The organism is Nocardia sp. NBC_01503, from assembly GCF_036327755.1.
In the GTDB taxonomy this organism is placed as follows: Bacteria; Actinomycetota; Actinomycetes; order Mycobacteriales; family Mycobacteriaceae; genus Nocardia.
In genome coordinates this window covers 1,485,351-1,600,693 of the sequence record NZ_CP109596.1, presented here as the reverse complement: position 1 = coordinate 1,600,693, position 115,343 = coordinate 1,485,351, and the positions used below count along the sequence as shown (strand labels likewise).

General features: G+C 66.8%; 71 protein-coding genes and 1 pseudogene (2 of these 72 cut by a window edge). 55 read left to right on the top strand and 17 right to left on the bottom strand.

The genetic code is table 11. The annotated features are described in order from the left end of the window. The 12 genes from OHB26_RS07255 to OHB26_RS07200 all read left to right on the top strand — a co-directional run. Nucleotides 1-1,713, top strand: partial view of a non-ribosomal peptide synthetase gene (locus OHB26_RS07255; RefSeq protein ID WP_330183447.1) — the final stretch only. Its footprint begins 1,911 nt before the window's first position; only the last 1,713 of its 3,624 coding nucleotides appear in the window; its start codon lies off the left edge, out of view; its stop codon occupies nt 1,711-1,713. Continuing rightward, nucleotides 1,710-2,678 carry an ABC transporter substrate-binding protein gene (locus OHB26_RS07250; protein ID WP_330183446.1) on the top strand — a complete coding sequence of 323 codons (969 nt, stop codon included), beginning with the start codon at nt 1,710-1,712 and terminating at the stop codon, nt 2,676-2,678. The genes OHB26_RS07255 and OHB26_RS07250 overlap by 4 nt, the downstream gene beginning before the upstream one ends. Before the next feature lie 28 nt (nt 2,679-2,706). Next, nucleotides 2,707-4,395: a condensation domain-containing protein gene (locus OHB26_RS07245; RefSeq protein WP_330183445.1), complete on the top strand. Its 1,689-nt coding sequence runs from the start codon at nt 2,707-2,709 to the stop codon at nt 4,393-4,395. Next, nucleotides 4,392-9,113 (top strand): non-ribosomal peptide synthetase, encoded by a 4,722-nt coding sequence (locus OHB26_RS07240; protein WP_330183444.1) that lies wholly within the window; start codon nt 4,392-4,394, stop codon nt 9,111-9,113. Before OHB26_RS07245 ends, OHB26_RS07240 begins: the two co-directional genes overlap by 4 nt. Nucleotides 9,114-9,331: 218 nt before the next feature. Continuing rightward, a complete protein-coding gene (locus OHB26_RS07235; RefSeq protein WP_330183443.1) occupies nt 9,332-12,808 on the top strand; it encodes a non-ribosomal peptide synthetase in 3,477 nt (1,158 codons plus the stop codon). Nucleotides 12,809-12,876: 68 nt separating this feature from the next. Next, complete coding sequence (locus tag OHB26_RS07230) at nt 12,877-19,239, top strand: condensation domain-containing protein (protein WP_330183442.1); 6,363 nt, start codon at nt 12,877-12,879, stop codon at nt 19,237-19,239. A gap of 40 nt (nt 19,240-19,279) precedes the next feature. After that, entirely contained in the window at nt 19,280-20,044 is a 765-nt protein-coding gene (locus OHB26_RS07225) for a thioesterase II family protein (protein ID WP_330183441.1), read from the top strand. After that, a complete protein-coding gene (locus OHB26_RS07220) occupies nt 20,041-21,363 on the top strand; it encodes a beta-ketoacyl [acyl carrier protein] synthase domain-containing protein (protein WP_330183440.1) in 1,323 nt (440 codons plus the stop codon). Before OHB26_RS07225 ends, OHB26_RS07220 begins: the two co-directional genes overlap by 4 nt. Continuing rightward, a complete protein-coding gene (gene nbtC, locus OHB26_RS07215; RefSeq protein WP_330183439.1) occupies nt 21,356-24,532 on the top strand; it encodes a nocobactin polyketide synthase NbtC in 3,177 nt (1,058 codons plus the stop codon). Before OHB26_RS07220 ends, nbtC begins: the two co-directional genes overlap by 8 nt. Before the next feature lie 44 nt (nt 24,533-24,576). After that, nucleotides 24,577-25,554, top strand: coding sequence for an ATP-binding cassette domain-containing protein (locus OHB26_RS07210; protein WP_330183438.1), 978 nt, complete (start codon nt 24,577-24,579; stop codon nt 25,552-25,554). After that, a complete protein-coding gene (locus OHB26_RS07205; protein ID WP_330183437.1) occupies nt 25,551-26,321 on the top strand; it encodes an ABC transporter permease in 771 nt (256 codons plus the stop codon). The genes OHB26_RS07210 and OHB26_RS07205 overlap by 4 nt, the downstream gene beginning before the upstream one ends. Beyond that, on the top strand, nt 26,318-27,151 hold the full coding sequence (locus OHB26_RS07200) for an ABC transporter permease (RefSeq protein WP_330183436.1): 834 nt from the start codon (nt 26,318-26,320) through the stop codon (nt 27,149-27,151). Before OHB26_RS07205 ends, OHB26_RS07200 begins: the two co-directional genes overlap by 4 nt. Before the next feature lie 24 nt (nt 27,152-27,175). Here the strand turns inward: OHB26_RS07200 and OHB26_RS07195 are convergent, their stop codons facing one another. From OHB26_RS07195 to OHB26_RS07185, 3 genes are all read right to left on the bottom strand, one after another. Further along, on the bottom strand, nt 27,176-29,302 hold the full coding sequence (locus tag OHB26_RS07195; protein WP_330183435.1) for an amylo-alpha-1,6-glucosidase: 2,127 nt from the start codon (nt 29,300-29,302) through the stop codon (nt 27,176-27,178). A 27-nt stretch (nt 29,303-29,329) separates the two neighbouring features. Then, entirely contained in the window at nt 29,330-30,502 is a 1,173-nt protein-coding gene (locus OHB26_RS07190) for a glycosyltransferase family 4 protein (protein WP_330183434.1), read from the bottom strand. 415 nt (nt 30,503-30,917) lie between these two features. After that, nucleotides 30,918-32,027 (bottom strand): AMP-binding protein, encoded by a 1,110-nt coding sequence (locus OHB26_RS07185; RefSeq protein WP_330183433.1) that lies wholly within the window; start codon nt 32,025-32,027, stop codon nt 30,918-30,920. Between the two features lie 193 nt (nt 32,028-32,220). Between OHB26_RS07185 and OHB26_RS07180 the strand changes: the two genes are divergently transcribed. From OHB26_RS07180 to OHB26_RS07170, 3 genes are all read left to right on the top strand, one after another. Next, nucleotides 32,221-33,138 (top strand): ABC transporter substrate-binding protein, encoded by a 918-nt coding sequence (locus tag OHB26_RS07180; RefSeq protein WP_330183432.1) that lies wholly within the window; start codon nt 32,221-32,223, stop codon nt 33,136-33,138. 92 nt (nt 33,139-33,230) lie between these two features. Beyond that, complete coding sequence (locus OHB26_RS07175) at nt 33,231-33,833, top strand: Uma2 family endonuclease (RefSeq protein ID WP_330183431.1); 603 nt, start codon at nt 33,231-33,233, stop codon at nt 33,831-33,833. 72 nt (nt 33,834-33,905) lie between these two features. After that, nucleotides 33,906-34,220, top strand: a complete 315-nt coding sequence (locus OHB26_RS07170) for an MmcQ/YjbR family DNA-binding protein (RefSeq protein ID WP_330183430.1) — start codon at nt 33,906-33,908, stop codon at nt 34,218-34,220. A gap of 33 nt (nt 34,221-34,253) precedes the next feature. Here the strand turns inward: OHB26_RS07170 and OHB26_RS07165 are convergent, their stop codons facing one another. Then, nucleotides 34,254-36,290: a M13 family metallopeptidase gene (locus tag OHB26_RS07165; RefSeq protein ID WP_330183429.1), complete on the bottom strand. Its 2,037-nt coding sequence runs from the start codon at nt 36,288-36,290 to the stop codon at nt 34,254-34,256. A 116-nt stretch (nt 36,291-36,406) separates the two neighbouring features. Then, nucleotides 36,407-38,470 (bottom strand): M13 family metallopeptidase, encoded by a 2,064-nt coding sequence (locus OHB26_RS07160; protein ID WP_330183428.1) that lies wholly within the window; start codon nt 38,468-38,470, stop codon nt 36,407-36,409. A gap of 426 nt (nt 38,471-38,896) precedes the next feature. Between OHB26_RS07160 and rplN the strand changes: the two genes are divergently transcribed. The 7 genes and pseudogenes from rplN (at nt 38,897) to OHB26_RS07125 (ending at nt 42,833) form a co-directional block, all read left to right on the top strand. Continuing rightward, a complete protein-coding gene (gene rplN, locus OHB26_RS07155) occupies nt 38,897-39,265 on the top strand; it encodes a 50S ribosomal protein L14 (protein ID WP_067574589.1) in 369 nt (122 codons plus the stop codon). 2 nt (nt 39,266-39,267) lie between these two features. Further along, nucleotides 39,268-39,582 (top strand): 50S ribosomal protein L24, encoded by a 315-nt coding sequence (gene rplX / locus OHB26_RS07150; RefSeq protein WP_067574588.1) that lies wholly within the window; start codon nt 39,268-39,270, stop codon nt 39,580-39,582. 1 nt (nt 39,583) lies between these two features. Continuing rightward, nucleotides 39,584-40,150 carry a 50S ribosomal protein L5 gene (gene rplE / locus OHB26_RS07145; RefSeq protein ID WP_067574587.1) on the top strand — a complete coding sequence of 189 codons (567 nt, stop codon included), beginning with the start codon at nt 39,584-39,586 and terminating at the stop codon, nt 40,148-40,150. A 2-nt stretch (nt 40,151-40,152) separates the two neighbouring features. Continuing rightward, nucleotides 40,153-40,338: a type Z 30S ribosomal protein S14 gene (locus tag OHB26_RS07140; RefSeq protein WP_067519449.1), complete on the top strand. Its 186-nt coding sequence runs from the start codon at nt 40,153-40,155 to the stop codon at nt 40,336-40,338. A gap of 242 nt (nt 40,339-40,580) precedes the next feature. Further along, nucleotides 40,581-42,335 (top strand): ATP-binding protein, encoded by a 1,755-nt coding sequence (locus tag OHB26_RS07135; protein WP_330183427.1) that lies wholly within the window; start codon nt 40,581-40,583, stop codon nt 42,333-42,335. Continuing rightward, nucleotides 42,319-42,645: pseudogene (gene rpl5, locus OHB26_RS07130) on the top strand (large ribosomal subunit protein uL5); the annotation flags it as partial. The gene OHB26_RS07135 and the pseudogene rpl5, both read left to right, overlap by 17 nt. Before the next feature lie 2 nt (nt 42,646-42,647). After that, complete coding sequence (locus tag OHB26_RS07125; RefSeq protein WP_067519449.1) at nt 42,648-42,833, top strand: type Z 30S ribosomal protein S14; 186 nt, start codon at nt 42,648-42,650, stop codon at nt 42,831-42,833. Nucleotides 42,834-42,907: 74 nt separating this feature from the next. On the opposite strand, the gene OHB26_RS07120 is transcribed toward OHB26_RS07125, so the two are convergent. Beyond that, entirely contained in the window at nt 42,908-43,519 is a 612-nt protein-coding gene (locus OHB26_RS07120) for a Uma2 family endonuclease (protein ID WP_330183426.1), read from the bottom strand. Between the two features lie 60 nt (nt 43,520-43,579). On the opposite strand from OHB26_RS07120, the gene OHB26_RS07115 reads away from it, so the two are divergent. The 3 genes from OHB26_RS07115 to OHB26_RS07105 all read left to right on the top strand — a co-directional run bounded on the left by OHB26_RS07115 (nt 43,580) and on the right by OHB26_RS07105 (nt 45,551). Next, a complete protein-coding gene (locus OHB26_RS07115; protein ID WP_330183425.1) occupies nt 43,580-43,723 on the top strand; it encodes a hypothetical protein in 144 nt (47 codons plus the stop codon). 167 nt (nt 43,724-43,890) lie between these two features. After that, entirely contained in the window at nt 43,891-44,583 is a 693-nt protein-coding gene (locus OHB26_RS07110; protein WP_330183424.1) for an LppU/SCO3897 family protein, read from the top strand. Beyond that, the gene (locus OHB26_RS07105; protein ID WP_330183423.1) at nt 44,580-45,551 is read left to right on the top strand and encodes a hypothetical protein; all 972 of its coding nucleotides are present in this window, start codon (nt 44,580-44,582) and stop codon (nt 45,549-45,551) included. The genes OHB26_RS07110 and OHB26_RS07105 overlap by 4 nt, the downstream gene beginning before the upstream one ends. A 524-nt stretch (nt 45,552-46,075) precedes the next feature. Here the strand turns inward: OHB26_RS07105 and OHB26_RS07100 are convergent. Then, nucleotides 46,076-46,273, bottom strand: a complete 198-nt coding sequence (locus tag OHB26_RS07100) for a hypothetical protein (RefSeq protein ID WP_330183422.1) — start codon at nt 46,271-46,273, stop codon at nt 46,076-46,078. Between the two features lie 436 nt (nt 46,274-46,709). Here OHB26_RS07100 and OHB26_RS07095 point away from each other — a divergent pair, with 436 nt between their 5' ends. The 14 genes from OHB26_RS07095 to OHB26_RS07030 all read left to right on the top strand — a co-directional run bounded on the left by OHB26_RS07095 (nt 46,710) and on the right by OHB26_RS07030 (nt 56,202). After that, nucleotides 46,710-47,585 (top strand): helix-turn-helix domain-containing protein, encoded by an 876-nt coding sequence (locus OHB26_RS07095; protein WP_330183421.1) that lies wholly within the window; start codon nt 46,710-46,712, stop codon nt 47,583-47,585. Further along, on the top strand, nt 47,582-47,776 hold the full coding sequence (locus OHB26_RS07090) for a DUF397 domain-containing protein (protein WP_330183420.1): 195 nt from the start codon (nt 47,582-47,584) through the stop codon (nt 47,774-47,776). Before OHB26_RS07095 ends, OHB26_RS07090 begins: the two co-directional genes overlap by 4 nt. A gap of 140 nt (nt 47,777-47,916) precedes the next feature. Continuing rightward, on the top strand, nt 47,917-49,818 hold the full coding sequence (locus OHB26_RS07085; RefSeq protein ID WP_330183419.1) for an FAD-dependent oxidoreductase: 1,902 nt from the start codon (nt 47,917-47,919) through the stop codon (nt 49,816-49,818). 229 nt (nt 49,819-50,047) lie between these two features. Continuing rightward, entirely contained in the window at nt 50,048-50,446 is a 399-nt protein-coding gene (gene rpsH, locus OHB26_RS07080; RefSeq protein ID WP_067574581.1) for a 30S ribosomal protein S8, read from the top strand. A 15-nt stretch (nt 50,447-50,461) separates the two neighbouring features. Next, nucleotides 50,462-51,001, top strand: a complete 540-nt coding sequence (rplF, locus tag OHB26_RS07075; RefSeq protein ID WP_330183418.1) for a 50S ribosomal protein L6 — start codon at nt 50,462-50,464, stop codon at nt 50,999-51,001. Between the two features lie 3 nt (nt 51,002-51,004). Next, entirely contained in the window at nt 51,005-51,412 is a 408-nt protein-coding gene (gene rplR, locus OHB26_RS07070; RefSeq protein ID WP_330183417.1) for a 50S ribosomal protein L18, read from the top strand. A 55-nt stretch (nt 51,413-51,467) separates the two neighbouring features. Beyond that, nucleotides 51,468-52,118 carry a 30S ribosomal protein S5 gene (gene rpsE, locus OHB26_RS07065; RefSeq protein WP_330183416.1) on the top strand — a complete coding sequence of 217 codons (651 nt, stop codon included), beginning with the start codon at nt 51,468-51,470 and terminating at the stop codon, nt 52,116-52,118. Between the two features lies 1 nt (nt 52,119). Next, nucleotides 52,120-52,299 (top strand): 50S ribosomal protein L30, encoded by a 180-nt coding sequence (gene rpmD / locus OHB26_RS07060; RefSeq protein WP_153809684.1) that lies wholly within the window; start codon nt 52,120-52,122, stop codon nt 52,297-52,299. A gap of 2 nt (nt 52,300-52,301) precedes the next feature. Beyond that, complete coding sequence (gene rplO / locus OHB26_RS07055; protein WP_330183415.1) at nt 52,302-52,745, top strand: 50S ribosomal protein L15; 444 nt, start codon at nt 52,302-52,304, stop codon at nt 52,743-52,745. 191 nt (nt 52,746-52,936) lie between these two features. Then, nucleotides 52,937-54,256 (top strand): preprotein translocase subunit SecY, encoded by a 1,320-nt coding sequence (gene secY, locus OHB26_RS07050; protein ID WP_330183414.1) that lies wholly within the window; start codon nt 52,937-52,939, stop codon nt 54,254-54,256. Continuing rightward, the gene (locus tag OHB26_RS07045; RefSeq protein WP_067574575.1) at nt 54,253-54,798 is read left to right on the top strand and encodes an adenylate kinase; all 546 of its coding nucleotides are present in this window, start codon (nt 54,253-54,255) and stop codon (nt 54,796-54,798) included. The genes secY and OHB26_RS07045 overlap by 4 nt, the downstream gene beginning before the upstream one ends. Further along, entirely contained in the window at nt 54,799-55,599 is an 801-nt protein-coding gene (map, locus tag OHB26_RS07040; RefSeq protein WP_330183413.1) for a type I methionyl aminopeptidase, read from the top strand. It begins immediately after the preceding gene. A gap of 40 nt (nt 55,600-55,639) precedes the next feature. Further along, the gene (locus OHB26_RS07035; RefSeq protein WP_330183412.1) at nt 55,640-55,858 is read left to right on the top strand and encodes a ribbon-helix-helix protein, CopG family; all 219 of its coding nucleotides are present in this window, start codon (nt 55,640-55,642) and stop codon (nt 55,856-55,858) included. Continuing rightward, nucleotides 55,855-56,202 carry a type II toxin-antitoxin system PemK/MazF family toxin gene (locus tag OHB26_RS07030; protein WP_330185528.1) on the top strand — a complete coding sequence of 116 codons (348 nt, stop codon included), beginning with the start codon at nt 55,855-55,857 and terminating at the stop codon, nt 56,200-56,202. The genes OHB26_RS07035 and OHB26_RS07030 overlap by 4 nt, the downstream gene beginning before the upstream one ends. Before the next feature lie 6 nt (nt 56,203-56,208). On the opposite strand, the gene dtd is transcribed toward OHB26_RS07030, so the two are convergent. Continuing rightward, complete coding sequence (gene dtd, locus OHB26_RS07025) at nt 56,209-56,652, bottom strand: D-aminoacyl-tRNA deacylase (protein ID WP_330183411.1); 444 nt, start codon at nt 56,650-56,652, stop codon at nt 56,209-56,211. Nucleotides 56,653-56,884: 232 nt separating this feature from the next. Between dtd and OHB26_RS07020 the strand changes: the two genes are divergently transcribed. From OHB26_RS07020 to OHB26_RS06965, 12 genes are all read left to right on the top strand, one after another. Beyond that, nucleotides 56,885-58,903, top strand: coding sequence for a hypothetical protein (locus tag OHB26_RS07020; RefSeq protein WP_330183410.1), 2,019 nt, complete (start codon nt 56,885-56,887; stop codon nt 58,901-58,903). Further along, on the top strand, nt 58,900-59,688 hold the full coding sequence (locus tag OHB26_RS07015) for an ESX secretion-associated protein EspG (protein ID WP_330183409.1): 789 nt from the start codon (nt 58,900-58,902) through the stop codon (nt 59,686-59,688). The genes OHB26_RS07020 and OHB26_RS07015 overlap by 4 nt, the downstream gene beginning before the upstream one ends. A gap of 135 nt (nt 59,689-59,823) precedes the next feature. After that, nucleotides 59,824-60,138 (top strand): hypothetical protein, encoded by a 315-nt coding sequence (locus OHB26_RS07010; RefSeq protein WP_330183408.1) that lies wholly within the window; start codon nt 59,824-59,826, stop codon nt 60,136-60,138. Nucleotides 60,139-60,148: 10 nt separating this feature from the next. Continuing rightward, nucleotides 60,149-60,649, top strand: a complete 501-nt coding sequence (locus tag OHB26_RS07005; RefSeq protein WP_330183407.1) for a YbaB/EbfC family nucleoid-associated protein — start codon at nt 60,149-60,151, stop codon at nt 60,647-60,649. 27 nt (nt 60,650-60,676) lie between these two features. Beyond that, entirely contained in the window at nt 60,677-88,306 is a 27,630-nt protein-coding gene (locus tag OHB26_RS07000) for a WXG100-like domain-containing protein (RefSeq protein ID WP_330183406.1), read from the top strand. A 104-nt stretch (nt 88,307-88,410) separates the two neighbouring features. Further along, complete coding sequence (locus OHB26_RS06995; protein ID WP_330183405.1) at nt 88,411-88,680, top strand: hypothetical protein; 270 nt, start codon at nt 88,411-88,413, stop codon at nt 88,678-88,680. Between the two features lie 51 nt (nt 88,681-88,731). Next, nucleotides 88,732-90,285: a hypothetical protein gene (locus OHB26_RS06990; protein WP_330183404.1), complete on the top strand. Its 1,554-nt coding sequence runs from the start codon at nt 88,732-88,734 to the stop codon at nt 90,283-90,285. A 78-nt stretch (nt 90,286-90,363) separates the two neighbouring features. Further along, nucleotides 90,364-92,133, top strand: coding sequence for a WXG100 family type VII secretion target (locus tag OHB26_RS06985; protein WP_330183403.1), 1,770 nt, complete (start codon nt 90,364-90,366; stop codon nt 92,131-92,133). Nucleotides 92,134-92,138: 5 nt separating this feature from the next. Continuing rightward, a complete protein-coding gene (locus OHB26_RS06980; protein WP_330183402.1) occupies nt 92,139-92,918 on the top strand; it encodes an ESX secretion-associated protein EspG in 780 nt (259 codons plus the stop codon). A gap of 37 nt (nt 92,919-92,955) precedes the next feature. Next, nucleotides 92,956-93,300 (top strand): hypothetical protein, encoded by a 345-nt coding sequence (locus OHB26_RS06975; protein WP_330183401.1) that lies wholly within the window; start codon nt 92,956-92,958, stop codon nt 93,298-93,300. 88 nt (nt 93,301-93,388) lie between these two features. After that, nucleotides 93,389-93,706: a type VII secretion target gene (locus OHB26_RS06970; protein ID WP_330183400.1), complete on the top strand. Its 318-nt coding sequence runs from the start codon at nt 93,389-93,391 to the stop codon at nt 93,704-93,706. Beyond that, nucleotides 93,703-94,935: a hypothetical protein gene (locus OHB26_RS06965; RefSeq protein ID WP_330183399.1), complete on the top strand. Its 1,233-nt coding sequence runs from the start codon at nt 93,703-93,705 to the stop codon at nt 94,933-94,935. Before OHB26_RS06970 ends, OHB26_RS06965 begins: the two co-directional genes overlap by 4 nt. Before the next feature lie 60 nt (nt 94,936-94,995). Here OHB26_RS06965 and OHB26_RS06960 read toward each other — a convergent pair whose 3' ends face one another. The 3 genes from OHB26_RS06960 to OHB26_RS06950 are packed head-to-tail and all read right to left on the bottom strand — an operon-like array spanning nt 94,996 to nt 101,751. After that, complete coding sequence (locus OHB26_RS06960; RefSeq protein ID WP_330183398.1) at nt 94,996-95,373, bottom strand: hypothetical protein; 378 nt, start codon at nt 95,371-95,373, stop codon at nt 94,996-94,998. Between the two features lie 18 nt (nt 95,374-95,391). Next, nucleotides 95,392-95,838: a hypothetical protein gene (locus tag OHB26_RS06955; protein ID WP_330183397.1), complete on the bottom strand. Its 447-nt coding sequence runs from the start codon at nt 95,836-95,838 to the stop codon at nt 95,392-95,394. 60 nt (nt 95,839-95,898) lie between these two features. Next, entirely contained in the window at nt 95,899-101,751 is a 5,853-nt protein-coding gene (locus tag OHB26_RS06950; protein WP_330185527.1) for a WXG100-like domain-containing protein, read from the bottom strand. A gap of 249 nt (nt 101,752-102,000) precedes the next feature. Between OHB26_RS06950 and OHB26_RS06945 the strand changes: the two genes are divergently transcribed. Further along, nucleotides 102,001-102,660 carry a hypothetical protein gene (locus tag OHB26_RS06945; RefSeq protein WP_330183396.1) on the top strand — a complete coding sequence of 220 codons (660 nt, stop codon included), beginning with the start codon at nt 102,001-102,003 and terminating at the stop codon, nt 102,658-102,660. A 1-nt stretch (nt 102,661) separates the two neighbouring features. Here OHB26_RS06945 and OHB26_RS06940 read toward each other — a convergent pair whose 3' ends face one another. Together OHB26_RS06940 and OHB26_RS06935 are read right to left on the bottom strand one after the other, a co-directional pair. Continuing rightward, nucleotides 102,662-103,174, bottom strand: coding sequence for a YbaB/EbfC family nucleoid-associated protein (locus OHB26_RS06940; protein WP_330183395.1), 513 nt, complete (start codon nt 103,172-103,174; stop codon nt 102,662-102,664). Between the two features lie 8 nt (nt 103,175-103,182). Continuing rightward, nucleotides 103,183-103,464 (bottom strand): hypothetical protein, encoded by a 282-nt coding sequence (locus OHB26_RS06935; protein WP_330183394.1) that lies wholly within the window; start codon nt 103,462-103,464, stop codon nt 103,183-103,185. Nucleotides 103,465-103,663: 199 nt separating this feature from the next. On the opposite strand from OHB26_RS06935, the gene OHB26_RS06930 reads away from it, so the two are divergent. Next, the gene (locus OHB26_RS06930) at nt 103,664-104,218 is read left to right on the top strand and encodes a hypothetical protein (protein ID WP_330183393.1); all 555 of its coding nucleotides are present in this window, start codon (nt 103,664-103,666) and stop codon (nt 104,216-104,218) included. Between the two features lie 93 nt (nt 104,219-104,311). Next, the gene (locus tag OHB26_RS06925; protein WP_330183392.1) at nt 104,312-106,156 is read left to right on the top strand and encodes a serine/threonine-protein kinase; all 1,845 of its coding nucleotides are present in this window, start codon (nt 104,312-104,314) and stop codon (nt 106,154-106,156) included. Between the two features lie 49 nt (nt 106,157-106,205). Here OHB26_RS06925 and OHB26_RS06920 read toward each other — a convergent pair whose 3' ends face one another. The 4 genes from OHB26_RS06920 to OHB26_RS06905 all read right to left on the bottom strand — a co-directional run bounded on the left by OHB26_RS06920 (nt 106,206) and on the right by OHB26_RS06905 (nt 109,135). Beyond that, complete coding sequence (locus tag OHB26_RS06920) at nt 106,206-106,676, bottom strand: SUKH-3 domain-containing protein (RefSeq protein ID WP_330183391.1); 471 nt, start codon at nt 106,674-106,676, stop codon at nt 106,206-106,208. 11 nt (nt 106,677-106,687) lie between these two features. Beyond that, complete coding sequence (locus tag OHB26_RS06915; protein WP_330183390.1) at nt 106,688-107,185, bottom strand: YbaB/EbfC family nucleoid-associated protein; 498 nt, start codon at nt 107,183-107,185, stop codon at nt 106,688-106,690. Between the two features lie 3 nt (nt 107,186-107,188). Further along, nucleotides 107,189-107,512: a WXG100 family type VII secretion target gene (locus OHB26_RS06910; RefSeq protein WP_330183389.1), complete on the bottom strand. Its 324-nt coding sequence runs from the start codon at nt 107,510-107,512 to the stop codon at nt 107,189-107,191. Between the two features lie 87 nt (nt 107,513-107,599). Then, entirely contained in the window at nt 107,600-109,135 is a 1,536-nt protein-coding gene (locus OHB26_RS06905) for a hypothetical protein (protein WP_330183388.1), read from the bottom strand. Nucleotides 109,136-109,455: 320 nt separating this feature from the next. Here OHB26_RS06905 and OHB26_RS06900 point away from each other — a divergent pair, with 320 nt between their 5' ends. Further along, nucleotides 109,456-115,343: the 5' portion of an alpha/beta hydrolase gene (locus OHB26_RS06900; protein WP_330183387.1), read on the top strand. It continues 2,056 nt past the right edge of the window; the window shows 5,888 of its 7,944 coding nt (coding positions 1-5,888); the start codon lies at nt 109,456-109,458; its stop codon lies beyond the right edge, outside the window.

Sequence of the window (115,343 nt, the reverse complement as noted above, 5' to 3'; positions counted from 1 at the left end):
GCACTGGTGGCTCCCGCTCGGGTGGTCGGCGATGTGACTCTCCCCGAGGTCGAGCTGACCTACGGCGAGCTGAACCGGCGCGCCAATCGGTTGGCGCACTGGCTGATCGGGCGGGGACTCGGTACCGAGGACATCGTCGCGCTGCGGCTGTCGAACTCGGTGGAGTTCGTGGTGGCGGTGCTGGGCGTGCTCAAGTCCGGGGCGGCGTATCTGCCTATCGATCCGGCTTATCCGGATGAGCGGATCGACTATCTGATCGCCGATGCCCGCCCGCGCCTGGTGCTGGGGCGGGTCGAGTTGGAGGCGGCGGAATCGGTGGCTTCCGCTGCGCCGGAGCATGATCCGTTCGAGACGGACCGCGTGCGGCCGCTCCGGCCTGGCAACCTGGCGTATGTCATCTACACCTCCGGTTCGACCGGTCGCCCCAAGGGCGTTCCGGTCGAGCATGTCGCGATCGCCGATCACCTGCTCGGTTTCCGGGCGCAGTGGGGGATGACCGCCGATGATCGGTTGCTGCAATCCTCCTCGGTGAGTTTCGACGCCTCGCTGCTGGATGTCTTCGTAACGCTGACTCTCGGTGCGCGCCTGATCATTCCGCGCCCGGCTGGGTTCACCGATCTGGCGTACATCGCGGATCTGGTGACCCGGTACGGCGTGACGGTGCTGCATATGGTGCCGTCGCTGCTGCGCACCTTCCTGTCGCTGCCGCAGGTGAGTGCCTGGCGCACACTGCGTTTGGTACCGGTGGGTGGTGAGGCGCTGCCGGGTGAGGTCGCCGACCGCTTCGCCGGTGTGCTGGATGCCGAGCTGCGCAATCACTACGGCCCGACCGAGGCCGTGGTCAGCGCCACACATATGCCGGTGGAGGGCCCGCAGGGCAATCGCATCGTGCCGATCGGTCACCCGAACCGCAATGTGGATCTGTATCTGCTCGATGAGCGCCTGCACCTGGTGCCGCCCGGTGTTGTCGGCGAAATCTATTTGGGTGGACCGCAATTGGCGCGCGGCTACCTGGATCGCGGCCCGGCCACGGCGGAGCGATTCATCGCCGATCCGTTCACCCCGGGTGCGCGCCTGTACCGCACCGGTGATCTGGCGCGCCGCAATCTCGCGGGTGCCGTCGAGTTCGTCGGCCGCGCCGACGAACAGGTGAAGGTGCGCGGCTACCGCATCGAACCGGGTGAGGTGCAGGCCGCGCTCAACACGCATCCGGAGATTCGCGACTGTGTGGTGGCGGTGGTCGGCGATGCCGGGTCCGGACCCCTGCTGGCCGCCTACATCGTCCCCGAATCGACCGCGCCGGAGCTGGATACGGTCCGAGCGCACGCCGCCGCAACCCTCCCGGAGTACCTGGTCCCCACCGCCTACGCGGTGATCGACACGATTCCGCTGACCGAGCACGGCAAGCTGGACCGCCGCGCCCTCCCGGACCCGGTCCGCCTGACCACCCGTCCGTACCGAGAACCGGTGACCGCCGCCGAGATTCGCCTGGCCGCCCTGTACGGCCGGTTGTTCGGCATCGACCGCATAGGCGCGGACGACTCCTTCTTCGAACTGGGCGGCCATTCGCTGCTGGCCAATCAGTTGGTGACGCGGATTCGCGCCGAGTTCGGATTCGAGATCGACGTGCGCGCGGTCTTCGACACCCCGTCGGTACGTGGTTTGGCCGCGGTGCTGGAGGCGACCGCCCGAGACAAGGAGCAACACGAGTGAACACCCGAGGTTTGTGGCGCAGAGCCGGATTGGGCCTGCTGGCACTGGGTTTGGTGGTCGGCACCGCCGCCTGCGGTTCGAGTGACGGTGGCGGCGACGGCTCCGGTTCGGTGACGATCGAGCACGTCATGGGTGAGACCGTCATCGACGGCACTCCCAAGCGCGTGGTGACGCTCGGCCCGCAGTGGTTCGATGCCGCGCTGGCGCTGGGCGTGACCCCGGTCGGCTATCTGGTGCCGGGCCTGACCGCCTCGACCAAGGTGCCGTGGGAGCCCGCGATTCCGGACTCCGCCAAGCGCATCGAGGCCACCGGTGACTATGTGGAGCAGATCGCCGCGTTGGAGCCGGATCTGATTCTGGCCCCGGCCTTCATGGCCGATCGCACCATGTACGACAAGCTGTCCAAACTGGCCCCCACCATCGATTCGCTGTCGAGCGCGCAGATCGATCCGTGGCAGGACCAGGTGACCGCGCTGGGCAAGGTGCTGCGCAAGGAGCCCGAGGCGGCGCAGGTCATCGCCGAGGTGGACGGCAAGATCGACGCGGTGGGTGCCAGGCATCCGGGCCTGACGGGTAAGACCTTCCTGACCTGCATGTTGACCGGTCCCGCGCAGTTGATGGTGCTGGCCGATCCGAAGGACGGTTCCGCGCAGGTCTTCACCCGCTTGGGAATGACCATTCCGGCGAACATCGTCGAACAGGCCCCGTCCGGTGGGCGGCTGGCGCTGTCCCCGGAGCGCCTGAGCGACTTGACCTCCGACCTGCTGGTCTGTGGTGCGATGCCCAGCCTGGAGGCGAAGTTCAAGGAGCTGCCCGGCTACAACGAGCTCCCGGCGGTCCGGCACGGCGGTATCTCGTTCGTGGATGTGGTCGCCATCAATGCCATCAATCAGCCGACCGCGCTGTCGGTGCCGTACGTGCTGGAGAAGCTGGAACCGGCGTTCGCGAATATCGCCGGTAGCTAGCAGCCGGTAGCAGGAAGGACCTCACGTCATGACTCTCGAAACCCGTACCGCGGCACCGGCTCGATCCGAGCGTGGCCTGCCACTCTCCCCGGCACAACAGGCGGCGCTGCTGCCGGAGCGGTTGGCACGCACCGCGGCCGCCAATGTATACCTGGCACTGGAGATTCCGGCCGCGCTCGCCGACGGTGTGGTGGCGCGGGCGGCCGAAGTGTTCGCCGCGCACGAGGTCCTGCGCGCGGTCTACCCGGATGACCGCCGGGTGCCGTATCAGCGAGTCGAGGCCGCCCCGGAAATCGCGGCCGTCGGTGTCGAAATCGGCGAAGCCGCACTGGCTCCCGCACTCATGACCGATGCCGGTCACACCTTCGATCTGACCCGTGACCCGTCGATCCGCCTGCGCGTCTACCGCCTGTCCGACCGCGCGGTGCTCTCGATCGCCGCGCATCCGGTCGCCGCCGACGACCGCACCCTGGATCTGCTGGCAGTCCAGCTCTGCTCCGCCGATCCGGTGCAGGCTGTGGCACAGTACCGCGATTTCACCGCCGATCAGCTGAAATCCCTGGCCGCAGCGGATGATTCGCTGGCCTTCTGGACCGAGCGGCTCGCGAGCCTTCCCGACCAGCTGCTGCTGATCGGCTCGCGTCCGGCCACCCCGCGTAGCGCGCGTGCCGTCGTCGAGCTGCCCGCCGATGCCTTGAACGTGCTCGCGTCGGCTGTCGCCGTGCCCATTGTCGAACCCGCCGCCGTGCTGACCGCCCTGGTCGCCGGAGCGCTGCGGGAACTCGGTGCGGGCGAGGACGTGCCGATCGGGGTCGCCGATGAGGCGCGGACCGAAGCTGCCCTGCCGGTTCTCGGCAACTTCGCCAATTATCTGGTGCTGCGAGTTGATTCGAACCGCGGTAGCACGCCGGGGCAGTCCGTGGCCGCGACCGCCGCGTTGCTGGCGCGGGCTCGCGCGCACGCCGGTACCCGGATCGAGCGGCTCACGCATCAACTGCGTGGCCCGGGCGGGGCGGCCCAGGGCGGTCTGTTCCAGGTGCTCGCCGGGGTGCGCGCGGGTGTGCTGGAGTTCGCCGCCGAGGGCGGCACGGTGCGTGAGATCGCTCGCGCGGTGGCCCGCCCGCATGGTGTGGACCTGATCGTGGACGCGGTGGTGACCGAGCGCGGCTGGACCGTGACCGTCGATCTGGCCGAGGAGCTGTCCCGCCGCCACGCGGTGGACGCCTTCGCTCGTCTGCTGCTGCGGACCCTCGAATCCTGGTCGGCCGCACCGGATTCCGTGCCGGATGCGGCGGACGAGGTGACGCCGTGCGGCTGGTTCAGCTCGGACGACGACTCCTTGGACCTGGATCCGTTCGCCATCTCCGGTCTCGGCGGCCCGCCGCAGACCGATGCGGAGCGCGCCATCGCCGCGGCACTGCGCGAGATTCTGGGCTTGGATGAGGATGACGAGGTCGGCCGCGAGGACAACTTCTTCGCACTCGGCGGTGACAGTGTGGCCGCGCTGCGCTTCGTCACCGTGCTCGCCGAACGGGGGCACATCCTGGATGTGCAGCAGGTGTTCGAGTTCCCCGCCGTCTACGAGATGGCCGAGAACCTCACCGCCGAAGGCGCTTCGGAGCCTGTCGCGCCCGCCGTCGAGGTGGCTCCGCTGGCCGCCTCCGGACTGGACGCGGCCGCGTTGAACGCGCTGGCCGGAAAGCTCGCTGCCCGGTGAGCGTGCGGATTCTCGATGTCGTCGCGCTGTCTCCGCTGCAGCGCGGCCTGTATTCGGTCAGTGTCGCCTCGGGCGCGGTCGACCCGTACCTGGTCACCTTCGCGGTCCGGATCGAAGGCTTGGCCGAACTATCCACGCTGCGAAGGGCTTTCGACGGCCTCCTGAAGCGCTACCCGCATCTGGGTGGCGCGGTCGTGACCGACGGACTGCCGCATCCGGTGCTGGTCACCACCACCGAAGGCCGGATCGGCTGGCGTGAACTGGATCTGCGCTCCGCCGCCGATTCGGAAGCCGCTGCGCGGCAGCTGTATCGGGATGAGGGCCGCCGCCGCATCGACCTGGATCGAGGCCCGCTGTTCCGGGTTACCGCCGCCCGGGTCGGCGAAGATGCCTACGAACTGGTCTGCACCGCCCATCACATCATTATCGATGGCTGGTCCATCCCACTGCTGTTCGCGGATCTCATTGCCCTGCACAGTGGTTCGGGTGCGAGCCTGCCGCCCGCCCCGCCGCTGCGTGAGCACGCCGCCTGGTTGGCTAGCCGCGATACGGCCGCCTCCATCCGGGCGTGGACGAATGCTCTGGACGGCCTCGCTCCGATGTCCATGCTGGCGGCCCCCGCGCCCGCCGATATTCCGGTCCTGGGACAGGCGCGCTTCGACCGCGACGAGACCGAACGCGTAACCACGTGGGCTCGCGGCCAAGGACTGACCCTCAATACGGTTCTCCAAATGGCTTGGGCCCGAGTCCTTTCCGGCCTGACCGGCCGCGACGATGTGGTCTTCGGCCAAACCACCTCCGGTCGCGACGCCTCCCTCCCCAATGCCGAACGCCTGGTGGGCGCCCTCGTCACCACCATCCCCGTCCGAGTCCGCCTGGATGACCGCACCCCCGCCGAAATCGGCACCGCCCTTCAGCGCGAGGTGGCCCAACTCCGTGCCCACGAATACCTGGGCATAGCCGAAATCACCCGCCACACCGGCGGCAACCAACTCTTCGACACCCTCCTGGTCTTCGAGAACACCCCTCTCGGCGCGGTCACCGCCGACATGCCCATGGGCAACGGCGCGCGCCTGCTGCCCCGCCGCGTGGATTCCCCCAGCCACTACCCGATAGCGGTGGTCCCGGTCCTGGAGCACGGCGAACTCATCACCCGCGTAGAAATCCGCCCGGACCTGGTCTCCCGCTTCGACCCCGACCGCCTGGCCCGCCGCATGCTCGCCGTCGTCCACCGCCTGGTGGACACCGAAACCGCCACCGCCGTCTCCCTACTCCTCGACGACGAACCCGCCGCCCTGGCCACCGAACACTCCATCCCTCCGGTTGTGATCCGTGAGCAGTTGGACGTGAACCTCGGGCGGCCGGACGTGATCGCTACGCGGTCGAGTGTGCGCCCTGGCGAGCTGGACGCGTCCACCGCCGTCATCCCGGCACGGGTTTGGCCGGGATCCACACCCGACGTACTCCCACAGAACGCTGTGGATTCCGGCCGAAAGCACGCCGGAATGACGGGGCGAATCTCCGCCGAGGAGGAAGGCTCCCTCGCCCTCGACATGGGCACCGCGCTGGTCTCCGACGTTCTTCTTGCTACGGCAGACCGCTCCGCCGCCGTCGCGGTGATCGATACCGAGGGCGAGCACACCTTCGCCGAATTCGGCTCGGCGGTAAGAACTCTCGCTATGCGATTGCGGGCGAGTGGAGTGTACGCAGGTGACGCTGTGGCCGTTGTGCTCCCGCGTGATCGCCGAGTGTTGCACGCGCCCTTCGCCATTGCGCATGCGGGTGGTGTCTGTGTGCACGTCGATCCGGGTACTCCACCCGATCGGCTCGTGTATCTCCTGGAGACCTCCGGCGCGCGTCTGGTGCTCGCTGCCGAAGATCTGTCGGATGTGCTGGTACAGGTCCGCGCACAGGGCGTGCGGTTCGCGCACGGTGTCCCCGGCGGTACCGGTGAGCTGCGGCTGATCGGCCGGGCTGATGACGCTGTGGATGAGGAGTCTGCCGAGACAACGGGGAACCGGGTGACGTGCGACGCCGATGAGCGGACTGCCGCGCTGGAAGGTGAGCAGTTCGGCGGGGCGTACGGCGTAGTCCCCGTCGACGCGGACGCGCCGGGCGTGCCGCTGGTCACCGGGCAGGCCCGATCGGGGTCACGAGAAACGTCAGCCGTGACGCCGTTCTATGTCATCTTCACTTCCGGCACCACGGGTCGCCCGAAAGGTGTTGTGGTACCCCATGGCGCGCTGTTGAGCCATTGGGCCAATCATGAGCGCCGGATCTTCGCCCCGGCGGCGGAGCGGCTCGGGCGGCGGTTGCGGATCGGGCATGGCTGGTCGACGGGATTCGACGCCGCGTGGCAGCCGACCGTGGCCCTGTTGAGCGGGCATACCGTGGTCATGCTCGGGGAGCAGGCGCGCGCCGATGCCGAGCAGATCGCGGCGGCCATTACCCGGCACGGGATCGACATTTTCGATACCTCGCCGTCGATGTTGCCGCGCCTCATAGCTTTCGGACTCTTCACCGAGCGTGATGGCGTGGAGCACTGCCCGCTGGCGGTGCTCGCGCTGGGCGGCGAGGCCATCGATCCGGATACCTGGAAGCGCCTCGGTGCGCTGCCGGATACCCGCGTCATCAACTTCTACGGCCCGACCGAGGCGACGGTCGAGGCGCTCATGGCCGATGTGCACGAACATGATTCGCCGACGATCGGGCGCACCTTCGACCGTATGACCGCCGAGATTCTCGATCACCGGCTGCGTCCGGTGCCGCCGGGTGGATTGGGCGAGCTGTACCTGTCGGGTCCGCAGCTGGCCCTGGGCTACCTGAACCGCCCGGCCACAACCGCTGCGGCGTTCGTAGCGGGCCCGTTCGGAAGGCGTTATCGCACCGGCGATCTGGTGCGTCGCGCCACCGACGGCACGGTCGTCTACGAGGGCCGTATCGACAGTCAGGTCAAGATCAACGGCTATCGCGTGGAGCCCGATGAGGCCGCCGTGGTGCTGCGCGAACTCGACGGTGTCGAGCATGCGGCGGTGCTGGCCTACACCGATAACGGTCGCACCCGCCTGGGCGCACTCGTGGTGAGCGCTGTGCCGGTGCCGCGGTTGCGCCTGGCCATGGCCCAGCGCCTGCCGCGCTTCCTGGTGCCCACCCGCATCGTCGCGGTGCCGGAAATCCCGTTGAACCGCAATGACAAACTGGATGTGCACGCCGCCACCGCCCTGCTCACCGCGACCGTGGTCGGATCCGGCGGGAGCGAGCCCGCCACCGAAACCGAGCGGGCCCTGCTGGGAGTGATCTCCGCCCTGGGTGCGTCGGGCACCGGTCCGGCGATCACCGACAGTCTGGTGGATCTGGGTATCGACAGTATCGGCGTGATCGATCTCGTATCCCGGTTGCGCGGCGTGGGTTTCCACGTCGCGGCCCGAGATGTGCTGGCGGCCGGCGATCTTCGTGAGCTCGCGGCTCGCCTCGACGAACTCGCCGCGGCGGGGGAGGGGCGAGCGGAGGCGGAGGTCACGCCCGCGGGCGCGCTGCTCCCACTCACGGCCCTGGCCCGCGAGATCATCGGCAATGGTGACTACCGCTATTTGGCACAGTCCCAGGTGATTTCGCTCCCGGATGACGCCACCGCGTCGGCCGTCGCGGACAGGATCTCGGCTCTCGCCACCGCTCATCCGACGCTGCGTTCGCGTCTGGTCGTGGACTCCGACGGTGTACCCGCCCTGCGGGTGGAGGAACTGCCCCCGCATCCGATGTGGCTGCGTGAATCCGACGGAACCGGTTCACCCGCAACGTATCTGGCGGACACCGTGGCCCGGCTGGACCCGGAAGCGGGTCTGATGTCGGCCGCGACAATCCTCTCCGGCCCGCAGCCTCGGCTACTGCTGTCCATCCATCACCTCGCGGTGGATGTGGTGTCCTGGCTCATCCTGGTCGATGACCTGCGCCGTCTCGATCAGGGCCACGCACCGCTGAACGAGCAGCCATACGGTGAAACCGCAACGGCGACAATCACCTCCGGTGCCGAGATCCTCGGCGCACCCCTGGCCGGTGAACTCACCGATCCGGCGCGGGACCGCGCGGGCAAGCTCACTCAGCGCGTGGTGGAGCTCGGTCCGGACCGCACCGAGCAGCTCCTGGCCGCCTGCGCGCAGGCGACCGTCCCGCTGGAGGACGCGCTGATTCTGGCCTGTGCCCGCGCATTTCCGGATATCGCCGATGCCGGTGGCCGGGTCGCGATCACCCGCGAATCGCACGGCCGCCCGGATGACGACGACTCCCGCCGAGTCGGCTGGTTCACCGTCGAGGAGACGGTCCTGGTTCCGCGCGCGGCAGCGGAGTGGACACCCGGTGCGCACCCGTCCGGCAGGGGAGCGGATACCGCATCGAACACGCCGGACCTGTCCGAGCGCACCTTCGCCGCACGCGGCCAATTGCGCATCAATCACCTGGGCCGTTTCGATGTCCTGCGATTCGGCACCGGCCCTTGGTCGCCCGCGCCGCTGGCGGAGTTCACCGGTGAGTTCGGTGTGGCCGCGCATCCGGATCTGCCGCTGCGGTTCAGCGTGGATATCACCACCGCGGTGGTGCCGCGGGACGGTCGCCCGTCGCTCGTGGCGCAGTTCGATGTGAATACGGCTGTGCTGGATGGTCTGGCGGTGGATGCGCGCGCCGAGCGCTGGGCCGCGGTGCTGAGCGAGTTCGCGGGGTCCTGAGCGATCCGAGAATTTGGGCGATAGGGGTCCGCGGCGGCATTTTCGCGGACCCCATTCGGCGTATTCCCTTGTCAGAGCGTTTTACTCAAGTATTTAGGTTAGCCAAACCACACCCCTTCACCACGCTAGTAAGCATGGGCTAACATCCTTCTGAAGTTAGGCAAGCCTACCTTTGGTGCCTCGATAGGAGGCGGCCCGTTCGCAGGATGAGGAGTTCGATGCTCGACAAGGCTGGGATTCGCGCACTCGTGGCGGCGGCGCTGGACGTCGCCCCCGAATCGATCGGTGACGGCGACGATCTCGTCAGCCTCGGCATGCACTCCATGAAGCTCATGCAACTCTCCGCCAAGTGGCGCAAGCAGGGGTATGAGGTCCGCAGCTCGGCCCTCGCCCTGGAACCCACCCTGGCAGCCTGGACCGCCCTGCTGCTCGCGGGCCGGGTCCAGGACACCACAGCTGTCGCAGCCGGAAATGCCTCGGCCGTCGCGGCTCCCGCCGACCTCGGCGGCACCGAATCCGGTACGCCCGGGGATGAATTCGGTCTCGCGACCATGCAGCACGCCTACTGGATGGGCCGTCGTCAGGATCAGGCCCTCGGTGGCGTCGCCGCGCATCTGTACGTCGAATTCGACGGCAACGGTCTCGATCCAGAGCGCCTGCGCCGTGCGGTCACCCGCCTGGTGCGCCGGCATGAGCAGCTGCGCGCCCGCTTCACCGACAGCGGCACCCAGCAGACCCTGCCCGAACCGCAGCGCCCGGTCTTCGCGGCGCTCACTCTCAACGCCGACTCCGAGGCCGCCGAGCTGGAACGCCTGCGCCAGGACAAGAGTCATCAGCGCATGGATGTGGCGGCCGGGCAGGTCATCGATATCGCACTGTCTCTGCTGACCGGCGGCGGGCATCGCCTGCACGTGGATGTGGATATGCTCGCCGCCGACGCGCAGAGCTACCGCCGCATCCTCGAGGATCTGGCCACGCTCTACGAGACCGATGCGGACCTCGCCGATTCCCTCGACTACACCTTCCGCGCCTACCTGGCCGCGAAAGAGCAGGCGGCCCCTGATAATTCGGCCGATCGCGAGTGGTGGGCGGCTCGCCTGGGTGATCTGCCCGGCATTCCCGCACTGCCGGTGCTGCCCGAGACCGAGCGCCGCGAACCGAGTCGCAGTGTGCGCCTGCATCATTGGTTCGATCCGGCGGCTCGCCGGCGTCTGAACCGGATCGCGCACAGCCACGGCGTGACGCCCGCGGTCACCCTGGCCACCGTCTTCTCCGAGGCGATTGCCCGTTGGTCGGCCCGGCAGCGTTTCCTGCTGAACGTCCCGCTGTTCAACCGTGAACCGCTGCACGACGATATCGACCGCGTGGTCGGCGACTTCACCAATTCGGTCCTGGTCGACGTGGACGCCACCCGCCGCGAATCCATGGTGGACCGCGCCAAGCGACTCCAGCGCGAATTGCACACCTGCGCGGCGCATTCGGTCTACGAGGGCCTCGATGTACTGCGCGATCTGGGCCGCCTGCACGGCGCGCCGGTCACCCCGTCGGTCGTCTTCACCTCCGGCCTGGATCTGGGCGAACTCTTCTCCGAGCGGGTGCTGAGCGTCTTCGGCGCACCGGTGTGGATCATCTCCCAGGGTCCGCAGGTCGACCTGGATGCCCAGGTCGTAGAGCTCAATGGCGGATTCCTGGTGAACTGGGATCTGCGCCGCGACGCTCTCCCCGAGGGGGTCGCCGATGCCATGTTCACCGAATTCCGTTCTCTCCTGGACGGATTGGTGGCCGACGGCGCGGATTGGCAGGCCGACCTCGCCATCGACCTGCCTGCCGCTCAGCGGGCGGTCCGCGAGGCCGTCAACTCCACCGACCTCGAACTGGGCGGCCCCCGCACGCTGCACGAAGCCTTCTTCGCCCTGGCGCGCCGGCACCCCGACCGCCCCGCGCTGCGCTGGTTGAGCCATGGCGAACGCACATATGGCGAGCTGGCTGGGCAGGCGCTATCGGTGGGCCGCGCGCTGGTCGATGCCGGAGTGCGCCCCGGAGACACCGTCGCGGTCATGATTCCCAAGGGGCATAGGCAGATTCCGGCGGTGCTGGGTGTGCTCGCGGCCGGCGCGACCTACCTGCCGATCAGCCCCGAGCAGCCGCGGGCGCGACGCGATCGCATGCTGGAGCGTGGCGGTGCGCGGGTGGTGCTGGTGGATGCTCCGGCGCAGTTGCCTGAGCAGATGACCGCGCTGCCACTGGCCGATGCCGTCGCGGGGGAGCGGCTGGACGCACCGCATATCGCGCCCGCCGATTCGGTCGCCTATGTGTTGTTCACCTCGGGCTCGACCGGTGAACCCAAGGGTGTGGAGGTGAGTCATCGCGCGGCGGCGAACACCATCGACGCCATCATCACCCACTTCGATCTGGGCGCGGACGATCACACCATCGGTCTCTCGGCGCTCGAGTTCGACCTGTCGGTCTTCGACATCTTCGCCCCGCTCTCCCTGGGCGGTGCGGTCGTCGCGGTCGAGGCGGATATCGAACGCGATGCCGTGGCCTGGACCCGGCTGATCGCGGAAACCGGTGTGACGGTGGTGAACTGCGCCCCCGGCCTGATCACCATGCTGCTGGATACCGCCACCGCCGAGCAGTTGCGCACGGTGCGAGTGGTCATCACCGGCGGTGACCGGGTGAAATCCCAACAGGGCCACCGCGTCCGGGAGCTGGTTCCCGGAGTGCGCTTCGCGGGTCTGGGCGGCACCACCGAGACCGCCATCCACTCCACCGTCTGCGAGATCACCGACGCCTACCCGTCCGACCGCGCGAATGTCCCGTACGGCACCCCGATGGCGAATGTGCGCTGCCGCGTGGTGAATTCGCGCGGCGAGGACTGCCCGGACTGGGTTCCGGGTGAACTGTGGATCGGCGGCGTCAGCGTCGCGGACGGCTACCGCGGCGATCCCGAGCGCACCGCCGACCGCTTCGTCACCGTGGACGGTATGCGCTGGTACCGCACCGGCGATATGGCCCGCTACCTGCCCGACGGCACCCTGGACTTCCTGGGCCGCGCCGACCATCAGGTGAAGATCCGCGGCTTCCGGGTGGAGCTCGGTGAGGTCGAATCCGCCCTGGCAGCACAGCCGGGGATCCGCGAAGCCGTTGCCCTGGTGACGGATTCGGGCCGTCTGGCCGCGGTCGCCGCGGCCGAGGGCGCGATCTCCGCCGAGGTCGTACGCACCGGTGTACGGGACCTGCTGCCCGCGCACATGATTCCCGAGATCCTGGAACTGGTCTCCGTGATCCCGTTGACCGGCAACGGCAAACTGGATCGCGCCGCCATCGGCCGCATGGTGGCGGCCGGTGACGATACCGCTCGCGACACCTACCTGGCCCCGGAGACGGCGCTGGAGGCCGCTGTGGAGTACATCGCCGCCATGGTCCTGGGTATCGAGAAGCTCGGTGTGGCAACGGATTTCTTCGATGTCGGCGGCAATTCGATTCTCGCCACCACCCTCACCGCCAAACTGCGCGGCCTGCTCGCCCTGGATCGGTTCGGCGTCACCGCCGTACTGGAGGGCCGCACCGTGCGCGGTATCTGCACCGCACTCCTGGCCGGGGAGCCCACCCCGGACCGGCTGGACCAGGTGTCCCGCATTCTGCTCGAGCTCGCCGAGATCCCGAATCCGGAGCCGGTCGCCGCGCGCTGACCGGTTCGCACTACCGGAATCCGTTCCGGCGCAAGGGTTCGCCGAAGTACAAGGATTGGTTTCACCTGATGAAGTCGCTGGAAGACCTACAGGCAGCAATGGCGGCTCGCCTCGCCACCGCCGGTTTGGCCGCCGCACCCGCGGTCCCGGTGCGCCGCGATCGCACCCGAGCGGCGCTGTCCTTCGGACAGCGCTATGTGTGGGCGCATCAGCAGATCGCCCCGGACAGCGCCGCCTACAACCTCTGTCTGGCACTGACTTTCGACGGTGAGGTGGATGCGCGGGCGCTGCGCCGCTCGTTCCTGGCGCTGGTCCAGCGGCACGAGGTGCTGCGCACCACCTACCACAATGACGAGCAGGGCGACCCCTACCAGCGGATTCACGATGACCTGCCGCCCCGGCTGACCGAAATCGACCTCACCACAGCGGATATCGCCGAGGGGACGGGCGAAGGACGCGCGATGCCGGATGCGCGCGACGAGGGCGCGAGTCGCATCGCCCCGGACCCGGCCGAGATCGACCGGCGGTTGGCCGAGTTGACCAGGGCCGCCGCGTACGAGACCTTCGACCTCTCGTCGGAATCCTCACTGCGCGTGACCTTCGTCCGCACCCGCCCGGACCGCCTGGTCGTACTGCTGGTGATCCAGCACATCGCCTGGGACGGTATGACCCTGCCCGCCGTCTCCCGCGATGTGGAGAACTTCTACCGTCAGGCCCGCACCGGCGATATCACGGTGGAACCCCTGCGCCTCCAGGTCGCCGACTTCGCCGAATGGGAGCAGGACCGGTACCGCGACGGCGACCACAGCGCCGAAATGGAGTTCTGGGCAAGCCAATTCGACGGTGAGGTGCCCGAACTCCAGCTGCCCTACGATCGCCGCCCCGTCAGCGTCAGCGAGCGCGGCGACCGCTTCGACCGGCTGCTCGGTGAGCGCGCGGACGCCAATCTGCGCCGCCTCTCGGCCGACCTGCGCACCACCCCGTTCTCGGTATTCCTGGCCGCCTACTACCTGGCGCTGCGCCGGACCACCGGTCAGCGCGACATCGTGGTCGGCACCACCGTGGCCAATCGCGAGGAGTCCGGTCAGGAGCTGCTGATCGGAAACCTCTCCAATATGATTCCGCTGCGCTTCACCGGCGCGGGCGCGGGTACCTTCGCCGAACTGGTGGATCAGGTGCGCGCCACCACCACGGAAGCGTTCAAGCACAAGCATTTCCCGCAGGAGGGCATCGTCCGCGCGGCCAACAGCGCCACCGGACATATCGGTTCGAAGCTCTTCGACACCATGGTGCTGTTCCTGCACCAGAGGATCGACGGCCCGCAGCTGCCCGGCGCGACGACCAGCTGGGAACTCATCGACAATGGCGGGGCCCTGCTGCCGCTGGTCGTGGAGACCTTCATGCACGGCGATCGCACCGATGTGCAGATCACCTACCGCACCGACCTTTTCGGCCACGGCACCATCGAGCGCCTGCACGAGTACATCGATCAGATACTGGCCGCCGCCACCCCCGGCGCGACCCTGAGCTCGCTCGAGACGCTCACCGCCTCCGACCGCGCTCGCCTGGACGACTGGTCCCACGGTGACCGCCCCGCCATCACCCCCGAAACCGTCGACGCCATGATCCGCACCTCCGCGGCCGAGCATCCGGACCGGATCGCGGTCATCTTCGAGGACACCGAACTCGACTACGCCGAATTCGATTCCCGCGTCAACGGACTCACCCGCATGCTGCTCGAGCGCGGTGTGCGCAACGGTGATCGAATCGGCGTCTACGCCGAACGCAGCGAATGGCTCCCGGTCGTCTTCGCCGCCGTCCTGCGCGCGGGCGCGGTCTACGTCCCCGCCGACCCCAGCTACCCCCCGGACCGCATCGAGTACATGCTCGGCGATTCCGAACTCGCCCTGATGATCACCGCGGTCTTCACCGAATCGGCCGAATCCCCCCGTCATCCCGGCGCGCTTTTGGCCGGGATCCACAGCCGTGGATCATCGGCTGATGGTGTGGATCCCGGCCAAATACATGCCGGGATGACGGGGGAGGCTGTCGCCGGGACGACGGGCGATGTCGCCGGGATGACGGGGAAGGCTGCGGGCAGGAGTGGTCTCTCGCTGTTGGACCTCGCTGATCCGGGCATCCAGGCTGAACTCGCTGCCACCGACGCCAGTCCGGTGCGGCCGGCGGAGTTGGCCCGGCCCATTCATCCGCTCGATGCGGCGTACCTGCTCTACACCTCGGGCACGACCGGCCGACCCAAGGGCGTGGTCATTCATCACCGCGCCATCGCCAATCATGTGCAGTGGATGCGCGATTACCTCGGGTTCGGCGCGGAGCGCATCCTTCAGAAGGCTCCGATCGGGTTCGATGTCTCGGTCTTCGAGCTGGTCAATGCCCTGTGCACCGGTTCGGCGACCGTGCTTCCGCATCCGGACTGGTGGCAGGCCGATGTGGAGGCGCTTGCCGGAATCATCGACCGGCACCGGGTGACTCAGCTGTCCCTGGTCCCCAGCGTGACCCGCGCCTTCCTCGATGCCGGGCCGGATCCGGAGCGGTTGCGGTCCATGCGCTACGTCTATCTCGGCGGCGAATCCGTGCCGCCCGCCCTCGTGGAGGAGGCGAGCCGGGTTTTCGGCGGCACCGTTCTGGGCCTGTACGGTCCGACCGAGGCCGCCATGGACCTCACCCACGAGGATTTCGCGGGTACCCGAGGCGGTGACGAGATCCGCTCGGCGCTCATCGGTGTGCCCGAATCGAATTCGTCGGTCTTCGTCCTGGACGAACAGCTGCGCCGGGTGCCGCCGGGTGTCACCGGAGAGTTGTACCTGGGCGGCGTACAGCTGGCTCGGGGCTACCACCGCCGCCCGGGGCTGAGCGCCGGAACCTTCGTGGCCTGCCCGTTCGCCCTGGAATCCGGTGCGCGCATGTACCGCACCGGCGATATCGTGCGCTGGAATTCGCGTGGCCGCCTCGAATATCTGGGTCGCGTGGACGATCAGGTCAAGATTCGCGGCCACCGCATCGAACTCGGCGAGATCGGCACCACGCTGCGCCGGATGCCGGGTATCGGTTCGGCCGCCGCTGTCGCATTGCCACGCGGCAATGACTCCGTACTGGTCGGGTACTACGTTGCCGAGCCGAATTCGTTGTGCGCCAGCGACTCCGAGACGGCCGTCGCGGCGAGCATTCGCGCCTACCTGGCGGAACGCCTGCCCGAGTACATGATTCCGGCCGCTGTGGTGCGCATGGCCGCGCTACCGCTCACCGCGAACGGCAAACTCGACCGTCGTGCGCTACCGGAGCCCGATCTCGGCGGCAGTACCGGTCGCGGTCGAGACTTGAGCGACGGCCCGGAAACCCTTGTCGCTGACGCTGTTCGCCAGGTGCTCGGCCTGACCGACGAGGTCACCCTCGCGGCCGACGACGACTTCCTGGCGCTGGGCGGTGACTCCATCACCGCCATCCGCATGGCCTCCGCCCTGAAGAAGCGTGGCCTCGCCATCACCACCAGCGCCCTGTTCGACGCTCGCACCATCGCCGCCATCGCCGCCGCGACCACCGCCCTCGTCGACACCGGCGCACCCGCGCTGATCGACGCGGGCGCGGCCACCGGCTGGATCCCGCTCAATCCGATTGCCGCCATGCTGGTCGAAAAGGTCGGCGAATACACCGGATACAGCCAGGCCACCGCCATTGTCACCCCGCCCGATGCCACCGCCGACCGGCTTGCCGCCGCCGTGAACGGTCTACTCGACCGGCACCCGCTATTGCGTGCCCGTCTCGGTGTCGTACCGGAGAATGAGACGTTCCCCGGGATGACGGCGGGTTCCCCTGCCTATTACGTTCCTGCGGTTGGTGAGGCGTATCCGCCGGTCGCACTGGTCGAGGTCGAAATCCCCAGTGCGGAATGGGATCTCACCACCGGTTCGGTGCTGCAAGAGCAGTTGCATCTTGTCGGGAGCGCGCTCGATCCCGCTGCCGGGCGCATGGTGGGGGCGGTGTGGGCGCGGACCCCGGACCGGACCGATGGCCGTCTGCTGCTGGTCGTCCACCACCTGGTGGTGGACGGCGTCTCGTGGCGCATCCTGCACGACGATCTGCGCGGACTCTGGCAGGACGGCGCACTCGATCCCGAGTCCGGAACCTCGGTCAAGACCTGGAATTCCAACCTGCTCCGCTACGCCGAAAGCCGCACCCTCGCATCGGAATTGTCGTATTGGCAGGCCGTCGCCGAGAGCGCGGACCCGCTATTGGGCTCCCGCCCCTTCGACCCGGCGATCGACACCATCGCCACTTCGCACGAGGTCACCACCGAACTGGATGCCGAGGACACTCGCTTCCTCATGACCACCGGTGCGCAGGCGTTCGGCTGCGATTTCCTCGATATCCAGGTGGCGGCGCTGGTCGTGGCCGTGCACCGCTTCCGGCGCGCACGGGACCGCGATACCGGCACCGTCGCGCTCACCATGGAGCGGCACGGGCGAGTCGAAAACCTTTTCGCCGGAGCCGATCTGGCCAATACGGTGGGTTGGTTCACCAGCGCCTATCCGGTCGCCCTCGATGTCGTGCGGGGCGGTGAGATCGAGGTGACCGATGCGGTGAAGGCGGTCAAGGAGCAGTTGCTGGCGGTACCGGACTCCGGTATCGGCTGGGGACTGCTGCGCTGGCTGAACGAGCAGGGCCGCAGCGTACTGGCCGACCGGCCCGCACCGCAGCTCAGCTTCAATTACATGGGTCGCTTCGCGGTCGCGGAGACGGCCGAAATCTGGTCGGCCGCACCGGAATTCGGCTACCTCGGTGGCCATGCCGATCCGGCCATGCCGGTGGCGGCGGTCCTGGATGTGAATACCGTGACCGTCACCGGCGGTGACGGCGCCACCCTGCGCGCGTCCTTCCGCTTCCCGGCCGGTGTGCTCACCGATGCCGAGGTGCACGAGTTCGCCGATCTGTGGGCGGGCGGCCTGCGCGATTTCGCCAAGACCGTGCGCGATGACCCCGGCCGCCGCTTCACCCCCGGTGATGTGCTGGCCCGCGAGGTCACCCAGCTGGATCTGGACCGCTGGCAGACGCTCTACGGCGCATTCGCCGATGTGCATCCGCTCGCACCCATGCAGGCGGGTCTGTACTTCACCGCGCTCGGCTCCGGCGGCAAGGACTTCTACAATGTGCAGACCATGATCGCCGTGCGCGGCGCCCTGGAGCTGCCGCGTCTCACGGCCGCCCTGGATACCGTGATCAACCGCTATCCCAATCTGCGGGTGGCCATTTCGGTATCGCATGCCGGGCAGCCGTATGCGATCGTCACCGATCACGTGCGGGTTCCGGTCCGTGAGGTCGACTTCTCGGCCCGCTCGGATGCCGACCGGCGCCTGCGGGATTTCCTGCTGGCCGATCAGGGTGAACAGTTCGATCTTTCGCGCGGCCCCCTCACCCGGGCCACCGTCGTGCACCTGCCGGACGCGGTGCACATGCTGGTGCTCACCTCGCATCATCTGCTCACCGACGGTTGGTCGGGGCAGCTGCTGCCGCAGGAGATCTTCGCCGCCTACCTCAGCGAGGGCACCGCCGCACCGATCGGCAACCCGAACACCTTCGCCGAATTCCTGCGCCTGACCCAGGATCGGGAGGCGGCGACCGAGGCGGCGTGGTCCGGCTATCTCGAGGGCGTGCGGCCGTGCCTGGTCGCACCGAACCGCGTACCCGAGGGTGGTGGCGTGCCCACCGGCCGCTCCGCCGTCATCGACGCCGAGGTGGTGCGGCGGCTCACCGCACTCGCCGCCGAGGTCGGCACCACCTTCAGTGTCATCTGCCAGCTGGCCTGGGCCAATGTGCTGCGTTATGTAACTGGTTCGGAGACAGCGGTATTCGGTGAGGTGGTCTCGGGCAGGCCCGCCGATCTCGACGAGGTGGACAATGCCGTCGGCTGCTTCGCCAACACCATTCCGGTGGCGGTCGGACTGCGCGGCGATGCCAGCTGGCGGGAACTGCTGGCCGAAATCCAGCGCCGCCGAGTCGAACTCATGGAATTCCAGCAGTACCGGCTCACCTCCGCCATCCGGGCGACCGGCGTACGCAGACTCTTCGACTCCATGTTCGTCTTCCAGTCCTACCCGCCCGGCCGCGCAGAGTTGGAAAACCTACTGGCACAGGCGAAATTGGAGCTGGTCAGCTTCGAGGGCGGTGGCGCGACCGATAACGCGCTACTGGTGATGATCTTCCCCGCCAATTCACTGCTGCCCGGCGACGGCGTCCAGGCTGTGGTCTTCTATGCGGAGGACTCCTTCGACGACACCGAGGCCGAGATCATCGAGTCGGCCTTCCACGACACCCTGCGCGCCATCGCCGCCGCACCGGACACCAGCGTCGACGCGTCCCCCGTCATCGGCGACGAAGACCACGGCCTGCTGGTCATGCGCCGAATGTGGCAGTGAGAGCGGCGGATTCGCGCGTGCAGAAACAGGAGCAAGGACTATGAGCAATTCTCTCGGCTGGATTCGTAAGTTCCATCGACCGCGTGCGGCGGGCAATCCGCCCCTGGTCATCTGCCCGCACGCGGGCGGCGGAGCCTCCACCTATCGCCCGTTCTCCAAGGCGCTGAGCGAGCACTTCGACGTCTCGATCTTCCAGTATCCGGGCCGTCAGGACCGGGCCCGCGAGGCCGCGCTGCGCACCGTGCCGGAGCTCGCCGCGGGGGCGTTCGCCGAGTTCACCCGCGCACCGAGCAATACCGGTGAACCGATCACGATCTACGGGCACAGCATGGGCTCGGTGGTGGCATTCGAGTTCGCGCGGCTGGCCGAATCCGCCGGTATTCCGGTGCGTTTGCTCGCGGTCTCCGGTGCGGTCGCGCCGTGGCGGGTGGTGGATATGCCCGGGCATCCCACCGAGGATGAGGAGCTGCTCGATCACGTCGGCGGCCTGCAAGGCACCGGGGCCGACGTACTGGCCAATCGCGAGCTGATGCGCATGGCGCTGCCCGCGCTCAAGGCCGACTACGCCGCCTTCGACGCCTACACCTGCGCGAAGGACGTAATGCTCGATACGCCGGTGCATGCCATGGGCGGCAGTGACGACGAATTCGTCTCCATCGGCGATCTGTACGGCTGGCAGGCGCATACCGCGCACGAACTCCAGGTGAGCATGTTCGACGGCGGGCATTTCTACCTGCACGACCACGTCGCCTCGATCGCCGAAACCCTTGCCGCCGAACCGATCCGATCGGCGGTGGCGCGATGAGCGGCGACAACGATCCGATCGTCATCACCGGAATGGCCGTCGAGGCGCCCGGCGGAATTGAAACCCTGGCCCAGTACTGGACCGCACTGGCCGAATCACGCGATCTGATCGGACCGTTCCCGCGCGATCGCGGCTGGCCGCTCGAGCGACTGTTCGAGCTGGCGCGGACCGAAGGCTGGGGCGAGGTGCGCGATGCGGGCGGATTCCTGGACTCCGCGGCGGATTTCGATCCGCTGTTCTTCGGCATCACCCCGCGCGAGGCGGTCGCCATGGACCCGCAGCAGCGGGTGGCGCTGCGCGTGGCCTGGCGGGCGCTGGAGAACGCGGGCATCAATCCGGCCGCAGTCGGCGGCGGTGACGAAATCGGCTGCTATATGGGCGCGTCCAATACCGAGTACGGTCCGCACGGCGCGACGGTCAATGACTACACCGGATATCGCGCGGCCGGTGCGGCACTGGGCGCGGTGTCCGGACGCATCTCCAATGTGCTCGGCCTGGGTGGCCCGTCCGTGGTGGTGGATGTGGCCTGCGCGTCTGCACTGGCCGCGGTTCACCTGGCCGCCAATGCGATTCGCAATGACGAATGCGAATGGGCGCTGGCGGGCGCGGCCTGCGTCATGGGTTCGCCCGGTGCGTTCTTCGAATTCTCCAAGAACAATGCCCTCGCCGCCGACGGCCAATGCAAGCCGTACTCCGATTACGCGCTCGGCACGCTCTGGGGTGAAGGCGTGGGAGTCGTTGTGCTCGAGCGCGAATCGCGAGCGTGGGCGCTGGGGCACCGTGTCTACGCGCGGCTGCTCGGGTCCCGCATCAACCACAATTCCAAGGGCGCGCCCATCGCGGTTCCCAGCTCGGCCGCGCAGGAACGCCTGGTGCGCAATACCGTCGCCGCCGCGGGCATCGATCCGACCCTGGTGGACATGATCGAGGGTCACGGCACCGGCACCGCCGTCGGCGATCCCCTGGAACTGATCGCCCTGCAACAGGTTTACGGCGCACCGCGCGCCGACGGCAGCACCCCGCTGCTCGGCTCGGTCAAATCCAATCTCGGTCACGCGCAGGCGGCCGCGGGCATGCTCGGCCTGATCAAGGTTCTACTCAGCGGCCTGCGCGGGCAGATCGCGCCCACCCGCCACGCCGACAACCCCAGCACCCGATTCGACTGGGAAGCCGGAAGTCTGCGCCTGGCAAGCAAACTCACCGATTGGGAACCCCGCGACGGTGTCCGCTACGGCGCGGTCTCATCGTTCGGCGTCAGCGGCACCAACGCGCACGCCGTGGTCGCCATGCCCGTCCTGGAAGAGGAGACCCATGCCTGACTATCGACTTCCGGATGGCAGCACCCCGATCCTGCTGTCCTCGGATACCGCCGAAGCGCTCCGGCGCGAGGCCGCCGCCCTGGCCGCCTACCTCGAGGATCGGCCGAGCGTCACCCCGGATGCGGTGGCGGACATGCTGTTCCGCACCCGTGCGCCGCGCCGGTACCGTGCCTTGGCCGCGATTACCCACCGTGAGCAGTTGCTGGAGGCGCTGAACTCGATCGCCGCCGGACGCCCGTATCCGGCCGTGGTGGCCGGTGATCGCGCCGCGAGCGCACGCCGCATCGCCTACGTCTTTCCCGGCCAGGGCAGTCAGCGGCCCGGTATGGGCATGCTCTACTACCGGCATTCCCCGGTGTTCCGCGCGACGGTCGACGAATGCGACGCCATCTTCCGAGCGCAGCACGGTATTTCACCGCTGACCTATCTGCTCGACGAGACCGGTGCGGTCACCGAGAACGTCGAGATCGTGCAGCCCGCGCTCTTCATGCAGATGCTCGGCCTGGCCGCCATCTGGCGCGCGGCCGGCGTCGAACCGCATCTGACCGTCGGCCACTCCCAGGGCGAGATCGCCGCCGCCGTGGTCTCGGGCGTCATCTCGCTCGCCGACGGTATTCGCGTGGTGACGCTGCGCGCCGCGCTGGTCGGATCACTCGAGCGCGAGAACGACTGGAACGGCCGGTGGGCCATGGCGGTGGTGGGTATCGAACGAGATGAATGCGAGGCGTTGCTGGCCCGCAACTCCGGCTGGGCCGAGCTCGCGGTGGTGAACTCCGCGCATGTGCTGGCCGTCTCCGGTGAGCGTCCGGCGGTCGCCGCCCTGGTCGAGAAGCTCACCGCCCAGGGCAAATTCGCCAAGGAGATCCGCGTCGAGTACCCCGCGCACACCTCCTTCGTCAGCAAGTTCCGCGATCAGCTCGAGGACACCCTGCACGACACGCTCGACTCGCCGCTCTTCGCACCCACCGAAATCGCCTGTATCGGTGCGACTCTCGGCGAAGCCATCACCCCCGACCTGCCACCCGCCGAATACTGGTACTGGAACCTGCGCAACCGCGTCCGCTTCGACCTCGCCGTTGCCGAGGCCGCCACCCACGGCACCGACATCTTCCTCGAGATCGCCGACCATCCGGCCCTCATGGTCGCCATGCAGGACACCCTCTCCGGCCTCGGCCCGGACCGCGACTTCCGCACCATCGGCACCTCCCGCCGCACCGCGACCGGCCTGGGCGAGTTCACCAAGAACCTGGCACAGGTAGCCGTCCTGGACGCCACCTTCCCCTGGGATTCACTGCGCGACAACACAACCGACGTACGGCGCCTGCCTCTGCTGGACTTCCCCAATACCCAGACCACCCCCAAACAACTCTGGGCCCCCTTCGACTATCACCCCGAAACTCGGCAGTCCGGAATGGCGTCCCCTCGTCAGCCCGGCATCGAACCCCGGGATGGCGGAGCAGCCGACCCGCCGCTGGCCGGAAACCCGGCCGTCGCGCCCGGAACAGTTGCCCCACAACGACTAGCGGAACGCTGGGTCCGCCTCGACCGGCGCAAGCTGGTGCCGCCGCGCACTTTGACTGTCATCGACCACACCGCTCGCCACGCCGACCTCGCCGCCGCGATCGAACAGGCCGCCCCCAAACATGGTGCGACCGTGGTTACGGCGAGCTCCGCTCCCGCTACGGCGAGCTATGACACCGTCGTGGTTCTGCTGCCGCCCTCCGCCGGTGCCGATATCGCCACGGCGGTAACGGAATCCGCCGAGTTCGTCGGCGATCGAGGGTGGTTGCCCGATCTCACCGGGGTGCGGGATGTCTGGTTGGTGACCTCCGGCGGGGAGCAGGTGCTCGACGGCGAGACGCCGGATATCGCGCATGCCGCCGCACAGGCCGGATTCCGTTGCCTCGCGGCGGAGTATCCGGGCGTCGGCTTCCGCCATCTGGATCTCGCTGCCGCACAGGAGCTCCCGGACGCCGCGAAGGCCGTGCTCGGTGCGGTGCATACCGCTGGCGAGCCGGAGTTGGCTGCTCGCGCGGGTGCCTGGTACGCCAAGCGGCTGATGTTGGATGAGACACCGGGTGATTGCCCGATCACTCCGTCGGACCTGGATGAGGTCATGATCATCGGTGGGACAGGTGCGCTCGGCCTGGACTGCGCCGCTGATTTCGCTCGTGCCGGAGCGCGTCGCGTCACCCTGATCAGTCGCTCCGGCGGATCGACGGAGGCCGAAGAGCGTGTTCGAGAACTGAATTCGCTCGGCGCGATAGTCGAGATCCGTACCTGCGATGTCACCGATGACGAAGCCGTGCGCGCCCTCGGTGACGAGTTCGTGCTCACCCCCGTGAGCCTGCTCGTGCACGCCGCCGTCGACTATGCCGCCGCTGCCGCCGAACCGAGCCCGGAAACCGTCCGCGCCGCAGCCGAATCCAAGGTCGTCGCCCTCGACCGGTTGATTCGGGAACTGCCGCTGGCCCCCGATGCCCGCGTGGTGCTGTGCTCCTCGCTCTCGGCCACCATCGGCGGGCGCGGCCACGCGGTCTATGCCGCCGTCAATCGCATGCTCGACGCCGCCGCGACCGGCTACCGGCGCGACGGTATCGGCGTCACCTCCGTGCAGTGGGGCCTGTGGCGCGCTGTCGGAGCCGACAACGCCGACGCCCTTGCCCGCATCAGCGGCACCGGGCTGCTGCCCATGGATCCGGCCACCTCCATCGCCGCGGGCTTCGCGGCCTCCGGCAACAGCCTCGTGGTCGCCGCCGAATGGTCCACGCTGCGCGAGATTTTCGCGCTGTTCGGGCAGGATCCGCTTTTCGCGGACCTGCCGGACCGGCCGGTCGCGCAGCCGAACGCCGGTGCCGCCGTCACCCGAGCCATCTCGACCGCTACCGGGGGCGCGGGGGTCGGTGCCACCGCGTCCTCGGTCACCGCCGTATCCCCGCTCACCAGAGGGGACATCGCAGGCCAGGTCCAGGACGCGCTGCGCTTCGTCATGGGCATGGAAACCACCGAACCCATCGACGGCTCCATGCCGCTGGTGGCCCTCGGCCTGGACTCCTTGCAAGCGCTGGACCTGCGCAAGCTCATCGAAACCCAACTCCAGCGCGATCTGCCCGTCACCGCGATTCTCGGCGGGGCCTCACTGGACGAAGTGGTTTCACTGCTCGGCTAGTCGCACATCGCCGAAATACGAAGGAAGCAGGGGGGAATACCCGAATGACGAGGATGGAGAACACGGTGCCCGAACCGCAGGACGCGATCGTCGTCGATTCCGTGCAGAAATCCTTCGGGGCGGTGCGAGCCCTACGGGGCATCAGCTTCACCGCACCCGCGGGCAGCGTGCTGGGTGTGCTCGGACCCAATGGCGCGGGTAAGACCACCACGGTCTCGGTGCTGTCCACCCTGGTGCAGCCCGATGCGGGCCGGGCGGTGGTGGCGGGTTACGACGTGATGCGCCAGCCCGCCGAGGTGCGCGCCTCCATCATGTTGACCGGCCAATACGCGGCCCTGGACGAAATGCTCACCGGCCGTGAGAATCTCGTCCTCTTCGCCCGCCTGCTCGGCCTGCGCCGCACACAGGCGCGGGCGCGCGCGGACGAACTGCTGGAACAGTTCACCCTCACCGAGGCCGCGGACCGCCGCGTCGGTCAGTACTCCGGCGGTATGCGCCGCCGCATCGATATCGCCTGCGGTCTGGTGCGCCCACCGCGCGTGGTCTTCCTCGACGAACCCACCACCGGCCTGGACCCGGTCAGCCGCCAGAGCCTGTGGGCCCTGGTGCGCGACCTCAAACGCCAGGGCGTGACGGTCCTGCTCACCACCCAGTACCTGGAGGAGGCGGATGCGCTGAGCGACAACATCATTGTCGTGGACCAGGGCACCGTCATCGCCGAGGGCACCGCCGACCAACTCAAAGCCCGCTCGGGCTCGAGCTACTGCGAGGTGGTCCCCGTCGACGCCGCCGACGTCCCCCGCCTGGCCGCCGCCCTCTCCGGCCTGGGCGAGGTCACCGTCGCGGACTCCGCCGACCGCGTCTGCCTGCCCGCTCCCGATGGTGCCGCCACCCTCACCGAGGCCCTGCACCGAATCAACAGCGGCGGCATCGAATTGATCGATATCGCCCTGCGCCGCCCCTCCCTCGACGAGGTCTTCATCGAACTGACCAAGCCCGCCCAGGCGGAGGCGTCGGCATGAATCAGGTCGCTGTCGAACGTGTTCCGGCCGGGCTGCAATGGTCTGCCTTGAGCGAGCGTGGCGTTCGCGCCGCGCTCCGCGAGGGCGATGTGATGCTCGCCCTGGCGGCGCCGGTCGCCATCTACATCTGCTTCTACATTCCACTGCGTAAATCCATGTCCGCCACCGGAATCGACTTCGCGCAGTATCTGCTGCCGCTGGTCGCGGTGTACGCCATGTTCTTCACCGCCATGTTCGCCGCCGACCGGGCCGGGCGCGAGGTCGCGGGCGGTATGGCCACTCGATTGCGGTCGCTGCCGGTGCGTCCGTGGGTGCCGGTGGCCGCGCGCATGTCCGCGAATCTGCTGCGCGGTTGTGCCGCGCTCACCAGTGCGCTGGTGGTGGGCACGGCCTTCGGTTTCCGGTTCCACGATCCGCTGACCGCACTGGTATTCGTGCTGGTGGCACTGGCTTTCGGGGCCGCCGTGGTGATCGCGGCGGACGCGCTGGGCACCGCAACCCGCAATCCCGAGCTCGGCGGCACCGTGCTGTTCGTACCCCAGCTGCTGCTGATCATGACCTCCACCGGATTCGTGCCCGCCGAGGGTTTTCCAGGCTGGATACAAGGCTGGGCCCGCAATCAACCCGTCTCCCAGGTGACTTCGGCCCTGCGCGGCCTCGCCGACGGCCGCTATCCCTCCGAACTCGGGGTGGCCGCCCTGTGGATCGCGGGTCTGCTGATCGTGGGCGCGGTCCTGGCGACTCGTGCGGAAGGACGACGCGCATGACCCCGGAAACAACCGCCATTGCCACCCGGCCCGAACCTCCTATGACGCAGTCGGTTCCGGCGACCTCCGGTTCACTCCCGAGCCAGCTGCTGATCGAGACCGGCCGCCTGTTGCGCCGCTGGTCCCGCCAGCAGGAGGTGATGACCAGCACCCTGGTTCTCCCGGTCCTGCTGCTGCTCATGTTCGATCTGGTCCTGGACCGCTCGCTGGGGCTGTCCTCGGACGCCGATCCCATCTACGGTTTCGTCCCCATGATCGCCGTCGCCGGAGCCATGTACGGCGCGATGGGTACCGGCCTGTCCCTCTACGGCGAACGCCGGAGCGGTCTACTGCGCCGCTTCTGGGTGCTGCCCATCCACCGCTCCGCCGGAATGCTCGGCCGCCTGCTCGCCGAATGCGTTCGCGCCGCCGTGGTCACCCTCGCGGTGGTGCTGATCGGTCTGCTGCTGGGCCTGCGCTTCCAGCAGGGCTGGCCGGGTCTCTTCGGCGTCCTGGCCGTTCCTGTCCTGGTCATCGCCGGTTTCACCCCCGCGGTAATCCTGGTGGGCGTCAGCCGAATCGGCGACAAGGTGGTCCAATTGGCCGCCATAGTCGTATTGATCGGCATGTTCTTCAACTCCGGCTTCGTCCCCCTGGACAACTACCCGGGGCTTATCCAGCCCATGGTCCGCGCCCAGCCCATGAGCTGTGCGATCGAAGCCATGCGCGGCTTCATCCTGGGCGGTCCGGTCGCCACCCCGCTGCTTCAGACGGCGGCGTGGTCACTCGGACTGGCCGCCGTCTTCGGCGTGCTGGCCGTGCGCGGCTATCGCGCCGCGGCCGAAAGCTGAACCGTCGGTATCGGATTCGAGCCGTCAGTGCGTGATCAACCGCCAGTCGTCGGGGAGGTTGGAGGCGGTGACCCGGTCACCCTCCACCACCAGATCGATGACCGCGCCGCCGAGCCGCAGATCGGTGAGCTCCACCCGCCCCCAGCGTTCGGGCAGGTGGGGCAGCACCGTGAGGGTGCGCCGGGGGATATCCGGATCCAGCCCCAGGAATGACCGGACCAGCAGCAGCGGCGCGGCGCTGGCCCACGCCTGCGGGGAGCAGGAGGTCGGGTAGGGGACCGGTGCGGCGAACTTGGATCGCGGGAAACCGCAGAACAATTCGGGCAGCCGCCCACCGAAGCTGCCCGCCGCGTCGAGCAGGCCCTCCGCGAGCCGGGTCGCCAATTCGACGGCCCCGGGAAGATGCCGGTACCGCAGCAGCCCGGCGACGACTATCGCGGTGTCATGCGGCCAGACCGAACCATTGTGGTAACTCATGGGATTGAACGCACCCATCGCGGAAGAGAGTGTGCGCAAACCGAATCCGGTGTCCATATCCGCGGAGGAGAGCTTCTTGATCACCTCCGCGGCATGCTCGTCCGAGACGATGCCCGACCAAAGACAGTGGCCGATATTGCTGGTGAGTGCGTCCAGTTTGCGTTTATGGCCATCCAAAGCAACCGCGAACCAGCCCTTCTCGGGCAGCCAGAACGCCTCGGCGAATTTGGTGCGCAGCTCGGCGGCGCGATCGCGCAGATGTCCGGCCGTGGTCCCGTCCCCGAACTCCTCGGCCAGCTCCGCACGGGCCAACAGTGCGGCGTACGCGTATCCCTGCACCTCGCAGAGTGCGATCGGCGGCTCCGGCAGATGTCCGGCCGCGTCATTGATTCCGTCGAAGCTGTCCTTCCAGCCCTGATTGATGAGCCCGCGATCGGTGGCGCGCCGATACTCGACGAACCCGTCACCATCGCGATCCGCGTAATCCGCGATCCACGCCAGCGCGGCATCGGCGGCGGGCAGCAGCGCCCGCACCGCCTCGGTCTCCGCACCCCAGCGCCGCGCCTGCGCCAGCAGCATGACGAAAAGCGGTGTGGCGTCCACGGTTCCGTAGTACGTCTCACCGCCCAGCACCGCACCCGAGGCCGGACCGCGCCGCATCTCGTGCATGATGCGACCCGGTTCCTCCTCGGTCATGGGATCCACCCGCTGTCCCTGCATCTCGGCCAGCTGCTGCATGGTGCCGAGGGCGAGCCCGACATCCAGCGGCAGCGCCATCCACGCGGTGAGCAGCGAATCGCGGCCGAACAGGGTCATGAACCAGGGCGCACCGGCCGCCACGAAGGGCCGCCCGCCACGACTGTCATCGTGGATTCGCAGTGCGCCCAGATCACTTTCGGTGCGCGCCAGCACCAATGCCAACTGCGGATCGGTGGAGGTGATATTCGTGGCGGTATCGCGCCACGCCGCGATCTTGCGGCTCGGTTCACTGAATTCGAAATGCTCGCCGGGTCGCAGGGGGGAGTGACCGGCCGGGTTGCTCATGGTGGGTTGGGCCATGATCTCGGTCTGCCAACTGCCCCCGGCGGGCACCACGGCCCGCCAGGACAGCGAACCCGGAAGCACCACTGGCGTTTCCGAGGAGGAGATCGACAGACCCCGCGAACGATCCGACCGGTCGTTTAGTAGCAGCTCCAGATCGGCGACCAGAATCTCGGCGCGCGCACTCGCGGTACGCCCCTCCTTGACCGCGAACAGATCCACGAAATCGGCGTCGATCAGCAATTGCAGATCCACCGCCGTGGTTTCGCGGCCCATATTCTCCACCGTGATGGTTTCCCGAAGACCATCGGCTACCAATCGTTCTCGCACAATGAGAACCGTGCTGTCCGCTGCGCCGGCCCGGGGAGGCCGGCGCAGTATGAACCGGGCGGTGAAGGCCTCCGGGCTCAATACCGACAGCGGCTCCGGCCGCTGCCCGTCCAGTCGCAACTCCCAGCGGGACAGCACTCGGGCGTCACGGAAGAACAGTCCGTTCGGAGTGCCCGGCTCGACATCGCCGAGCCGATCCGACAGACAGAACGTACTGCCCTCCACCAGTGTCACCGCACCGCCGGTACCGCCCAGCGCGGCCGGTTCACCGCCATTGAGCACGGTCGGGACTTCTTCACTCACTCAGACTCTTCCCTTCGATGATGTGGTCTATCCGGAGCTCCGCCCCGGCCCGACACCCGCCGAACGCTGCGGCGCGGGCAGGGACTCGCGCGCGGGGTTGGCGGACCAGCCGTGCATGGTGGAGGCGAGACCCACGCGGCGCGGTCGATACCCGCGGACCACGCGCTGATAGATCTCCTCGTACCCGCGCCCGAGGGTGTCCGCGCCGAAACGCTCGACCACATGCGCGCGCATGGCGGCCGGATCATAGGTCTGCACTTCCTTGACGGCCGTGGCCAATTCGGACGGATCGTCGCAGATGCGACCGGTGACACCGTCGACGATCACCTCGGCGACCGCACCACCGCGCAATGCCACCACGGGGGTACCGCACACCATCGCCTCGATCATCACCATGCCGAACGGTTCCTCCCAGCGGACCGGGAACAGCAGGCAGCGCGCCCCGGCGAGCAATGCACGTTTGGCCACTGCATCGGCCATACCGAACATGTGATCGCGCTCGGTGAGCAATGGCCTTACCGCAGTGTCGAAATAGTGCAGTTCGGGCGGTTCGGCGCATTTTCCGGCGAGTATCAGCGGGATATCGGCGGCATGCGCGGCCTCCAGCGCCAGATGCGGCGCTTTGTCCTCGGTGAACCGACCCAGGAAGAGAGCGTAGTCGTCCTTCTCCTCGCGGTAGGGCCAATCGTCGACACGGAGTGCATTGTGTACGCGGCCAACCCAATTCAGATCCGGTGCGAGCGCGCGCTGGCGGTCACTGATCGCCACCAGCTGCGCCTCCTCGCCGAGTTCGCTGTAGTACAGGTACGGATCGCCGTTCACCGGACCGTGCACCGTCACCACCGTCGGCAGGCCCAGATCGCGGTAGACCGGTGTATTCAACGCGCCCGCGAAGGTGTGGTCGTGCACCACATCCAGGCCGGTCGCCGCCAGTTTCTCCAATGCTCGCCGAACCTTCAGGGCGTGCACCACCTCCGGAAAAGGGTCGCCGAGTCGATCGGCCTGAATCCGATCCCACAGCGGAATCAGCTGCCCGCGCGTGCCGTTCACACCCGCGCCCAGCAGTGTCACCTGATGCCCGCGATCGACCAGGGCATCCACCAGATCGGCGACAACAGCCTCGACGCCGCCGTATGCCTTGGGCGGAATATCGAAGTACGGGGGCACAACCATCGCGATGTGCAGCAGCTTGGCACTCATGGCCACTCCTTCCGGAACACCATCGAGGCCCGGATTCTCGGGCTTCGACATGGGCGGCCGACTCCGGTTGAAGATCGAAAGCGACTGTGCCGCAGTGGACGACCGGTTCACCTTCGCGTCGTAGCGTGGTGAACCGGTTTGTCAGGTCCGACAGCACGCTCGAGTTCTTGAACGCCTGGTGATCATCGCACCGGCCGATGCCTGTGGATTCGGCGACAACATACAAAGATTCGGCGTGGACGACTCCAGCACCATTGCGAGAGGTGTCACCGTCGTTTCTGCACGGTGCGACCGGATTTCAGGCACCCCGGGCGCGTCCTCGCGCTCGGCGGCCATTGGGTGATTTCCACAATATCGCCGCGAATCACATTCGCAGTGCGGATCGAAGGTGTTCCGGTGTTTATTGGTGGAAAGTTCAGGCGGCGTAACCGACTTCGCCATCCGCGCCGGAAGCGATCCGATCGGAGGCGGTGGCCGCGCTGACCGCGTCCATGGAATCGGCCGTGACCAGGGCGGTGGCCGCCTCGACGGGAGTGGCCGCGTCGAAGACCAGCCAGCCGTCGGCGGTCCAATGTCCGCGCGCGCCTGTGCCACAGAGGTTTCCGGTGGCGAACGGGTCCGAGACGAACCCGGGTGCGTTCGCGGCGAGCGCCGCGCCGCCGAGGTACACATCGCCGGTCTCGCCGGGGGTGACCACGTTCAGTGACTCGTCCAGTACCAGCAGTCGCGCACCCGGAATCGGCCGCACCCGGCCCGAACCATCGAGCGGTCCGCGCGCGGCGACGCCCGCGTACTCCGCTGCGCTGTAGGCGAATCCGGCCACCGAACCGGGGGCGATGGCGCGCAGCAGCCCGGAAAGCACTGCCGGGCACGCGGTTCCGGTGACATCCCAGCGTCGCACCGAGGGCAGCGCCGGAGCCGGCCGATCGGCCAGGCGGGACAGGATCGCGACCGGCGCCACCACATGGGTGGCCGCGCAGGTGGAGATGAGTTCGGCCAGCGCCACCGGATCATCGCGCTGCGCCGCGGTGGCCAGCACCAGGGTCGCGCCGTCGGCGAGTGCGGCGAGCAGCTCGACCGCGGCATCCGCACAATCCCAGCGGGTGGCGAAGAGCCGCACATCGGCCGAGCCGAAGGCCCGATCGATCCGGGTCTCACGGTGATCGGCGACCACCGCGCGGCGATCGTCCGCGGCGGCGGCCAGTGCGTCCGGGCTCAGCGAGATGCCCGACGCGCCGAAGTCGAGGGTCGAATCGGTCTGCGCGGCTTCGGCGATATCGCACAGCAGCGTGGCCAGACCGTCCAGACTGGGTCCGGCGGTACCGATGGCGCCGCCGTCGAGCCGTCCGAAGAGCTCGGCATAGGTGAGGATGTGACCGCCATGCCGCACCGCGGTGCGCAGAATGGGCACGCGACGCCCGCATTCGATCAGCGATTCCACCGAGGGCACGTCGTACAGTTCGACTCCGTTGGCCCATTCGTCCACGAGTCGATGCCGCTGCACCGCGGACAGACTCTCCGGCACCCAAGGCTCCATCGCTAGCACCCCCGAACAATTACTTATGCAACCCTAACCTAATCGACGCAGGACACAATAGGCAGTCCCATCGGGGATCGAACCGGCAACAGCTTTCGACGGAGAGGCAGCAATGAGGTCGGTCCGCAGCTCAGCGCCCCGAAAGCGGGCAATCCTGGCCGTATTCGCCGTCCTTTTTGCCGTGATTTCCACGGCGTGTGAGAAAAGCAACGAACCAACCGGTTCCGTCGAGTCCGGGCCCCCGCCCGGCCCCGTCACCATCACCCACGCCTTCGGTGAAACCACCCTCACCACCGTCCCCGAACGGATTGTGGCCCTGGGCAACCAATGGCTCGATACCGCACAGTCGCTCGGCATCACCCCGATCGCCTACATCAACGACCTCACCGCGCCGGGCAGTGCGCCCCCGCCCTGGGAACCCGCCACCCTGAAATCCGCCAGGCCCCTCGACACCACCGCCGCGCTGACGGACCAATTGGCGCCCCTGCACCCCGATCTGATCCTGGCCGACCCCATCCTCGCCGACGCCGCCGCCTACGCCGACCTCACCAGGATCGCGCCCACCATCCCGCGCCTGACCCCGGCGGCCGTCACTCCCTGGCCCGACCTGCTCCGCGCCCTGGCCAAGGTCCTGCACCGCGGCGATACCGCCGAACGGCTCATCACCACCCTCGACGCCCGCATCGCGGCCATCCCCCGAACCCACCCCACCCTGAAGTCCGCGACCTTCACCACCACCTGGCTCTCCGCCCCCACCCAGCTCATGGTCTTCACCGATCCGGCCGATCCGGCCAACACCCTCCTCGCCAACCTCGGCCTGACCATCCCCGCCCACCTGACCGACCCCACCGGCCGCCTCGAACTCCCACCCGCCCGCACCCCCGAACTCGACGCCGACCTCCTGCTGGCCGCCTACTCGCCCGGTCTGGACGAAACCTTCCGCGCCCTACCCGGTTTCACCACCCTGCCCGCGGTCCGGAAGAACGCCACCGTCTTCCTCACCGCCGAGGAGTTGAGCGCCCTGAACCACCCCACCGCGCTCTCCCTGCCCTACCTCTTGGGCAAACTCGAACCAGCGTTGGCGAAGGCCACGAAGTAGTTCCGAAACTACTTTGTATCTTCTTGTAGCTTCTGGATGTCTATGCTGGCCACATCAGCTTCGTACACAGCCGGTACATGCGAGGAGGAGCCGTGAGCGCTGCACTCGATTTCGGCGCGGCGTTCGGCCACGGCCCATACACTCCTGACGACCTGCACAAAGGCCCGGATGAGGGTAAGGGCTTCGAGCTGTGGAACGGGTGGTTGATCGAGAAGATGTCACCATCGCTGCGTCATAACCGGGTCGCTCGGGGTCTGCGGAACCTCTTCATCGAAGCAGCTCGAAATGCTGAGGCCGATGTCTTCATCGACGGCGGTGAGTACGAGTTCACCTTCCCGTCGGGCATTCGCAAGCCGGATGTATTCATCCTCGATGCCATGGCGGAACGGGAGGGTGTGGCCGAGGGCGATACCTTCATCGACCCGGCTGACCTGCTGCTGGTCGCAGAGGTCGTTTCCCGTCGCAGCGGCAGCGAGTTGCATGATCGCAAAGCGAAACGGGACGAGTATGCGGCAGCAGGTATTCCGCACTACTGGATCGTGGACTTCTCCCCGGTGCTCCGGATCGAAGCGCTGGACCTCGAACAAGGTCGCTACGGCAAAGGCCGCGTGGTGACGGGCGGCGAGTTGCTGGTGGTGGAGCGGCCGTTCGAGATTTCGATCAAGCCCGACTCGCTTCTCGAACTCGGCCGCTGAAGTCCGGCTTCGGCTGTCGTACCCCGCTGAGAAGATCGGGGTATGCGGGTAAGTGGTGATGAGGTTCGGGCGATGGCACTTTCGCTGGGGGAGGTCAGCGAGAAGTTCGAGTGGGAGATGCCTACGTTTCGGGTGGCGGGGAAGTTGTTTCTGACGCTGCCGGAGGGGGAGACGTCCATGGCGGTGCGGTGTCCCATCGCCGAGCGCAATGAACTGGTGCTGGCGGAGCCGGAGAAGTTCTGGGTCGCGCCGCATGAGGCCGGCGGGGCGTGGGTGCGGGTTCGATTGGCGGCCTTGGATGATCGCGAGGAGTTGGAGGCGATCGTGGTGGATTCGTGGCGGCAGGCCGCGCCGCCGAAGGTGGTGGAGGAGTTCTTCCCGGGGTAGCTCTGCGTGAAAGAGCCACCCGGGCAAGAGATCTCAGAAAGTGATGCGCTGGTCCTCGGGGAGGAACAGTTTATCCGCCGGCTTCACATCGAAGGCGGTGTAGAACTCCGGCAGGTTGCGGACCACCTGGTTGCAGCGGAATTCGTCGGGGGAGTGGGTATCGGTGAGCAGCTCCGCCGCCAGCTCCTTGGTCATCTTCACTCGCCAGCCGCGCGCCCAGGACAGGAACATGGTCCGGTAGTCCGGATTGTCGTTGCCCGCGCGCTTTTCGGCGATGCGGTAGGCGGCCAGGGCGATCTCCAGACCGCGCAGATCGGCGAGGTTCTCGCCCAGGGTGAGGCGACCGTCGACATGCTGGTCGGGGTTGAGGCCCTCGGGGACCAGCGGATCGAATTGCGCCACAAGCTTATCCGCGGTGGCGTCGAACGCCTTGCGATCATCGGCGGTCCACCAATCGTGCAGGTTTCCGTCACCGTCGTATTTGGAGCCCTGATCGTCGAAGCCGTGGCCGATCTCATGGCCGATGGTCGCGCCCACCGCGCCGAAGTTCACCGCCAGCTGCGCATCCTTGTCGAAGTACGGAGCCTGCAAATACGCTGCGGGAAAAACGATTTCGTTCAGCGGCGGCGAATAGTAGGCATTCACCGTCTGCGGGCTCATGCTCCACTCGGTCTTGTCGACCGGCTTGCCGAGGCGATCCCAATCCCGCTTGGACTCGAAAACCCCGATATTGCGCAGGGATTCGATGAGTTTGCCGCGCACGATCTTCAACTGCGAGTAGTCAACCCAGTTGTCCGGGTACCCGATCTTGACCCGCATCTTCGCCAGCTTGGCCAGCGCCGCGTCCCGGGTGGGCTGGGTCATCCAGCGATTGGTGCGGAAGTTCTCGCGGTACGCGGCGATGAGATCGTCCACCATCCGCTTGACCTCATCCTTGGACTCCGGCGGAAAGTATTGCGTCACATACAGTTTGCCGAGCTGCTCGGACAGATAGTCCTCGACGGTCTGGACGCCGTACTTCCAGTGTTCGGGACGCTCCTTCTGCCCACGCAGAATCGTGCCGAAGAAACGGAGGTAGGCGTCGTTGAAGGCCAGCGGCAGATACCTGGCGAATCCTCGCACCAGACCGAGCTTCAGGTACTCGCGCCACACCGCGATATCGGTCTCGGCCCAGATCTGCCCGGCCGTGGACACGAACGACGGTTGCCCGACCACTACCTCCGCGAACAGCTCTTTGGGCCGATCGGTTTGACCTGCAAGCCAAGGCTCCCAATCGAATCCGCGACCCAGCTCGGTCAATTGGGTCCAGGTCATCCTGTTGTAGGTGGCATTGGCGTCCCGCTTGCGGACGTTATCCCAATGCGCGGCTGCGATCCGCGTCTCCAGATCGAAGATTCGCTGTGCCATTCCCGCAGGGTCCGGGAAGTTCGCCGCCTCGGCGGTCTCCTCCAGGTAGGTGCGGTAGCCCGCACGGATCTCGGCGTACTGCGGCTTGCGGTAGTACTCCTCGCCCAGTCCGATCCCGGCTTGTCCCACGGTCGGCACGTAGCTATCCGATTTCTTGCGGTCGACGGCGACACCAATCCCGATCAGCCCGCTACCGGGCGATTCCGCCATGACGCGGGCGAGATCGGCCTTGCTCGCGGCGCGGTCGATCTTGTCGAACACGTCGGTCAGCGGCGATAGTCCCAGCTTCTCGACGGTGTCCCAATCCAGCCGGGCGTCGTACAGATCGCGAATCTGCTGTGCCTCCGACCCGGGCTCCGGATTCTTGATTCCGTCGATGATCGCGCGCAGCCTGTCCTGGGTGCGCTCGGCGGCCTCACTCCCGGCTCCGTATGCGGTCTTGTCCGGCGGCAGCTGGTATTCGCGCAGCCACTTGCCATTGACGTACCGGTACAGGTCGTCCTGCGGCCGGACGGCCTCGTCCACCCCCGCCAGATCCGGACCCGACAGCTGCTTCGGCGCTGAATCCTTCGCGCACGACGCCAGCGCGGCAGCGGCGGGAACCAGCCCGAGTGCGATCAGAAAAGCGCGGCGATCAAGGCGCACCGGACCCGACGAAGTCATGAAAAACCCTCCGGTGCGGAGCGCCGCACCCCTGCTCGTAGCCAATGGTGCGCCCGAGGCTACCGGGGTTCGCCCGTCCGCGTCGGTCTGTCGCGGACGGGCGATCGGGTGACGGCTCAGAGACTTACGCGCTGATCCGGCGGCAGGAACTCCTTATCGCCTTCCTTGACCTCGTACGTGGCGTAGAAGTCGGCGAGATTGCGCACCACCTGATTGCAGCGGAACTCCGCGGGTGAATGCGGATCCCCGGCGATCTGTTGCTCCAGCGCCTCATCGGTCATCTTGGTGCGCCAGGTGCGGCCCCAGGATTCGAACATCGGCTTCAGATCCGGATTGTCGGTGCCGGTGCGCTTTTCGAGCATGCGATAGGCGGCGATGGAGATCTCCAACCCGCGCAGATCGGCGAGATTCTCACCGACCGTCAGCTCACCGTTCACATGCTGATCGGCGGGCAATCCGGTCGGGACCAGGGCGTTGTACTGGTCGATGAGCAGTTTGGTCTTGGCCTCGAACGCGGCCTTGTCCTCGGGCGTCCACCAGTCGTGCAGATTGCCGTCACCGTCGTACTTGGCGCCCTGATCGTCGAAGCCGTGCCCGATCTCATGTCCGATAACCGCCCCGCCCGCACCGTAATTCACCGCGGGCAGCGCGTCCTTGTCGAAGAACGGCGGTTGCAGGAACGCCGCGGGGAAGACGATCTCATTGGCGCTGGCGTTGTAGTAGGCGTTCACCGTCTGCGGCGACATGCCCCATTCGGTCTTGTCGACCGGTGTGCCGAGTCGATCGAACATCCGCTTCGCCTCGAATTCGCTGATCGCGCGCAGGGATTCGATCAATTTGCCGCGGGTGACGGTGACACGGGAGTAGTCCTCCCACTTGTCCGGGTACCCGATCTTGGCGTCGATCTTGTCCAGCTTCGCGATGGCGGCGGTCCGGGTGGGCGGTGACATCCAGCCCGAGTTCTGGAAGTTCTCCCGGTACGCGGCGCGCAGATCGTCCACCATGGCCAGCGCCCGCTCCTTGGCCGCGGGCGGAAAGTGCTTGTCCACATAGAGTTTTCCGAGCGGATCGCCCAGATTCCCGCTGACCGTCGCGACCGCCGACTTCCAGCGCTCCGGCCGCTGCTTCACTCCCGACATGACGGTGAAGTTGAATTCGAAGTTGGCGTCATTGATGGCCTTGGGCAGATACGGCGCGTAGCCGCGCACCAGCCCGAGCTTCAAGTAGTCCCGCCAGTCGGCGATATCGACCTGCTGCCACAGTTGTCCGGCCGCGGTCATGAACGACGGCTGCCCGACATTCACCTTGTCGAAAAGATTCTTGGGCCGGTCGGTATTGCCCGCCAACCACGGATCCCAGTCGAATTCCGGTGCGAGCGCGACCAATTCGGCCCAGGTGCGCGGATTGTAGGAGGCATCGGTATCGCGCAGCTTCACATTGTTCCACTGCGCGGCCGCGATCCGCCCCTCCAGATCCACCACCCGCCCCGACATCCCCACCGGATCCGCGAAACCCGCGCCACCGGCGATCTGCGCCATGAAAGTGCGGTAGGCGGTGAGCTTGTCGGCATTCTCGGGCTTGGTGTAGTACTGCTGCTCCAATCCGGTTCCGCTCTGAACCACATGGGGCAGATAGGCATTGGAGTTCTTCGGGTCCGCGCCGACCCCGAGGCCGATCAAACCGACCCCGGGCAGCGCGCCCATCACCTTCGCCAGATCGGCCTTGGTCTGCGCACCGTCGATCTGCGCGAACAGATCCTGCAGCGGTTGCATGGCGAGCTTCTCGATCTCGTCGGTGTCCAGGCGCGCGTCGTACAGATCCCGGATCTTCTGCTCATCGGTGCCGGATTTCGGATTGTGAATTCCGGTGATGATGTCCTTCAGTTGGTCGCGGACCCGATCCTGCACCTCGTCGAAGGTGCCGAACGAGACCTTGTCCGCCGGCAGCTGGTACTCGTCCAGCCATTTGCCGTTGACGAACCGGTACAGATCGTCCTGCGGCCGGATCGCCGGATTCGAGCCGGACATATCGGGCCCTATCAACCGTGTCGCGGCATTCGCGGGCTCGGTTTTGGAGCAACTCGGCAGCAGCGCGGCGGTGGGCAACACCCCCAGCGCGATCAGAAACCTACGGCGATCGAGAGCGAAGGGACGCTCGGAGGTCAACGCGAATCTCCTCATACTCGGACAATCGGGTATTGCTCGGTCGGCCCGACGCTAACCGACCGGCCTGAGGAACCCCTGAAACCGCGCCGCCACAGTCGAACCTCCAAGGTTCGCGGCCGTCCCGGTTCTGGACTGAGTGGAGCGGGGGAGCGCAGCGGAGGAGCGGAGGGAGGGAAGAACCGGGACTTCAGGGCCGCGAACCCGCCCGGAGCGAAGCGGAGGGCAGAAAATACAGCCCCGATTTGGGCCTCACCTGGGGCTTGGCTACACTGGACCGGTTGCTTGCGGGAGCTATGCCCGCACTTCGGCCGCGAACCCACAGTGGTTGGTCTTCCAAGATCGGTTAACACCGCTGGCAGGCGCGCGTTTGAAGAGCGACTGACCATGCTCGTCGGGTCGGCAATCCGGCGCGCATTTCGTCCAGGTCTAGGAGGAGCTGAAGTGATTCAGCAGGAGTCGCGACTGCGCGTCGCCGACAACACGGGTGCCAAGGAAATCCTTTGCATCCGCGTGCTCGGTGGTTCGTCGCGTCGCTATGCCGGTATCGGCGACATCATCGTCGCCACCGTGAAGGATGCGATCCCCGGTGGCAACGTCAAGAAGGGCGAGGTCGTCAAGGCCGTCGTCGTTCGCACCACCAAGGAGCGCCGTCGCGCGGATGGCTCGTACATCCGTTTCGACGAGAACGCCGCTGTGCTGATCAAGGCGGACAACGATCCGCGCGGCACCCGCATCTTCGGCCCGGTCGGCCGCGAGCTGCGCGAGAAGCGCTTCATGAAGATCGTTTCGCTGGCCCCGGAGGTGCTCTGACCATGAAGGTGCACAAGGGCGATACCGTGATCGTCGTTTCCGGTAAGGACAAGGGCGCCAAGGGCAAGGTCATTCAGGCCTACCCGGCGACCGGCAAGGTCCTCGTCGAAGGCGTGAACCGGATCAAGAAGCACGTCGCGAACTCCGCGAACCAGCGTGGCGCCAGCTCGGGCGGCATCGTCACCCAGGAAGCGCCGATCCAGGCCTCCAACGTGATGGTTGTCGATTCCGACGGCAAGCCGACCCGCGTGGGCTACCGCACGGATGAGAACGGCAAGCGCGTTCGCATCTCCCGTCGCAACGGGAAGGACATCTGAGATGACTTCGACTGAGAACAAGGTGCAGCCGCGCCTCAAGGCGCGCTACCGCGCCGAGATCAAGGACGCGCTGCAGAGCGAGTTCAACTACGACAACGTGATGCAGATCCCGGGCGTCGTGAAGGTCGTCGTGAACATGGGTGTCGGCGACGCCGCCCGTGACGCGAAGCTGATCAACGGTGCGGTCGCCGACCTCACCCTGATCACCGGCCAGAAGCCCGAGATCCGCAAGGCCACCAAGTCCATCGCGCAGTTCAAGCTGCGTGAGGGCATGCCGATCGGCGCGAAGGTCACCCTTCGTGGCGACCGCATGTGGGAGTTCCTGGATCGCCTGATCTCCATCGCGCTGCCCCGTATCCGCGACTTCCGCGGCCTGTCGCCGAAGCAGTTCGACGGCAACGGCAACTACACCTTCGGCCTCTCGGAGCAGTCGATGTTCCATGAGATCGACGTGGACCGGATCGACCGTCCGCGTGGTATGGACATCACCGTGGTGACCACCGCGACCAATAACGAAGAGGGTCGCGCTCTGCTCAAGCACCTCGGCTTCCCGTTCAAGGAGAACTGAGAATGGCCAAGAAAGCCCTTGTAAACAAGGCCAACGCCAAGCCGAAGTTCGCGGTGCGCGGCTACACCCGCTGCCAGCGCTGCGGCCGCCCGCACGCCGTCTACCGCAAGTTCGGCCTCTGCCGTATCTGCCTGCGCGAGATGGCCCACCGCGGCGAACTCCCGGGCGTGCACAAGTCGTCCTGGTGACGTAGCACTACCGAACTCGAAGGCCCCCACCGAGATTCCCTCTCGGTGGGGGCCTTTGTGCTTAGCCCCGGTTCAGCCCTGCTACGAAAGCACTCGTAAGCGCTGGCCGAAGAGTGCTTCAGGTCAACTCGGGCGTCCGGGGCAGTTGATCGCCCGCTCAGCTATCCGTTGCGCCGATAGAGTGATAGAGAAGGTGATAGAGAAAGTGCTAGAGCGATAGAGAAGGTGAGCACAGGGGAACGGTGGATACTGCAGCGATCGTCTCAAGGATGCGCAGGATAGGTGCTGACCTGGCGGAAGTTGAAGTGAAGGCTGCCGGTGGAGGGTTCCCGAAGTCTGTCGCGGAGACACTCAGCGCCTTCTCGAATGGTAGCGGGGGTGTGTTGCTACTTGGTCTATCAGAGCATGACGGGTTCGCTCCCGCTCCTGGGTTTGACGCCAAGGCTGTGCGAGATGCCTTGGCAGTTGTTTGTGCCGATCTAATGGATCCGCCGCTGCGGATTGACATCGACATCCAAGAATTCGAGGATGCGTTGATTGTCGTTGCGGAAGTTCCCGAGTTGGATCCTATTGATAAGCCTTGTTTCGTGAAGGCTCGGGGGCAGTATCAGGGATCCTTCGTCCGCGGCGGAGATGGCGATCGTCGGCTTACTCACTATGAGGTTAGTCAGCTACTTTCGAACCGCACACAGCCAGCATATGATCTTGAGCCAGTCAGAGGCGCAACGCGAATCGATTTGGATGATGAACTCGTACGTGGTTTGGTGAATAGGGCGAGGCAGCGGCAACCTCGGGCCTTCGCTAAGTTGTCGGACGATCAAGCGCTTGTCAGGCTGAACGTGTTGACCGAAGACGATGGCACTCTGCGTCCCACTCTTGGTGGTCTCATCGCGCTGGGGAGCTATCCGCAGCAGTTCTTTCCTCAATTGTTTATCTCGGTAGTTGTGTTACCTGGTACTGAGATGGGTGATCAATCGGTAAGCGGCGTTCGTTTTCTGGACAACGTAACCGCCGACGGACCTATATCGGTGATGCTGGCTGAAGCATCAGCCGCGTTGCAGCGCAACATGCGGAGGGCTGCTGTAATCGATGGCCTATTTCGAGAAGATCGATACGAATATCCACTAGAGGTTATTCGCGAACTTCTTGTAAACGCCCTCATGCACCGCGACTACAGCCCTGGGGTGCGAGGAACCCAGGTCCAGGTAGAGTTGTACAGAGATCGACTGGTCGTCAAAAGTCCCGGCGGACTTTACGGGAATGTTGTTGCTCCGCTGCTTGGAACCAGCATGCAGGTGTCGTCATCCCGGAACGCGGCTTTGGCGCGACTCCTCTCAGATCTTCCTGGCGATTCGACTGGATATCACGCCGTTAGTGAGAACCGTGGGTCAGGCCTACCGAGCGTAATGACCGCGCTTCGGCGAGTTGGTATGAGCCCTGCTGCGTTTGATGTTACCCCCGGGCACGTGCACGTAACTGTTCCGCAATCGGCGTTACTTGGCATGGAGGTTGTGGAGTGGATTGGAACACTTGGTCAGCAGGGGCTGACCAACCCGCAGCATCTTGCGTTGGCAATGATGCGTAGTACCGGACGGGTCACCAATGCAATGCTTCAAGCTTGGGGTGTCGATCGCACTTCAGCGGGGGCCGCACTCAAAGATCTCGTAGATCGAGGGCTCGCGGTAGTGACTGGTGGTAGGCGTTATGCTAGCTATCAATTGACATTTCCGTTCGACGAAGAGGCGTTCTATCTTGATTCGGCATCTGAGTTGGCAAGTGTGGCTGAAGGGTCGGGAATTGACGCAGATCTGGATGCGATAGTTCAGGCGATTGCGGCCGGTCATGATTCGACGAAGTCGCTAGAAGCAATTCTTGGTATGAACTATCAGGCAGTTTTGCGGCGACTGAATAAGCTGATTGATAGGGGCGCAATTGAACGGTTGTATCCTCGCAACGATCGGCGTCAGCGATACCGGCTGATCCCTCCGGGCGAATAAGCTGCGTGAGGGCATGCCGATCGGCGCGAAGGTCACCCTTCGTGGCGACCGCATGTGGGAGTTCCTGGATCGCCTGATCTCCATCGCGCTGCCCCGTATCCGCGACTTCCGCGGCCTGTCGCCGAAGCAGTTCGACGGCAACGGCAACTACACCTTCGGCCTCTCGGAGCAGTCGATGTTCCATGAGATCGACGTGGACCGGATCGACCGTCCGCGTGGTATGGACATCACCGTGGTGACCACCGCGACCAATAACGAAGAGGGTCGCGCTCTGCTCAAGCACCTCGGCTTCCCGTTCAAGGAGAACTGAGAATGGCCAAGAAAGCCCTTGTAAACAAGGCCAACGCCAAGCCGAAGTTCGCGGTGCGCGGCTACACCCGCTGCCAGCGCTGCGGCCGCCCGCACGCCGTCTACCGCAAGTTCGGCCTCTGCCGTATCTGCCTGCGCGAGATGGCCCACCGCGGCGAACTCCCGGGCGTGCACAAGTCGTCCTGGTGACGTAGCACTACCGAACTCGTTGAGCCCCTCCCGATTCCGATCGGGAGGGGCTTTTCGCGTGCCCGGGGTGTCCCTCAGCGTCGGGGAAGTCGGCTCTGCAAGTCCGCGAAGGTGATCGCGAGATTCACCGGATCGGTGAGAACCAGCGCGTCGGTATGCGTGTGCCGAGTAACGTAGCGCCGCCCCGACCAGTCGAGCCGGCACTCCTCGATCTCGGTGATCTGCTGCCAGCCCTTGTCGAAGTGCACGATCAGATAAACCGGAATCCCTTCGCGCGCATACAGTTCCCGCTTCACCCCGATATCGGTGTCGACAGTGTCCTCCGAGGTCGCCTCGACCACCAGCAGAATCTGCCGCGCGACCCGCTGAACGTCATACGGACCGTCACTACAGTCGCGCATCATCAGATCCGGATACCGAACCCGCAGCCGCCGGTTCTTCTCCCCGGATTCGGCATCCGCCAACCGCACCGGCGTGTCACTGTGTACCTCGCGGCACGGCCCTCGAGGGTCGACGGCATATTCCAACGCCGTCGCCAACCGCCGAATAACCAGATCATGTTCCGGCGACTGCGGTTTGGCGGTGATCAACACACTGTCGTTGATCTCCGCGAACGCACCGGGAGGCCCTGCCAAGAACTCCTCCAGCGATACGAGGCGAGGAGACTCGTCCTGCGGTCTCGGCATGCCGTTCACCCTACTCACAGCACCGATCGGTCGGTGCGCTGTCCGATCACTGCGGGAGTCATGATGTCCGATACCACGCAGAACGACGACGCCGCAGAAGACTCGAACCGGCTCACGCGAGCCAAGGCGCTGGACGAACTGGCCGAAATGGGTCAGCGCGGCGACTTCGATCTCTTGCTGGATAAGCGTTGTTACCGGCCATGATCCGGCCATCAGCTCTCCAGTTGGTCTAGGTCGGGTTGGTTCGCTAGCGTGGCGGTTCATCGGATAAGTGGAGGGGATTCCGGATGCGTTGGGCTGTTGCGGTTTCGGCTGTGCTGTTGGCGTTGTTCACGAGTGGGTGTGGGTTGATCGGCGGGGGTGCTTCGTCGATGTCGCAGGGGGATTGTTTGAAGAAGTCGGGGGATGACAGCTTCGACAAGGTGGGGTGTGATGCGTCGGAGGCTGGGTTCGTGGTGCTCGACCGCGCGGGGAGCGGTAAGGCGCATGACAAGTGTGTGGATGTCGCGGGGACCGAGTACGTGTACTACGACAAGGGGGATGGGGCGATTTGTGTGGGGATCAAGGGTGCTGACGTCGCGCACGCCGTGAACACCGCCCAGAAGGGGGAGTGTGTCACCGATACCAGCGTCAATGATGTGAAGAAGGCGGACTGTGGGGACCCCACTGCCGTTTATCGCGTCCTGGCCCGGCTCGACACGACCAGCTTCATGTCGGACTCGAAGTGCAGCAGTGTGGCTGGTACGCAAACCAGCTACAGCTATGTGCTGAAGGCCAAGGAGGGTATCGGATCCATCGGTAGCGGCGTCGTATTCTGTTTGATCGCAAAGGATTCCGACCCCACCCGCACGGTCGACAACGCCAAGGTCGGTGACTGTCTGAAGAAGTCGGGTCAGAACGAAGTGGTCGTCACCCCCTGCTCCAGCCCGGACGCCGACTACAAGATCCTGAGCTCCCAAATCAACGAATCCTTCTGCGAGAACGTCCGCGGCTCCAACGCCACCTACACCTACAGCCGCCCCGGCGATCTCCCCAAAGCCCTCTGCCTCGGCTCCGTCCGTTGATCCGCCGCCTGGCGATCGCGGCCCTGCCCCTGCTGGTCCTCACCGCGTGCGGGGATGGCGGGGGATCGGCTCAGCCGACCGGGTTTTGGTTCACCGCACCACAGAACGATGAGCAACGGCTCGAGGTGCTGCATAGGGCTCGCGGTATCGATCCGTGCGCACTGCTATCGCGCGCCGAGTTGGGCAAGCTCGGCGCGGTGCGTTCGGTGATGAACGATCAGCCCGATTCGTGTAAGGCGGAGACCGGCCCGGCGGAGTCGTACAAGGGCATCGATGTGAGTTGGGCGGTGGTCGTGGCCACCGTGCAGAAGGGTGCCAAGAGCATCGACAAGACGATCGACGGTACGCGAGTATCGCTCGCGGGCAATCGCGAGAATCTCTCGGCCGAGCAGTTCGGACAGCTCGTCGAGCGAAGTTGCACGGCCACAGCGCAATTCCCATCCGGCGCCGCGCTGATGATGTTCATCGACTCGCCATTGGGTACCGAACCCTGCGACCTCGGCGAGCAATTGCTGCACACCGCCATCGCCGAATGGGTGAAAGAACCCCCGCGCGGCACCTCACCCGATTCTGCACGCACGGTCCTGACCGCCGCCGACCCCTGCGACGTTCTGCCCAAACTGGGCGTAACCGTGAATCCCGCCGATCGCCGCATGCGCACCTGCGACTTCACTTACCGCGGCGACGAGATTTCGATCGCCTACGGTTACGAGAAACAAGAGTCCATCCTCGGTTCGCGCCCCGACGACCAGCCCGCCGACCCTATCGACGGCCACATCGTCTATCGAGATACCGACAGCGCCAACGACTTCCACTTCTATACCGCAGTCCTCGGCCAGCCGATCAACCCCTCGACCCCGGATCCCGCCCTAGGTGCGCTCGTCCCCACCGTCAGCGTCACCGGCAAGAACGACGAAGTCCTGACCGACGTCATGCGCCAGATCCTGCTCCTCTTCCCCGCACAATGACGCCCCAGCGCAACACCTGACAACCTGGACGTGCGATCACCAGGAGATGAGGGTTGGTTTGTGTGGCGTATCGCCGCCCCCATGTCCTGGTGATCGATTGTCCAGTGCCGCATGTGCTCTGGGGTTTGTGTCGGTGGGTCTGGTTACGATCGCAGGGCCGGACCGGGGGGTTCGGGAACTGCGTTGAAGGGAATGTATATGTGGGGCAAGGGGATTCGGGCGGGTGTTGTGGGTGTGGTCGGTGCGGCGGCGGTCGCTGGGAGTGTTGGGTTTCCCGCGGTGGCGGGTGCTGAGTATCCGAAGGGCGGGACGTTCGCGTGTGATCGGGTCGAGGCGACGGGGGAGCGCCAGTTGGAGGGGTACGGGTGTATCGCGTCGCCGGGGTTTCCGTCGCAGGGGCCGGTGGACAAGTTCTATGTGCAGTTGAAGCAGGATCGGGGGAGCTTTTGGTACTGCGTGGCGGGTATCGCGACGATCGGTATGCGCGCCGCACCGGGCGATCTGGTCGCTGATGGGTGCAGCCCTCAGTAGGTTGCCGGGCTGGGCGGTGGGTTGGGGCGCTCGGGGTTGAGCTGTAGGAGTTGGGTGCGGGCGCTGCAGTTGTCGGGGGTGTGGCCTTTGCCTGGTGTGCAGGTCGCGTGGCGGTGCAGTAGGGCTCTGATCTCCAGTGGGGTGAGGGGGCGCGGGGTGGGGATTCGGTAGTGGGAGACGGTTGAGTACATGGCTTCACCTGGCGCGATGTCGGCCGTGGAGGCGGTGCCGGTTGTGTAAGGGGACTCGAGGGAGGTGGTGGCCGCCCGCGACGAGGGGGGATTCACTCGGCGCGGGCGGCGTCCAGGGGTGGGTGGGGTCGGAGATCCCCCAGTGGATGGCTGCCACCAGCAGGAGGCAGGAGAGCGCTATCAGGATCAAAGAGCCTGTATCCGACGACATTTCAACCATCTCCTGTTCGATGGTGTTCGGGGAGAATCGATTTGGGCGATGGATGCGCGCTGTCCTCGCTCGGTGATATGCCAAGTAGACACCCGCAGACATTCTGCGAAAACAGTTATGGCTGAGATTTCCTGAAATACGATTGAAGTCCGCGGCGGACATGTCCGTGGAGGTCGATCCCCAACTAGCGAGGCTAACGAAATGGCTGGATCAACAGTCTCTCGCATGGATTTCGGGAACTACATGCGAGAGCTCAGAGTGCGTTCGAAAAAGAGCACGCTGTCAGCGTCGTTGCATCTGGAGATATCTCGCCAGACGCTCATGCGTCTCGAGGAAGGCTCGCCTACCAAGCTCACTACACCGCAACTTCGGATACTTTTCGACTTCTATGGTGCGGACGCTGATACGCAACGAGAGGCGCTGTCGCTCTGGAGTGAGGTCAAAGAACAGGATAAAACGGCCAGGGCGCAAGGTAACTCGAAGGGCTACTGGCAGGCGTATGCCGATCAGTTGGATGCCCACTTCCCGAGATACCTGCGCTTGGAGTCGGCCGCAGAGCGGATCACCAGTCACCAATTGGTGCTGGTACCAGGTCTGCTACAGACCGTCGACTATCGGCGCGCGATAGCCAAGATCGACAATCCGGACCTGAGTGTCCTAAATACCGAGCGACGAATCGAGTTGTCCCTGCATCGGCAGGCCAGGTTGGAAGACGCCGACTTCCAAATGGACTTCCTGCTGTCAGAGGCGGTCTTACGGCATCAGCCAGGCGGCCCGGCCGTCATGGCGGCACAGATGCGGTGGCTCGCAGAGCTCAGTGAGCGGACCAATGTGAGTATTCGGTTGATCCCGTTCTCTACGGGTTCGCACCGTGGGCTGAAGATCCAATCCTTCACCATGTTGCAATTCCCGCGCGGCACAAGCGGATTGGTCGTTCCGGCCGTGGTCTATCTCGAGGGTGCAATCGGCGCGCTCTATCACGAACGCCAAGACATCGTGGACCGCTATCGAGAGGCGATCTTGGCGCTGGAAGCGGTAGCGTTGAGTCAGCAAGAGACCAGAGACATGATGGTCCGAGTTGCCAAGGAGTACACGGAATGACCGTTGACCTGTCAAACGCTAAATGGTTCAAGTCTTCCCGGTCCTCGACCGCCAGCGAGTGTGTGGAAGTCGCCTTCGTAGGTGCCACCGCAAGCCACGTCGGCGTCCGTGACTCCAAGGATCCGAGCGGCCCAGCGCTGATCTTCACCGCCAGTCAGTGGGACACCTTCCTCGCCAGTGGCATCTTGTAGTAGCGCGTCGGAGCAAACTCGGGGCGTACGCGGAGATCATCGCCGATACTTTGGCTATGACTCAGCCGTGTGGATCTTTTTCGGACGGGAGCTCGGGGCCTGCGGTAGCGGGGCAGGTCGCGGGGGGTGTGGACGCCGGGGTGCGGCGGACGGGCGTGGTCGTGGTGGGGGCGGGGATTGCGGGATTGGCTGCCGCGCAAGCTCTTCGCAAACTCGGGTACGAGGTGGTGGTGCTGGAGGCCAGAGATCGGGTCGGCGGGCGGATCTGGACCGATGCGGACGGGGTGGATCTGGGGGCGCATTGGATTCATGGGACCGAGGGGAATCCGCTCACCGAATTGGTTGAGGGGCTGGGGATTCCGTACAGCTATGTGGGTGGGGACAGCTCCTATACGGGCGGATTCGACAGTCTGACCCTGTTCGGCCCGGACGGGCAGATCACCACCAGCACGGTGAAGAACCGCACCCTGGAGCTCGCCGATCAGGTGCTGCACGAACTGGAGCAGCGCGCCGAGCTCGCCCGCCGCCGCGGCCATCCGGATATGTCACTGGCCGGGGTCATCGACGAGATCCTCGCCGCGGCCGGGCACAGCCGTGACGACGAACAGGCCATCCGCTATCACCTCAATGTGATCCTGCGCGAGGATGTCGCCGAGGATCCCGACCTGCTGTCGTTCAAATACTGGGAGGACGGCTACCGCGTCTACGGATACGGCGACAGCATCCTGCACGGCGGATATCAGGCGGTGATCGCGTCCCTGGCGGCGGACGCGGATATCGAACTCGAATCACCGGTGCGCCGAATCATTCAGGGTGACAACGGTGTTCGCGTCACCACCGACACCGGCGGGTGGGACGCCGACAAGGTCCTGGTGACCGTTCCGCTCGGCGTCCTCAAAGCCGGCGACCTGCTCTTCGATCCTCCGTTGCCCGCGCGCAAACGACACGCCCTGGACCGGCTGGGCTTCGGAACCCTCAACAAGATCGCCCTGCACTACGCCGAAAGATTCTGGCCCGCAGAGCAATACGTCTACGGCTACCTGTGCCGCGAGACCGAGCGGTACCCCACCGTGGTCATCAGCATGTGGAAGTCGCACGGCAAACCGATCCTGGTCCTGCTGCTCGGCGCATCACTCGGCCGAACCATGGAATCCTGGTCGGACGAGCAGGTCCACGACTATGCGACCACGGTCGTCAGCGACATCTTCGGTGCGGAAACCCCTGCACCCCATCGTATTTCGCGTACAGCCTGGTCCGCGGACCCGTACTCCCGCGGCTCCTACGCCTGTATCGGCGTCAACGCCTCCCCGCGCGATCTCGACACCCTCGCCGAGCCGGTCGCCGACCGCCTCTACTTCGCGGGCGAGGCCACCAACAGCTACCACTGGGGCTGCGTGCACAGCGCCTACGAATCGGGCCTGCGCGAAGCCGCCCGCATAGCCGGTGACCCTTCCCTCTACGCCCCGCCCAGCACCGAAACCGCCCGCCGCCACCGCCGCGATATCGAACGCATGAAGCGTTTCGCCCGCATGCGCATCGGCCACCTGAGCCTCGACCACCTCCGCGAACGAGTCGCCTGCCTGAACGAGGGCGTAGACCCCTTCGGCGTCCGCCTCTTCGCCCCACTGGTAGACGGCGACCTGGAAACCCTCGCCTCGATGTTCGACGAAATCACCTACGCCCCAGGCGATCTCATCTGCCGCGAGGAAGATCCGGCCCACGGCGTCTACGTAATCGCCGACGGCGAAGTGCTGGTCGATTTCGGCGGCGTCTACGAACCCGCCCTCATGTCCACCGGCGCGGTCCTGGGCAGCCACGACATCTTCTACGACGCTCGCACCACCACGGTCACCGCCGAATCCGCCGTCCGCCTCTTCTACCTCGACCACTACCGCTACAAGACATTCCTCTACGCATTCCCCGACGTCATGATGACAATGCTCGCCGACCTGGTCTCCCGCTGGGAACAACTCGAGGACGTCCTCGACGCCGCTACTCTCGAAGGTGCCCGCCGGCTCCTGCAACCCCGCGGACAGTCGTGAGCAGTCCCACAGCACCCCCGATTTGGCGGCTGAGCAGGGGTTGCCTACACTAGACCGGTTGCCTGGGCACATCTATGTCCGCACCTCGTTGTGCGGCGTTGCCCGATAGGCGATAGCGAATCATCCGGTCGGGCACTCCCGGCTGGACCGAACCGAATTGTCGTAGGCCCACGACCGCCCGTGTGACGGTGCTGAATGGGAACCGCGGCGAGAAGGGTAGCGGTCACTCATGACCATGACTGATCCAATCGCAGACTTCTTGACCCGTCTGCGCAACGCCAACTCGGCGTACCACGATCAGGTGAAGGCCCCCCACTCCAAGATCAAGGTGAACATTGCCGAGATCCTGAAGCGTGAGGGTTACATCGCCGATTACCGCATCGAAGATGCCCCGGTTGGCAAGAACCTCGTCGTCGACCTCAAGTACGGCCCGAGCCGTGAGCGCAGCCTGCAGGGCGTGCGTCGCGTGTCGAAGCCGGGTCTGCGTGTGTACGCGAAGTCCACCAACCTGCCCAAGGTGCTTGGCGGCCTCGGCGTGGCGATCATCTCCACGTCCGCTGGTCTGCTCACGGACCGTCAGGCCAAGCAGCAGAGTGTAGGCGGGGAAGTCCTCGCCTACGTCTGGTAAGGGAGGTAGGAACAAATGTCGCGTATCGGTAAGAAGCCGATCCCGGTTCCCGCCGGTGTCGAGGTGACCATCGACGGCCAGAACGTTGCGGTGAAGGGTCCCAAGGGCACCCTGTCGCACGTGGTCGCCGAGCCGATCACCGTCACCAAGGCGGAGTCCGGTGAGCTCGAGGTCGTTCGTCCGAACGACGAGCGTCAGAACCGCTCGCTGCACGGCCTGACCCGCACCCTGATCAGCAACATGATCGTCGGTGTGACCGCAGGCTACGAGAAGAAGATGGAAATCTTCGGCGTCGGTTACCGCGTGCAGGCCAAGGGCTCGAACCTCGAGTTCGCCCTGGGCTACAGCCACCCGGTGCCGATCGAGGCGCCCGAAGGCATCACCTTCGCGGTGGAGGCCCCGACCAAGTTCTCGGTCTCCGGCATCGACAAGCAGAAGGTCGGCCAGATCGCAGCGGTTATTCACGGCCTGCGCAAGCCCGACCCGTACAAGGGCAAGGGCATCCGCTACGCCGGCGAGGTCGTTCGCCGCAAGGTCGGAAAGACGGGTAAGTAAGCCATGGCACAAACCGAAAAGCAGAAGGCCCGGCGTAAGCCGGTCGGCACGGACGTTTCGACCCGTCGCCGTCTGTCGAAGACGCGTCGCCACTTCCGTCTGCGCAAGAAGATCGAAGGCACCACCGTGCGTCCGCGCCTGGTGGTCAACCGCTCTGCGCGCCACATCCACGCTCAGCTGATCGACGATTCCGTGGGCAAGACCATTGCCTACGCGTCGACCATCGAGGCCGATGTGCGTGCCGTCGAGGGTGACAAGTCCGCCAAGGGCGCGAAGGTCGGCGAGCTCATCGCCGCCCGCGCCAAGGCTGCCGGTATCGAGGCGGTCGTGTTCGACCGTGGTGGTCACGACTACCACGGCCGTATCGCGGCGCTTGCCGATGCCGCCCGTGAAGGTGGGCTGAAGTTCTGATGATCAACACTGTGCACATTGCAGGCACCGCCTGCGTGAACGGAAGGAACGTCTGATGCCGGGACGTCAGCGGCGTGACGGCGGAAACAACGGTCCCGCCGGTAACAATGGCCCCAACGCTGGTGGCAACGATCGTGATGGCGGCCGTGGCCGCGGTCGCGGCGATCGTCGCGATCAGCAGCAGGCCGAGAAGAGCAATCAGCTCGAGCGCGTAGTCGCGATCAACCGCGTCTCCAAGGTCGTGAAGGGTGGTCGTCGCTTCAGCTTCACCGCCCTCGTGATCGTCGGTGACGGCAACGGTCTGGTCGGCGTCGGCTACGGCAAGGCCAAGGAAGTTCCCGCGGCCATCCAGAAGGGTGTCGAGGAGGCTCGTAAGAGCTTCTTCCGCGTTCCGATGATCGGCTCCACCATCACTCACCCCGTTCAGGGTGAGGCGGCGGCCGGTGTCGTCATGCTGCGTCCGGCGTCGCCCGGTACCGGTGTGATCGCCGGTGGCGCGGCTCGTGCCGTGCTGGAGTGCGCTGGCATCCACGACATTCTGGCGAAGTCGCTGGGTAGCGATAACGCCATCAACGTTGTGCACGCCACCGTTGCTGCTCTCAAGATGCTGCAGCGCCCCGAAGAGGTTGCCGCTCGCCGCGGTCTGCCGATCGAGGACGTGGCACCTGCGGGCATGCTGCGTGCGCGTGCGGGACAGGGAGTCTGACATGGCAGATCTCAAAGTGACCCAGACCAAGAGCTCCATTGGCGCCCTGCGTAACCAGCGCGAGTCGCTGCGGACCCTCGGCCTGCGTGGCATTCGCCAGACTGTCGTCCGTGAGGACAACGCGCAGAACCGCGGTCTGATCAACGTCGTGCGCCACCTCGTTCAGGTTGAGGAGGTTTAAGCATGACCATCAAGTTGCACCACCTGCGTCCTGCCCCGGGTGCCAAGACCGAGAAGACCCGTGTGGGTCGCGGTGAGGGTTCCAAGGGTAAGACCGCGGGCCGCGGTACCAAGGGTACGAAGGCTCGCAAGAATGTTCCGGTCCGCTTCGAGGGCGGGCAGATGCCGATCCACATGCGTCTGCCGAAGCTGAAGGGGTTCAAGAACCCGTTCCGCACCGAATACCAGGTCGTGAATGTCGCTGACATCGCGCGGGTGTTCCCCGAGGGTGGCACCATCGGCAAGTCCGAGCTGGTCGCTCGCGGCCTCGTTCGCAAGAACGAGCTCGTGAAGGTCCTCGGCGAGGGCGAAATCGGTGTGGCCGTTCAGGTCTCGGCCGATAAGTTCTCCACCTCCGCCACGGATAAGATCACCGCGGCCGGCGGCACCACCACCGTTCTGGCCTGACCGTTTCGAGCGACCCGCAAGGGTCCGCTACGGGCGCGGTAGCCTGAATAACACAGAGACACCGGACGAGTCGCGAGCTCGTCCGGTGTCACTGTTAGAGTTCAAGTGTTGTCTGCCAACACCGTCATGGGGATTCGGCGTTTCCGTCGTTGTAGCCATGGCCTGACCTATGTCGTTCGCCAGGAGGATCTGTGCTTTCCGCCTTCGTGTCGGCTTTCCGGACCCCGGACTTACGGCGGAAGATTCTCTTCACGCTGGGACTGATAGCCCTCTACCGACTGGGCGCCTCGCTGCCCTCGCCGGGTGTCAGTTACAAGAACGTCCAAGACTGTGTGGCGCTGGTCAACGGCGGGGATTCCGCCGGCATCTATCAGCTCATCAATCTCTTCTCCGGCGGCGCGCTGCTTCAACTCTCGGTGTTCGCGATCGGCATCATGCCGTACATCACGGCGAGCATCATCATCCAGCTGTTGACCGTGGTGATTCCTCGTTTCGAGGAACTCCGAAAAGAAGGTCAGTCGGGTCAGAACAAAATGACCCAATACACCCGTTATCTCGCTGTGGCGCTGGCGATTTTGCAGTCGACCGGTCTGGTCGCGCTCGCCTCGCGCGGACAGCTGCTGCGCGGGTGCCCCAAAGACATCCTCGATGACACCTCCGTCTTCGGCATGATCATCATCGTGCTGGTCATGACCGCGGGTGCGTCGCTGGTCATGTGGTTCGGCGAGCAGATCACCGAGCGCGGTGTCGGTAACGGCATGTCGCTGTTGATCTTCGCCGGTATCGCGGCTCGTATCCCCTCCGAGGGCAAGACGATCTACGACAGCCGTGGCTGGGGTGTGACCGCGATGGTCGCCGCCGCCGCGCTGGTCGTCATCGTCGGCGTGATCTTCGTGGAGCAGGGTCAGCGCCGGATTCCGGTGCAGTACGCCAAGCGCGTGGTCGGCCGCAAGATGTACGGCGGATCCTCGACCTACCTACCCTTGAAGGTGAATCAGGCGGGCGTCATCCCCGTCATCTTCGCCTCCTCGCTGCTGTATCTGCCGAACCTGTTGGCGCAGTTGACCCAGAAGACCACGGGCGAGCCGGCCAAGTGGCAGGAGCTCATCCAGAAGTATCTGGTCAATCCGAGCAACCCGGTCTACGTCGGGATCTACTTCGCGCTGATCGTGTTCTTCACCTACTTCTATGTCGCGATCACCTTCAATCCGGAGGAGCGCGCGGACGAGATGAAGAAGTTCGGCGGCTTCATTCCGGGGTATCGCCCGGGTAAGCCGACGGCCGACTATCTGAACTACGTTCTCAGCCGCATCACGCTGCCCGGCTCGATCTACCTGGGCGCGGTCGCGGTGCTTCCGAACCTGCTGCTGGGTCTGGGCACGAACAGTGGTGTGCAGAACCTGCCGTTCGGTGGTACCGCGGTGCTGATCATTGTGAGCGTGGGCCTCGATACGGTGAAACAGATCGAGAGCCAGTTGATGAATCGAAATTACGAAGGGTTCCTCAAGTGAGAGTTGTTCTGCTCGGGCCGCCGGGTGCAGGCAAAGGCACTCAGGCCGTGCTGCTGTCGGAGAAGCTGGGTGTACCGCACATCTCCACGGGTGACCTGTTCCGCGCGAACATCAGCCAGCAGACCGCGCTGGGCCTGGAAGCCAAGAAGTTCATGGACGCGGGCGATCTCGTGCCCAGCACGGTGACCAACCGCATGGTCGAGGCGCGCATCGCCGAGCCGGACGCGACCAATGGTTTCGTGCTGGACGGTTACCCGCGCACCGTGGACCAGGCCGACGCGCTGGAGAAGATGCTCAAGGAGTCGGGCCATGAGCTCGACGCCGTACTGTGCTTCGTGGTCGCCGAGGACGTCGTGGTGGAGCGCATGCTGGCCCGTGGCCGCGGCGACGACACCGAGGAGACCATCCGTAACCGTATGCGTGTCTACCGTGAGGAGACCGAACCGTTGCTGGATCACTATGACGGCCTGGTTGTCTCGGTCGAGGGTATCGGCGAGATCGAAGACGTGAACGCGCGAGCGCTCGCGGCGCTGGGTCGCTGAATGGTCTTCGGCCGCAAGAACAAGAAGGTGGTGCCGTTCCGCACCGCCGGTGAACTGGACGCCATGGCGGCGGCCGGCGCTATCGTCGGCCGTGCCCTGGTGGCGGTGCGCAATGCTGCCAAGCCCGGGGTCTCGACCCTGGAGTTGGACGAGGTCGCCGAACAGCTCATCCGCGAGTCCGGGGCGATCCCTTCGTTCAAGGGCTATCACGGGTTCCCGGGGTCGATCTGCTCCTCGGTGAACGATCGTGTCGTGCACGGCATCCCGTCCAAGGACGATGTGCTGGCCGAGGGCGATCTGGTGTCGATCGACTGCGGTGCGATTCTCGAAGGCTGGCACGGTGATTCGGCCTGGACCTTCGGCGTCGGCAATATCATCGAGGCCGATCGTCTGCTGAGTGAGGCGACCCGCCTGTCCATGGAGGCCGGTATCGCCGCCATGGTCGACGGCGCCCGCCTGACCGATATCTCCCACGCCATCGAGCTGGGAACGTATGCGGCACAGGATCTGCACGGCCGTAAGTACGGCATCGTCGACGGCTACGGCGGTCACGCCATCGGCCGTGAGATGCATATGGACCCGTTCCTGCCGAACGAGGGCGCACCCGGTAAGGGCCCGCGTCTGGTGGTCGGTTCGGTCCTGGCCATCGAACCGATGCTGACCCTCGGCACCACCGAGACCAAGACGCTCGAGGACGACTGGACGGTCGTCACCACGGACGGCACCCGTGCCGCCCATTGGGAGCACACGGTCGCGGTCACCGAGGACGGCCCGCGCATCCTGACCCTGCGTCCGGAGTAGTTCTTCCCACCCGCTTTGCTACCGGGGTAGCATGGCGGGTATGAAGCTGAGTGTGAGTCTGTCCGAGGATGATGTGGCGGCTCTTGACGACGAGGTATGCCGTTCGGGCCTGCCCGGTCGTTCGGCGGCCATCGCCAAGGCCATCGCGCTGCTTCGCTCCAGCGCGCTCGAAGATGCCTATGAGCAGGCGTGGGATGAATGGGAATCGACGGGGGAAGAAGCTGTCTGGGCCGCTGCGTCCGATGACGGTCAATCCTGATGCGCCGGGGCGATATCGTCTTGGTCGACCTGGACCCGGTCCGAGGTAACGAGACCTCCAAGTCGCGTCCCGCAGTCATCGTGAGCAATGACGGAGCCAACCGAAAAGCCGACCAGCTCGGCCGTGGTGTGATCACGATCGTCCCGATTACATCCAACACTGAGCGGGTGTTCCCATTTCAAGTGTTACTGGAGGATGTACCCGGCCTGCGCGTGGTATCCAAAGCTCAGGCTGAACAGGTCCGTTCCGTATCGGTGGAGCGGGTAGGACCCGCGCTCGGCCGTCTGCCCGTCTCGTTGATCGCGGAACTGGATCGCGCTCTACGCCTTCACTTGAGTTTGTAGTTCCGTTCAGCCTTCGAGCAGCAAGGTGACGGGACCGTCGTTGACCAGTTCGACGTGCATATGCGCCCCGAACTGTCCGGTGGCCACGGTGGCTCCCAGTTCGCGCAGGGTGGCGGCGAAGTTATCGACGAGGGGTTCGGCGACGGGTCCGGGCGCGGAGGCATTCCAGGACGGCCGTCGCCCCTTGGCGGTATTGGCGTAGAGCGTGAACTGACTGATCACCAGAATCGGTGCGCCCAAATCGGCGGCCGACCGCTCGCCATCCAGGATGCGAAGCCGGAACAGCTTGTCCGCCAGAGCTTTCGCGGTCGCCTCGGTATCGCCGTGGGTGACCCCGACCAGCGCCACCAATCCATGCGGCGCGTCATGCGCGCCCGGATCGATCCGGCCGACCACCTCCCCGTCCACCGTGACCTGCGCCGAACTCACCCGCTGCACCAGTACCCGCACGGTGTCAGATCCTCCCAGATCGCTCGGCGACCGCCCTTTCCCATGCCCCGATTTCTGGTGGCAAGGCCCGCGAATCTGATCTCCTCCGGTACCGATTTGCCGTGTGGGAGGGTTTAATCGGATGACTGGAGGTCCTTTCGGACGGCGAATTTCCTTGTGCGCCACCGAGAGTTAACGGACATAGGTTGTGCTGGCAGGCACAGCTGAAATGGGCGGAGCACAGTAGATACCGATGGCACCTGACAACAAGACACCAGTGTGGGGCTCGGGGTTGAACACACAGGTCGATGGGAAGACCTTGCAGTTCGATCCGTCGGCGGCGACTACTGGCATGAATGCCGCGGGCGACCTCCTGCGTGCGATGCGTGGCTATAAGTCGGCCGTGGATCAGCTCGGGCTGAATCACCTGCCCGCGATCAGCTTTCTGCCGTCGGGAAAGGCATTGGCAGAGGGGCTGAGTCGCCGCGGGACCGAATTGCAGACTGCCTTCGACACTCATATCGACATCCTCACGGCCATGGTGGAGACGTTCCGTGCGGCGGGCCAGGCTTATAAGAACACGGACGGCCTCTCCGCCGAGCAGTTGGACAAAGCGACGAGCAGTATCAACAAGCTGGGTGACTACAAGATCCCCGACGGGGAGATCAGTGCGGGTTTCAAGACGGAGCCGTACCGGATCGGTCTACTCGAGCAGCTTCCCGATCATGATTTCCCGGGCGATCTGAAGAAGTATCGTGACGCCCACAAGGATGCGAAGGACGCCGGAAACTTCCTGGACAATGTCTTCATCAGGTGGGAGAGCGGGCAGAACCAGCAGTGGGAAGATCTCATCCGGCTGCATAACGAGCTCAACGGTGACCCCTACTACCTGGCCGGGCAGGACTGGAAGACGCTGGCCGACAAGGTGAATACGAGCATCGGGGATTTCGGGACCAAGATCGAAGGGCTCAGCAACAGCTGGCATGGCGCCGGCGCCAGTGGCGCCCGTGAGGCCGTCCGTCGTTATGCGCGGGACGCGCAGCCGATGCTCGACACCATGAAGTTGATGAGCGAGCTGCTCGACTTCACCGGTCGCTGGGTCACGTGGACCAAGGGGTGCATGCCGGCGCATAAAGAGGACAAGGCGTGCACGGACGACCTGGGGAATTACCGCAGGTACTTCGATCGTGACTATGTCGGCAACGGCAAGGACACCCAGTCGGTGATGCCGGTAATGCCGCAGCCGACCGTGGACAAGCCGGAACCGGTGAAGCCGCCCGAGAAGCCCGATACGCCGGAGAAGCCGAAGCCGAAGGACGGCGACGACGGTAAGGGCGGCGGGAAGGCCGACACCGGCGGTGGCGGCGGCGGTGGCGGTGGCGGGAAATCCGATGCGGGCGGCGGAGGCAACCAGAAGGCTGCCCAGGACGCCAAGGACGCCGCCGATAAGAAGGCCGCTCAGGACGCGAAGGACGCGGCCGATCGCAAGGCCGCTCAGGACGCCAAGGACGCAGCGGAAAACAAGGCCGCTCAGGACGCGAAGGACGCCGCGGATAACAAGGCCGCTCAGGACGCCAGGGACGCCGCGGCCAAGAAGGCCGCCGAGGACGCGAAGAACGCCCAGAACGGGGCGGGCTCGAATAATGGCTCCGGCCCGGGCGGCGTGCCCTCGACCGGTGGTACCACCAGCCCCGCGTCCAATTCGTCGAGCAGCGGTCAGGGGCTCTCGCAGCTGTCGAGTCTGCTGAGCAGCCTGGCTCAGGCGGGAACGACTGCGGCGCAGTCATTGCCGTCATTGCTCACCGCCATCGATTCGGCGCTGAACACCGGGGACAACGCGAAGCTGGCCCAATTGCTGGGTGTATCGGAGGACAAGATCACCGCGGCCATGTCGCAGATTCAGAACCAGCCGGACAAGCTGGCCGAACTGTCACAGCTGCTCGGTCTGACGAACGGGACCACCACGGATCCGGTGGTGCCCGCCGCCGGATTGCCGGGCGAAGTCGCACCGTCCGGCGCTGCCGTGGTGACGCCCGCGGCGGCCGCGGTGACGACAACTCCGGCGGGTGGGCTGACCAACCTGTTCCCCCGAGCGGGTTTGGATCTGGGAGTCACCCAGCCGGTATTCGGTGTGACAGCGGATCTTTCGGATAACCCCATGATCAGTGGGGTCACCGCGGGCGCGGACCATGAACCGCCGCCGGTGGACTTCCTCGGGGTGCTCGCCCAGGTCGGCGAGCCGCATGAGGTGAATCCGGTGGTCGAAACGTGAAGTGGGACTTCACCGACGACGAATTCAAGGTGCTGTGCAACCGTTTCCTGGACGGGTGGATGCCGGTGCCTCTGGCATATACCAGCCGTACGCCCACCCTCGATGAATACGAGCGCGAGCTCTCCGATGTGGAGGCCGGGCTCCGGGATCGACTGGATACCGGCCTCGGCTCGCTGTTCGAGGTGATTCAGCATCCCGAGGTGTTCATCATCTCGGGGACCTGGTGTGACAGCGACACCGAGAATCCGCAGAAGCGAATTCGGGTGCATGGTGCGCGCCGGGGCTGGCGAGCCGTCATGATCACCCAGCAGCCGGGTGAAACCGTCTACCACAGTGGCGGATTCACCCTGACCGAGTGCGAGCCCGAGGCCCTGCCCGCGCTGATGGTCGAGCAGTTGCCCGCCGCCGAGGCGGCGGGCGGGCCACCGCTGCCGATCCTGTTCGAGCCCCCGGAGCGCGATCCCTACGAGGTCAGGCAGTCGCTGGCGTTCGACTCCTTCGACGATACGGCTGAAATCCGAAGCCGGGCCTTCTGGGCCAAGCCGGCCGACTGGACCGGTTTCATTCGGGTGCTGCAGGGCCGTTCCATCTATGGTCCGCGTGGCGTCATGGAGACGACCATGCTGTGGCGTGATCTGCCGGGTGACGGTCGCTATCTCATCGAGTTGGACGAGCCCGAGGTCCGTGCGGTGGGCGCCGATCCGGCGCGGCTGGTCCAGCGCATCGGACAGCGCGTGGACCGGGTGCTGCGGCATATGGAAGAGCGTGGCGAGCAGCGGGTTTGACCGGCGGGGTGGAGTGCGGTGTTCGCACTCCGCCCGAATCGGCACTCGCCGTTAATATTCCGTCAACTGATCGGTCGCTCTGGCCTGTAAGGGTTGGAACCCCTGCGGTTCTCGCCCTAGCGACGGAGATGCATCGTGAACGACCGGTTGCAGTCCTACAAGGACCTGTTGCGCACCGCCTCGAACAAGACCGGTGCGGTGCGTGACGGTATCGACACGATTATCGACACGCTGATCACCACCACCAACGGGCGCGGCGAGCCGTGGGGGAACGACACCATGGGCAAGGGGTTCGCCGATGGTGACAACGGCTATGTGAAGAGCAGCGGCAACATCATCGATGGTGCGCGGAACATGTCGGGCACGTTCGCCAACTTCTCCAAGGGGCAGAAGGATGCCCTGGAGTTGTTAACCCGTATGGATGACGGCAACGGCGATCAGTTCAAGTGAGACTGAGCCGATGAACAATAACGAGCGCGCGCGGAACGATCTCTCGGACATTCTGGAGGGCTTCGCCGACCAGATGCGCACCATCACCCAATTGCAGCGTGAGCGTGCGGCTTTGACCGCGACGGCCACGGTGCGGCAGAAGCGGGTGACGGTGACGGTGAATGCCGAGGGCACCGTGATCGAGACGAAGTTCAGCGCCGATATCGAGGATCTGGACTATCCGGAGATCGCGAAGGCGGTCACCGAGGCGGCGCAGCAGGCGGCGGCCGAGGTGGCCCGGCGCGGCCGGGAGGTGCTGGCTCCGGTGTCGCAGAACCGGAATCGGCTGCCGAAGCTGGCGGATCTGGTGCCGGGTATGCCCGATCTGAGCCGGGAACTGCGGGTTCCCGAGCCGCCGGTGGTGTCGACCGCGCCGCCGAAGTCGCCGGAACGTACTGCGGCACAGCCGATTCCCGAGCCGGATCCGGCCGCGGCCCCGCGTCGCGGTGCGGCCACCGACTCCGGCTGGTAGCGGGGCAATTGGGGTGAACCTCCGCACATGATGGAACTGCCCGGATCGCTGGAATGGCTGGGCTGGCTCGTCGGGATGGAATGGCCCGAGGGGAACGAAGACCAGATGCGCGCGCTGGCACAGGACTGGCGCACAGCCGGCGATGAGCTGCGCCACATGGTCTCTTCCATCGATGACGCCAAATACGCGACACTGGCGGCATATACGGACGGTAAGGGCATCGAGGAGATGTCCCGGGCCTTCGATTCGCTCAGCGGTAAGGGCGGGGACAAAGAGGCCACCTCGCTGCCGGATCTGGCGAAGTACTTCGATCAGATCGGCGAGTCGGCCGAAGGTGTCGGCACCGAGATCGAATACACCAAGCTGATGTTCTACTCATCACTGGTGCTGTTGGCCGGTGAGATCGCCGCCGCCTGGCTGTTTCCGCCGACCGCACCGGCGGCCGAGGCGTTGGCGACCGCGTTGACACGGGTCGCGGTGCGAATCATCGGGCGCGAGGCACTGGACGCGATTCTGGCCCGGGTGGCGCGGATGGCCGGTGCGTCGCTGGTGAAGTTCTTCCTCAAGCATGCCGCCATCGATACCGCGCTGGGTACGTTGCAGGAGCTCGGTATTCAGGAATGGCAGGTGATCGAGGGGCACCGCAAGGACATCAACTGGACGCAGGCGGGTGTCACCCTGGTCAGCTCGGCGGCCGGCGGTATGGCGGCCGGGCCGCTCGGTGAATGGGCGGGAAACAAGCTCAGCCATGCCGGGGTGAATCACCTTGTGGCCGCCCGGATTACCGGTATGGGGGCTGGAATCGTCGGTGCCGGAGCGGGTTTCGTCGCCGCGACCGGAACGCAGTTCGTCGCCGATGTCATGCAGCACGGCTGGGACAAGGCCGTGGAGAACCTGGCCAATACCCAGTTCGATCCGCGCATGCTCACCGCGGGTATCTCCAATGGTGCGATCTCGGGCGATATGCATGCCCGGGCGCATCACTTCTGGGATTCCAAGCTGGGCGGCAGTGGGCGCAATGTGCCGGGCATCGGCTTCCGCCCGCCGGAGTTCGACCCCGGCCACGCACCCGGTCCGCACAATGGCGACCTGCCCGGACTGAACGGCGACGGTACGCCTGGATATCAGCCGAATGGTAACGGACACAATGGAAATGGGTCCGGACCCGGTGCGGTGAACGGTGCCGGACCGGATGGCGTCCACGGCTCGGGAGAGCACGCGGCCAATGGTGCCGGACCGGCCGCGACGCAAGGCTCCGGACCGAATGTCGGCCATGGCGCGGATCCGAGCGGGAGTCATGACGGCAGTACCGTGCACCCCGCCGGTAGTCCCGGCTCCGGCGAGGACGCCAATCCCGGTGGTCACGCCAATGACAGCGCCGCCCCCGGGGATGACCGCGCCCAGCCGACCGTCGACCATCCGGGTGGAGTCGACAATCGCGCACCCGCGAACGAGAACAAGCCGACCGATGCGGCGCAGGACGGCGGGGGGTCGCACGGCAATTCTTCCCCGAACGGCGTGCAGAGTGGGCATGCTCCCGCTGAATCGCCCGGCAGTGCAGCACAATCCGCCGATCCCGGATCGCGTGCCGGAATTCCGCACGCCGCGGATGCGACGCCTGCCGCAGGCCCCGTCGCGACGAGCCCCGTCGCCTCGCCCGGCGGTGTCGCACCCGGCGGCACCGCGCCGGGCGGATCCCCGGGCAGCGCACCGTCGAGTAGTGCGGGCTCCGGCGGTGCTTCACCGAGCTCTGGTCCCGCGAGCTCCGGATCCGGCCAAACCACCGGCGGTGGTGCAGGTTCCGGGTCGAGCGGCGCGGGCTCCGGTTCCGCCCCGAGTTCGGGCGGTGGCGCGACCACCGCCGCCGCGAGTTCCGGAGGCCGTGCAACCACGGCAGCGAGTTCCGGTGGTGGCGCGAACTCCGCAGCGGGTGCGGACAGCCCGAAGGCTGGCGCGGCCGACGGTCCGAAGACGGGCCCCGGGACGAGTGCGGCGGCGGCCAGCGCGCCTTCCAGCGGAGCGGGCGCGGCGCCGAATGCGAACGCGTCCAACGGCTCCGGCGGCTCGAACTCCGGCGTGAACGCGGCCTCGAACCCGAATGCCGCCTCGAACGCCAATCCCGGCTCGAACGCGACCCACGATCGCGGCGCGCCCGCCCCCGACCAGCGCGCGACAGCTCCCCGCGCGACCGATGCGACGACATCGCGTCCGGCCGACGGCGCTCGTGCCGACTCCGCCGCCCCGCGCCCGGCCGACGGTGCCCGTGCCGAAACCCCGCGTTCCCAGTCGAATCCGGAGTCTCGCGCCACGGATCCCCGCCCCACCGCCGACCGCTCGGCCGCATCCCCCCGGCCAGAATCGGACGCACAGCCGAAAGCGGCCACCCCCGAAGCCGACACACCGCACACCGACACCACACCCACCGGCGACTCCACGGACGCCCCCCGCACCGACGGAACTCCTCCGGACGGCTCCAAAGACGCTCCCGCACCGCACGACTCCGACACCACCTCCCGTCCGGAGTCGGACAACGACACCCGGGATCGCACGGAATCATCCGACCACCAGCAGGATTCGACTGATTCGTCCAAGGACCACCCCGCCTCCGACGAGCCCGCCGCTCGCGATTCGAGTACGGACGCGCGTCAAGAGTCCGACGGTGGGCCTCGGGACAAGTCGGAAACCCCGGAGAACCATCAGGATTCGCCCGAATCGTCGAAGGATCACTCGGACACCGTCTCGCGCGACTCGGATACGACGCATCCGGATGCCGAAGACCGCGCGCACGATCGGGCGGAAGGCTCGCGGGACCGCGCGGATTCCGACACCACTACCCGTCCGGAAGCGGAAGACGGTGCGCGCGACAAGGCTGAAACGCCGGAGCGGCAGCAGGATTCACCGAACACCCGGCGTGATGATGCCAACGTGCGGGCAGAATCGGAAGATCCGGGGGATCATCGGGATTCGCCCGATTCTCGGCGGGATGACGTGGAGGCGCGTCCCGATTCGGATGAGCCGCCGAAGACGCATCCGGAATCGGATGATCCGGCGAAGACGAGTCCGGCGCGGGATGGTGAATCCGATGCGGCTCGGCCGGAGGATGATTCGGCGGGTCGGCCGGACGACGCTGGGCATCGGGCGCACCGGGACGATCCGGATGCGATGTTGGTCGCGCCGATTCCGGTGAGGGAGGGGCCGACCACCCGCGATCACGATGGGTCGGGTCAACGGCATTCGGAACCCGGGCGACGACCCGAGGGTGACGCGTCCGGGGACCGCACCCCGGCGGGCGCGCGCAAGCCGGAGGGTGGCCCCGACCGCCGAGCGGGCCTGCCCGCAGGTGACGACGGTTCGGCCCGGCATCCCGGTCGTCTCGATGACGGTGCGCAACCCGTTGTGCGGCAACCTGATTCGTCCGAAGGTGCGGACCGGCGCTCCACGCGCGGCCGCTGCGCTGAACTGTCGCTGCGGCTGCTGCGCGAGATCACCGGCAGCGATCGCATCCGAATTCCGGAGCGCACCATCGGCGCATCCGGTATGTCCCGCGACGAGTTGGTCTCCGCCGCCGGTGGTCAGCTGCGCGAGTACCCCGATCACGACGCCATCGCCGATCGCCTGCGCGATCTCGGTCCCGGCTCCTCAGCGCTGGTGGTGGACCATTACGCCGGTGCCGCCGACGAGTACGGGGTGGGCGCGCACGCCTACCTGCTGGTCAATGAGGGCGGCGAGATCGTGGTCAAGGACCCGGCCGCCGAGCGCGAGCACGGGTTCCCGCCGGTGGTGCCGCGCGAAACCCAAGGCACGCACGCGATCGTGTTCAAGCCGGACGGCAATCCGGTGCACAAGCTCGCCAGCAAGCAGCGGGCCATGCTCGATGAGCGCGTCCGGATCGGCCACAATCAGCCGGTCCGCTTCCTGCGTACCTCGGACGAGATCATGTTGGATCTCGCCGGTACCAACGCGTACGGCCGAGACGGCTGGGCGGACGCGCATACCCGCCTCACCGATGAGCAGCGGGCCGCACTGCGCTCCTACGTGGGCGGCAACGACAGCGAGCATCCCCGCGCACCGGGCACTCCCACCGCCTCGGAAATCCGCGCCGTCCTGCGCGGTGACGCCGAGCCGACGCCCGAGATCAGCCGCGCGATAAACCAGATCGACAGCGCTCTGAATCTGCGACCGCTGGACGAGCCGATCATGGTGACGCTCGGATTGAGCGCCAACCCGTTCGGCGTAGACCCCGCCGACCTGGTCGGAACCACCCAGCACATGCCGGACTATCTGAACCCGATGCTCGGCGCGGTCCCCTCCATGCAGGGCATCACCCACCACATCGAACTGGTCCTCGCCGCCGGCACCCCCGCCCTGTTCCTCAACGACCTCTCCGCACACGGCGGAGACCTGCCGATGATGCTGCTGGCCCACGGCCTGGACCTGCACATCGACGCGGTGGACGGCCGCGGCGAAGGCCACTACGGCATCCGCGCCACGGTGCTCCCGCTGACCGTCGACGCCGCAGCCCCCGTGCCCCACCCGGATTCCTCCGTCCCCCACCCCGATTCGCGAACCACCACCCCCGACCTGTCGGCCACCCGCCCGGATCCGACCACCACCCCACCGGAACCAACGACCATCCCGGATGCACAGCCGACGCGATCCGATGCGAACCCGACCCGCACGGATGCCGAATCCCCGCGCCCGGCCGCGGCCCCACCCCGCATGGGCGAAACGACCTCGGACGCAACCCGTCCGGAGCCGCTGCCGACGGACGCAACCCGTCCGGAGCCGCTGCCGACGGACGCAACCCGCCCAGAGCCGTTGCCCGCCGACGCCACCCGCGCCGAGCGACTCCCCGCTGATACGACCCGCACGGACGCGCGGTCGCCACGCGCCGAGACAACGCGAACAGACGCGCAGACCACCCGTTCGGATCCGCGGTCGAACCGGTCGGATCCCGAGCCGTCGCAGCCGGATTCGGAAACCCAGCGTGCGAATGCGGCCCCGCCCCGCACAGACCGAACGACCTCGGACGCAACTCGTCCGGAGCGGTTGCCAGTCGACGCGACCCACCCCGAGCGCTTGCCCGCAGATGCGACGCGTCAGGAGCCGCTACCCAGGGCGGACTCGCCGAGTGCCGAGCCGGAGCAGCCGCGTCGTCGGGACGGGTCGTGGCGTACGGAGGGTCCGGAGGCGGAAGTCGGTCCGGGGCAACGGCATTCGGACGATGACGAGGCGGCCGGTCCGGAGTTCTTCGGTGACGGGGACTGGGGCACGGTCGATCACACTCAGCCGGTTGATGATTCGGCCGAGCATGAGCATCACTCGCCTGACGACTCCGGATCCGGCGATGACGCGCACCCGCCGATCGCGCCGGATTGGCTACAGCCGCCGGAGGATTCGTGGTCGGGCAAGAACGCCCAGGAGATCGAGCAGGCGCTGCGCGAACGCTTCGGGCTCGAGGTCGAGGGCTTCGACAAGCCGAATATCCATCCGGAAGTGCTGCGCGAGTTCGCCCGCGCGATCGACGACATGCTGACCCGGCATCCGTACATCGATCTGAAGCGCGTTGTCATCGGCCCGATTTCGGATGCGGATGTCTACGCCGTGGCCCCGGCCGGGGAAGGCCCGGATGGGCGTCCGCACATCGACCACATCGTCCTGAACGAGACGTTCGCCGCGAACCCGCGGGAGCTGCACCGCCGCATCGTCGCCAATGAGGCCGATGGCATCAGAGTCCCGGGAGCGGGTGTGCGCCCGGTGTATTCGACCGTGGTGCACGAGCTGGGCCACGGTGTGGATTTCGCCGGACACGAGACCGCCGGTCAGCGCGCCTTCGATGCGCTGGCCGACCACTACGAGGAGAAGTACGGCCCGATCCGCGACGATCGCGAGGGTTTCGACACCTGGCTGCGTCAGCTCAGCAAGTACAGCTTCAACGAAGACGGCATGTTCTTCGCGCAGGAGGCGCTGCCCGAAGCCTTCACCGATGTCGAACTCAATGGTGATGCCGCGAGCGAACCGGCCAAGGTGCTGAACCGGGTACTGGTCGATGCCGCCCGCGAGCACTGGCTGGCAGCCGGGAATGCCCTGGACGAACCCGGTGCGCATCGCACCGATACCTCGGAATCATCACGTGCACAGCCGCATTCGGAAGACGCCTCACGCGCACAGCTGGCTTCGGAAAACTCCTCGCGCGCACAGCCGGGCTCGGAAGAACCCCTTCGCGCCCAGCCGGGCTCATCCGATGGCCGACGTCCGCGCGCGATGTCCTACGACCCCGAGCCGAGCGGCGACGGTCCGCATACCGACGGCCCGCCGCGGCGCATGGCCTACCCCGGCGACGGCCCGTCCGATTCGACTCCCGCGCAAGGTGATTCGCAGTCACACCCGCGCGATGATCCGCAGGGGCATGATGACACCGCCTCGGATGACAGTCAGGACTCCGCCCCCGACTGGTCGCCGCATCCGGATGACGAATGGTCGCAGCTGGATTCGCGGCAGATCGAGGATCTGCTGACCGAGCGCTGGGGCCTGGAGATCACCGGATTCCAGGATCCGCGCATCAATGTCGAGGTGCTGCGCGAATTCGCTCGCGCGGTCGATGACCGGTTGACCGAGCATCCCGGCACCCTGCGCGCCCTGGAGGTCGACGACTTCACCCCCGAGCCGGGCACGGTCGATGAGAACGGCGACCCGGTCAAGAGCTCGCTCGAGAAAACCGCCGCGTTTGTGGACGATAAGGTCGATGTCAACGGTCGGCCGTACGCGGACTGCATTGTGCTGAACGTGGATGTGGCCGAGCATCCGGAGAAGTGGGCGCGGCTCGCCAGGGCCGACGACGAGAACGGCCACGTCGTACCGGGCCACGGTGCCCGGCCGATCTACGCGATCATCACCCATGAATTCGGCCACGTGCTGGAGCTGCACGGTGAAGGCCGGGTCCAGGAGCCGGGCGTGGCGCTCAATGCGCTGCTCGATCACTACATTGCCGCCCGCGGTACCAAGAGCGGTTTCTCGGAGTGGCTGTATCAGTTGAGCCACTACTGCTTCGAGGACGGGGTATTCAACCCGGAGGAAGCGGTGGCGGAGGCTTTCGACGATGTCACTCGCAATGGTGATGCCGCCACCGAGCCGTCGAAAGTCCTGCACAAGCTGTTGGTCGACAGTGCGGCCCTGCGCGGCGTCGAACCGCCGAGACCGCTCCCGGCAGATGCGCCCGAACCGGCCGCCGGGCTCGCGCCCACCCCGCCCGCCGACCCCCATACCCCGGTCGATCCGGATGGCACCCCGAAGTCGCCGCGGGATCTCGGCTCGACCCCCGATGACCGGGAGGGTCCGCCGAGCCGCCGAATGGCGTACAACCCGAACGAGGGGGAACCCACGGTTCCCCTCACCCCGGGCGATCCGTCGACGGCGAATGACCCTGGTGCGCCCAAGCATTCGCCGGACGCCGCGACCGCCGAATTGCCCGTCCCCCCGAACGAGGCCGGTACACCGCTGCATTCGCCGGATGCGGACACGCTGGAACTCCCGGTGCCCGCGTCGGAGGCCCCGACGGTCGAGGTGCCCGCTGCAGAGGCCGTGACCGTCGAGCTGCCCGCGCCGACCCCGGATGGCGAGGGCGCGAATGCCGTTGCGCACCCGGTGGATCCGGCGGTCGCGTCGCCGATCCTGCGCGATATCGCGGATCATCTGCGCCAGCTGCCGCCGCAGCAGGCGGCGGCCCCGCGCACCCCCGAGCAGCAGGCCCAGACGGCCCGGCTCGTCGACGCGCTCGGCCTGGGCGAGGCGCTGAGCCGCCATCCCGATCCGCTCGCCGCGCTCCGGGATATCGCCGAAACCGCGCACGCCCGAGACCTTTTCGGTGATCCGGAGCAGCAGCGTCCGCCCACGCCCGTGCGGCCCGAGGATCTGGTGCCGCTCACCGCCGAGGAGCGGTACGCGGGTGAGGAATACTGGCGCACCGAGGCCGATCCGGCGCAGGTGGCGGCCATGGAAGCCGAGGTGCACCGACTCGGTCTCGATGAGCGCCTGGCCCGCGCCGGTGCGGAAGAGGATGCCGCGCAGGCGGCCCGCGAACTCGCCGGACACCCGGACCGCCCCGAACTGACCTCCGGCCGGACCCATCCGGATCCCGAAACCGGCACACCGCCAAGGGAACTCCCGCTCAACCCGTGGGATGGCCCGGTCCGCGAGGGCGTCTCGGACGAGCCGCGCGCGCTGTCCATGTCCGAACTGCGCGACGATATCGCCGCGCGCCTGCGCCTGGACGAATCCGATCTCTCCCCGCATCGCCTGGCTGAACTCGCCGGTGAGCTGCAATTCCGAAACATACTGCGGGCCGGGGCCATCGAGGAGCTGGCGCGGCTGACGCAGCACCACGACGACATCACCGGCCCGGAGCATCGCGCACAGATCGCCGCCGCCCGCGACGATTGGGCGCGCCTGCTCGGGCACGGCAATGACCTCGGCCGCCTCGTCCCCGAACACCGCGACGCCTTCCTGACAGAGCTGCGCGACGAAACCGTCCGCCGCGCGGAGGATGTCGCGGATCTGGTGGCGGCCGCCAACTACACCGGTGATACCCCCACCACCCGCCACCTGGTGCTCGAAGCCGATGGCGAGCGCGTACACGTGCGGGTCACCACCGACGCCGACGGCCATCAGCGCATCGAGGTCGTCAACCGTCCCGACCTGCCCAAGCCGCCGAACGCGCCCAAGGCCACGCCCGAGCAGCCGCACCGCTCCCTCCTGCGCAAGCTGTGGGATGCCCTCAAGGGCGGATACGGCGGCCACTCACCGAAATACGGCTCCGGCTCCAAACAGGACGGCAAGTATCAGGTCGAGATCGTCCACGATGTCGGCTTCCTGATCCACAACCACGAATTGGAATCGCTGAAGGACGGCTTCAACCCCGTCCGACTGGGCAAAGAGGGCGCGACCATCTGGAAGGCGCGCGAGCGGATGCCGCTGCTGCGCCTGCTCAGCCGCCGGATCGCGACCATCGCGGGCGACGGCGTGCCCATGCGCACCCGGGAGGGTGAATACCAGCCCTGGCTCACCGAGGGTGATCCGAAGGTGCGCGCCGCCGTTCAGGAGAGCCTGCGGTTGTCGGGGCTGGATCCCACGGCGGGTCCGACGCATACCGAACTCCCGCCCGGGCAGTCGCACGCCGAACTCCCGCCGGGCGAGGCGACCACCGAACCTCCACCGGCACAGGGTGATCCGAACGCGGCCACCCAGGAGCACCGGCACCCCGCGGACCTGCCGCAGCCCTTCGCCGATGCCCTCGACGCCCGCGATGCCGCGCTGGCCGAATTGCAGAGGCATGCCGACCTCGCCGGTGTCGACCTCACGAATGTGGACGCGGACACCCTGCGGCGCGCGCTGGACGAATCGAACTACCTGGCCCTGCGCCAAGCCGGTGCCATCGAGGGCCTGCGCAGTGCGTCCGAGCGCTACAACACCGAGAACGCCCGCATCGCGTACAGCGATGAGGTCAGCATCTTCGACAATGACCCGCTCAGCAGATTCCTGCGCGAGATCGCGCGCTCGCAGGGCGACAGCACCGCCCTGTTGCAGTGGGAGGGCGTCAACAACAGCGCCGAACCCGCCCGCGAATTCGAAGACCTCGGCGATGACACCAATACCCGCAAGGAGGGCAAGCTCTTCGAGGAATCCCTGCGGCGGGAAGAGATTCGCGATGAGCGCTCGAACTGGGCACAGTTGCTCGGGGTCGAGTTGGATGCCCTCGCCCCGGATGAGCGGCTCCATCGCACGCTGGCCGAACTGCGCCTGGAATTGCGTGACCGGATCGACGCGGTGCGTGACTTCTCCACGGCGGTGGACGATTTCCTGAACGCGGAGAACGCATTCCGTGAGCAGGGCCAGCTGGTGGTCGACGAGGTCGCGCACGGTTGGGTGGATGAGCACGGCGGCGTCACCCTCGATCCGAGCGTCGGAATTCATCCCGGTGACGCGCCGGGTGATCCGCACCGGCTGGTCGTCATGCGCGGTGAGGAGGACCATGACGCGCATCTGGCCGGATTCCTCGCCGAGCATCCGCATATCGGTGAATTGTTGAATTCCGGTGCACTGCACCTGGATTACCGCCTGGCTTTGATCGATGACACGGGCCAGGTGCACATTCTGGAGAGTGAGCGGCCCCCCGAGGTCCGATTCCAGGACCTCGATGTGGACGGCCGCCGTATGCCGGTCACCATGCTGCGCACCGATGACGGTCCCTGGCGGGTCGCCTCACCCGGTTTGGATGCCGTTGTACCGCACCCTGATTCGGATGCCGCGCGGCCGGAGACCCCGCGGGATCCGGAGGTGGTGCGCCGCGAGCGCAATGAGGTCGCCGAGCGCCTCACGCAGTACCACATGGACCTCCGCTCGGACCGGCTCGTCGACACCATCGCGGCGCTGCATCACGACAACGCGCTGCGGGCGGCGCAGATCGAGGGCATGGCGGATTTCATCCGCACCAGCGATGCCATCGACAATTTCCACAAGCTGAACCAGGTTCGGGACAATCTGGCGAACCGGCTCGGCCTGGAGCCGGACGAGCTGACCCCGGAGCGGTTGGCGCGGGAACTGGCCGATCCGAAGACTCCGGCCGTGCTGCGCGCACAGCAGCTGAAGGATCTGGCCGACTACGCCAAAGCGCTGCGCGGAATGGACGAGGCCGGGGCGCTGGCGGCCCGCGATCGGCTGGCGACGCGGCTCGGCATCGAACCCGATGACCTGTTCCCCCGCAAGCACAGCAAGGATCTGACCAGCTATGGGTGGGATCCGAAGGGTATCGACGCGCCCGCGCTACAGGAGGCCATCGCCAACCTGATGCACCGGCCCGGCGATCGGCCGAACCTGCTCGCCGCGCTGACCGAATACGCGCATGCGCTGGACCGGATCGATCCGTTCACCGACGGCCTGCGCCTGGATCCGAACCTGGACCCGCGCGTCGCCGAAGGCGAACTGCCGATTCACCGGCCGCAGGAGATCGGCGCGCTCGGCGAGCTCATGACCGATCGGGTCGGCGAGCCGCCGACCTCGGACGCGCCGTCCATGGCGAACGACGCGTGGTCGCGACTGCTGGGTGTGGAGCTGGGAACCGACCCCAAGCGCTGGGCCGAGGTGTACGAGGTCTACCGCGACGGCAAGCTCGACCAGCATGAGCGGCTCACCCCCGAGAAGCTCGACGCGGCGCTGGAGAAGCTGCGCGGGGAAATCGCGCAACGCACCGCCGATATCAATGATCTGGAGCGGTTGGCCGCCGAGCACAACGGCCTGACCGAACCGCCGCCCGCACCGCAGTCGACCGATCCGAAGCAGCTGGCCGCCGAATTGGGCAGGGCGCGAGCGGATCTCGACAGTGCGCGCGGTGTCAGGGATTACCACCTCTCGCGGATTCCGGTCGAGCCGATGCGCGCCATCGGCGATTCCGATCTGACCCCGGGGCGGCTCAATGGCACCTTGGACTACCTGGGCACCCGGGAACCCGAGGGTACGTCGCAGGCGCAGCTCGATCAGCGGGTCGATGCCCTGCGCGCATCGGCGCAGGAGCACAACCGCCTCACCGATCGCGTCGCGGAACTGCGATCGGCTTTGGATGCGGCGGTTTCGGAGTCGACGGGACCGGCGCAGACGCCGATCGAGGCGTGGCGGCGCGAGCTCGAGCAGGCGCACGCCGACCTGCGCGCGGCCATCGGCAATCTGCCCCTCGATATCGCCGACCTCACCCCGGACAACTACACCGCCGCGATCGACGAGGTCGCCGCACGACGACTGCCGGTCGCGGAACAGGCCGCCTGGCACGATCGCGTAGAGGCCATCGTCGACGGTGCCCGCCGTATGCATCTGGCCGAGAATGGTTTGGCCGCAGCACAATCCGATGCGGTCGACGCCATGCGGGCGCGCGAGACCCCGATCGAGACCGCGCGGCGCGCGCTGTCGGATGCGCAATTCGATCTCCGCACCGCCGAAATCCTGCGCGATGTCACCAATATCGGCCGTGACGGCCAGGACCCCACCGCGCCGTCCCGCCCCGCGACCACCGATCCGCAGGCGCGCGCCGAAATGGCCGCTGCCGCGGATCGAGTCGATCGCGCTCGGGCGACGGTCTCGCGCTGGGAAGCCGAAGTCCACCGCATCGAATCCGCGAACGCCGGCGAAACCGTCCAGCAGGCCGCCGACCGCGCCCGCGCGACCGCCCGCGACGCTCTCCACGAAGCCATCCGGAACCTCCACGACGTCACCGGCCTCCGAACCAGCGAACGCGACCTGACCCCATCCCTCTTCGCCGACGCCATGGCGGCCCTGGAGTCGAGCACCATCCGCCTGGACCAGGGCGACCCCCACGCCGCCTTCACCCAACTCCGCACCGCCGCAACCGATTTCCACCGCTCCGACGCCTTCTCCCGCTGGGTGAAGGACAACCTCACCGGTCCCACCGCCGAACCCGGCGGCAGCACCCCCACCGGTCCCAAGGGGCCGAGCGATCCGGGCGGTGGCGACAAAGGCCCGGCTGGCCCCGGCGGCCCGAAGAGCACCACCGAATCCGCCACCCGCACCGATCCGCGCGTCGAGTGGGCGAATTATCCCCAACCGTCCACAGCCGAGGTGCCCCCGACCGATCCGCGAGGGGAGTGGGCCGACTACCCCAAGCCGTCGAAGGAGGCCGCGGCTCCGGTTGATCCGCGAGTGGATTGGGCGGATTACGAGAAGCCCGCGGATAACGCCGCACCCCCCGTCGATCCGCAACCCGATCCGAGCGGGGACGGCGGCGGGGAACCCCCGGCCGAACCTCCCTTCGCCGCAGCGGCGTCCGAGCCCGACGGCCCGGACGCCTGGTTCGAGCGCATAGCCGCCGAACAAGCCGACTGGGACGCGCGCATGGACGCCGAACGCGCCGAATGGCTGCGCGGCCTCGCCGATCAGGAAATCCCCGGCACCATGGACGAGCGCTGGGCCCGCTTCGAAGCCGAAACGGCCGACTGGCTGGCCCGCATCTCCGCCGAACGCGCCGACTTCCTCTGGGAGATCGCCGGCGGCCGCCCCGACCCCGAACCCCCCACCACCCCCGACGATCCCACCCCAGGCGGCCCCGGCCCCTCCGGCCCGGACGGCCCCACCCCTGCCCGCCCCGGCACCCCGACCCGCCCCGGCACCGACCCCGCCGCCGCAACCCCCACCGACCCCCGCGCCGACTGGGCCGACTACCCGCGGCCGGAAACGGTTGAGCTGCAATCCGAGCCGCCGACCAACCCCCCGGCCGACCCACGTGTGAATTGGGCCGACTACCCCGCGTCCCCCGAACCCGCCGCGACATCGGAGCCGCGTATCGAGGGCACCGACGATCGCACCTCACCCGAGAATTCGGAGCCTCCCACCGACCCGCGGGTCGAATACGCCGACTACCGCAACGGCCCCGAATCCACCACGCCCGCAGGCGAAACACCCACGGTGCCGTTGCAGCCCGGCGAGCCGACCGTGCCCGCACGCGAAGCGCCGACGGCCGAAGTCGACACTGCCGAGCTCTCGGTCCCGCCGAGCGAAGCTCCCACCGTTGAGGTGGATACGGCGAAATTCGCTGTGCCACCGAGTGAAGCGCCGACTGTCCCCCTGAGCCAGGGCGAGAATACCTTGCCCGCGAGTGAAGCGCCGACGGCTGAGGTCGCGCCGGGGCATGAGGCGACGGCCGAGGTTACGGTGCGGGATCCGTTGGCTGCCGTGCCGCCGGGGGATACGCATTCGGCGCAGACACAGCCTATGGAGTTGCCCTCGGGTGTGCGGGGGGACGGGGAGGTGGTCGCGTCGGTGGATCCGGTGCGGGCGTCGCCAGCGCTGCGGGCGGTGGGGGAGTTCCTGAGTGAGTCGCCGGGTCCGGTTGTGGGGGCGCGGATTCCGGAGCGGGAGGCGTACGGGCGGCAGTTGGCGAGTGAGCTCGGACTGGGTCCGGCGCTGTCGCGGCATGTGGATCCGCTGGCTTCGCTGCGGGAGGTGGCCGAAAGGGCGCGGGCGCGCGGACATTTCGGTGATCCGGATCGGGGTGTGCCGCCGCGCGCCCTGCGGGCGGAGGATCTCGGTCCGCTCTCCGGTGCGGAGCGTGAGCGGGGGCTGAACCCGCGGACCCGTCCCGATCCGGGCACCCCGGCGCGCCGGGATCTGCCGCTCGAACCCTGGTCGCAGGTGAATCGCGTTCTGTCGCACCAAGATCCGCGCGTCCAGACCCTCGATGAGCTGCGCACCGAGATCGCCGACCGCCTCGGCCTCTCCGCCGATGATCTGACCCGCCAGCACCTGCCCGATGTCGCCGGTGAGCTGCAACTCCGAAACCTGCTGCGCGCCGGTGCCATCGACGCCCTCGATACGGTCTCCCGCCAGCGCGATCAAGCTCTCGACCCCACCGAACGCGCCCGACTGACCGCCGAACGCGACGAATGGGCGCGCCTGCTGCGCGTCGACGACCCGCAGGCCCTGAGCCCCGTCAACCGCGACGCCACCATTGCCGCCCTGCACGACGAAACCCTGCGTCGCGCAGCGGATGTGGCCGACCTGATGGCCGCCACCTTCCACACCGAGAACCCCGCGGACGGCATCCACGCGGTGCTGACCGCGGGCGACGACCGAGTGCACATCCGCGTCACCGAGAACGCCGACGGCAGCAAGCGTGTCGAGGTCGTCCCGCGCCCGGATCTGCCCAAGCCGCCCGACCCCGGCAAGGCCGTCGAGGAGAAGCGCCCGGGCCTGCTGCGCCGTATCTGGCAGCGCATGATGGGCGGGTACCACGCCGACACACCGAAATACCCGTCCGGTTCGGGCTGGGATAAGAAGGGCCAGGTCAACCTGACCCACGGCCTCGGCGACCTCATCCACAATGACGTCCTCGCCCATATCGACGACGATTTCAACCCGGTCCGCATCGTCAAGGAAGTCGCCACGATCTACCAGGATCGCGAGCGCGTGCCGGTCCTGCACCGGCTCACCGCCCGGATCGCCGATATATCCGGCGATGTCGTGCCCATGCACACCCGCGACGGACAGGAGTACCAGCCGTGGTACTCCGAAGCCGATCCGGTGCTGCGCGCCGAGATAGCGGAGTCGCTGCGCCTGGCCGGACTACCGACCGAGGCGGACTACCCGGAAATCCCTGCCCCGCAGCAGGATCCGGAGCACCCGCAACTGGAGGCCCCGCACGAGAAGAACTGGGGCCCGGATATGCCGGAGCCCTTGGCCGCCGCCCTGGATGCCCGTGACGCGGCCCTGGCCGATCTCGTGCGCATCGCGGACGAACAGCGCATCAAGCTACCGAACGCGACCCCCGAGGCGCTGCGCCGCGCGGTCGACAATGCCACCTATGAGCTCATGCGCCGCGCCGGTGCGATCGAGGCGCTGCGAGATGTGGCCGCCCGCTTCAATGTCGAGCATGAGCGCATCCCGTACAGCCCGGCCAGCTTCTCCGATAAGGATCCGCTGGGCCGCTATGTCCGCGAGGCCCGTCTCGCCGAGGCCGTGCGCGTCGAAGAGGAACGCGCCCAGCGCCGCCGTGCGGAGGCTGGAGTATCCCCGGACGACGATTCGCTCGAGTTCCGCCCCCGCGAACCTCGCCCCTCGGCGCTGGACGCGCTACCGGTCAACAATGGCGGCGAATGGGTCAAGCACTTCGACGATCCGGATGACGAGCTCGCCGCCCGCCGCGAGGGTCAACTCTTCGAAGACGCCCTCATGCGCGATCAGATCCGCGATGAACGCTCGAATTGGGCGCAGCTGATCGGTGAATCGCTCGACGGCCTCACCCCGGACCAGATTCGGCACACCCTCGGCGATCTGCGCATGGAACTGCGCGACAGCGTCGACCGGCTCGGCGAATTCATCGACGCGGTCGACCACTATCAGCAGCTCGACGGCGAAGCCCGCACGCACGCGAAGGATTTGGCCGATATCGCGGCGCACGCCTGGCTGGACGGACAGGGCGGCGTCATGCTGGAGCCGGGTGTCGGCGTGCATCCGGGCGCACATCCCGGCGACCCCAACCGGCTGGTCGTCATTCGCGGCGACTCCGATCATGACGCTCGTCTCGCCGATGCCCTGGCCGCGCACCCGGAGCTGGGCGCACAGCTCAACCACGGTGAGCTGCAACTCGATTACCACGTCATCGGCTTGTCCGACAGCGGTCAGCTGCACGTCAACCCGCATCCGACGCCGGAGGTCCTGTTCCATCACGGACCCGAGGGCGGTGACCGCCTGCCCATGCTCATGCTGCGCGACGGTGAAGGCCCTTGGCGGATTGTGCAGCCCACCCCCGAGCCGCATATCGCCCTCGATCCGCGTACCACGCCGGAGACCGCGCCCGCCGTCCCGCGCGATCCGGATGTGGTTCGCGCGGAACGCAATGAGGTCGCGGCCCGGCTCTCGGTCTACCGCATGGATCTGGGCCCCGGCTTCCTCGACGACACCATCAAGGCGCTCGAGCACGACAACGCCCTGCGCGCAGCGCAGATCGAGGGCATGGCGGACTTCATCCGCAGCAGCGACGCCATCGACAATTTCCACGACCTGAACCGCAGGCTGGAGAATCTGGCGAATCGACTGCGCATCGATCCGGAGGATCTGTCACCGCAGGCCCTGGCCGAGGCGATGGCCGATCCGTCCATGCGCCAGGTGCGCCGCCTGCAGGCGATCGGTGACCTGCTCGATTACGCGAAGGTGTTGCGCGACAATGTCGATGCGGCCACGGTGCTGGCCGCGCGCGATCGGCTGGCGCATCGCCTGGGTGTGGAACCCGAGGACCTGTACTCGAACAAGCATGTCGTGGACAAGAACCTCGGCGAGGTCGTCGGGTACGCGCCGGATCCCAAGAGCACCAACCCGAATGAGCTGCTGCACGCGGTCAACGACCTCCTACAGCGCTCCGGGCCGAACCCGGAACTCGTTGCCGCGCTGGGCGAGTACGTCAATACGCTCAGCGATCTCGATCCGTTCCGCCGCGATCTGCAAATCGATCCGGCGCGGGATCCGCGTGCCGCCGACGGCGAAGTGCCCATTCACGATTCCGACGCGCCCGCGTTGCTGCGCGCGCTGATGAACGAATCCATGGGTGAGCCGCCGATTTCCGATAATCCCTCGCAGGCGGCAAGCGTCTGGTCGCGATTGCTCGGCGTCGATGTCAACGACATTCCGCGCACCGTGGAACTGTATGAGGAGCGCGGTAGGTCACTGCACGATCGGCTGAGTCCCGCGCAGTTGGGCGAGGTGCTGCGCATTCTCGACGGCGGAGATGTGCGAGCCGCCTACGACTTCTACCGGGACAGCACCGCGGACCAGAGCAAACTGCTCACCCCGCAGGAGTTGACCCGTGCGGTGGATACCGCGCGAAACACCCGCTACGCCGAGGTCTACGAGTACTACCGCGACGGCAAGATCGACAAGCATGAGCGGCTCAGTCCGGAGAAGCTGGCCGAGGTCGTCGACACCATGCGCGCCGAGGTGCGCGACCGCGAAGCCGATATCAAGGAACTGGAACGGCTGGCCGATGAGCACAATAAGCTCACCACACCGCCGGAACCCGTTGCGCCGCAACGCGGTGTGCGCGACCTAGCCGGTGACCTGGCCACCGCGCGGCATCAGCTCGACCTGGCTCGTGATGCGCGCGAGCATGCCGTCGGGCGGATGTATCTGGAGAACAACCGTCCCATCGTGGACAGCGATCTCACCCCCGAGCGCATTCGCGGGACCGCCGACTACCTGAGCACCCGCAATGCGGATGAGGCCGGGACACTGCCCGATCATGATCGGCGCATCGCGGATCTGGTGGACGCGGCGGGTGATTTCACGCGCGCCGAAACCCGGGTGGCGGAGCTGGAATCCCAACTGCGACAGGCGGTTCAGCGCGAGTCCGGCCCGAATGAGACGCCGGTCGACGTGTGGCAGCGCGAATTGGACTCCGCCAGAACAGATCTGGAAACCCTGATCGCGGCCGATCCGAGCCTGGCCCGCGTCGGCCTGGACCGGGTCGTCGATCAGGTCGACCGCATGTCCCGCATGCCGCTGGACCAGGCCGATATCTGGACCGACGATCTCATCCCGCTGCGCGATGCCGTGCACCGCTATCAGCATGCCCAGGAATTCCTCGATACCGCCAAGACCGAGCAGGCCGAATCCGCCCATGCGGCCGAGACTCCCGAGCAGGCCGCCGCCCGCGAACTCGACGCCGCCCGGCGGGAACTCCTGGCCGCCGACGCCAACCTCAACGCGGCCCTGTTCGGCCTGCCGCTCACCGCCGCCAACCTCACCCCCGACGCAGTCGCCGCCACCCACCGTGAATTCGCCGACGCACACCGACCCGGCCTCTCCGCCGCCGACCGCGCCCGCCTGGAGCTCGCCGACGCCGCCGATCGTCAGCACAAAGCGCAGGACCGCGTCTCGCGCTGGGAAGCCGAGCAGGCCCGCCAGGCCGCCGCCGCTGCCATTGCCGCCGACACCCCCGAAGCGGCGGTCCAGCGCGCCCACGATGCGGCGCACACCGCCCTCCGCGAGGCGATTACCAACCTGCGCGCCGTGACCGGCCTGAATGTCGACGAATCCCGGCTCACCCCGGCGGATCTCGACACCACCATGCGGGAACTGCAAACCAGCACCATCCGCCTGACCACCGGCGACCCCACCGAAGCCTTCCGCCAACTCCGCTCCGCCGCCGAACAATTCCACCTCGCCGACGCCTTCTCCGACTGGGTCGCCGACCACGCCGCCACTCCACCGATCGACCCCCGCATAGCCTTCGCCACCCGCGAGGAATCCCCGTCCCTGCCCCCGTCCGAAGCCGCCCCCGCGACAAAGCCGGTCGACCCCCGAGTGGCCTTCGCCAACCCCGACGACCGTGCGGCCACACCGCAGTCCGAGGCCGTGCCCCCGATCGATCCGCACGCGGCGCGGGACAACACGCCCCCGGCCGAATCCGCTCCCTTCACCCGGCCGGTCGATCCCCGCATCGCGTTCGCGGATCGTGGCGATACGGCGCACGGTCCGATCCCCGAGGCGGGCGGCGCGGGCGACGGAACCCCGCCGAACAAGCCCCCGCGCACACCCTCGTCCTCCGACCCGAACGAGGGTTCGGAAGGCTCCGGCGACCACAACCCGACCGATCCCACCGATCCGGGCGACACCGGCCCCACCACCCCGCCCGAGGACCCAACCCCCGGCGGTTCCCCGAGCAACGGCCCGTCCCCGATCCGCCCGGCCACCCCCGGCGCGCTACCCGAACCCACAGGGCCACAACCGAAGTCCGCCGAATCGATACCGACCGAGGCGAGGACAGAGCGCCCGAAGGCACCCGAGTCTTACCCCGCCACCGATCCCGCCAAGGACGAGGGCGCGTCCGATCCCGCGAAGGATGAGGCCGCGAGCGACCCTGCCAAGGAAGAGGCCGCGAGCGATCTCGCCAAAGATGGGAAGGCCGGTGAACCTGCCGGGGATGAGACGGCGACTGTCCCGAATCAGGCGGGCGCGCAACCTGATCCGGTCACCGGTCCGGCGGGGGAGTCGGCGACCCCGGGGCATGAGGCGACCCATGAGGTGACCGTGCGGGATCCGCTGGCGGCTCCCGCGCCGGTGCCGGAGGGAGAGGCGGATCCGCATTCGGCGGAGACGCAGACGATGGAGTTGCCGACCGGCGCGACCGAGGGCACGGTCGTGCATCCGGTGGATCCGGCGGTCGCCTCGCCCGCATTGCGGGCGGTGGCGGACTTCCTGCGGGAGTCCCCGGTGGGGGAGGTGTCGCCGGTCCAGTCGGCCGCACGGGACGCGTACGCGCGGCAGCTCGCCGAGGATCTGGGTTTGGGGCAGGCGCTCACCCGGCATGGGGATCCGCTGTCCGCCCTCTGGGAAGTCGCCGAGATGGCCAGGGCCCGCGGGCATTTCGGCGATCCGGAGCAGGCTGTCGGGCCGTCGGCCATGGGTGGGGACGACTTCCGCCCGCTGTCCGTGGACGAGGTCTACGAGGGCGAGAAGTACTGGCGGACCGAGGTCGCGCCGGAAGAGTTGCGCGCCATCGACAATGAGCGCCGCGCCCTCGGCCTCGACGACCACTCGGATCCGGCCGAGCTCGAACACGCCACCCGCCCCGAACTTCCGGCCGCCCGGCCCCGGTCGGAAACCGCCACCGACCCGGACGCTGCCCGGACTCGCCCCGACGGATTGGAGCAGACCCGCCCGGACGCTGCCCGGACTCGCCCCGACGGATTGGAGCAGACCCGCCCGGACGCTGCCCGGACTCGCCCCGACGGATTGGAGCAGACCCGCCCGGACGCTGCCCGGACTCGCCCCGACGGATTGGAGCAGACCCGCCCGGACGCTGCCCGGACTCGCCCCGACGGATTGGAGCAGACCCGCCCGGACGCCGTACAGACCCGCCCCGACGGCCTTGAACAAACCCGTCCGGACCTGTCCGAGGCCGAGACTCAGCCGATTCCCGGTCCCGGGCAGACCCTGCGGGACCTGCCGCTGGCACCCTGGGCCGAGGTGAATCGTCCTGCGCCGCAGGCGGAACCGCGCGCCATCGGACTCGAGGAGTTGCGCACCGAGATCGCGGACCGGCTCGGCCTCTCCGACGCCGAACGGACTCCGCCGCGCCTGTCCGAGATCGCCGGTGACCTGCAATTCCGAAACCTGTTGCGCGCCGGTGGCATCGAGGCCCTCGAACAGGCCGGTATCCGGCACGAGGCCGAGACCGATCCGGAGGCTCGCGCACTGCACGCGGCCGATCGCGATGACTGGGCCCGCCGTCTGGGCGTCGCCCCGGAGCGCGTCGCCACCCCGCAGGCCATCGACCGGACGGTGCGCGAGTTGCGCGCCGAAACTCTGCGTCGCACGGCCGATGTCGCGGATCTGGTGGCCGCCACCCGCTACAACCCGGCGGACGGCCTGCGCGCGGTGCTGGAGGCCGACGGCAACCGGGTGCACGTGCGCCTCACCGAGAACCCGGACGGCACCTACCGTGTCGAGGTGTCCACGCGCCCCGAACTGCCGTCGCACCCCGTGTCGAAGGCCGACGAGGCGAAGCCGCGGCAGAGCCTGCTCAAGCGCATGTGGCGTCGTATGATGCACGGCTTCCACGACCACACCCCGAAGTACCCGTCCGGTTCGAGCCAGGACAAGAAGTTCTTCATCAGCGTCGCCAAGAACTTCGGCACCGAAATCCACCATCACGAGCTGTCGCACCTCGACGCGGAGCACGACGACCTCAATCCGGCCCGCGTGTGGAAGGAGCTGGCCACCTTCGTCCAGTCCCGGGAGCATATTCCGCTGGTGCAGTCGTGGCCGTGGCTGGCGGAGAAGATCGGCCGGGTCGCCGACATCTCCGCGCCGGTGATCCCCATGTACATGCGAAACGGCGAGGAGTACCAGCCGTGGTACTCCGAGGCCGATCCGATCCTGCGGGCCGAGGTCGAGGAAAGCCTGCGACTGGCCGAAATGCCCACCGAGGCGGACTATCTCGCGGAAGCCGCCGAGCGGCAGGCCGCGCTACCGCCCGCGGAACCGACGCTCCCCGAACCGACGCGCCCGACGGACTGGGGTCCCGCGGTCCCCGAACCCCTCGCGGCCGCGCTCGATGCCCGCGATTTCGCACTCGCCGATCTGCGGCGGATCGCCGGTGCCCAGCGCGTCGAACTCTCCGGTCTCGACCCCGAGAGTCTGGAGCGCGCGCTCGAAGCCGAGACCCATCAGCTCGTCCGCCGCGCGGGCGCGATCGAGGCGCTGCGGGATGCCGCCATGCGATTCAACGAGCAGGATCAGGCCGTCCCGTACAGCGAGGTCAGCTTCTTCGACAAGGATCCGCTCGGGCGCTATGTGCGCGAATCCCATGCGGTGGACGCACAGGCGATCGAGGAGGAGAAGGCCGCGCGCCGCCGGGAACTCGCCGGGGTCGATCCCGCGGACACCTCGCTCGAATGGCGTCCCAGGCAGCCACCGGTCACCGCGCTCGACTTCCTGGGCGCGAACAATGGCGGCGAATGGGCCAGGCACTTCGACGATATCGACCAGGAGCGTCCCGAAAGTCGTGCGGGCCAACTGTTCGAGGACGCGCTCCGACGGGATCAGATTCGTGATGAGCGGTCCAACTGGGCGCAGCTGCTCGAAGTCCCGCTGAAGAGCCTCGAGACGCCCGAGGGCATCGCGCACGCCATCGCCGATCTGCGGATGCGGCTGCGCGACGGTTACGACAAATTCGTTGAATTGACGTCCGCTGTCGATGATTTCGTGCACGCCGACACCGAGGCCCGCGCGCATGCGACCGAACTGTCCGATGGCGTCGCCCGCGCCTGGCTGGAGGCGCACGGTGGCGTAGAGCTGGAACCGGGCGTCGGCGTGGTCCCGGGTGCACACCCCGGCGATCCCAACCGACTCGTGGTGATCCACGGCGACGCCGATCTCGATGTCCGCCTGGCCAATGCCCTCGCCGCGCACCCGGAACTGGGCGCACAGCTGAATCGCGGTGAACTGCAACTCTTCTACCGCGAAGTCGGCATGACCCCGGACGGTCCGTTCGTGCGCGCGGTCCTCGCACCCGAGGCGTTCTATCACGAGCTGAATGTCGAAGGCCGTCGTGTGCCGACCCTGCTGCTGCGGGATGGCGACGGCGCCTGGCGCACCGTACAGCCCGAACACGTTGCGCTAGAACCACATACGACGCCGAGCACCGAGGCCGCCGTGCCGCGCGACCCGGATGTGGTGCGCGCGGAACGCAATGCGGTGGCCAAGCGTCTGAGCATCTACACGATGGACCTCGGCGAGAACCTCGACCGCACCATCGCCGGACTCGAGCAGGACAATGCGTCGCGCGCCGGGCAGATCGAGGGCATGGCGGATTTCATCCGTTCCAGCGATGCCATCGACAGCTTCCACGATCTCGATCGCACGCTGAAGAATCTCGCGCACCGCCTGAAGCTGGACCCGGACGCGATGACACCGGAGACGGTGGCGCAGGCGCTGGCCGATCCGGGCATCCGGGCCGCGCGGCGGTTGCAGGCGGTCGAGGATCTGCTCGGTTATGCGAAGGCGCTGAACGAGTCCGGGGTCAAGGAATCGGTGCTGCTCGCGGCGCGTGACCGGCTGGCCGAGCGGCTCGGGGTTCCGCCGGAAGAGCTGTACGCGCATAAGCACAAGATCGACAAGCCGACGAACGAGGTCATCGGCTACGGACCGAAACCGGAATCCACCAGTCCGAAGGCCGTGCTGGAGGCCATCAACAACCTGCTGCATCGCACGGCCGAACGCCCGCAATTGCTGGCCGGTCTCGCCGAATACGTGCGGACCATCAGCGGTCTCGATCCGTTCCGGCGGAATATGCGCTTCGATCCGTTCAGCGATCCGCGCGTGGCCGACGGCGAACTGCCGATTCATGGCGGGAAGGCGTCCGCGCTGCTGCGCGCGCTGCTGCACGAATCCCTCGGCGAGCCACCGATCTCCGATCATCCGCCGGAGGCCGCGGGTGTGCGGGACCGACTGCTCGGCTTCGATATCGACAATGTCGAGCGCCAGGTCAAGCTCTACACCAAATACGCCAAGGAACTGCACGACTGGGTTACTCCGGCGCAGCTCGCCGAGGTGCTGCACACCCGCGCGCAGGGTTCCTGGGATAGGGCCTACGACGCGTACCGGTCCGGCGTCGAGGATCCGGCGCGGGTGCTGACCTCCGAGGAGCTGCAGGCCCTGGTGCGGAAGGTGCGCAATGCGCGCTACACCGAGGTGTACGAGGTCTACCGCGACGGCAAGATCGACAAGCACGAGCGCCTCGAACCACACGAATTCGCCGAGGTCCTGAAGACCATGCGCGCCGAGGTCCAGGCGCGTGCGGCCGATATCGAGGAGCTGGCGCGCCTGGCCGCCGAGCACCACGACCTCACCAATCCGCCGGAACCCGAACCGCCACCGGGCGCACCGCGAGAATTGGCGAACGAACTCGCCGAGGCGCGGCATCTCCTGGACCTGGCGCGGGACGGTCGCGACTACGCCGTCGGGCGCATGTACCTCGAGGACGATCGCGCGCTGCGCGAGAGCGACCTCACCCCGCAGCGCATGCCGGGCACCGCCGACTACCTGGGCACCCGCCTCGCCGCGGAGGCGGGCACGCTGCCGGGCCACGAACAGCGCATCTCCGATCTCGTCGACGCGGCGCGCAACTTCTCCGATGCGGAGAAGCGCGTGACGGACTTGGAGTCGGCGCTGCGGCAAGCGGTCGAGGCGGAGGCAGGTCCGGCGGAGACGCCCGTGGAGGTGTGGCAACGCCAAGTCGATTCGGCGCGAACCGAACTCGACGCGGTGATCGCCGCAGATCCCGGTCTGGCGCGACTCGGCTTCGACCGCGTCCTGGACCAGGTCGATCGCATGTCGCAGATGGCGCACGACCGCGCCGACGTCTGGACCGACGAACTCGTCCCGCTGCGCGATGCCGCCCAGAACTACCGTCTGGCACAGGAATTCCTCGCCACCGCCCAGGACGACGCGGTCGCCGCCTACCGTGACGGCGCGACGCCGGAGCAGACCGCGCGGCGTGAACTCTCCAACGCGAGAATCGAATTGGAGGGCGCGTCCGCCCTGCGCGATACCCTCCTCGCCTTCGATCCGTCGCTGACCGCGAACGACCTGACCCGCGAATGGATTCACGCCACCCGCGCCGAACTCGGCGATACGCACCGCTCGAACCCGTCCGCCCCCGATCGCGCCCGCCTCGAACTGGCCGACGCCGCGGAACACCAAATCCGTGCCCAGGACCGGGTTTCGCGCTGGGAGGCCGAACAGCGGCGCCTGGAATCGGCCGCCCGCGCCGCCGCCGACACCCGCGAGGCGGCCGCACACCGCGCGGTCGACAATGCCCGCGCCGAGCTGCGGCGAGCCATCACCCACCTCCGCGAAAGCACCGGCCTCAACACCAGCGAACGCGACCTCACCCCGGACCAGCTGGACCGAGCCATGACCGAGCTCGAAGGCAGCACCATCCGCCTCGACACCGGCGACCCGGGCGCGGCCTTCCAGCAATTGCGTGCCGCCGCCGAGCGACTGCACAACGCCGAAGCCTTCGTCGACTGGGTCGCGGAACACGCCCCGTCCCCGGCCGCCCGCACGCCCTCGGAACCCGTTGCCCTCGAAGCGAATACGCGTCCGAACCGCTCGAACGAGGTCGGGTCGCCGGACGGCTCCACCGCGAGCCGAACACACGATGATCCCGGATCGACTGTGCCCGAGGGCGATTCCGGACCCGGTAAGCCGCCACCCGATCCCGATACCGATCCCGGCGAGTCCGGCGGTGCGACTCCCGCCAAGCCGGGCGGCCCGACCCATCCGGGTGCGGCCCCCGCCGCTGTACATCCGTCACGCGGTTCGGAATCGGCAGCGGCACAGTCGGTTACCGTGCCACCGGTAACGGGTCCTCCGGTCGCGGGACAGTCCGGCCATGAGGCGCATCAGGTGGGTCAGCAGACCGGTACGCCCACCGGCGGATCCCCCGCACCCCAGCCCCCGCACCAGCCCTCCGGCGGATCCCAACCCCCGCCCCCCACAACGGAAGCGGCTCACCCGCAGCGGACCCCGGCCGTTGAAAACGGTGCACCGCAGCGCCCAGTGGCGGTGGAACAGGCGTTGCGGCAGCACCCGCCCGCCGTCGAGCAGCCTGCGCCGCACGAGCCTCCCGGGGTTGAACAGCCTGCGCCCCAACGCCCCCCGGCGGCCGAGCAGGGATTTCCCCAGCCCGCTCCCGCGTCCGAGCCGACGGTGCGGCGCGGAGCCCCGGTAGTCGAACAGCCTGTGCCGCAGCAGCCTCCGGTGCAGGAAGCGGTCTCGCCGCAGCAGTCGGACACAGCCGCCGATACCCCGGTCGCACCAAACAACGAAGCCCCGCCGACCGATCGCGACACCCCGTCCACAGCGGACACCGGCGGTCTTGTCGACAACGACGGCACCGGCCAGGACAACGGAACTGGTTCGGACACGACAGGTTCGGAGCCCGTTGCCCTCGACTCCGCGGACTCGGATCCGCAAGGCACGGATCCTGACGGCTCGGACCCACACAGCACCGCTTCGCGCGTGCTCGATCCCGATGGATCCGACTCGGATGGCTCGGATCCGAATAGCTCCGAGCCTGACAACTCGGAGCCCGATAACTCGGACCGGGATCATTCGGAGCCCGACAACCCGGATCAGGACGGTTCGGATACGGATGGGTCGGATACGGATGGGTCGGATCCGCGTGATCCGAATGGCAATGATCCGGATTCGGATGAGACGCGGCGTCGGGACGAGCCGAATTGGGCGCATGTGCGGTCGCACATACCGCATGTGCCGCATCAGGATCCCGACTACAACCTGCCGGATTACACACCGAAGCCGTCGTTGCAGCCGTATCCGTGGACTCCGCCTGCGGGTGAGCAGCCCCAGCCGCAGCCGCAGCCGCAGCCGGAACCACAGCCGCAGCCCCAACCCCAACCCCAACCGCAGCCCCAACCTCAGCCGTACCCGCAGCCGGGTGGGCCCGGCCGTCCGTCGATGCCGCAGCCGCATATGCCGCAACTGCCGGAGATACCGCGGCCGCAATTGCCACAGCCGCCGCAGCTGCCACACTTGCCGGAACCTCCGATGCCGCCCAATGTTCCGACGCCGCCGGAGGGCTGGCCGCCGGGTATGCCCTGGCCGCCGACCGCCCCGTATCCGCCCGCGGGCTGGCCGCCGGGATGCGCTTGGCCGCCTACCGATTCGTGGCCGCCGGGCATTCCCATGCCGGGTTCGGGTTGGCCGGGCGATTCGCAGCCGGGTGGCTCGAATGGCTGGCCGAACCCGTCGCAGCCGTACCCGCCGTACCATTCGCCGGGCACCACCTCGCACTCACCGTCCGACGGCTCACCGATCCCGAGTGCGCCGTCGAATGGCGCACCACGGCAGTACGATCCGGCCGAAGCCGTGAACCGACTACTGGAATCCCTTGGCGAGCGCGCGAATCCGGGTGGTCCCGGCGCTCCCGCCTTGACACCGCTGCCCGGCGGCCCGGGCGCACCCTCCGGCTTCGACCCCGGCCACGGATTCGGCGATCCCGGCACCTCGCAGGGCGCGACGCCGGGCGATTCGAACACCAATGGCGCTGCGGCAGCGAATGGTTCGGGCTACCCGATGGGTGGCGCCCCGGTCATGCCGCCGGGCGGTCAGGCCGCGGGCAATGGTGCGAAGGGCAATGGCGGCCGCGGTGATCGCCGCTTCCCGCGCGCGGGCGGCGGTCCGGTGAAGAACGGGATGATCTATCTGCGTTCGCATTCCGGGTACGGCGAGTTCGCCACCTTCGATCCCGGCACCGGCCTGCTGCAATCGGCCCCGATGGCGACGGGCGCGCTCTCGGGTGTCTACGGCGACTGCGACGGTGTGCAGGTCGTCTTCTACCGCGCCCCGCAGGGCCTGGTGCTGCGGGTGGGGGAGCAGGCGATCGAGATCGACCAGCTGGGCGCGGAGGCCAGCTGGGAGCGCACGGCCCAGGGCTTCACCCGTTTCGTGGTGTCCGCGGGTGGGCATGCCCAGTGCGAGCTGCGCTATCGCCCGGTCGGCGCGGACGCGGATCTGGGTCTGCTGATTCGCGATGTGCTCGCCGATCCGGTGCGCCGGGTGGGGATTTTCGGGTGAGCGGTCGATCACGGAGTTTGCCTGTTCGTCCGGTTCCGGCAACCGCCCGGTTGGCTCGGATATGCGATGCTGAGGGTTGATCGGGACGAGCGAGGAGGACGGACGTGCGCTACGGCGGCCACCCGAGCAAGGAGCAGTTGCAGCGTAATTTCGACAGCATGCTGCAGCGGGTGCTGTCCGGCGAGGGTTTACGGACCGAGACCGGCCTCGATCAGCAGACCATGCAGGCGCTGCGTGCACTCCGGTCGGCCTATCCGAATGCCTCGCAGGAGCTCGAAGCGGCGGCTCGCCGGGCCTTCGCCGGCCAATTGGACGGCAGCAATGCCGCCGCGCGGCGCGCGGAGATGGATCGAATCATCGCCGAGCACGAATAGCCGTTCCATCGCATCCGTCTCGAATGTGACCGTCGAGGAGACGATTTACGCGTGACCACGAATCACGAGTTCAGCGAAGCAGTCATCGGCGAATCGATGCCTGAATCCGGCAGTGTGACAAAGGTTTCCGACCAGCAGGCCGAATTCGACCAGAGTGCGACGGAATCCGAGCCCGATGTCGGCTTCAACCTTACTCCCGATTCGGCCGACACCCCGGGTGCGATGGATGTCGCCGATCAGGCCCGGGGCGTGGCGCACCGCATCGCGCAGGAGTTGATGGCGCTGGGCCCCAATGGCTGGGACAGTGTGCACGCCGCCTTCGCCCTCACCGTGACCGGTCAACTGTCCCGCGTCACCTACTTCGACGATCAGCGCCAGCAGATCCGAATCCTGCCCTCGCAGGAGGTGCTGAACCTGGTCGCCACGCATCGCGCCGTCTCGGCCGAGCTCGGCGACGGCCCCTGGTGGCGTTTCGAAATGACGCTGACCGCCGCCGGTGAGCTGGAGGTCGATCACGACTACGGCGACGACCCCTTCCCGGATGACCAGCTCTTCGCCCCGCGGGAGTACCTGGCCGATCTGGAGGCGTATCCGCGCACGAGCCTGCCGACCTGGCTGGCCGCCTATGTGCACCATGACAATCGGCAGGGCCGCACCCCGCAGCAGGCCGCCGTCGCCGCCCGCGCCGATCGCGAATCAGGTGTGCTACCCGCGGTTTCGGAGAACGACTTCCCGGAGTTCGACCTGCTGTGGTCGCGCTGGTCCGCGCTGGCGGCGGCCTTCGTCGCCATCGGCTCGGACTGGGGTCCGCGCGTACTGCCGTCCTTCGGCTGGTTCGAGGGTTCGCGCCGCTCCGGCTCCTCGCTGTACGCCCTGCCGGGCGGTCGCGCGGTGCTCTCGGGCGGGGTCTGGAACGCCCCCGAACTCGATGCCGCCTACAACGGCCGGTCCGCGCTCCCGCGGTTGTACGCGGGCGCACCGGAGTGGGTTGCCAACTCGGTCTTGAACACTCGCGCCAGTGGCGGCCTGCTGACCTTCTGCTACTGGTGGGAGCGGGATCGCTGGTATCGCGCCGAATCCCCGCGCGCGACCGAACTGGCCGCCGCGGTTCCGGGCATCTGGACCACCGGAACCGTCTCGGACGTGATCTGCGGTCTACTCGCGGATGACCCGTCGCAATCGCTGCGATCCACTGTCACCGCCTACGTCGAGGCCGCCGAGCGCGGCGACGTCACCCGCACCCAACTCGCCGAAACCTTCGGTGACACAGCCGATCTGGATGGTGCGCACTATCAGCTCACCCTCTCCGGCGTCGCCCGTACCGGCCCCGAGCCGCTGCCGCGCGACGAAGCCGTCGCGGAGGTGCTGCGCCATATCGACACCAACGGCGTGGACACCACCGGATACCCCCTGGATCAGCTTCGCGCGGAACGCCTTCCGGTCGGATGGCTCGTTTACGCCCCCGCCGATCCGAATGAGATCTCCGTGCAGCGGGCATTGTTCTATATAGCGGATGACGGCGTGGTGGAGGCGGCGACCTCGGCCACCCCGCCATCGATCTACCTGTCCGGCTTCGAACAGCGCTTTCGTGCCAGGCACGCGTAACGGAATCGTGTGGATGGGTGGCTGAGTTGTACTGGTGCGCACTAATGTTCGACGGACACCTGAGGGTAGGAGCGGGACGTGGGTGACGAAGACAATCCTTGGCGGGGGCTGGCCCAACAGGCGCGCGGGGGCACCCTGAATCTCGGTGACGGAGTCGGGCAGGCAGCTGCCAAGATCGCCGCCGATGTGGCGAATACGCTGGGTATCGCGTTGACCTATCAACCACTGCTCACCGAGCACAAGGGCTTCGGCGACCATGCGATCCTGCCGTCGGCGGGGAATCTCGAGGATCGTTTCAATACGCAGGGCAAGAATCTCGGCGGCGTCCTCAAGCGGTATATCGACCTGGTGGAGGCCATGGCCGACACCATGATCGTGGCGGACCACAATTACAAGGCGACCGAAGAGGATTCCAAGGCCGAGTTCAACCGGTTCAAGAAAGAGTCCGCGGTACAACCGCCCTCCGGCGATCCGAAGCTGGTCAGCGGCACCAAACTCCCGGTGTGGAACTACGATTCGACTCCGCCGCTGGATGGCAAGCACGGGAATGCGGACCTGGTGAAGATCGCCAAGGAGAAGGGGCACTACGACGCCCTCGACCCGGAGGATCCGAACGGTAAGGACCGGGTGTGGCTCCATGCGGCGGGCGAGGGGATGAACCCGCAGCTAGTGGCCGATATCGGCGGCACCTGGCTGTCGGTGGCGGACAAGATCGACAAGAGCTTCGATCAGCTCACCACGCAGCTGGACAAAATGAAGGATGGCTGGAAGGGCCACGGCGGCAACGCCGCGCGCCGGGTGGCCGGGGAATTCAAGACCGAGGCCGACGGCCTCACCGCCGATATGCGCGCGATGGCGTCCAATCTGACCTACGTCGCGGGTTGGCTGGATAACACCAAGGTGCGGATGCCCAGTGCTCCAACAGATTTCGACTACGACCATCCTCAACGCGAGGAACGCATCCTCAAAGCCGCACGATCGGCCTTTCAGAACTTCTATGTGAACGGCATGATCGCGGGCAGTAAGGCGATTCCGCATCTGATCGACCCGTTGGCGCAGCTGCCCGGGCTCGCGACGAAGACCACGACCGATAACGGCGGTGGTGGCGGTGGTGGCGGTGGCGGTACCCCGAAGAACAAGCTCGGATTGACCGGGGCATCCCTGTCCGCCGATGCGTTGCAGCACAGCAAGTCCGATCCGAACGGCAAGAATCCGCAGAAAACCGATCCGAACCAGAAGGATCCGAACAAGACCGATCCCAACGGCAATAAGACGGATCCGAGCAAGACCGATCCGGGTAAGTCCGACCCCAATTCGACGGACCCGAGCAGGAACACCGGTGACGGTACGTCGCAACAGAGTTCGGGCGGATCCTCCGACGCGTCCCAGCTGACCAGCGCATTGCAGCAGGGCCTGCAGGGCCTGACCTCGACCGCGAATCAGGCGAAGACGACCGACCCCAGCTCCACGTTGGCGAGCCTGCCCAGCATGCTCAACAACCTCAAGGACATCGCCAAGGGCGGCGGCGGTCCCGGTGGCGGCGGTCCCGGCATCAGCCCGGCGGCCGCGCCCAAGGAGCTCACCTCGAAGTTGTTCCCGCGCGCCGCGCTCTCCACCGAGGTCGAGGGCGCCATCGCCTCGACCTCGCGAGCCGGAATCGCCACCGGCGGTGCGGCTCCCATGGGCGGCGGTATGGGTGGTGCGCCGATGGGTGGCGGCCACGGTGCGGGTGGTGCGGGCGGTCAGGGCAAGGAGCACAAGCGGCCCGAGTTCCTGGACTCCTCCGAATATCTGGAAGAGGCCATGGGTGCACCCCCGATCGTGGCGAAGCCCGTGGTGGAGGGTTGAGTCCCGTGCTTCGATCCTGGTCATTCACGGATCTGGAATTCCTGGCGCTATGGCAGGAGCGCGGTGCGGAGTTCCTGCCCGAGCCGCTCATGTTCAGCAGTCGAACCCAGTGGTGGAGTGAGCATCTGGACGCGATGGCGCGCACCCGGGACAGCCTCCCGCACGAGCGTGATCCCGAATGGCAGGACATCTTCGACACCCTGTCGCTGCCGGATGTCCGGATCGAGGTGCGCGGCCGCGACGGCCGGGACGCCTCCGACCCGAAGGGGAGCATCCGCCTGCTCGGCGCGCGGCGCGGCGATTTCGGCTACCTGGTCGTGCAGCAGCCCGGTGAAACGGTCAGTCACAGTGCGGGTTTCGATGTCACCGCCTGTGACGCCGGGCAGTTGGCGGCCGAATTGATTGCGGCACTGCCGGATGTCGCCGCGGGTCGCGGCCCCGAGCTGGTGCTCGCCGAATCCGCGGATATCGAGGACCATGACTACGCATTCGGCCTGTCCCCGGCGCACGAGACCATGGAGGGAACGGTCATCGACCGCGCCGCGGAGTTCCTGGCCGCACCCGCGGTCACCCGTGGCGTGATCGAAATCGTCCAGGGTTATTCGCGTTTCGGCCCGCGCGGTATCACCCGGCATCGGGTGGACTGGCGGGATCTGGTCGATGACGGCCGCTATGTGGTCACCGGTGACTATCCGCGGGTGGCGGCCCCCGCCGACCCGCGCCGCATGGTCGCGACCGTGCAAACCCGGATCGACGAGGTGCTCGTGGCCCTCGGAGACGAATAGCCGAGCCGGAATGACCAGCGAAAAGGAGGGTGCGCCAATGTCACTGGACGAGACCTCGTTCCCGACCGAGTTCACGCTCGCGTCGCGGACCGGAGCGGTGGTCGTCTGCACCACCGAGCAGGGCCTGCCGCTCGGAGTGAGCGTGGAGCGCGATCAACTGCGCGATGATCCGGCCGCGCTGGCCGCGGAGATCCTGCGGCTGTGCAAGCAATCCGCCGCCCGCGCCGGATCGCAACGCCGCGAGCAACTGCGCCAGGCCGGATTGGCCCCGGAGATGCTGGCGCTCACCGGATTGCCCACCGTGGCCGAGGTGACACGTCGAGAAATCGTAGAGGAGCAGGACTTCGATACCGAGCCGGACAGCTGGCTGCGTCCTATCTGATACCGGAAGTTCTCGCAGACTTTGATGTACTGCCCGAATCTTCGCTCTGTATAGTTTATTTCGAGTTGATCTTCCTGATGGGAGTCTCATGAGCAACCTCGCCGCCTCACCGGACGCGATTCGCCACTACGGCGATGTCTCCGCCGCCATGGCATCCACCATCGCCGGCGTCGCCGCCGCCGACCAGGCCGCCACCGTGGCCGCGGTCGTACCCGTCTTCGGCCTGATCGGGCAGGAATTCCTGCTGAGTTTCGCCGGCGCGCAGGGCAATCACTTCGCCGCGACCGCCGAGCTCGCCGCCGTGCACGCCGGTACCGCGGTCACCGCGCACGAAGCCGCCGCCGCCTACGATTCGGTCGAGGCGAAGTCCAGCGTGGACTTCCTCTCACTGACGCAGGAGCTATGAGCTCGCCGCAGGGCTCGCCCGATCCCACCGTCGCGGATATCCTGCGCGGCACCGATATCGGTTCGCTGCTGGACCGCCCGGTCAATGACATCCTGCGGGATCTCGGCCTGAGCACGCTGCCGCAATTGCCCGCCATGCCACCGCTGCCGGGTATGCCGGTACTGCCGGTGATCGATCTGACCGCGCTCACCCGCCCGCTCACCGATCTGGCGCAGGCCTTCGGCACCGGTCAGCTCAGCGGTGCGAGTGTCGATCCGACACAGGTGCTTTCGACCGTCTCGAGCGCGCTCCAGCAGATCATGACCATGGCCTCCTCGCTCATGGCGATGGCCTCGGGCGATTGGCAGGGCGCGGGCGCGACCAGCGCATTGGAGAAGGGCACCGCCGCCCAGGCGGACGCGGTGCAGTTGCAGACCCAGAACGGTGCGCAGAAGATGGTGCTCGGCGGTGCGGCCACCTCGGTGGCGACCGGCGCGGCCACCATGGCCACGATCATCGCCAAATTCCTCGCTTCGGTCGCGGCCTCCGCGCCCTTCCTGGTGACCCCGCCCGGACAGGCGTTCCTACTGGCCATGGCGACCGAGACCGCCGCCGAGGCAACGGCGGTGACCGCCAAGACCAAGGCCGAGCTGACCGTGCACAGCGCGAATATGACCACGGCCGGGCAGAAGGTGAAGGTCACCAACGCGCCCAGCGGCGTGGATTCGCTGTCGCAGGTGACGCAGCTGCTCAGTGTGCTCTCGCCGCTGGCCAGCGCCGCGAATACCGGTGTGCAGCAGGTGCAGTCGATCGCGCAGACGCTCACCGCCACCGACACCACCGATACGGTCGTGCCGGTGGATGACGCCCTCGACCCGAGCAAGGTCGGTGGGACCAGCCCGGGTGGCGGGATACCGCTCACCGGGCTCGGTGCCAGTGCGGCAACGCAATTGAGTCAGTGGACCGGTACCCGTTCCGCCGCGGCTCCGCCCGCGGCCCCGCCCGCCGCGGAACCGGCGGCGACCACGCGTGCCACGGCCATGTCCGGTCCCGGCATGATGGCACCGCCCATGGCCGGTGCCGGATTGGCTCCGCACTCGAACGAGGGCGAGGCCGATGCGGAGATCCGTTCGCAGATGGTCACCGGCGAGCACGGTGACGATGTGGTCGGCGATCTCGGCAATACGGGTGTTCCGGTGGTCGGCGCGGTGGGCTCCGCCAGCCCCCGGGTTCCCACCAGCACCGACTGATCGAGACCCGCGGGCGGTGATTCGCCTGCGGGACTTCAGCATCGGGTGTGCCCTGTCGGATCAGCCGGTAATGAGCCGAACGGCGGCGTCCTTGGTGGCCTCGTCCACCTCGTCCAGGCGGAACGCGCGCGCCATAATGTGCTCGACCAACTCCGGCTCCGGCGGCAGCCGATGTTTGCGCAGGTAGTGCGGCACCGAGCCGGACCACACCCACACCCCATCGGTCCGGAAGTTCAGCGGGACATCGCGCTGCTCCGGCGCGAACTCGTCCACATCGAAGCTGCGCGCGGCCAGCACCACCGGCGCGGACTCCAGATAACTCAGCAATTGATCCTGGAACCAGGGGATCACGGGCTCGCGAACGGCTACGGGGCGGCCGCTCTCATCGCGCCCGTCATACACCCGCGCCAGCCGCAGTTGCCCGGTGTGGTCAACCATGAATCCAAGCCCTCCCAATTAATCCGCTTGCGCCTCACGAAGCCTGTCCCGCAACCATTCCGGGGTGTGCTGCTCATCGCGAGGGTAGTGCTGGAAATCCAATGCGTATGCGCCCGCGGTCAATTGCGGCGTGAAATCCGGCTCATTGTCGTAGTCGAACTCGATGGTGTAATCGCCGGTGCGCTCGATGGAGTACCGCGCGGTGAACCACGCGCCCGTATCCGGCTGATACATCGCGGCGCGCAATTTATCGAACTCGCGCATGGCGACTTTGGGGACCGAATGCCGGGTGGCGGACCCGTCGGCGGCGATCGACTCCAGTCGCGCGCCGTCGATCTGCACGGTGCCGCGGAATTCGAATCGAATCCGGTGCCAGCCCGCCGGGACGGCATCCACCAGGGCGCGGCCGACCACCTGGAGCACGGCGGCCTGATCGAGCGGACCCAGCGAATCTTCCTGCACCATGTGATCGATCCTTCCACAGCCGGGGCGGTCGTCCACAACCTCCCGCGGCGCCGAGCCGCGCTATTGCCTGCGCGGCGGAATGTTCTTGAAACTCAGGGTGTCCACCAATACGCCGTCCACCAGGTACTCGACGTCAATGTAGGCCGGGGTCTTCATATTCGGCGAGTTCGGGTCGTAGTCGAGGTCGATTCGCACCTGGAGTAGGGGCGGCGGATCCTGTCCGAGCAGATGCTCCCAATGCCCCTCGAGTTTGCGCCAATTGTCCAGCGGCGTTGTTTCGCCCGGATCCTGATTCAAGCTGGTGAGCATCGGCACCATATTGATGGCCTCACCGGGCCCGCCGAATTCGGTGCCGAACAGGTGTCCGCCGTCGAAGGTGACGGCCGCGTACAGAATGACCTCGGAGAGTGAGGGGGTACGACCGAACTGGGTCTTGAACTGGTCGACGATATCTTTGTTGATCGCCGCGTATTCCTTACCGCCGACATGACCGATCGGGGTCTGGTCGGGTCCGCGCCGCCCCTCATCGGAGCCGAACAGATCCAGCTTGCCGTGGGCGACGACGACGCGGCCCTGGGTATCGGTGGTGTACTGGAAGCGCTCGTCGACCCGATAGGACGCCTCGGGGAACGGTCGTTTCAGGTCGGGGTTGAAACCGTCGCCGATCAGGCGGCGCTGCGCGAGATCGCGGGTCTGCTTACGCCCGGAATCGGTATGCACCTCGTGGACCAGGCCCTCGGGGCCGGTGACGAAAAGACCGCGGTCGCGTCCGGCCCGGTCGGTGACCCGATAGGCGGTGTTCACATCGAGCTTGATCGGCGCGCCGGTGCGGTCGTCCCTGCCGAAAGGCTTGCGCCGCTTGGGCGCGAGCGCATCGTCGGCCTTGATCTCCTTGACCGGCCGGTCTCCGATGATGTCCTCGTAGCTGCGGCGGTGCGGTTCATCGTCGGCGAACATATCGTCACGGAACGCGCTGCGGTCCCTGGCCCCCTCGGGGTTGAGGCCGTGCTTATCCGCCTCGGGTGTGCCGGGCGCGAAACCATCTTGTGCGGCAGTGACTTCGGTGCCGTCGGGGCGGTGGATCTGCCATTCGCCGTCGGGTGGAATGCGCGGGCGGCGGTTACCGTCGGGACCGATATCGGCGGTGCTGGTGTACACCCGGCCGTGCTCATCGGTCCAGACGGGTTTCGTGGCGGCCAGCACATCCACGCCCAGTGCGGCCGAGAGCCGGCTCGCGAAATCGTTGGCCGCGGCATCGCAGCCGATGACGCGAATGGGAGTTGTTCCATCCCAATCACTTCGGCGCACCAGGCCGGCATACTGCTCCGGACTGTAGGTCCGATCACCGATGCGGGCATTGCCGTCCTCGGTGATGTGTACATCGGCGCTGAAGTAGTTCGGATCGTGCGGAACGCGGCGCGCGAGGTCGGCCATGGCCGGATCGTCGCCGTGATGGGCGATACCGGCATCGGTCTGCTCGCCGAAACGGTCGGCTTCGTCCAGGCTCGAGTTCGGCTCGGCGGGGGTGGTCGTCTCCGGCCGCGGGACATTCTCGTTCTCATGCTGTGGCGCAACATGTTCGGCGTCCGGTTGGTGCGTGATCTCGGCCGGATGCGCCGCCACCGGATCGGGCGCGGGGTGGTACTCGATCACCATGCGATGCTCGGGCAGCGGGCGTGCGAACCCGGCCATGCGCTGGGTATCGAGGTTATTGCTGGCCCCGGCGTCGATGGTGTAGTCGTAATCGGTATTGCCCTCGCCCTCGAAGTGGGTCGACTCCACCACCCGGAAGGGATTGGCACTGTCGCCGTAATGGGCCTCGATGGCCTGCCAGAGTTTGGTGCCGAGGATATGCCCGCGATCGCCGGGGGTGCCGTTCTCCTCCTGCGGCTTCATATCCCACTGCACTTCGATGCGCCCGCCCGGCACCATCGCGTCGGCGAGTGCGGCGGCCATCGGGTGATATGCGGCGTCGGGCAGTTCGGCGCTGACATTGTTGATGTAGACGCGCGCTATCTGCCCATTGCCGGGACCGGCGAGAATGTTCCCGTCGAAGAGTAGATTGCCGAAGAGCATGACGCTGCCCGGCGCGGTGAGCGGTCCGGGATCGAGAATGCCGAGATCGCGGCGGCGCTGGCCCGCGATCGGGAACTCGGAGGCGAGTTCGGTCTTGATGATCAGCCCGCCACCGGAGCGATCGGCCTCCGGGGTCAGGTCGACGGCGAAGGCGCTGCGGCCCACGCCGACATCGACGGTATGCCCACCATCGACCGCGGCCGGCACCGTGGGGCGCCGCTGTAGCGGAATACGGGCATTGTCCTCGCCGAATGCGTTCTGCTGCAAGGGTAGTCGATGCTGCGGCTGTGGTCGCGGCATGACATCGACGGCCGATTTGCCATCCACGGCGTCGTGAACGACCACGGTGTACTCGGCATTGATCCCATTCTCGGCCGCGCCGCGATTGGCGCTGTCGATATCGCGCAGGAAGTCCCCGAGGGTGGTCGGCGCACCATCGACCATGAGCGTGCCCGTCGCATGATCCAGCACACCGGTGATGTGATCCGGTCCCTGCCCGAAAGCGTCTGCCGCATTATGCATTCGAGCGAAGTTCTCCGGTCCGAACGCCTGCCGGAAGTTCTCCGGTGTGGAGTTCTCGAAGGCATCGAGCGCCCGATGCAGCGCCCGCGCCCGATCCGGTCCGGTCAAACTCGGATCATTGATCACCGCATTGATCGGATTCAAGGCCGCGAGCAGCCCCGGCACCATCCGCCGAGCGGCCTTCGCCTCCGGCTCGAAGAGCGGATCGAAGAGCCGCCGCGACTGCTCCTCCCGCATCCGCCCATCCAGCCCCTGCCGCTCGGCTGTCACCACGTCGTCGGCGTGCTCGCCGGTCAACTGCTGCTCCAGCTGCGCCAAATGCCGCTCGGCCGCCTGATCGAACTGAGCATCGGTCAACCGCGGATCGAAGTCCGGGCGCTGCGAAAGCGCCCCGTCCTGCTCGAGCCGCAATCGCCGCGCCAACTCGGGGTCATGCGCCTGCAACAACTCCCGTGCTGTATCGGCTTGTGTGGGAACAGATTCGACGGGAGCCGGGTGCGCTGGATCGCTGAGTCCGAGGCGGTCGGTGAGGGCGCGCAGGTCCGAGCGCAGGCGTGGAAGTTCTTGTGCTCGTGCGGGATCGAAGGTGGCGGTATCGATTTGCGCGGTGAGCACGCGTAACTCGGCGAAGCGACCGCCGAGGTGCGGGGTGAGCTCGCTCGGGCGGTCGTCGTTCTGGTCGATATCGGGATCGAGGGAGATCTGCGGGTCGAGGCCGAGGCGGATCTCCGCCAGCTCATGCGCCACCGCGCGGACCACATCTTCGTCGCGGGCGTGCGGCGAGACCCGTACGTCGTAGCCGGAACCGTCGGGGCGGGCGTGGAACTCGGCGACCGCGCCATCCTCGGTCGGGCCTATCCGGACGGAGACGGTGCCGTGTTCGTCGGGGAGGACGAAGTGGTTCCGGTCGCGATTCCACGCCACGTCTTCCGGGGTGATCAAGCCGAGGTTGGCCTTGATCTCCTCGCGCAGGAAGTCCGGATCGAGCTCATCACCGGTCCGCGACTCGCCGTCGTAGTCGCCGATCGACGTGGACTGCCCGTGCTGCGGTGGCCTGCGCTCGCCGCCACGGGAGTCGCTCGGCAGGTCCGATCGGCCCGGACCGTGCTGGGTCGACGGATCGTGCACCGGGATCGGCACGACACCGGCGACGCTTCCATCCGCGGAATCCTCGCTGCCCCGGTGCGTTTCGCCGACCGAATCGAGTCCTTCCGGACCGATGTTCGTGGGCTGGTGGGCCAGGTCGGCGTGCTGACCGGCCACGTCGATCGGGCGACCGCTCGCGTCGATGGGGTGACCGGTCGCGTCAGTGCGTGAGTTGGCGGGATCGGCGGGCTGGCTGGCGTGATCGGCCGAATCGGTGGATTCGATCCCGGTGCGGCCCGCCTGCACCGGTCCCGCGGCATGCGGCTGATCGCCCAGCGCGCCGCGCGTCGAGTTGTTCGGCTGTGCCGCAACCGGTTTGGGTGCGGTGCCGTCTCCGGGCGCGATGGATCGGGCACCCGGGGCGGCCTTGGTTGTGTCGCCGGGCGCGCGGGTATCACCGCCTTGACTGGCAGTCGGGTTGGGGCCGGTGTTCGGGTTCGAGGTGCCGCGGGCATCGGGTGCGGCGTTGGGGCTCGCACTGTTCGGTGCGCCGGTATGTCCAGGCGTACCGCCCTGGCTCACACCGGGTGTGGTGCCGACCGCGCCATTTCCGGTGGTATCGGGGGAGGAGCCGGGCGAGGTGTTCGCCTCGGCCGGATGTGTGCCCTGCCCTTCGGGATTCGGCTCGTTCCGGCCCGCGACATCCTCGGACTTCGCCGGGGACTCATGACCCCGGGTGTCGGAGTCCGTGCCGTGCTCGCCATGCGTATCCGTGGATGCGCCGGGCTCATTCGTGGTCCCGCCGGTGTGATCCCCGCCGGGTGCTCTGCTGTCGGAGGAGTGCGTCGAATCTCCGCCGTCCCCGGTGTTAGCGGCGTCCACATCCGGTTTACCGTTCCGGCCGCCGCCGACGGCGGGGCCGTCCCCATTGCTCTGCGGCTGGTCCTGGCGATCATCGGTCGTATGCGCATCCTTGCCCGCGCCGGAATCGCCTTCGCCCACAGGTGAACTCGCGGGATGTGTGGCCGCGCCGCCCTGTTGACCGGAATCGCCTGTACCGCTTGGTTGCTGGCTGACGGGATCGGTAGCGCCATTGTTTCGCTGCGCGGGATCGGTCGAGCCGTCGGGTCGCTGCGCCGGATCGGTGGTGCCGTCCGGCCGCTGCCCGTTCACCGGATCGGTTGTCCCACCCGGTGTCCCGGGATTGGTCTCGGATCCACCGTGCACCGGCGAGTTGAAGCTCGCCGGTGAGCTCCCGTCGTTCGGTGATCCCACCGGCCGCCCACCGAAATCGGTATGGCCGGCGTATCCGTGCAGTGCACTGGGTCCGGCGCCGGAGAACGCGCCGCCGGTGAGCGACCGCGGATCGAATTCCCAATTGCCGGTGAGCAATCCGCCGCCGAGCCAAGCCCCGCCCGCCCCGGCCGCGCCCGCGCCCCACCCGGTGAGTGCCCCATTGAGTGATCCCCGCCAGCCGCCCATATTGGTCGGCAGGAAGTGATTCGCCCCCAATCCGAAGGCCCCACCGGTGCCGCCCGCGATCGCGGAGATGGCGGCATTGCTGCCCATGGCACCCCAGTCGTACCCGTCGGTGTGCCCGGTCTGCTGCTGAATGGTCTGCACCAGGAACTCCTGCGAGGTCCCCTGCAGTGCCTCGACCAACGCCTCCTGTCCGATCTCGTATACCAGCTTGGGAATGATCCGCTTCAGCACCTGATTGGTGATTCGGTCGGCGAGTGCCCGGGTGATCCGATTCGCCAACTGCTCGCCGAGCTCCCGGAACATCACCCGGGCGGTCGCGAAGATGGTGCCTTCGAGGGCGGGCGCGAACGGTCCGCTCGCCGCGGCCCAGGCGAGTTCGGCGACCAGCCAGGCCCCGGCGATATAGAAGTTCAGTTTGGCCGATTGCAGTTGATCGCCCATACCGTCGGCGGCCGCGGCCAGCGCGCGATAGTTCTCGCCGATCTCCTTGATCGATCCGTGGTGTTCGGGCTCCGCGCCATCGCGCAGCGGCAGCAGCCACTGCATGATCTTCTCGCCGCCCGTTCCCTCCGGATAGGCGTCGCCGAGTCCGCTGAGCAGGTGGTCGAGATCGGCTCGCAGGTCGTCGACCTGTCCGGCCACATCCTCGAGATCGCGCCCCATCTGCCACATGAGGTCTTCATTGCCGTGCGGCCAATCCGAGCCGACCAGCCATTCCAACCACTCCAGCCAGGACGGAAACTCCATCGCCACAGCACACCCCGGTGGTCGGTTCCGATCTTGGTGGGATCGACTGTGCCACAACGATGCAAGCGAACTCAATATGAACGGTGCATGAAAGTCGCTGGCGTGCGGCATCTCCGCGTCGTTCGAGAGCACCGGAAGATTCATTCGATGGTCGATGAACCGGGGTAGCGACGCGTCACGAACAGTCTCGCACCATGTCCTGAACTGCGGTGTGACAGGTGATATTGTCCGCCCCGGAAGGGAGTTCGCATGGGTGAAATACCAGGTGCGCGGGCCGAACTGGACCGGCTTGGTAGTTTGCTGCGCGCGCGATTGGTCGATCTCATCGGGTCATTGACCCCCGACGCGGATCTGTCCCTGCTCTTCCTCGACGAACCCACCGTCACCGATTGGCATGAACCACTCAAATACCGCTATTCGACAACTTTTCGCGGGCAGCGCGCCGCGGATGTGAGCGCCGAGGACACCGTGCGCCACGCCGCCGCCATGCTGGCGAACGCGGGCTGGGAGGTATCGGAGTCCCGCGAGGTGAATCGCACTCTGGTGACCGGATATTCGAATGGCAATACCCTCGAGATCCGGGTGCCCGATCAGGTGCCGACCGTACTGTTCAGCGCCGCCACCCCGGCCATGGCGCTGGCCGCCGCATCGGAGCCGGAGTGGCCGGATCCGGTCCGCACGGCCGCGACGCTCTCCTCACGCCATGTGCTCTGCTACGAATGCGACGGCCTGGGCCGCTGTCCGGAATGCGGTGGTCGCGGCTGGCTCTCGGATACCGCTGCCGGGCGGGTGACGTGTCCGGAGTGCTCGGGCGGTCGGCTATGCCCGGTCTGCCAGGGGGCCGGGCAATTGGCGATCTCGCGATTGCAGCCGTTCCAGCGGCGCTTCTACCCGGATCTGACCGAGTAGGTCACCAGCCGCTGCTGGTCGGACCCGAATTGCCCCGGGTGGAGTGCCAATCCTCGTAATCCACCGCATCGCTGAATTCCGGTGCGGGTTCGGCCTTTTGCGCGAGCCGCTCCTTGGCCTGCGGCGGCGCGAGCGAGGCCGGCTGCGGGATGGGCGCCTGCGATTCGAGATCGGGCATACCCTCGAAAAGCTCGGACAGCTTGGGCATCTTGGCCCGCTTGTCACTGAGCGGCCGCAGCAGCTCCTCGGTCTGACGCCGCATATCGGCCGAGGCCTGCTGCGCGGCGATCGTCACGGCCTTCGCGATCTCGTCATAACCGACGTCGGCGATATCGGAGGCGAACTTGGTGGCGATCACAATGCAGTCGGCATTGACGGTCACCGTCACCCGCCCACTGGTGGCGCTGGCCGTCAACAACGTCCGTTTACGCGACGCCTCGGCAATCTCGCGCATCTGCCGCGCGAACCCCTCCATAATCGAGGCGGCCTCGGCTTCCCCACGCTCCCTTACCAATTCGGCACCTACTTGAAGCTGTCGGTATTGCGATGCTCCATCGCGGCGAGCGCCTTCGCGGATTTACGCAGCCCCGTGGTCAGATTCCCGAACGAGGTCGAAAGATTCGCGGTGCCATCGGCCATATTGCCGGTCCCCGTGGTGAACCCCTTCTCGCCCTCGGCGAACTTGGCCCCGAATTCGTCATCCCCCCACGCGGACTGCCCCGGCGAAACCGCGTTCCGCGCCGCATCGGCGATATGCGCCAACCGATCCCGAATATCAGCGGCGGTCCCCGAAACTTCCCGCACCCGCCAAGCTTCCGCCCGCAATCTCCCAGCCATAGCAAGCCTTCCCGAGTCCGCCGCCTACCACACCGAGATCGACTCTGCCACAGCCCAATAGTGAGCACAACATGAACAACCATCCCCACCCCGTCAACATCCAGGTTTCCCTTTAAGATCGACCGCAGGCAAAACGGCTGATCACACCGCCAGCAAAGGAGTCGCAATGCCGGACACCCTCCCCCTGGCCCGCACCAACGCCGAGGCCCGCCTCTACCTGACCCTGCAACCCTGCCCCTCCTGCGGCGAATCCCACTGCACCTTCCGCAGCGCGGTGGTCACCATCGAAGGCGTGCTCGCCAGCCGCTACACCGGCACGTGCCCGAACTGCGCCGCGCAGCGGGTCTACGAATTCCGCCTCCCCGCCGAGGTCCTGCCACCCCCTTCCGGCAGCGTCCGCTTCGGCGAATCCACCCCCTCCGAACTCCTGGACCCCGGCACCTGGCTCTGGTACTCGGAGGTGTGCACCCGCCAAGTCCCCACCACCACAACGGGTTTGAACGACCAAGCCCTGAAATCGGCCCGCCACACCCTCGCCACCGCGGTAGCCGCCATCGAAGAAGTCCTCAAGTTCATCCCCGCCACCGAAGACCGAGTCCCCCTGTCCGCCTTCACTTCCGCGGACGGCCTCGCCCTTCACGAACGCGAACCGGGCCGCTTCACCCGCCCTCGACTGGAAGCGGTTCGCGACCAGTACGCCGCCACCCTGACCAGCTTCTGACCCGCACCAGAGCTCCGTCCCGGCGACAGGAACCCCTGCGTACCTTGGTTTATGCTGTCCGGGCACTGCTCGGAGAGGTCTGCAAGGGGGATCGTGGTTCAGTTGAGCGCGGGCCAGACGTTCGCGGAATACACACTCGACGGCGTACTGGGGCAAGGGGGAATGGGCAGCGTCTATCTTGCGCGGCATCCACGTCTCCCGCGGCAGGTAGCGCTCAAACTGCTCGCGCATGAGGTCTCCGCCGATCCGGAGGTGCGTCGGCGATTCGAGCAGGAAGCGAATGCCATTGCTCGCCTGGATCATCCGAGCATTGTGGGAATCCACGATCGCGGTGTGCACGAGGGGCATCTGTGGATCGCGATGCAGTACGTGCAGGGAATCGACGCCGCCAAGCTCGACCCCCGCCAGGTGTCGGTGCAGCGGGCCGTGCGGATCATCACCGAGACGGCATCGGCCCTGGATTTCGCGCACAGCCGTGGAGTGCTGCACCGCGATGTGAAACCCGCGAATATCCTGCTCTCCGCGGCTGATACCGGCAGGGAAGAACGCGCGATCCTCACCGATTTCGGAATCGCGCGGCTGATCGACTCCAATACTCAGCTCACTTCCACCGGAACCTTCACCGCCACACTCGCTTACGCTGCGCCCGAGCAATTGTCCGGCGAGCAGGTCGATCACCGAGCCGACCAATACTCTCTTGCCTGCACTCTTTTCGCCGTGCTGGCAGGTCGTCCCCCATTCGCTGCGTCCAACCCCGGGCAAGTCGTCGCCGGGCATCTCAGCCAACCGCTGCCGAGACTCAGTCATATTCGACATGATGTGCCCCCGCAGCTGGACGATGTGATCGCACGAGCCACCGCCAAACGGCGCGACGACCGGTTCGGTAGCTGCACAGAGTTCGCATCGGCGGCCGTCGCGGCACTCGCGGGCCGAGCCCCGGTACCGATTACGCCCAGCTCGCCGACAGTCGCATGGCAGCAGCCGAATTCGTATCGGCCAGCCGGGTCACCACACCCGCAGCCGGAATCCGGTATCTCGGCCGGATTGCAGCCGGCCGCTGTTGCCGCGGCGATATTGTCGAGCGTGGCGGCGTCCATCGCGACGGCCGGTGCCATCAGGCTGTATGCCCTCTACGCGGATTTGGGGCGGCAGAGTGGCAGGAAGACACCGGGCGACTACCGCACGACGAACGACTTCCCGCTGACGTACTTCGGCGTGGGAACTCTCGTAGCCGCGGTGGTCGCGCTGTTGTTATTCACCGGTGCCGGGCTGATACTCGCCCGCAAGCCGTCCGGTCGGCGAATGGTGGTGACCGGCGCTATCGCTTATGCGCTCGCGGTCGTTCTCAGTAGAACCACTGACGATCGCCCGTTCGTTTTCTACAGCTTGGCGATCGAGACCGCCATATGCGTGATCGGATTGATCCTGGCGATCGGCGCCGCGATAGCCGCACTCTCCAGCTCGACGGCCGTACCGGGCGTGGACCAAAGCCTCAGCGCCTCTGCGGGATCGCGGGCGGCACTGGTCGCGACGGAGTGCACAGCCGCACTGGGCGGCTTGTACGCAGGACTGGTGGCCTGGGGATTCTCAGGACAAATCAAGTACACATACTTCCCGATTACCACTCGGATGATGATGTTCGCGGCAGCCGTGGTGGCGCTCTTGCTGATCGGTGGCGTTATCGCGCTGATGGCCCGCGCCGCTGCCGGTCGATTAATGGTTGCCATCGGCGGCTTCGGTCTACTTGTCATTGGGCTACTCAGAGAGGTCGGCAAGTTCATCCCGCTGCCTGACCCGCTGCGCTACATGAGCATTGTCCCCTACTTCGGAGGACCGGCCGCCACAATGTTTACCGTTGTCGTGGTTGTGGTTTCGCTCGCCACACTGGCAGGTGCTTTATCCAAGCCGGTCGCCCGAGTTCTGAACAGTTCGAACTAGAAATCGGCGTATGCGAGACCCGGAGATGTGAGACGGGATCCGCTGAATTTCAGACGAAATAGTCCTCGGCGTCGGGGAGGAGTCCACCGCCGAAGGCCGATGCCAAGGCTTCGTATTCGTTGTGGCCCAGGAAGTACCAGCCGGTGTGGTGGTGGTAGAAGAACCGGCCGCGGGCATCCACCAACCAAAGACCGAATTCGTGGGTGTCGTAGGCGACTTGGAAGACCGGACAGTTCAGACTCGTGGCGAGTTCGGCGAAGTCCTCGACGTCGCCTACGTAGCCGGCGGTTGGGCTGAGGACCAGCCTGGATTCGCCGAATCCCGGGAGCTGGAGCTCCAGGTCGCCGTATGAGTGGATGAATCGCGACGCGGTGTCGAGTTCTTCGAGTTCGACACCCTGGCGTCGCGCGTCCGCGATAGAGCTTTGGATCATTTCGTCTGCGCGCGAACCGATATCGCGGTCAGGGGTCCAACCGGCGTCGATGAGCAGGCGATGGACTCCGCTGATGTGTGCGGTCAATGGCGACATGCTCACCAGTCGTCGGCGCTGATCCGGCTGGGGCGGAGGTCGTCGAGCTCCTCGACGTCGGTGAAGACCATGCCGGGGTCGTGGAGTTGGCGCTCCGGGGAATTCGGGGGAGCGAGGGAGGCGGGGATCAGTTCGGGGACGCGGTCGTCGAAGTTCGGGAGGTCCTCGATGAGGTCGGACATTTTCGGCATGCGGTCGCGGCGTTCCTGAAGTGGGTTCATGAGTTCCGCACTCTTGCGCGACAATTCGGCGGCGGCTTCCTGGGCGGCCTCGGTGACCGCTTTGGCGAGTTCGTCGTGGGTGAGGTCTTCGGTGTCGACGAATCGGGTTTCGATGACCACGAAGTCGGCGTTCAGCGTCACCGTGACCCGCTTCTGCAACGCGGTTCCTGCGGCGGTGAGTTGGGCGCGCTTCTGGTGCACGTCCGCGAGCGCGGTCATCTGCGCCTGGAACTCGTCGATCATCGAGGCGAGTTCACCCTTGATGAATTCGTTGGCCATGGGCTACGACTTGAAGGTGTCGGCGCTGGCCTGGTCCGTGTTGCCGTGCAGCTTGGACGAATCGTGCTGCGCGTTCGACTGATCATCCGACTTCTTGGCATTGTCGGTGGTGAGCTGCTTCAGGTTCTCGCGCGCGGCGGTGTAGCCCTTACCGTCCTCACCGTTGGCGAATTTCTCGCCGTAGTTGTCACCGCCCCAGGGCTCGCCCAGGCCGTCGATGGCGGATTCCAGCCCGGTCAGCACCGCCTTGACCCGGTCGGTCACATTGGCGGTCTTCACCGATGCCTGCCGCAGCAGTTCGGGGCTTACCTCAACTTTTCCAGCCATGACGGCGACTCCTCCCCATGAAGCTTTGCCGCCGACACTATCCGCTGATCAGCGTCGGAGGCAATGCGATGCAGATGTTTTCGGTGGTCACTGACGGTTTCGCGCGTTGTACCGCTGCGTGAATCCGGCGATATACACCGCGGGTGGCACGGAGGACGAAGACGCCTCGACCACACCATCGTCCGCGATGTAGTAGATCGCCCGCCCGAGCATGATCTCGCCCGGCTGGGTCGGCACATAAACCATCCAGCCCGATTCGATCCGGTCGGCGTTCAACTGGTCCAGTGGATACCCGGTGGTATCGGAGCCCTTGTCGAGAATATGCCGCCGCACCTGCTCGATCGCATCGACACGGGACATCGGCGGCGCGGTCACGAACGTCCGCAGCCCCGCGAGGGTGAACTGATTGAGTGCCCCGTCCACATCGAATCGCGCCGGATCGATTGCGGCGGAGATGGTTTCGAATGTGACGACCCCGGCCTCGGCGGCCGCGACCAGCGTCTCGACCGCGGTTCGGTTCTGATCGGCCAGCGGTGCACCGCTCGCTTCGGCAAGCCCGGCGGAGATGATTTCGACGGTGACATCCGAGGTCCAGACCCCCGGGATCGCCGCGGCCAGCCCCGGCCCGCCAGGCGACTCACCGCGATACCACCCGCCGTTCTCCCACCAATAGCAGAATGACAGCAGCCCCGAGGACGTGCGCGGGTTGAGCACCGCGTCGGTCACCCAATCCGGTGCTCCCGCATAGATTTCCGGCATCGGCGCATCGCCGTTGTACGCCGCGTCCAGCTCCGGAGAATTCCACACCCCACCGGAGATGACCGCCCGATCGCCCGGCAACAGATACAGAGTGCTCCCACTGCGCTTGGTCGTCTCGAACCATCCGAGCGATGGCAAAACGCGCGGCCCCTGTGCCGAATCGAGCGCCGCATAAGTCGCGGCGATCGCGGTCCATCGCGCCCAAAGCAATTGCAGTGGGGGGAAATCCGTGGTCGAGACCACGCCGCGAATACCTTTGCCGCGATCGAGTCGCGACTGTTCCGCGGCCACCTTCGCCGGGCGCAACTGCCGCCCTTCATTCCCCACATAAGCCGCCAGCCACACCGGCAACCGCCGCCGCGGATACTCGGCGATATCGGCCCGGTACGCCTCGGGCGGGAACAACTGATCATCCGGGAACGGATCGTCCCCGTAGTCGTAATCGGTCTGAATCTGACCGTCATTGGTGAGCACGATCCGCATCCGCCACCATGGCCCCTCGGGCAGCTGCGCCGCGATCTCCCGCTGATCCTGCACCAAAAGCAGTGTCGCCTGCGAAGGTTCGGCGCGCACCCCACGCCCCTGCGCCGAATAGATCACATTCCAAGCCTGAGTGGCGACCGTCCACGCGAATACCGCGTCGATCCGCTCCCAACCCTCCGGCCCGTCCTCGGCGAGTGCCCGGGCGATACCGTGGGTGACCTCACGAGCCTGCTCGGTGATCTGCTTCTCGTCGACGCCGGCCGGGCCGGGATGGGAGACGATGGTCGTGCTGATCACCGGCTCACCGGCGGCCTGCGTGAAGCTCTCCATGAATGTCTTCATGAAGTCGTCGTCCGGCTTCCCGGCCTGCGGGTTGTTCACGATGTCGCTCCCCTCGTCGACCGGGCAGCACCGGCCGCCCGTTCGGATACGCCTGCGACCCTACACATTCGTCAGTGGTGATTCAGGTCCGGCCGGTGGGGGTAGCGGTGGGTTTACCGGGTCGGCTGATTCGACCATCCGCAGTTGCTGATCCACGCTTTCTATGGCAGCGTGACGCAAGATCACTGCCTGTGTGTCGGTGAAAACCGCAGTCCGGCAGTCTGATAGCTGAGTAGTCGGTCGAATCCGGGGGCGGGAGTGACAGTACGGGGGTCGGAAACCGCTGCTAGGCGCGCGATCCACGCAGCGGTGAGGTCGCGATGATCTGGCGTCCGCCCGGCGCCGATTACTACGGCTGGCTCGTCGGCATGCAGTGGCCCGAGGGCAATGAAGACAAGATGTGGACCCTCGCGGACGACTGGAAGTCCGCCGCCACCCAGCTCAACAGCATCAAGGAAGACATCGATGCCGCCATGGCGGCGGTGCGCCTCGCCTACCCCGAGGGCGATGGCGGCGACGCCATGCTGGCCCAGCTCAAATCGCTCAAGTTCGGCGATCTGAGCAAAGACGGGGCCGGATCGATCGACAGCCTCGTCAAATGGTTCGACAGTATCGGCGCGCTGGCGGACAACACCGGCACCGAGTTCGAGTACAGCAAACTGATGTTCCACGCCATGTTGATCATCATGGCGATAGATATGGCGTTCGCCGCGGCCAGTCTATTCGCCGCACCCGCTGCGGAAGCGGCGGTGATCGCGACCAATCGCATCACCGCGCGAATGATTATGAAGCAGCTGGTCCAGAAGCTGCTCGGACAGAGCGTGAAGTTCGCCGAGATCGCCGAGATCAAAGCGGTTCTCAAAGACCTGGCGATCAAAGCGGGCCTTACCGCCGCGAAGTCCGCGGCCCTCGGTGCGGCCATGGGCACTGCCCCCGATGCGGCGATTCAGGCGTGGCAGCGGTTCGAAGGGCGACGCGAGAAGTTCAGCTGGGAACAGGTTGGGATCATGGCGGCCGCCGGAGCCGCGGGCGGTGTCGTCGCCGCCGGTGTCGGCGGCGGTCTGCACGGGCTGTTCGGCACTCCGTCGAAGATCACCACGCGAGTGCTGACCACCGGAGTCACCATGTTGGCTGCCGGCGGGTCAGCGGGTCTGGCGGGTTGGGGTGCCAGCGCGCTGATCACCGGTAACCACGAATTCGACCCACGGATGATCACGGCGGGTATGTGGGGCGGTGCCGCGCCCGGGGCGATTCGTGCCGCGAGTCCCAAGGGACACGCCCCGACCTTGGCCCATCCGACCGCGGAGTTCAAAAGCCAACCGGCGCCGACCAAACCGAGCGGGATCGAGGCGCCCGCCACTACGAGTGAAGGCGTGCCGATCACACCGGCGCACGTCTCCGACGGGGCAGGACTTTCCTCGGATACTCCGCATGCCGGGGATGCCGAAGCGGGTAAGCAGAATCCAGTAGTGGCTGCCGCGGCGCCCCAGGCGCCGGTGAATCCTGTTGTGCACAATGATGCTCCGGGCGGTCAAGTCACCAACGGCCAGAACGCGGCTCCCGTGCAGCCTGCCCATCAGCAACCCAATTCGCCTGGTACAACCGGCCCGAAACTTGCCGATGGCGTCCAATCCTCCGCTGCCTCACACGCGCCGGGCGACGTCAAACCCACCGGGGACGGCCGTCCCGCACCGGCGGCCGCGCCCCGAGCGGAACCGGGCTCCACCACGCCAGCGGATACCTCCCGGGCCGGTGCCGCGCCGACCCGCGAACCGGCCGGGACCGCTGCGCCGGTGCAGGCCAAAACGACTGGCCTGGAGGCGGGTTCGCGCGGGAACGAACGCCTGGACGCGGTGCCGAACGATCGCGCGCAGGTCCCCGCATCCGAACGCCTCGAGGGGCGGATCGGTGGCAGACATGACGATGTGACCGGCGGGCAGCATCCGAATCACGACGGGACGCCCGCACGCGACGAGCACCGGTCCGGTCGGACCAACGATGATGTCGCGCAGAACGAGCGAAATCCGCAGCGGGACAACGATCCAACGCAGGACGGGCGGCCGAACCGGGACGGTCGATCCGAACATGATCGGCAGCCCAGCCGTGATGGACAGCCCGATCATGACGGTCAGCCGAGTCGCGATGGTCAGCCGGAACACGATTCGCAGCCCGATCACGACCCGCAGCCGTCCCATTCGGAACCGCCCGCGCCATCCCATCCCGCGCCGCACTCGGTCCTGCCGGTGGATCATCCGATCACCGCGGCCGAGCGCACCCATGCCGCCGACGCCCTGGCCAAACTCGGCCATGAGGTCGAGGCATTGCTCCATCTCGACGACGTCGATCAGGCCGGGGCACACCAGAAAGCCCGCGATAACCACAACTGGTGGCATGACCTGACCCCTGACGAGCAGGGCGCGGTAATGCGTGTGCACCCGCATGAGATCGGCAATGCCGACGGCATCCCGCCGCACGCGCGTGACCAGGCCAACCGTTTGTCCATCGCCCGCGATCTGACCGAACTGCGCGAACGCAATCCGCGCGTGGACAAGTGGACCAGCCGCTGGACCGATCCGGAAGGCCGCCAGCAGTTCAAGAATCTCGAGAGCACCATCCACAACCTGGAGCACGCGGAAACCCTCGCCGACAACTTCGCCAACCGTGACCGGGACGATCCGCCCGGCCATCGCCCGCCCGTACGCGTGTTGTCCTACGACTCAAAGGCTTTCAACGGCGAGGGTCGCGCAGTCGTCGCGATAGGTGACGTGGACAAGGCATCCACCGTCTCCTGGCACATCCCCGGTATCACCACCACGGTCCGCAGCCTCGAAGTGAACCTGAACAATGCGTTCCACCACTACGAGGCCACCTCCGACAATGTGCACGACCCCGGCATGGTCGCCTCGATCGCCTGGATCGGCTACGACGCCCCGAGCGGTTCACGCATCGGCCGGGAGATGACGAATCCGGCCTTGGCGCAGCGCGGTGGACAACTGCTGGCCCGAGACGTGGCCGCGTTCAACCAGACTCGCAAAATCAACGCGGGTTTGCCCGGCGGCGAGCCCATGCCCGACGTGCACCTCTTCGGCCACAGCTACGGCTCCACCACCACGAGCTACGCCGGTGCGGGTGGCCGCCTTACCGGCGAGGTCAGCACCATCACCCTCCTCGGCTCACCTGGCGCGGGCCCGGTCGTGCACGCCTCCGAATTCGGTCTCGGCGAGGGAAATGTCTTCGTGGCCAGCTCCTCCCGCGACCCGGTCACCTGGATCGGTTCCAGCACGCCGGGCGAGATCGCCCGTGCCGCACCGGGTCTCAGCATGGGTCTCGGCATGGACCCGTCGGTGGAGGCATTCGGGGCTCGCCGCATCACCGCCCAATTCCCGGGCGGTGCAAAGACATTCAGCAATATCGGTACCCACACCGGCTACTACAAGTTCCACGATGACGCCCACACTGTCCCCAGCGAATCACTCCACAACTTCGCGAAGATCGCAGCGGGTGACTCCGGAAACGTCCTCCCCGAGTTCGCCCGCCCCGACCACGAGGGCCTCAACGCCTGGCAGCGCAATATCGGCTCGTTCCCCAGCGATCCGGCCCACCTGCGCCCACCCATCTTCGACCCGCATGAGGGTCCGCCCATCGGCTATGAACACCTGGTCGAGGAGTTCCGCAACCCCGACCCGACCCCCGACCACCCCACACTTCCGGCAGACCACCAACCGGTCAATGACTGCGGTCCCCAGGCTCTTCGGCACGCCCAAGAATTGACCGGCAACGAAAACATCCGTATCCCACACGATCCGGATATCGCCGAACGCGGCATGTCCGCCCGCGACCTCGAAGACGCCGCGGGCGCTCGCATGCAACTCATGGACTCCCCGGGAGTCCTGGCAGACCACCTCAACCGCCTCGGCGAAGGCGCAACCGCCATCGTCGTAGCCGAATTCCACGGCCCCACAGACATCAACGGCATCGGCGCCCACGCCTATACCGTCACCAACGACGGCGGCCGCCTCGTAGTCCACGACTCCGCCCTCGGCACCGGCCCCCACCCGTTCTCCCCGAACAACCCCAACGTCCGCTCCACCCACGCAGTCCTGTTCGACTCGCACGGAAACCCCGTGCACCCCATCGAATCCGGCACCCCCTCGCACCCGAACTCCGCACGTCCCGAAGCCCGTATCGGCCAAGCGGATCCGCACGGTTCACAGCCGGCGCACGAACAACCGCACCAGGCTCCCGAGCATCAGAAGCCTGGTACCCCCGACGAGTCGATACGCCGATTCGACAGCGATGAGGCGGGTCGCAAGTTCGGCGACGAGATCATGGGGTCCCATATGGACTCCCTGTCCGCGGCCGAACGCGAACAGGTGAGCCGCTATACGCGGCATGCCTGGATCAACGAACTTTTGCGCCACGAGGATCCGAGCGCGAGATTCGCGACGCTGGCCGAGGATCACGCGACGCTACAGCAACTGCGGGAACTGACGGGCGGGAGCTTGCAGGAACCTCCGCTCGCACTACTCGAGTCGGCCGATCGACATCCGTCGAACAGCGAACCCCTGCAGGCAGCGCTCGACCGTGTGCTCCGTGACGAGTATCCGGAACAGCGGCTTCGTGAAGTGTGGTCGGACGGCCAAGATTTCATGGAGATGAGGCGCATTCTCGGTGAGGAACCGACCGCCGAGGTGCTCAATCAGCACGTGCAAACCCTGGATCGGCTGACGGGTCAACCCACCCCGGAAGGGTTCGAGGTCACCCGCGGCATGGGTAGCAAGGCCATCGATCACCTGACGATCGACGAGCTCGGAACGCCGCTGGACGGTAGGAACCCCCGAGAGCTGATCAATACGCTCCAGACCGAACGCGGCTACCTGTCTACGAGTTTGGGAGAGAAGCCGCCGAGTAATTTCGCGCGGAGCAGCATTCGAGTGGAGCTCGATGTGCCCGCGGGTTCCAAGGGGCTGTGGATCGGCGGCTCGGAACACGAATTCCTGATGCAGCGCGGAACTCGGTATCTGATCACCGATGTCATCGAGAAGCCGCCCGGTTCCAGATACGAGGGTGTCGAGTACCTGGTCAAGGGCATCGTGGTGAGTCACGACTATGTCCATGATCCGGGTGCGCGAGTCAATCACCCCCCAGCCCAGGAGCACCCGGCCCCGGCCGTCCACGACACCACCGAACCGGTCGACAGGCCGAGCACCCCCCACGATGACGCCACTCCCGAACACCCTGAGCCGCACCATGTCCCGACCGACGATGCGCCGCAGCGCACGAAACTGCCCGTCGAGGACAAGCCGTACTACGCGAACCCGCACTACGAGGACCCCGCCGCATCACACGAATACGCGGCCGAGAACCACATCAACGAGCGTGAGGTCCAAACCACTCGCGAATATGAAACACCCAACCATCCGGAGATCGCGCGCCTGACCGACGCCGAGATCTCCGCGATCCGCCGCAACCAATTCATGAGCCTCAACGAGCAGGTCAACGACGCGACCCGCAATGGCAACCATGAACTCCTGAACGACCGCGACGTCGAGATCCGTACCCTCGTCTCGGGCTACAACAAGCTCCCGGATCACGAGGGCACCGTTTACCGCTCCCTGCACATCGACGACCCGGTCGCGTTGAAGAACTTCCTCGATGAGTACAAGTACGAGCCCGGCAAAGCGAACATCGTTCCGGACCGGGGCTTTGCCTCCTCGGACAAGGAAGCCTCGATGCGAGGTGGCAATATCGAGCTGGTCATCGACTCGCATACCGGGAAGGACATCTCCTGGTCGAATCCGGCGCAGGAAGAGGTCGTCTTCGCGCCGGGCACCAAGTTTCGCGTCGATGACATGCGCTTCAACGAGGAGGAGGGGAAGTACTACTTCCACCTCACCGATTTGGGAAGGATTCCTGATGCCCATCAGCCCGGAGGAAATGAAGCGAATAGCGCTCGAAGTGCTGGGGCCCACGATGAGAAGCGGGTCGGACGACCCGGAGATTCAGGCGAAGGTCGACCGCAACATGGCAGCCCTCGAAGCGATGGAGGCGAAGGGGCGCCCGGAGGCCACCGAGGACCAGATCAAGATCTGGCAGGCGTGGGGCGAATCGGAGATCACCCGGATCAACCGGGAGCGCGGCGAGACGACGTAGCTCCTACTGACACAGCGGAATACCACGCTTCTGAGCCTTCTCCGGAACACCCGGC

Excerpts from the sequence above, each read along its gene's own strand:
- OHB26_RS07020 (WP_330183410.1), top strand. The coding sequence starts at position 56,885 with ATGGCACCTGACAACAAGACACCAGTGTGGGGCTCGGGGTTGAACACA.
- OHB26_RS06975 (WP_330183401.1), top strand. The coding sequence starts at position 92,956 with ATGTCACTGGACGAGACCTCGTTCCCGACCGAGTTCACGCTCGCGTCG.
- OHB26_RS06950 (WP_330185527.1), bottom strand. The coding sequence starts at position 101,751 with ATGGAGTTTCCGTCCTGGCTGGAGTGGTTGGAATGGCTGGTCGGCTCG.
- OHB26_RS06960 (WP_330183398.1), bottom strand. The coding sequence starts at position 95,373 with ATGGTTGACCACACCGGGCAACTGCGGCTGGCGCGGGTGTATGACGGG.
- OHB26_RS07090 (WP_330183420.1), top strand. The coding sequence starts at position 47,582 with ATGACCGTTGACCTGTCAAACGCTAAATGGTTCAAGTCTTCCCGGTCC.
- OHB26_RS06965 (WP_330183399.1), top strand. The coding sequence starts at position 93,703 with ATGAGCTCGCCGCAGGGCTCGCCCGATCCCACCGTCGCGGATATCCTG.
- rplE (WP_067574587.1), top strand. The coding sequence starts at position 39,584 with ATGACTTCGACTGAGAACAAGGTGCAGCCGCGCCTCAAGGCGCGCTAC.
- rpsH (WP_067574581.1), top strand. The coding sequence starts at position 50,048 with ATGACCATGACTGATCCAATCGCAGACTTCTTGACCCGTCTGCGCAAC.
- map (WP_330183413.1), top strand. The coding sequence starts at position 54,799 with ATGGTCTTCGGCCGCAAGAACAAGAAGGTGGTGCCGTTCCGCACCGCC.
- OHB26_RS07165 (WP_330183429.1), bottom strand. The coding sequence starts at position 36,290 with ATGACTTCGTCGGGTCCGGTGCGCCTTGATCGCCGCGCTTTTCTGATC.
- rplR (WP_330183417.1), top strand. The coding sequence starts at position 51,005 with ATGGCACAAACCGAAAAGCAGAAGGCCCGGCGTAAGCCGGTCGGCACG.
- OHB26_RS06915 (WP_330183390.1), bottom strand. The coding sequence starts at position 107,185 with ATGGCCAACGAATTCATCAAGGGTGAACTCGCCTCGATGATCGACGAG.
- OHB26_RS07245 (WP_330183445.1), top strand. The coding sequence starts at position 2,707 with ATGACTCTCGAAACCCGTACCGCGGCACCGGCTCGATCCGAGCGTGGC.
- OHB26_RS06955 (WP_330183397.1), bottom strand. The coding sequence starts at position 95,838 with ATGGTGCAGGAAGATTCGCTGGGTCCGCTCGATCAGGCCGCCGTGCTC.
- OHB26_RS06930 (WP_330183393.1), top strand. The coding sequence starts at position 103,664 with ATGCCGGACACCCTCCCCCTGGCCCGCACCAACGCCGAGGCCCGCCTC.
- OHB26_RS07000 (WP_330183406.1), top strand. The coding sequence starts at position 60,677 with ATGATGGAACTGCCCGGATCGCTGGAATGGCTGGGCTGGCTCGTCGGG.
- OHB26_RS07140 (WP_067519449.1), top strand. The coding sequence starts at position 40,153 with ATGGCCAAGAAAGCCCTTGTAAACAAGGCCAACGCCAAGCCGAAGTTC.
- OHB26_RS07170 (WP_330183430.1), top strand. The coding sequence starts at position 33,906 with ATGGCACTTTCGCTGGGGGAGGTCAGCGAGAAGTTCGAGTGGGAGATG.
- OHB26_RS07200 (WP_330183436.1), top strand. The coding sequence starts at position 26,318 with ATGACCCCGGAAACAACCGCCATTGCCACCCGGCCCGAACCTCCTATG.
- OHB26_RS07115 (WP_330183425.1), top strand. The coding sequence starts at position 43,580 with ATGATGTCCGATACCACGCAGAACGACGACGCCGCAGAAGACTCGAAC.
- rpmD (WP_153809684.1), top strand. The coding sequence starts at position 52,120 with ATGGCAGATCTCAAAGTGACCCAGACCAAGAGCTCCATTGGCGCCCTG.
- OHB26_RS06970 (WP_330183400.1), top strand. The coding sequence starts at position 93,389 with ATGAGCAACCTCGCCGCCTCACCGGACGCGATTCGCCACTACGGCGAT.
- OHB26_RS07220 (WP_330183440.1), top strand. The coding sequence starts at position 20,041 with ATGAGCGGCGACAACGATCCGATCGTCATCACCGGAATGGCCGTCGAG.
- OHB26_RS07230 (WP_330183442.1), top strand. The coding sequence starts at position 12,877 with ATGAAGTCGCTGGAAGACCTACAGGCAGCAATGGCGGCTCGCCTCGCC.
- OHB26_RS06945 (WP_330183396.1), top strand. The coding sequence starts at position 102,001 with ATGGGTGAAATACCAGGTGCGCGGGCCGAACTGGACCGGCTTGGTAGT.
- OHB26_RS07190 (WP_330183434.1), bottom strand. The coding sequence starts at position 30,502 with ATGAGTGCCAAGCTGCTGCACATCGCGATGGTTGTGCCCCCGTACTTC.
- rplO (WP_330183415.1), top strand. The coding sequence starts at position 52,302 with ATGACCATCAAGTTGCACCACCTGCGTCCTGCCCCGGGTGCCAAGACC.
- OHB26_RS07005 (WP_330183407.1), top strand. The coding sequence starts at position 60,149 with ATGAACAATAACGAGCGCGCGCGGAACGATCTCTCGGACATTCTGGAG.
- OHB26_RS07160 (WP_330183428.1), bottom strand. The coding sequence starts at position 38,470 with ATGAGGAGATTCGCGTTGACCTCCGAGCGTCCCTTCGCTCTCGATCGC.
- rplF (WP_330183418.1), top strand. The coding sequence starts at position 50,462 with ATGTCGCGTATCGGTAAGAAGCCGATCCCGGTTCCCGCCGGTGTCGAG.
- OHB26_RS07095 (WP_330183421.1), top strand. The coding sequence starts at position 46,710 with ATGGATTTCGGGAACTACATGCGAGAGCTCAGAGTGCGTTCGAAAAAG.
- OHB26_RS07210 (WP_330183438.1), top strand. The coding sequence starts at position 24,577 with ATGACGAGGATGGAGAACACGGTGCCCGAACCGCAGGACGCGATCGTC.
- OHB26_RS07235 (WP_330183443.1), top strand. The coding sequence starts at position 9,332 with ATGCTCGACAAGGCTGGGATTCGCGCACTCGTGGCGGCGGCGCTGGAC.
- OHB26_RS07125 (WP_067519449.1), top strand. The coding sequence starts at position 42,648 with ATGGCCAAGAAAGCCCTTGTAAACAAGGCCAACGCCAAGCCGAAGTTC.
- OHB26_RS07100 (WP_330183422.1), bottom strand. The coding sequence starts at position 46,273 with ATGTACTCAACCGTCTCCCACTACCGAATCCCCACCCCGCGCCCCCTC.
- nbtC (WP_330183439.1), top strand. The coding sequence starts at position 21,356 with ATGCCTGACTATCGACTTCCGGATGGCAGCACCCCGATCCTGCTGTCC.
- rplX (WP_067574588.1), top strand. The coding sequence starts at position 39,268 with ATGAAGGTGCACAAGGGCGATACCGTGATCGTCGTTTCCGGTAAGGAC.
- rpsE (WP_330183416.1), top strand. The coding sequence starts at position 51,468 with ATGCCGGGACGTCAGCGGCGTGACGGCGGAAACAACGGTCCCGCCGGT.
- OHB26_RS06910 (WP_330183389.1), bottom strand. The coding sequence starts at position 107,512 with ATGGCTGGAAAAGTTGAGGTAAGCCCCGAACTGCTGCGGCAGGCATCG.
- OHB26_RS07120 (WP_330183426.1), bottom strand. The coding sequence starts at position 43,519 with ATGCCGAGACCGCAGGACGAGTCTCCTCGCCTCGTATCGCTGGAGGAG.
- OHB26_RS07205 (WP_330183437.1), top strand. The coding sequence starts at position 25,551 with ATGAATCAGGTCGCTGTCGAACGTGTTCCGGCCGGGCTGCAATGGTCT.
- OHB26_RS07225 (WP_330183441.1), top strand. The coding sequence starts at position 19,280 with ATGAGCAATTCTCTCGGCTGGATTCGTAAGTTCCATCGACCGCGTGCG.
- OHB26_RS07035 (WP_330183412.1), top strand. The coding sequence starts at position 55,640 with ATGAAGCTGAGTGTGAGTCTGTCCGAGGATGATGTGGCGGCTCTTGAC.
- OHB26_RS07110 (WP_330183424.1), top strand. The coding sequence starts at position 43,891 with ATGTCGCAGGGGGATTGTTTGAAGAAGTCGGGGGATGACAGCTTCGAC.